Origin of the sequence: Kribbella qitaiheensis, assembly GCF_042657745.1 — a bacterium.
GTDB lineage: Bacteria > Actinomycetota > Actinomycetes > Propionibacteriales > Kribbellaceae > Kribbella > Kribbella qitaiheensis.
On sequence record NZ_JBHSKE010000013.1, the window covers coordinates 167,627 to 281,608 of the forward strand.

Here is a 113,982-nt window from a genome sequence, read left to right on the forward strand (position 1 = left end):
CAGCGCGAGGTGGAGCATCTCCTCCACGAACACCCCGCTGACGACCTCGAACGCCTCCGGATTCCGCTTCGGGTCCAGTGAGTACAACGCGCACAGATACGGGGGCAAGGTCGCGTGTTCCAGCTCGACAGCCCACTGAAGGTGCTCCCGGAGGCCTGCCAACGACCCGATCTGCGAGACCGTACCGAGCTCGGATACCTGACCCATCACTGTCCCGTCGAGTCCTGCCGGTGGTCGCCCTCCAGGGCCTCCACCGCGCCGAGCAGGCTCCGAAGACTTGCCTCCTCACGGTCGATGTCGGTCGGATCGAACAACCACTCTGACGGCGGTACGACGACGTCGTCCGCCGGCGCGCTCGACTCGACCTGCTCGATCTCTGTCTCGACCTCCACCTCGAGCTCGTGCAGGAACGGGCTCTTGTCGGACTGGGCACTCATGTCTACTCCAAGGGATCGTTGATCGGCGCTTCCGTCAGCTCGCTACCACCCGATGCCAGCTAAGACAGGGCACCCGCCCGACTTGTGACAGCCTCCCCGGGACTCGCGGCGATCGTTGCCTGAACGCTCAATCGTCGAATCCTGTCCGGCCGATCCGCCCCGTCGTGAAACGTTGACGGCTGTTTCTCCGATACTCACCTTGGAGAGGGGGAAATGATGAGACGACGTCACTACCAGCGCAGCCGGCGGCCGAAGCAACAGCTCGAGTCCGACGTCGTTGCGACACGCCTGCTCTGGCTACTCGCAGTCATCAGACGCGGTCCCACTCCCCACCACGACGCCGAACTCGCCGACGATCAACTGCTTGACCAACTCACCACTCCGCCCCCCGGCAAGGACAGCCCCGCCCGCTGCCGCCTCCCCCGTTAGTTGCCTCCACCAACTGACGCGTCGTCAGTACGTCGGCCTTGGCCGGCCTGGTCGGGTTCGAGGCTGGGACTGCCCGGCGTCGGGCGTGTACGGTCGCAAGAGTGCTGGTCGGACGAGAGCCTGAGAGCGCTCAGCTGGCCGAACTGGTTGAGCAAGCCCGGTACGGCTCCGCCCGCAGCCTGGTGGTTCACGGTGAGCCTGGCGTCGGTAAGACCGCCCTGCTCGAGGAGCTTCTCGGCAACGTCGGCGACGCAGTGACTCTGCGCACGCAGGGTCTGGAAGCCGAAGCACCGATGGCCTTCGCGGCCCTCCATCGGCTTCTGCTGCCGGTGATGCGTCTGCGCGAGGATCTCCCGGGGCCTCAGTCCCGAGCCCTGCGGGTCGCGTTCGGTGAAGAGGAGGGGCCCGCGGTTGAGCCCTTCATGGTTGCGGTGGCGACCCTCTCGATGCTGACTGCGGCAGCGGAGGAACGTCTGGTCCTGTGCATGGTCGACGACGCGCACTGGCTCGATTCAGGGACCGCGGACGCGCTGCTCTTCGCCGCGAGGAGGCTGGGCGCCGACCGTGTGCTGATGGTGTTCTCGGCCCGGGAGGGGGTACCGACCCCGTTCAGCCCTGCCGGGATCCAGGACTTGGCGCTGGCAGGGCTGGATCCATCGGCGGCTCGTGCGTTGCTGGACGAGCGAGGCGACCTCAGCCGCAGCGAGGAGGTCACCCAGCGACTCATCGCCGAGACGGGCGGAAACCCTCTTGCTCTGCTGGAGTTGCCGACGAAGCTCAGCCAGGCTGAGCTCGAGGGGTCGTCACCGCTGCCCACTCAGCTCCACCTCACTACTCGTGTCGAGCAGAGCTTCGTTGATCGCTGTCGGCGACTTCCCCCGGCGGTGCAGTCCGTGATGTTGCTGGTGTCCGCCGACGACACCGCCGACCTCGCGATGGTCAGACGCGCGGCGGCGCACCTGGGCGCCGGTGACGAAGAGCTGGATGCGGCCAGGACGTCGGGGCTCCTCGTCCTGGACGAGACCACGGTGCGGGTCCGGCATCCGCTTGTGCGTTCGGCGATCTACCAGGCCGCTGCCACCGCCGAGAGGCGGCGGGTCCATCGTGCCCTCGCAGCTGCGCTCGACGGGGTCGGCGACCAGGACCGAGCGGCGTGGCATCGGGCCGGCGCGGCTGAGGGTCCTGACGAGGAACTGGCAGCTGCGCTGGAGCTCTCCGGATCACGCGCAGAACGGCGCGGCGGGTACGGCGCAGCCCTGGCTGCCTTCCAACGCGCCTCGACCCTGACCGCCCACGAGCCACGGCGAGCTGAGCTGACCTTCGCAGCCGCACGCAACGCTTGGGCGAGCGGGCAAGCGGGTCAGTCGCGCACCCTGTTGTCGGCAGCTCGAGCTGACGCGACCGACCCGGTCCTCCGCAGCGACATCGCCCGGCTGCGAGGCCGCATCGAGGTCAACATCGGGTCGGCGAAGGATGCGCACCGCATCTTCATCGAAGCCGCCGAGGCAGTCTGCGCGGTCGACCCGCTGCGAGCTCTCGAGATGGGCGTGGCGGCCGCCACCCTGCGCGCGTATGGCGCCGATAGCGGCGCAGTCCTGAGCAGGAACGACCTGCTGACAGTGCAGGTCGGCGACGACAGCCCGCGGACGCGCTGCCTCAAGCAGCTCCTGCCGGCCATGACCCAGGCTGCTGATGAGAAGTGGGCTGCGGCGGTTGTTTCCCTGCGGGTCGCGCTCGACGCGGGCGATCCTGTCGACGACCTCGATCTCCTGGGCAACCTGGGCAACGCGGCGCTTCAACTGGGGCACGACAGCGGGGCCCAGCGGTTCTACGAGCTGATGCTGTCCCGAGCCCGGGAACGCGGTGCCTTGATGGCAGTGGTCTACGCCCTGCAACGGCTCTGCTTCAGCCACCTCGTCCGCGGCGACCTGGCCGCCGTGCGCGGTGCGGCTGAAGAAGCTCGCGGGCTCGGCCTCAGCATGAACCAGCCGGCACTGACGGCAGCTCCCCTGGCCTGGCTGACATTGCTCGCGGCCGTCCAGGTGCGCGATGACTACGACACTCTGCTCGGCGAACTCGAGGACGTCGTCGCCACGCAACCGCTCGGCATCCTGACCGACCCGGTCCACGACCTGACGCGTTGGGCCAAGGGGACCAAGGCCGCCGCGACCGGGGACACCTTCGGCGCAGCTCATCACCTTGGTCGATTCCGGCTGCCGGTCCTGGCTCGGATGGCCGCCATGGAGCGCATCGACGCTGCGGTCCGGGCCGGCGAGAACGACCTTGCCCGCGCATGCGTGGAGGACCTGGCCGGTTACGCCGAGGCCGCCGGTTGGCCGTGGGCGCTCGCGACGGTTGCCTACGGCAAAGCGATGACCGCCGAAGGCGGGAAGGAAGACGAGCAGTTCCAGCTCGCCCTCTCCTGGCACACCCGCTCAGGACGCCCGTACGACGAGGCCCGCACCCACCTGGCGTACGGGGAGTGGCTGCGCCGTTCTCAACGCCGCGTCGAGGCCCGGCGACACCTCCGTCAGGCTCTCGAGGTCTTCCGCGACCTGCGCGCCGAAACCCTCGTCAGCCGTGCGAACCAGGAACTCCGGGCGTCGGGCGAGACTGCCCGTAAGCGTGACCCGTCCACGCTGGTCAAGCTCACCCCGATGGAGCTCAAGGTCGCCCAGCTCGTCAGCTCGGGTCTGTCCAACAAGGACGTCGCCGCACAGTGCTGGGTCTCTCCGCGGACGGTGGCGTTCCACCTGCGCAACGTCTTCGCCAAGGCCGGCGTCAGTTCGCGCGGCGAACTCGCCCGGCTCGATCTCGGCTAGCACCTACCCGGCAGAACCCGGTCATTTGACCGGGGTGAGCAGCCGCGTTCCGGTCCACGCTCGACAGCAGTGCACCACCCCACTGCGAGAGCGAGACCGTCATGAGCGTCCAGATCCAGGCAACTTCCCCGACAACCGACACCAAGGCCGCGAGCACGCCCCGGAAAGGGCGCATCGGCCGCGTCATCGCCGGGTCGCTCCTTGCCGGAGCCACCACCGCACTCGCCCTCACTCTGGGCGTTTTCGCCGGCGCGACCGAAAGCATCATCACCGGGTCGATCCTCCTCGCCTTCGGGTTCGGCTGGGGTCTGATGGCGACCCTGTCGGCGCGACTAACGACCCAACCGCAGCGCTGGGCCGCTCTGCCAGCAGCGGCGATGACAGCATCCGGTCTCGGCCTCTTGGCGTTTCAGCCCGGGCACGCCGTCCTGACCACCATCGGCTGGGTGTGGCCAGTACTGCTCCTGGTGCTCGCCGTCTGGATGTGCAGCCGGATGCGGCGCGTCCTGTCCGGTCGCGGACGCTGGCTGCTGACGCCGGTGATGGCCGTTCTCGCGCTCGCCTCCATCGGGGCAACCTACGAGAACATCACCGTCCTGCAGGACTACACCACCTATCCCGCCACTGGGCGAACCTTCGAGGTCGCCGGACACCGACTGCACCTGGACTGCCGCGGCAGCGGTGGTCCCACCGTGGTGCTGTTCAACGGTCTCGGCGGCGTCTCAGCCTCCTGGGCCCGGATCGCCGGCGATGTGGCCCGCACCGGTCGTGTCTGCGCCTATGACCGCGCCGGCCAGGGGTGGAGCGAAGATGCCGAGCATCCCCAAGACGGCATAGCTGCCGCCAAGGATCTCCACCTGCTGCTCGCCAAGGCTGGCGAGCACGGACCGTACCTGCTCGTCGGTCACTCGATCGGCGGTACGTACTCGATGACGTACGCAGCCCGCTACCCCGACCAGGTCGCCGGTCTCGTGCTGCTGGACAGTTCCAGCCCCGAACAGTTCACCCGGATGCCCGACTACCCCGGCCAGTACGCAGTCATGCGGCGCGCGACCGCGCTGATGCCGACCCTCGCGCGGCTCGGCCTGAGCCGAGTAGTCGCCGTCGCCAGCCCTTCCCACCTGCCCGCTGAGGCGGCCGACCGAGTGCGGGCCGTGACCGCGAACGCGCACGCTGCCCGGAACATGCGCGACGAGGTCTCCATGCTTCCTCAGGTGTTCGCTCAGGCCGGGGCGCTCACCACCCTTCACGACCTGCCGCTGGCCGTCGTCACCGCGTCGGAGACGCTCGAGGACACCGGCTGGGCCGCAGCCCAGGATCAACTCGCAACCCTCTCCGGCAACCACCTGCACCAGGTCGTCGACGCGTCCCACCTCGGACTGCTGGAGGACGAACGCGCATCGGCGGAGTCGACGCGCGCCATCACCGACGTCAGCTCCGCCATCCGCACCGGATCCCACCTGGAGTCGAAATGACCACCCATCCGGGAAGTCCCGTTCGGGTCGTCGAGGAGAGCGTCACGAAGAAGTCCTGGGCCGTGCTCGGCGTCGCCCTGGTCGCCCAGATCCTGGTCGTCCTGGACATCTCGGTGGTGAACACTGCCCTGCCCTCGATCGGCCGCTCGCTGCACCTCGGCGGCGGAGACCTCCAGTGGTTGGTCACGGCGTACCTGATGATGTCCGGTGGCGGCCTGCTGCTCGGCGGACGCGTCGCTGACCTACTGTCTCGCCGTACTGTCTTCCTGACCGGCCTCGGCCTGTTCACCGTCGCTTCACTGGTCAGTGGGTTCGCAAGCAGCGGCGGCGAGCTCATCGCGGCCCGCGCCGTACAAGGTCTGAGCGCAGCGTTGCTCACTCCGTCCGCACTGTCGCTGATCATGACCACGTACGCCGGTGCGCAGCGCAAGGCGGCACTCGCCGTGTGGGGCGCGGTCGGCAGTCTCGGAGTCGCTGCGGGCGTCCTCATCGGCGGAGCCATCACGACTTGGTCCAGCTGGGAGTTCATCTTCTGGGTCAACGGCCCCATCGGGCTCGTCGCTCTCCTCGTGGGCCGCCGGATCCTCGCAAAGGACAGGGCGGAGCGCCCCTCGCTGCGTGACTTCGACCTCCCGGGCGCTCTCGCAGTACTCGGAGGACTCGCCGCCTTGGTCTACGGCCTTGGTGGCACCGAGAAGCACGGATGGTGGTCCCTGCCGACGACAGCGGCCTTCGGTCTGTCGTTCCTCCTGCTGGTGGCCTTCCTGAAGGTCGAGCAGCATGCCGCCCAGCCGCTGTTCCCGCCGCACATCTGGAAGCTCAACAACTTGGTGTCCGGCACCGCAGTGATGCTCGGCGTCACCGGGATCCTGGTCGGCACCGTCTTCCTGACCTCGATCTTCCTGCAGACGGTGCTCGGTTACTCCGCACTGCGCACCGGCCTCTCGTTCCTGCCGTTCGCACTCTCCATCACGGCGGGCACCGTCGTCGCCAAGCACCTGTTGAGCCACACATCACCGCGCACCATCTCGACAGTGGGTCTTCTCCTCACCGTCGGTGCGGCTCTGTTGCTGTCCACCGCCACCAGCGAAGCGCAGTACGGCGTCGACATCCTCCCAGGACTGGTCACTCTCGGTCTCGGGGTCGGCATGGTCTTCGTGCCCGTCTCGGTAACCTCCATGGCAGGTATCCCGGCCTCCCACGCCGGCGTGGCGTCGGGGTTCCTGATGACCGGCCACGAGATCGGTGCCGCCCTCGGCGTCGCCATCCTCTCCGCAGTCGCCAGCACGGCCGGCACGCTCACCACGGCGGCAGGTGCCGCCGACGCGTTCTCGCGCGGATTCGTCGGTGCCGCCGCGATGGGAACCCTGGTCGCAGTCTTCGCGCTGCTCCGCATGCCGAAGACCCGCGGCACCGGCGGTGGCGACCACCTGCACATGCACTGACGTCGCGCTGAAGACGAGACGGCAGGTCAGTCGGAACCACCCGACTGACCTGCCGAACTGTGTCGCCTCAGCGTCCGGCCGCCTCTTTCATGGCCTTCATCTCGTGGCCGTGGACGGTCAGGGCCCAGATCACCAGGATGTCGACCGCGATCATGATGGTCGACCAGATCGGGTAGGCGGCGAGGAACGCGACGTTGACCAGGATGCTGAGGATGGACAGGATGACGCCGACGATCCGGCCCCACATTCTGCCGTTGAGCAGCGCGACCCCACCGACCAGGACCACCAGGCTGAGGAACAGGTGCGTCCAGCCCCAGACGGTGTAGTCGAGGTGGATGGTGAGACCGCTCCTGCCGACCACGTAGTACTCGTCGTCGAACAGGGCGATGAACCCCTGGAAGGCATGGAAGAGGCCCAGGACGATCATCATCACGCCGGCGAACAGGATCCAGCCGACCCAAGGGCTGGTCCAGGGCGTGGGAGTCAGTTCCCCTCCCGTCGAGGCTTGGTGTCTCGCCGTCGGCGGATGCAGGTCCGACATGGTGGTCTCCTCGTCGAGTCACCGAGGCAGCCGCCGTCCAAGCCTCCTCGTGGCCGTCACGCTCTGTCCGATGATCCGCACTGCCGGCACACCTGTCCTCACCCGTAACGGGGGAACCGGTAATTGCGTTGCGTGCGCCGAGAGCGGCTACGTAGCGTGCACGGCGTGGCCGAGGACCCGTACCGCGACGAGCGGCTTGTACAGCTGTACGACCTGGACAATGCCGCCGGCGACGATCACGAGTACTACCGGGCCCTCGCCGACGAGATCGAGGCGAAGAGGATCCTCGACTTCGGCTGCGGTACCGGGCTGCTGACCCGCCCCGAGGTCTATCCGTCGGTGCTCGGCTCGCTGTCCGGCGCGCTGCGGCCCGGCGGAGTGATCAGCTTCGAGAGCCGCAATCCGGCGGCCCGTGCCTGGGAGCAGTGGACGCGCGAAGCGACGTACTCCGAACGCGACACCCCGGCCGGCCACCTCCGAGAGTGGCTGGAGGTCACCGAGTCAGGCCAGGGCCGCGTGGTCTTCGACGCGCACAACGTCTTCCCGGACGGGAGCGACGCCGTCTACACGACCGTCCTGTACTTCCGGACATCCGACGAGATCACCGCTGATCTCGAGGAGGCCGGATTCGGCGACATCGCCGTACACGGCGGCTGGCACGACGAGCCGCCGCTCGACGACTCCCGCCTGCTCGTCTTCCAGGCCACAAAGCTCAGCCGGGGTTGATGTTCTAGCCGTCTGTTGAGGTTGAAGGTCATCTGCCACCCTTCTCAAAGACCTCGGTACTGCGCTGGTGGCGCCGGCAACTCCCGGTCGACCAACTTGCGACGCGATGCCGCGACGAGGTGCAGCACTGTTCCGCTGATCATCAGCAGGATGCCGACAGTGTTGATCACACCACTGACCGCCGCCGTCACGAAGCCGATGGAATCCGAGGGTGGAGCGGACGGATCCATCGGCGCGTCGACGATCAGCTGGAAGAAGCTGTAGCCGCCGGCATAGGCGATCCCCAGCCCGATCACGAAAAGGGCGAGCCCCGTCCAGACCAGCCGGTGTGCCTTGGTCCGCGTTGCCGCGATCTCGTGGAAGAAGCTCTCCCGTACCTGGACGACGTACTGCGAAAGGTCGTCCTGATCCCGCGCGACATCGTTGATCTCGGCCGCCCGCTGGTCCCTGATGTCGTAGCGGACCGCCTGAGGCGTCGACACCTCGCCTTGATACCGGAGCCGAAGACCGGCGAAGGCGAGCGTGTCACCATGATGGAGCTCGCGAGGGCCGGTGATGGCGACATCGTTGACGTATGTGCCACCGCTCGAACCGAGGTCCTCGACATAGTCCAAGCCACCTCGCCGCCAGAGCGCCGCGTGCGTGCGACTCACGTGGACGTCGGCGAACCGCACGTCACAGGTCGGCAGCCGGCCCACCGTCAGGCTGTTCCCGATCAGGCTGATCCGCCGCCCTTGATCCGCGCCCGCGCTCTCCACCACGAGGTACGTCGGTCTCGTTGTCGACGGCTGCGTCATCACGGCTCCCCGAGGCAGTACGAAGGCCCTCGCCGCGGCACTTCCCCAAATTCAGGAAACCACCAGCAATTGACCCCTGCAAGGGGCGTAAACGCCAGGTCGCTGTATTTCCGGTCCGGGTCGGGGGCTCCTCAGGTTAGGGCCCGAAGCCGAGGGAGACGACCATGGCGACGACGTACAAGATCCATCCGGCGATCGGCATCGCGCGGGTCGGCAACAGCCCGGACGAGTTCTTCCTGGCACCGGAGCGGGTCGGGGAGATACCGGATCCGCCGGGCGGCTTCAAGGATTCCCAGTGCCGGATCAAGCGGCAGGCGGCTCGCTTCCGGATCTTCGCCCACCACGATGACGGCAGCGTCGAGGAGATCGACGACGACAGTGCCGACATCGCGTGGACCGTTCACCTGGTCAACGCGAAGGCAGCCCACCCGGACCGCGGCAACAGCGAATCGGCCGGCGACCTCACCATCGATCCCGGCCAGCGCACCCTGACCGGCCCCGACCAGCGTCTGCTCTTCGACAACGGATCCATCCACTTCTCCGGCGAACCGGTGGTCACGGTGCCACTCGGTGAGATCCGCAGCGATGACGCGAACCATCTGCTGGTGCTGGGCGGACACGGGACCGCCGCATCGCCCGCCGGGAACGTGATCGGTAGTTTCTGGGGGAACGAAGGCTGGTACGACGACGTGTCCGACGGCCCGGTGACCGCCTCGATCACGCTCCGGGCGGACAACTCGTCGCCTGCTGTCGAGGGTGCCTGGGTCATCGTCGCGCCGCCGAAGTACGCGCCGCACCAGGACAGCCCGACGACCCTGTACGACCGCGTTCTGCAGAGGATGATCGACCTGGGGCTGCTTCCCGCGCCGACCACGACGTCGTACACGCGCGACGTCTATCCGATCCTGCAACGAGCCCGGGACATGCGTTGGGTCGAGGGGATCTTCGGCGCCCACTCGTGGCCCGACCCCGTCACCTCCCAGCCTCTCGTCGACGCGATCTTCTCGCGACTCCGGCCGTCCGGGGACATGCCCGCGCTGAACGGCGGCGACTCGGTGCTCACGCCCACCCAGTTGGCGCACCTGCAACGCTGGCAGGCGGGCATCTACTCGGCTGACTGGGTCGGCGTACCGGAGCCGGAGAGCGACCTGACTCCCGACGGCCTGGACCGAGCGGCCCTCGAAGCGGGTGTGGGCGGAGCCTTCTTCCCGGGGATCGAAGCCGGCGGGCTCTCCGCCGGTGATCGTCCGATCATCGAGCTCCCGTACGCCGAGGCATTCCGGTTGGCGTCGGGGATCGCCGCAGGAACTCTCAGCCAGGCCATGGCGCTGCCCTGGCAGGCCGACTTCAAGGCGTGCGGCGACAACTGGTGGCCGGTGCCTCGCCCGAACGACGTCATCGCTCAGGACTCCGGCAGCCCGGCCCGCTGGGATCGCGACGTCAACAGCATGGACGACATGGTCGCCTTGTGGCACACCCTCGGCTTCGTCGTACAGCAGGGAGCCGAGCACGTCGAGGTGGAGCATTGCGACGAGGCATCGATCACCCTCCTCACGCCGAGCCTGCGGTTCATCGACGTGCCACAGGGGCCGATGGGCATGGTGCGCGAGGCAGCCCTCGCCATTTCGTTCGAGGTGCTCTCCCCCGGCTCCGCTGTCACTCTCGACTACGCGCCCGGTGGGGCGCCGGCCCATCCGCAACTCCTCGCCGCGAACACCTCGGTGACGGTCGGGCCCACCGCGACCAACGCGGTGGCGACCGCGCGGCTGTGGGTCATCTACCGGACCGGGGTCGCGCCGTCCGCCATCCCGCCTCAGACGTTGACCGTGCGCGAGGCTGCCTCCGGGCAGACCTGGCAGGTGACGGTCGACGGCAACACCGTCGCACGGAAGACGGCGGCGACCGCACTGGTGCTGGACCGCTCCGGCAGCATGAGCGAGGACCGCGGCGACGGGCAGAGCAAGCACGCGTCGCTCCAGCAGGCGGCGAACATCTTCGTCGACCTCATGCTGGAGGGCGACGGCGTCGGCATCGTTCGCTACAACCAGGACGCCCAGCCACTGCAGTCCGTGCTGCCGCTCGGGTCAGGAGGGCTGGGAGACCTCAACCGCGGCGCCACCCACGACGTGATCAACAGCAACGCCCTGGACCCCCAGGGCGCGACCTCCATCGGCGACGGCATCTTCGAAGGCAGGGGGCTGCTCACCGCGGCACCGGCGTTCGACGTCAAGTCTCTGGTCGTGCTCACCGACGGGATCGAGAACAGCCCACGCATGATCTCCGACGTCGCCGGCCAGATCAACGAGCAGACGTACGCCGTGGGTCTCGGCCAGCCGCAGAACATCAGCGTGCCCGCCCTGCAGACGGTGTCCGGCAACAACGGCGGCTTCCTGCTCGTGACGGGCGCGATCAGCGGTGACAACCGGTTCCTGTTGCAGAAGTACTTCCTGCAGGTGCTTGCCGGGATCAGCAATGCAGAGGTGGTCCTCGACCCCGACGGCGAGCTCACTCGGGGCGCGGTACACCGCATCCCGTTCCAGCTCTGCGATGCCGACTCCGGTGTCGAGGTCGTGTTGCTCACGTCCCGGCCCGATGTCGTCGACTTCCGCCTGCAGACGCCCAACGGTTTGCTCATCGAGCCGTGGCGGGCACAGATCGAGCCGGCGATGCGATACGAAACCGGCGCGGGGGTGGCCTACTACCGGATCGCGCTTCCGATCCAGTTGCGGCCCAACCGCTTCGACCAGGCCGGCACCTGGCACGCGCTGCTGACCATTGGCCGACCGCATACCGAACCGACACCGGACGACTCGGACGGGGCCGACCTCTCGATTCTCAGGGGACGCGCCGGCGGCAGGGAACGGCCGGCCCGGCCGCAGCGGCGACCGTTCGAGTTCGAGCGGGCGTTCGCGGTCGCGCAGGAGACGAACCAGCCGACCTCAGTGCCGGAGCCCGCCGCCGACGAGAGCGCAACCGGACGGCGTGGCCTGCCGTACAGCCTGGTGGTGCACTCGTACTCGAACGTTTCTCTCCGGGCGGCCGCAAACCAACGGGGGTACGAGCCAGGCGCCCACGTGGCTGTCAGCGCCACGCTGACCCAGTCGGGTGTGCCTGTAGAGGGAGACCCGTACGTCTGGGCCGAGGTCACCCGCCCGGATCGGTCAGTCGCGACGCTGACGCTCGCCCCGACCGGATCCGGGGAGTTCGCCGGCAGCTTCGGCACCACCGCGCCTGGTGTCTACCAGGTACGGGTTCGCGCCCGGGGCCGCACTCGCTCGGGGCGACCGTTCACCCGGGAACGTACTGTCACCGCGGCGGTCTGGCGTGGCGGGGACGACAGCGGGTCCACCGGTGGTCAGAGCGGCGGCGGCCAGATCGACGATGCGCTTTGCAAGCTGCTGTCCTGCTTGTTGAAGGACGGCGTCTTCGACGAGCGTCTGCTGCGCAAGCTCGGTATCGACCTGGACAAGGCCCGCAAGTGCCTTCAGGACTGCGGATGCGGCCATCAGAAGGAAGACTGATCGTGCCCGCGACGTACGAAGTCATTGTCGTCGGCGGTGGCCCCGCCGGCGCGGCGACGGCTCTGCGGCTGGCATCGACGGGCAGGTCGGTGGCACTGCTGGAACGCAGCCACTTCGACCGCCCCAGAGTCGGCGAGACGCTTGCCCCGGCCGTCCAGCCCCTGCTGCACGACCTGGGTGTCTGGGACCGGTTCTGTGCGCTGCGGTCGCTGCCGTCCTGGGGGACGCGCAGTATCTGGGACGAGCCGGACCCGGCGGAGCACTCGCACCTGGCCAGCGGATACGCCAGCGGTTGGCACGTCGACCGCCGCGCCTTCGACCGGATGCTCGCGGACGCAGCCGCCGAGGCCGGCGCGGACGAATTGCTGGGCAAGACCCTCGTGGACTGCCGCTACGACGGCGCCGCCTGGAACGTGGTCTGCTCCGGCGAGCGCAGGCTGGCCGCGCGGCTGGTGGTCGATGCCACCGGCCGATCTGCTGTCCTCGGCCGGTCACTGGGCGCGCGACGCCTCGCCTTCGACCGGCTCGTCGGGATCACCGCCTACTGGCAGGGAGTGAACGTGACCGACGAGCAGTACCTGCTGGTCGAATCGGCTGCGGACGGCTGGTGGTACACAGCGCCGCTGCCCGGGGATGCCATGGTCGGGATGCTCATGACCGATGCCGACCTGTGCCGGCGCGACGGTCTGACCGGAGCCGAGGCGTGGCACAACCGCCTGCAGGCAACGACCGCCACGGCAGAACGCGTCGGTCCGAGGTCGCCCACATCGGCGCTACGGGTGTACCCGGCCGCCAGCCAGCGCACGATCCGCCGAGACGATGTCCGACCCTGGATCGCGGTCGGCGATGCTGCCCTGTCGGTCGACCCGGTCTCCGGCAGCGGCGTACCGCGAGCCCTGCGGACCGCCGATGCCGCTGCAGAAACGCTGGCGGGCTTACTCGATCGACCCGGCGAGGCCGCGACTCTGATCGCCCGCTACGAGTCAATCCGCGATAGCGAGTGCACCACCTACCTCATCGATCGCGCCCGCTACTACAGCGCCGTACGCCGTTATCCCACGCCGTTCTGGAACCGTCGTCAGAAGCAGCTTGTCGGCAACTGATGCGGCGGGAGTCAGTCGGCCGGCGGGACCTTGCGAGTGGGTGTCACCTCGACGACTAGGTGCTTGGTCACCGGCTGGTCGCTCTGGGTACTGAAGTCGGCGATGCCGCAGAGGACGTTCAGCTCCGGCATGTAGCCGGCCGCGCAGCCGGGTGGGATCTCGTAGCGGACGGCTCGGTAGCCGTGCACCGTGCGCTTCGTGCCGTCCTTCGAGAAACTCGTGATGTCGACCAGGTCGAACTCCTCGAGGCCGCGCTCGCGCAGGTCGTCCTCGTTCATGAACACGACGGTGCGCAGGCCCTTCAGCCCGCGGTACCGGTCGTCGTTCGAGTAAATCGTCGTGTTGAACTGATCGTGCGAACGGACCGTCGCAAGCGTCAGGCGGCCCTCACCCGGATCGACGTCGTCCGGAAGCGGCACAAGGGAGAATTCGACCCGACCCGAGGGAGTCCGGAAGTCACGCTCCCGGGCCGGCTGATGGATGCGGAAGCCGTGCGGGTGGCGGGCACGCGTGTTGAAGTCCTCGAACCCGGGCAGCACCTGCGCCATCGTGTCGCGGATGCGGTCGTAGTCGTCGGCGTAGTTCTGCCACGGCGTGCTGCTCTCCGGCAGCGTGGCCTGGGCCAGTCCGGCGAGGATCGCGCACTCGGAGCGGAGCTGAGGCGAACCGGGTTCCTTCATCCCGTACGAGATGTGCACCATCGACATCGAGTCCTCGACGGTGATCCCCTGGACGCCGCCCGCCTGCATGTCCTGGTCGGTGCGGCCGAGGCAGGGAAGGATCAGCGCCCGCTTGCCGTGCACGATGTGGCTGCGGTTGAGCTTCGTGCTCACCTGCACGGTCAGCTCGCACTTCCGAAGCGCCTCGAACGTGTACCGAAGATCAGGGCTGGCGAGGGCGAAGTTGCCGCCGACTGCGACGAAGATCTTCACGTCGCCGCTCTGCATCGCCTCGATCGTCCCCACCGTGCCGAGACCCGCTTCGCGCGGCGGGTCGATCCCGCACACGTCGGCGAGCCGATCGAGGAACGCCTGATCCGGACGGTTGTTGATCCCGCAGGTGCGGTTGCCCTGCACGTTGCTGTGCCCACGGACAGGACATGGTCCCGCGCCCGGCCGGCCGAGGTTGCCGCGCAGGAGCAGCAGGTTGACGATCTCGCGCACCGTGTCGACGCCGTGCTCGTGCTGCGTGAGGCCGAGGCACCACGCGATGATGACGCGCTCCGTGGCCAGGTACGAGTCGGCGAGCCTGCGGATCCCGGCCTCGTCCACACCGGCATCGCGAACCAGGTCCGCCCAGGCGGTGGCCTCGACCAGCGCGCGGTACTCGTCGATGCCGTGGGTGTACTGCTCGATGAACTCGTGGTCGAGAACGTCCGGATTCTGCTCGGCCGCCTCGAAGACGGCCTTGGCGACGCCGCGCAGCAGGGCGAGGTCGCCGCCGATCCGCACCTGCACGTTCATCGTTCCGGTGGCGGTCGCGTGGAAGGTCGCCATGTGGGCGAACTCGTGCGGGATGATCGTCCGCCGGGAGCCGGCCTCGATCAGCGGGTTGATGTGGACGAGCTGGGCGCCGCGCCGGTCGGCCTCGGCCAGCCAGGTCAGCATCCGCGGCGCGTTCGTCGCGGCGTTGTCGGCCATCAGCCAGATCGCGTCCGCGATCTCCCAGTCGTGCAGGTCGACGGTGCCCTTGCCGCTCCCGATCGCCGCGGTCAGCGCCCGGCCGCTCGCCTCGTGGCACATGTTCGAGCAGTCCGGGAGATTGTTCGTGCCGAACTCGCGCACCCAGAGCTGGTATAGGAACGTGGCCTCGTTGCTGAGCCGCCCGGAGGTGTAGAACGACGCCTGATCGGGAGTATCCAACCCACGGAGGGTTCCGCCGACCAGCGCGAAGGCGTCCTCCCAGGAGATCGGCTCGTACTTGTCGGTCGCCGGGTTGTAACTCATCGGCTCCGCGAGCCGCCCCACCGCCTCGAGGTCGTAGTCGCTCCACTCGACCAGCTCGGTGACGGTGTGACCGGCGAAGAACTCGCGGTCGACCTTCGCGGGAGCGAGCTCCCAAGTGGCGTGCTTGACCCCGTTCTCACAGATGTCGAGGTGGAGCCCGTGCGGATCGTCCGGCCACGCGCAGCCCGGACAGTCGAAGCCGCCGTCCTCCTGGTTCATCACGAACAGCGCCCGGAAGCCCTCTACCGGCTCCCCCGCCCGCTCGAGCACCCTCCCGACGCTGCGTGCCGCACCCCACCCCGCCGCAGGATGGTGGTACTCGTGGCGCGAGTAGTCACCGCCAGGCGCGGGCCCGCGCCCGAGTGCAGGCTCCCCCGGTACCGCGCCAAGCATCCGCTGCTCCGCGTCCTGCCTGTCGTGAGATGGCGATGCCATGGCTCCTCCGTCCGCCCGGCCCCAGGTACTAGTACTAGCAAGGCTTTCCCGGATCGAGTCGTCAAGGGCGGATGACGCTGAGTGCCTCGCGGGCGATCTGCCATTCCTCGTTGGTGGGGATGACCAGGACGGCCACCGGACTGTCGTCGGTGGAGACGATGCGGCCCTTGTCCGAGGCGGCGGTGTTGCGTTCCCGGTCGAGCTGGATGCCGAGGCGGTCGAGGCCCTCGAGTGAGGCGGCGCGCACCTCCGCGGCGTTCTGGCCTACTCCCGCGGTGAAGACGATGGCGTCCACGGTGCCCAGTACGGCGTAGTACGCCCCGACGTACTTCCTGATCCGGTGGCAGTAGACGTCGAAGGCCAACTGCGCCCGGTCGTCGCCGGCGGCCCGCCGCTTCGCCAGCTCCCGGAAGTCGTTGTCGCCGCTCAGGCCCTTCAACCCGGACTCGTAGTTGAGCAGCCGGTCGATCTTGTCCAGCGGCAGGCCGAGCTCGCGGACCAGGTGCCCGTGGATCGCCGGGTCGAGGTCGCCGGACCGCGTTCCCATCACCAGCCCCTCGAGCGGGGTCATCCCCATCGACGTGTCCACTGACCGCCCGCCTTGTACCGCGGTCGCGGAACACCCGTTGCCCAGGTGGAGCACGATGAGGTTTACGTCCACCGGATCACACTCGAGCAGGCGTGCGGCCTCGCCGGAGACGAACGCGTGCGAAGTGCCGTGGAAGCCGTACCGCCGGATCCCGTGGTCTTTCAGCCACTCGTGGGGAACCGCATATGTGTAGGCCTTCGGTTCGAGGGTCTGGTGAAAGGCCGTGTCGAACACTGCCACCTGCGGCAGGTCGGGGAACAGACGGCGTGCCACCCGCATGCCCTCGAGGTTGGCCGGGTTGTGGAGCGGGGCCAGCGGTACGAGTTCGGTGACCTTCGCGATCAGTTCGTCGTCGACAAGGACCGGGTCGGCGAACCAGGATCCGCCGTGCACGACTCGGTGGCCCACGGCAACGATGTCGAGCTCGTCGAGGGAAGGGCCCTGCGTCTCGAAGGCGTTGATCGCCGCCTTCAGGGCATCCTCGTGGGACGAGATCGACAGCGCGGTACTGGTCTCGCCGTTCGGTCCGCGGTGCAGCTGGTGGCCTTGCGACTCACCGATGCGCTCGATGAGACCGACCGCGGCAGCCTCCCCGGACGCGGCGTCGACCAGGCTGTACTTCAGGGACGAGGATCCCGCGTTGATGACCAGCACGTGATCGCTCACCGGTCGGTCCTCTCGGTGCTCTCCGCGGCTATCGCAGATTCCTGTTGAGCCTGGATGGCCGTGATCGCGACCGTGTTGATGATGTCCCGCACCGTGGCGCCGCGGGAGAGGTCGTTCACGGGTTTCTGGAGACCTTGGAGCACTGGCCCGACAGCGACCGCGTTCGCCGATCGCTGCACAGCCTTGTAGGTGTTGTTGCCGGTATTGAGGTCGGGAAAGATGAACACCGTCGCCCGGCCGGCCACCTGCGAACCAGGCAGCTTCGTCTTCGCCACCGCGGCGTCGATCGCGGCGTCGTACTGAATGGGCCCCTCCACCAGCAACTCGGGCGCGCGCTCCCTGATGATCCCGGTTGCCTTGGACACCTTCTCCACGTCGGTGCCCGTGCCGGAGGCACCGGTCGAGTACGACAGCATCGCGACCCGCGGCTCGATCCCGAAAGCCGCAGCGGTCGCGGCCGAGGAGATCGCGATGTCGGCGAGTTGCTCGGCGGTCGGGTCGGGATTCACCGCGCAGTCGCCGTACACGAGGACCTGGTTCTCCAGGCACATGAAGAACACCGACGACACCACGGACACCCCGGGCAGCGTCTTGACCACCTCGAGAGCCGGCCGGATCGTGTGCGCGGTGGTGTGGACGGCACCCGACACCATCCCGTCGGCGAGCCCGAGCTTTACCATCATCGTGCCGAAGTAGGACCCGTCCCTGACCACGTCGCGGGCCCGGTCGAGGTCGACGCCACGGTGCTGACGGAGCCGGTGGTACTCCTGGGCGAACCGCTCCCGCAGTACCTCGTCGTCGTCCGGGCTGACGATCCGCGCCGCCGAGATGTCCACACCGAGGGCGGCGGCCTTGGCGCTGATCGCGATCGGATCCCCCATCAGGGTCAACTGCGCGACGCCGCGGCGCAGGAGCGCGTCGGCCGCCCGCAGGATCCGCTCCTCCTCACCCTCGGGCAGGACGATGTGCTTCAGGTCGGCCATCGCCTCGTCGACCACCTGATGCTCGAACATGAGCGGGGTCACCGCGCTGCTCCGCGCCACCGCGAGCCGATCCAGCAACGCGGCGCCGTCGACGTACCGATCGAACAGCGCGAGCGCCCGGTCCACCTTGCGCGGAGAGTCCTTGGTGACTCGGCCTCGTACCGCGGTCAGGGCGGTGGAGGCCGCGTGCGTGCCCAGGTCGGTCTCGATGATGGGCAGGGTGACGCCGACGCCCTCGATCAGCCGCCGAACCTGTTCCGGCAGCGCGAAACCACCGTTGAGGAAGATCGCCGAGACCTGCGGGAAGTTCTGCGAGGCATGCGCCATCAGCACACCGACGACCACCTCAGGGCGGTCCGCCGCGGTGACCACGGCCGCCCCTTCGAACAGCCGGTCGAGCACATTGGGCATGGTCATGGCGGCTATCACCATCCCGCTGACTTCACGGGACAGCAACTGCGGGTCACCGCTGAGCAGCTGCCCGGCAACCGCTGGCATGAGGTCCGCGACCGAGGGTGCGCTGAGCAGTGGCTCCTCGGGGATGGCGTACGCCGGGACGCCCGCGCCGGCCAGTACGGCGATGGTCGGGGCAAGCTGATCCTCGTCGACACGGTTGGCGATCACCGCGAACAACGAGCCGTGGTTGGCCGCCAGCTCGGCAGTGGCCAGCTCGGTCAACGTGCGCAGCTCCTCCGGAGTACGGCCGGAACCGTTCAGCACGAGCAGCACGGGCGCACCCAGATTGGCGGCGATCCTCGCGTTGTAGGCGAACTCCGTCGGCGTGCCCACGTCCGTGTAGTCACTGCCCAGAATGAGCACCGGGTCACCCCTGTCGGCCACGTCGCGGTAGCGCTGCACGATGCGGTCCAGCGCGGCATCGGGATCCCGGTGCACCTCGTCGTAGGTGACTCCGACACTTTCCTCGTAAGACAGCGGGACGGCGTCGTGGGAGGTGAGGAGATCGAGCACGTAGTCGCGCCCCCCGTACAGAGCCGTGTCCGGCCGCACGATAGGCCGGAACACAGCTACCCGCTCGACCCGCCGCGACAACTGCTCCAGTACCCCCAGAGCCACAGTGGACTTCCCGGTGTAACCCTCCACCGACGCGATGTACACGCTGCTACCCATGGACGAACCCTAACCAGTCGCACACTCGCATCGGTGTCAGTAGCGCTCCCCCGTTTCTGGCTCGGCGCGCTCACGGCTGCCCGGTACCGGGGTGTCGTCCGGGCTGCTGGGCGCCGCCGGGATCGAGACGACCATGGTGAGACCTCCGCCAGGCGTTTCCTCCGGCTCCAAGGTGCCGTGCATCGCCTCGGCGAGGCCGCGCGCCAGTGCCAGGCCGAGTCCGGCGCCGGCGGTGTTGTCGGTGTCCCCGAGCCGCTGGAAGGGCGCGAAGATCCGGTCCCGTTCAGCGGCCGGGATACCCGGACCGCGATCGATGACGCGGATCTCGACGACCTCCCCCAGCGCGCTGCCGGTCACCAGTGGCGGGCGGCCAGGAGGCGAGTAGCGCAGCGCATTGGCCAGCAGATTCGCGAGCACGCGCTCCAGCAGGACCGGATCCGCTGCCACCAGCGGAAGCGTGGGCGGAATGTCCACCGTCGCCTTGGCGCCATCGTCACCGAGTCCGGCCATCACGACCGGCACGATCTCGTCGAGTGCCACCGACCGCGTGAACACTGGGAGCACTCCGGCCTGCAGGCGGCTCAGGTCGAGCAGGTCGTCGACCAGGCGGGCCAGGCGGTCGAGCGACTCGTCGGCCGTCGCGAGCAACTCGTCCTGCTCGTCATCGGTCCAGTCGACGTCGGAACTGCGGAGGCTGGTGACAGCTGCCTTGGCGGACGCCAGCGGTGACCGAAGGTCGTGGCCGACGGCGCGCAGCAACGCCGTACGAAGCTTGTCCGCCTCCGCGAGCGGCTTGGCCTCCGCGGCCGCCTCACTCAGCCGCGCCCGATCCACCAGGGCGGCCGCCTGCGCAGCGAAGGCGCCGACCAGTCGACGCTCGTCGGCTGCCAGCGAGCGACCTTGCAGCACCAGGACCAGGTCCTCGCGGCCCGGGATCTCGGCGTCGCCATCCTCCGGGCGGCGGCAGGTCGGAGTACCGGCCGAAGCGAGCGGGCGCCAGGTCTCCACCAGTTCGTCGGTGTCGATGCGTTCCATCAGACAGGCGCTGGTCATCCCGAACGCCTCCCGGACCCGCTCCAGCAGCGCAGGCAGGGCCGTCTCGCCACGCAGCACCGTGCCGGCCAACGTGGCCAGGGTCTCCGACTCGGCCGCCGATCTCGCCGCCTGCCGGGTCCTGCGGGCGGCCCGGTCGACCACCGAGCTGACCAAGGCAGCCACCAGCACGAAGATCGCCAGTGCCAGCACGTCGTTGGCGTCGGCGATACTGAAGGTACCGGTCGGCGGGGTGAAGAAGTAGTTCAGCACCAGCGAGCCTGCTACTGCCGTGAGCAAGGCGGGCCAGAGCCCTCCGACGAGCGCCACGACGACCACGCCGAGCAGGAACACCAGTACGTTGCTGGTCAGGTTCAGCGTGTCGCCGCCGAGTCCGAGCAGCAGCGCCAGCAGCGGCGGCAGCGCGAGCGCGAGTACCAACCCGTAAGCCTGCCGCGGGCGCGAGAGGCTTCCGCGCAGTCGCGGCAACCGGCCCCGACCCATCTCCGAGTGGGTGACGATATGGACGTCGATGTCGCCGGACTCGCGGATCGCGCTCGCCCCGATGCCCGGCCCGAACAGCGAGGAGAACCAGGACCGGCGGCTGCCGCCGAGCACCAACTGCGTCGCGTTCTCCGCGCGGGCGAACGACAACAGCGCGGCCGGGACGTCATCGCCCACCACTTGGTGGTAGGTACCACCGAGGCTCTCGACCAACCGACGTTGCAGGGCGAGCCGGCCCGGATCCGCCCCGGTCAGGCCGTCCGAGCGGGTGACGTGAACGGCGAGCAGGTCGCCGCCGGACGAGCGGGCGGCGATGCGGGCGGCACGCCGGATCAGGGTCTCACCTTCGGGTCCGCCGGTGAGCGCCACCACAACCCGCTCGCGCGCCTCCCAGGTGGAGTCGATCTCGTGCTGAGAACGGTACTGCTGCAACCCCACGTCAACGCGGTCCGCCAGCCACAACAGCGCGAGTTCCCGCAGAGCCGCCAGGTTGCCGACCCGGAAGTAGTTGCCCAGGGCAGCATCGACCTTGTCCGCCGCGTAGACGTTGCCGTGCGCCATCCGCCGGCGCAGCGCCTCCGGGGCCATGTCGACCAGCTCGATCTGGTCCGCCGCCCGGACCACCCGGTCCGGCACCGTCTCGCGCTGCGGCACGCCGGTGATCTTCTCGACCACGTCGTTGATCGACTCGAGGTGCTGGATGTTCACCGTGGAGATCACGTTGATACCCGCGCTGAGCAGTTCGTCGATGTCCTGCCAGCGCTTCTCGTTCCGGCTGCCCGGCACGTTGGTGTGCGCGAGCTCGTCGATCAGCGCCACCTCGGGCCGCCGGGCCAGCAGCGCATCCAGATCCATCTCGGTGAAACTCGCACCGCGGTAGTCCAGGATGTGCCGCGGCACGACTTCCAATTCATCCAGCAGCGCGGCGGTGTGTGACCGGCCGTGGGTTTCCACGAAACCGACCACCACGTCCGTACCGCGCTCCCGCCGCCGCTGCCCCTCCTCCAGCATCTTGTAGGTCTTGCCCACGCCAGGTGCGGCGCCGAGGTAGATCCTCAGATGCCCGCGACCGCTGCTCATAGACCCATCGTGACTCAATTCAGGGCGGCGAGATCACGATTGAGCGTGACCACGTTGACCGTCGGCTCCCCGAGGAACCCGATCGTCCGTCCCTTGGTGTTGTCCTCGACCAGTTGCTTCACCCTGGCCACGTCCAGCCCACGCTCCCGGGCAACCCGGTTGACCTGCAGCGCGGCGTACGCCGGGCTGATCTGCGGGTCGAGGCCGCTGCCACTGGCGGTGACCGCGTCCGGCGGCACCTGCGAGGGGTTCACACCCTCCAGGTCGGCGACGGCCTTCCGGCGTTCCTGAACCGCCGCCAGCAGGTCGGCGTTGTTCGGACCGAACTGCGACGCCGCGCTGCCGGCCCCGTCGTAGTCCACGGCCGACGGCCGGGTCTGGAACCACAGGGGGTCCGCCACCATCACCGGCGCACCATCGGCGTCGACCTCGGGCTTGCCGTCCTTGACGGCCTGCTTGGTGTAGGCCTGGCCGATCAGGTCGGACCCGACATCCTTGCCGGCGACCTGGATCATCGAGCCGTTGGCGTTGCCGTGGAACAAGACCTGCGCGACACCGGTCATCACCAGTGGATAGATGACCCCGAGGAGAACGGTGAGGACCACCACGGCCCGGATACCGACCCCGAACTGGGCCAGCGCGTTTCGATTGCCTGCCATTGTCAGTCCCCTCCTCAGCCGATGCCCGGGATGAGCGAGATCAGCAGATCGATGAGTTTGATGCCGATGAACGGGGTGATCAGCCCGCCGACACCGTAGATCAACAGGTTGCGCCGCAACATCGCCGACGCCGACGACGGCTTGTACTGCACCCCTCGCAACGCCAGCGGCACCAGCGCCACGATCACCAGCGCGTTGAAGATCACCGCGGACAGGATCGCCGACTCCGCCGAGTCCAGCCGCATGATGTTCAGCTTGTCCAGACCGGGGTAGGCCGCCGCGAACAGCGCCGGCAGGATCGCGAAGTACTTCGCCACGTCGTTCGCGATCGAGAACGTGGTCAGCGAACCACGCGTGATCAGCAACTGCTTGCCGATCTCCACGATCTCGATCAGCTTCGTCGGGTTCGAATCCAGGTCGACCATGTTGCCGGCCTCTTTCGCCGCCGACGTGCCGCTGTTCATCGCGACCCCGACATCAGCCTGCGCCAGCGCCGGAGCGTCGTTGGTGCCGTCACCGGTCATCGCGACCAGCCGGCCACCTTCCTGCTCCTTCTTGATCAACGCCATCTTGTCCTCAGGCGTCGCCTCGGCCAGGAAGTCATCGACCCCGGCCTCCTCGGCGATCGCCTTCGCGGTCAACTGGTTGTCACCGGTGATCATCACGGTCCGGATGCCCATCGCGCGCATCTGGTCGAACCGCTCCCGCATGCCTTCCTTGACCACATCCTTGAGGTGGATCACGCCGAGCGCCCGGGCCACCCCACCCTTGCTGTCGGCAACGACCAGCGGCGTACCGCCGGAGGCCGAGATGCCATCCACGATCTCGCCGAGCGCGTTGTCGACCCTGCCGCCCTGGCTGCTGATCCAGGCGTTCACGGCTCCCGCCGCACCCTTGCGAACCTGCCGGTCGTCGACGTCCACGCCACTCATCCGCGTCTGCGCGGTGAACTGCACGAACGTTGCGTGCGGCAACTCCCCTGTGGTGCGCTCTCTGAGCCCGTACCGGCTCTTCGCCAGGACGACGATCGAGCGGCCTTCGGGAGTCTCGTCGGCCAGGCTGGACAGCTGCGCCGCGTCGGCCAGTTCGGTCTCGGTGACCCCGGCCAGCGGGATGAACTCCGAGGCCTGCCGGTTGCCCAGCGTGACGGTGCCGGTCTTGTCGAGCAGCAGTGTGTTCACGTCACCGGCGGCCTCGACCGCGCGGCCCGACATCGCCAGCACGTTGCGCTGCACCAGCCGGTCCATCCCGGCGATACCGATCGCCGACAACAGCGCACCGATCGTGGTCGGGATCAGACACACCAGCAGCGCGACCAGCACGACGATGCTCAGGTTCACACCCGCGTAGTTCGCGAACGGCGGCAGGGTCACCGTCGCCATCAAGAACACGATCGTCAGGCTCGCCAGCAGGATGTTCAGCGCGATCTCGTTCGGCGTCTTCTGCCGCGACGCGCCTTCGACCAGCGCGATCATCCGGTCGATGAAGCTCTCACCCGGCCGGGTGGTGATCTTCACCACGATCCGGTCCGACAACACCTTCGTCCCACCGGTCACCGCGCTCCGGTCACCACCAGACTCCCGAATCACCGGCGCCGACTCACCCGTGATCGCCGACTCATCCACGCTCGCGACACCTTCGACCACGTCACCGTCACCGGGAATAATCTGACCGGCCTCGACAACCACCCGGTCGCCCAACTGCAGGGCGACCGCAGGCACCTCTTCCTCCGTGACACCGTCGGCAGTCAACCGTCGCGCCGTCGTCTCGGTCTTCGCCCGGCGCAGGGTCTCCGCCTGCGCCTTCCCCCGGCCCTCCGCCACCGCTTCGGCCAGGTTGGCGAACAGCACCGTCAGCCAGAGCCAGACGACGATCCACCAGACGAACACCGACGAATCCTTGATAGCCAGGATCGTGGACGCGACGGCGCCCACCTCGACCACGAACATCACCGGGTTCTTCACCATCACCCGCGGATCGAGCTTGCGCAACGCGTCCGGCAGAGAGGTCAGCAGCATCCTCGGGTCGAACAGACCCGACGGTGCCTTCTTGGGAGTCACGGCCGCCTTCGATGCGGGCGGCTCCATCAGGGTGGTCACAGTCCCTCCGCAAGGGGTCCGAGAGTAAGTGCAGGGAAGTAGGTCAGGCCGGTGACGATCAGCACAACACCGACAAGCATCGTGACGAACAAGGCCTTATGAGTGGGCAACGTGCCCTCGTTCACGGGAACCGGCTGCTGGCTGGCGAACGACCCCGCCAAGGCGAGCACCAGGATCATGGGAACGAACCGGCCGAGCAGCATCACCAGGCCCAGCGCGGTGTTATAGAACGGGATGTTCGCGCTCAAGCCACCGAACGCGCTGCCGTTGTTGTTGCCGGCCGAGGTGAACGCGTACAGCACCTCGGAGAATCCGTGCGGACTGTCCGTGTTGAAGATCGACGCTCGCGCTGTCGCCAGCCCCATCGCGACGGCCGCGCCGACGAGAACCAGCGACGGTGTCGCCAGGATGTACAGCGAGACCAGCTTCATCTCGCGCGCGGTGATCTTCTTCTTCAGATACTCCGGAGTACGGCCGACCATCAACCCAGCGACGAAGACCGCCAGGACAGCGAGCACGAGCATGCCGTAGAGACCTGAACCGGTACCGCCCGGTGTGACTTCTCCCAGCATCATGTGGAACAGCGCGGTACCGCCGCCCAGTGGGGTGTATGAGTCATGCGCGGCGTTGACGGCACCTGTGGAGGTACCTGTCGTGGTCGAGGTGAAAAGGGTCGACGCCCATTCCCCGAACCGCGTCTCCTTGCCTTCCATCGCAGCCCCGGCCGCCCGGGTCGCAGTACCGGCGCCTTGCGACTCGAACAGGGTCACGGCGAAGGTGAACGCCACCCACAGGGTGGCCATCACGCCGAGGATCGCGTAGCCCTGCCGCTTGTCCTTGACCATCAGGCCGAAGGTGCGGGTCAGTGCCACCGGGATCACCAGCATCAGGAAGATCTCGAACAGGTTCGACAGCCCGTTCGGGTTCTCGAACGGGTGCCCGGAGTTGGCGTTGTAGAAGCCACCACCGTTGGTGCCCAGCTCCTTGATCACTTCCTGGCTGGCCACCGGGCCACCCGGAATGGACTGCGTCTGGCCCACCACGGAGGTGACCTCGTGCGCACCGGACAGGTTCTGGACGACACCCATCGCGACCAGGACCAGACCGCCGACTACGGCGATCGGCAGCAGGATCCGCAGTACCGTCCGGGTCAGGTCGACCCAGAAGTTGCCGAGCCGGTCGGTCTTCGTCCGGGCGAAACCACGGATCAGCGCGACCGCGACGGTGATGCCGACCGCAGCCGAGACGAAGTTCTGCACGGCGAGGCCGGCGAACTGGACCAGGTGACCCATCGTCACCTCAGGCGAGTACGACTGCCAGTTGGTGTTCGCCACGAAGGAGGCGGCCGTGTTGAACGACAGCCCTTGTTCGACGTCCGGCAGACCCAGCGACAGCGGCAGGTGCGACTGCACCCGCTGCAACACATAGAGCAGGATCAGGCCGACGAAGGAGAAGGCCAGCACGGACCGGGCATACACGCCCCAGGTCTGCTGGGCCTTCGGATCAACCCCGAGCAGCTTGTAGGTACCTCGTTCGACCCGGGAGTCCTTCTCGGACGTGTAGACCCGGGCCATGTATCCGCCCAGCGGGCGGTAGACGGCCGCCAGCAGCACGACGAGGAGGACGACCTGCAACAGACCGGCGGCGGTGTCGGACATCAGAACCTCTCAGCGAAGACCAGCGCGGCGATCAGGTAGAGGACCAGAGCCGCGGCGACCACCAGGCCGGCGATGTTCTCGGCGCTCACAGCTTCTCCACCCCCCGCAGCGCGAACCAGACGGCCGCAAAGACGGCAACACAAACGGCGAGGTACACGACGTCCTTCATGATCGGCCCCACTCCTCGGCCGCGCTCAGCGCAGTACTCCACGCCAGAGCATTGACCGGCAGACGGATCTCTCGCAGACCTCGCCCAGCAGCGCACCGACCTCTCGCAGGCCTCTCGAGCAGCTGCGGCGGGTGTTGAGTGCATTCCCTTGCGATCGTCATCGTTCCTCGATTCGTGAGTGCGCTGTGGATCTCCGAGAAGGTCGGAAACGGCTGGCTCAAACAACCTTCGTCCTTCAGCGGCTCCGTCGAACCAGTGAAAGACCCTGGTTGCCTGCTGGAAATCACCGCTGCCCGTGGGTTATTCCAAACTGAATCTCGTGAGGCGGCGGTACGGGTGCGCTGAGGCTCTTCGACGTGCCCGGCGACCGCCCAGCCGATCCCTGGCACGGGTGGTCACGATTTGTGCACACCTGGTGGCGACTGCTCGTCCCTGGTGCGGCGGCCTACGCTGCACACGGGACTCGGCCAGGGGGTTTCCCTGGTTCGACGCGGGGCCAAGCCGACGAGGGTGGATCTGACACATCCACCACCACCGGGAGGCAGCGATGAACACGACAGACGCGCGCAGCGGCGGCGGCGCGACGGCACGGCTCGGGACCTTCGACATGAAGGTCGAGGTGATCGTCATTCCGGTCTCGGACATGGACCGCGCGAACGAGTTCTACGGCCGCCTCGGCTGGCGGCAGGACGTCACCCCACCCGGCGTCTCCCAGTTCACCCCGCCCGGCTCCTGGTGCTCGGTCCAGTTCGGCCCGATCCTCACCTCGGCGGAGCCCGGTTCGGCCACGGGGTACGTGATCGTCTCCGACATCGTTGCGGCCCGGAACGCGCTGGTCGGCGCTGGTGTCGAGGTGGAGGAGTTCACCCACCTCAGCCCGGACGGTCTGGTCAGCGGCCTTGATCCCGAGCGGCGCAGCTACTTCTCCCGCTCCTCTTTCCGCGACCCCGACGGCAATACGTGGCTGTTGCAGGAGATCACCAGCCGGCTGCCCGGGCGCGTTGACGCTTCGACGACGGCGATCGGTTCCGTCAGCGACGTCGCCGCCCTACTACGGCGCGCGGCGACCGCCCACGGCGAGCACGAGAAGCGCACCGGCGAGGCAGACGCGAATTGGCCCGACTGGTACGCCGCGTACATCGTCGCCGAACAGACCGGCACCGAACTGCCCACCTGAACGCCAACCGACACAAGGAGAAACCGAATGCCATGAGCGAGTCAATCGCCTACCCGCCGGCCGGGGCGACAGCCCGCGACCGGACCCACACCCTGTTCGCGCAGACGATGGGATACGTCGCGCTCACCGCCGGCCTGTTCGCACTCGGCGCCTACCTGGGCCGCGACCTCGCCGGCGGAGTCGGCATCGTCGCGTTCATCGCCGCGTTCGCCACCCTGATCGGCATGCAGTTCGCGGTCCGCAAGTCGCTCAACCTGACCGTCGGGCTCCTCGCCGCCTTCGGTCTGCTGATGGGACTGGCCACGGCACCGACCCTCGCGTACTACGCGAGCGCGGATCCGCAGGCGCTCTGGCAGGCAGGCGGCGCGACCGCGCTGTTCATCGGAGGCTTCGGAGCGGCGGGCTACGCCACCCGGCGCGACCTGAGCGCGATCGCGCGGATCGGGTCCTGGGCCCTGGTGGCGCTGATCGTGTTCGGCATCGTGCTGATCTTCGTGCAGATTCCCGGCGGCGCGCTGATCTACTCGATTCTCGGGCTGGTGATCTTCGCCGGCCTCACGATGGTCGACTTCCAGCGGCTGCGGCGGTCGACGGACCTCAACGCGGCGCCGCTGCTGGCCGCGTCGATCTTCCTCGACATCCTGAACGTCTTCCTGTTCTTCCTCCAGATCTTCTCCCGCCGGGAGTCCTGAGCGATGGAATATCTCGTCACCATGACCACCCACGTTCCGGACGGAACCTCAGACGCAGCCGTCCAGGACATCCGCACCCGCGAGGCCGCACACTCGCGGGAACTCGCGGCCCAGGGTCACCTGCTGCGTCTGTGGCGCCCCCCGCTGCAACCAGGCGAATGGCGCACGCTCGGGCTGTTCGCCGCCGACGACGCCGAGCAACTCGAGGAGGTCCTCGCCTCGATGCCGCTGCGGATCTGGCGCACCGATGACGTCATACCGCTCTCGCCACACCCCAGCGACCCGGCGCTCACCAGCAGCTGAGGCTGCGCGGTGAGGACAAAGACAGGCTGCGTCTGAAGTCCTATGTTGGGCAGAGGGCGCGAATCCGGACGCGTGCGTTGATCAGCGGAGCCGACCATGAGTGAGCAGGACCAGTCCCCGCCCCAGCAGAACTCGGCCGGCCGCGACGGTCGCGCAGACGGCCCGCGGCCGGGCAATCAGCCGTGGCGCACGGAGGGTGTGCCGCCGAACGCCGGGAAACCGCCCCGCCGGCCACGGTGGCTCCGGTTCGCGGCGATCATCGCCGGCGGCTACCTGCTGCTGTTCCTGGTGACCACGATGCAGGACCGGATGTCGGGCAGAACGGAGACGGTCGCCTATACCGAGTTCACGATCCAGGTCGAGAAGGGCAATGTCGCCGAGGTGTTCTCCCGCGGCGACACCATCCAGGGCACGCTCAAGAAGGCGGCAACCGTCCCTGGCAAGAGCGACGCCACGTACACGAAGTTCACCACTGAACGACCGACGTTCGCCTCGGACGATCTGTTCGCCGCGTTGGAGAAGAGCGGAGCGACCGTGCGGGCCACTCCGGTCACCCAGCAGCGAGGTGTGCTCCTGAACCTGCTGATCTCCTTCGCCCCGATCCTGTTGCTGGTCGGCTTCTACCTCTGGCTGTTCAGGCGGCAGCAACGTGCGGCCGCGGGCGGGCTGAGCGGCCTTCTCGGTGGAGGTCAGAAGAAGCCAGTGGATCCCGAGAGCGTCCGAACCACCTTCGACGACGTCGCCGGCATCGATGAGGTCAAGACAGAGATCGCGGAGATCGTCGACTACCTGAAGGACCCCGACAAGTATCGGCGGCTCGGCGCCCGCGCTCCGAAGGGTGTCCTGCTCGCCGGCGCACCCGGCACGGGCAAGACCCTGCTCGCCAGGGCCACGGCCGGCGAGGCGCGAGTTCCCTTCTTCTCGGCCAGCGCCTCGGAGTTCATCGAAGCGATCGTCGGCGTGGGCGCGAGCCGGGTACGCGACCTGTTCGGCGAGGCACGAAAGGTCGCGCCGGCGATCATCTTCATCGATGAGATCGACACCATCGGCCGCGCTCGGGGTGGTGCGCGCTCGTTCGGCGGTCATGACGAGGGAGAGCAGACGCTCAACCAGATCCTCACCGAGATGGACGGCTTCTCCGGCACCGAGGGCGTCATCGTCCTGGCCGCCACCAACCGCGCGGACGTGCTCGACCCGGCCCTGCTGCGGGCCGGCCGGTTCGATCGCACCATCACGGTCCATGCCCCCGATCAGAAGGGCCGAGAGGAGATACTCGGGGTCCACGCGCGGGGCAAACCGCTCGGGCCGGACGTCGATCTGGCCGCGCTGGCACGATCCACCCCCGGCATGACTGGTGCGGACCTCGCGAATCTGATGAACGAGGCAGCCTTGGCGGCCGCGCGCCAGAACCGGTCGCTGATCGGGCAGCATGACCTCACCGACTCGCTGGAGAAGATCCAGCTCGGTTCTGCGCGCAACGTGGTGATGGGCGAGGAAGAGCGCCGCCGGACCGCCTACCACGAAGGCGGGCACGCCCTCCTCGGCATCATCCAGGTCGGCGCCGACCCGGTCCGCAAGGTCTCGATCATCCCTCGCGGTCGCGCGCTCGGCGTCACGCTCTCCACCCCGGAGATGGATCGGTACGGCTACGACGCGGACTACCTGCGCGGGCGCATCATCGGCGCCCTCGGTGGGATGGCAGCCGAGCAGGAGGTTCTCGGTGTGGTCACCACGGGCGCCGAGAGCGACCTGGAGTCCGCGACGAGGATCGCTCGCTCGATGGTCGGCCGCTGGGGCATGTCCAAGGCCGTCGGCCCGGTCTCCGTCCTGCCCGCCGAGGGCGACCCACGGCTGGGCGGCGCCTCCGAGGAACTCCTCAACACCGTGGATGAAGAAGTCCGGCGACTGATCGACGAGTGCTACCAGGAGGCCAGGCGACTGCTGCGCGAGAACCGCGACCGCCTGGACTCCATCGCCGAACAACTCCTCCAGCACGAATCACTCGACGAGGCAGACGTGTACGCCGCGGCCGGCGTCCCCCACAACGCCAAGACCTGACCACCTGCGGGCCGCGAGTAGGCTCGGAAAGCACACCACCGGAGACGTCGGATCAATGGAGGTAACGATGACTGAAGAACCCTTCGAAACGTCGGAGGACATTCACCGCGACCGGCGCGAGCACGGCGGCATGCCGCTGCACCCGGACGACGACGATCTCGCCCGCCGCACCGAGCAGGAGCGGGTCGAAGCTGGCGTCGACGACTACGACCCCGATGACGTCCCACCGGCCACCGATGAACCCGCGCCGGACGATCTGACCGACACCGAGGAGTATCGAGAGGAACAGGCGGAGATCAAACGCGAGACGGAGGAGAGCGAGCTCTACCCGTTGACCGAACGACACCCGTTCCCACCCAGCCACTACGACAAGTCCTGATCGGCCGGAGAAACAGAAGACCCCTGGCCGGCGGTGAAGCCGGCCAGGGGTTCCTGTGATCTGGCTAGGTCAGCCGTCGTTCTCCGCTGATGGGATCAGGGCGCCCGGCACGTTCTCCGGTGCGACGATCTTGTCCTCGCCGGGGTACGGCTTGGTCCAGTCGTGCGCCTCGTACCAGCTCAGGTGGTTCATCTGAGCGGGGTTGGCGAAGTCGGCCCTGGCGTCGGTGCCGGTGAGCCGTTGCTGCGACTTCCAGCTGTCCCACTTCGCCGCGACGTCCTGCTGGTCCGCCGGCACGGTCGCCTTAGGAGCGGGCGCCGCCATCGGGTTCTGGGCCGCCGGAATGTCAGCGCCGCAGGAAGGCAGCGCTGTCAGCCCTGCGGTCAGCGAGGTCCGGTTGGGCAGCGCGGTGAACGGCCGGTAGTCGGGCTTCTTGGTGAACGCCCCGGCCATCGGGGTGGCCGCGCTGTCCTTCTGGTTCATCGGCTTGATCCCGAGCATCTGCTCGATGGTCCGGATCATCGTGATCTGCGAGTAGTAGTGGCTGTCGACCGCGCCACGCTGGGCCCAGGGGCTGATGATCTGGATCGGCGCCCGGTGACCGTCGATGTGGTCGAGGCCGGCCTGGGAGTCGTCCTCGACGACGAAGATCGCCGAGTCCTTCCAGTACTTGCTGTGCGAGATCGTGTCGACCATCTTGCCGACCGCGAGGTCGTTGTCGGCGACCTGGGCAGCTCCGTTCGGCGGGCCACCGGTGTGGTCGCTGGAGAGCCAGAACATGTTCAGGTTCGCCGGCCCGTTCTTCGCGAAGTCCTGCGCCCAGATCTCGTACCGGTAGATGTCCGGCACCGCGGTGTCGAACTTGGGGAAGCCGTGCACCGACACGTCGTTGAGCGACGGGATCGGCGACGACGAGATCAGCGGGTAGGCGGTGTTCGCGCCGGTCGCCGCCATGTTCTTGGTGTCGCAGTACAGGTTCTGCCAGCTCGCACCGGCCGGCTTGGTCAGGAACTGCTGGAACTCGCCGAAGTCGCGCACACTCTTCCCGGCGTCCTGCGCACCGCTCCAGATGGTGCCGGTCCGCTGGTGGCCGAGCGCGTCGTCCTCGGTGTCGTAGCTGCGCAGGTACTCAGCGGCCGAGGACTCGGTGTACTCCGGGTTGTCGGCCTGCATCAGCCAGTTGTGCCCCTCGGCGGAGTTCGTGCCGATGTCGTAGGTGTTGTCGTACAGCCCGAACTGCTGGGTCAGCGCGTGCTGGTTCGGCGTCACGTTCTCGCCGTACTGCGCCAGCGCCGGGTCGCCGTTGCCCGCCGGGATGTCACCGAAGAGCTGGTCGTAGGTCCGGTTCTCCTTGACGATCAGGAAGACGTGCTTGATCGTCGACGGGTCACCGAGCCGTTGCGGGACCGGTACCGGCTTCTTGTTGCCCTTGCCCTTGGCAACCTCGACCGAGTTCTTGGTCCAGCCGTTCTGCTGGAAGACCTTGGCCGTGCCGGCGCGGATCGCGTGGTCGTCCGGCAGCTTGAACCGCTGCAGGCTCGACGTCGTGTCGTGGGTGCCGTGCCCGGCGGCCGTAGTGGGGCGACGGGCGTCGATGCCGCGGGTGTTGGACACCAGTACGTCGTCGCCGGCGGTGGTGATCTCCGCGGGGAAGTAGTCCGTCGGGAGCAGACCGACGTAGCTGACCGGCTCCTGCGCGTTCTTGTAGCGGTAGACGGCGACCGCGTTCGCGCGGCCGAGCGTCACCAGCAGGTGGCCGTCCTTGGTCAGCGTCACCGCGTTGGGCTCGTAGCCCACCGACGCCTCGGGCCACGGCCGCGTGGCGATGGTCTGGACGACCTTGTCCTTGGCGGTGTCGATGACGGACACGTCATTGGTCGCGGTGTTCGTGACGAACAGCGCGCCGTCCTTCGCGTACAGCGCGGTCGGGTGCAGCCCGACGTCGATGCTCGCGACGGCAGCCGCCGGATTCGCCAGGTCGATGACGCTGACCGTGCCGGTGGTGGTGGCACCGGTCGACGGATCGGCCGGGACCTGGGTGTTGTACGAGTTCTGCGTCTTGTCACCCGGCTTCGCCGGACGCCCGCCCTCGTTGCTGACGTAGAGCTTGGTGCCGACCGTGACCAGGTCGCGCGGAGCGTTGCCGACGGTCCAGCTCTGCTGGATGGCGCCGGTCGCCGTGTTGATGGCGACGACGCGGTTCTGGCCGTTGACCGCGGAGTACACGGTGGAGCCGTCGGCCGAGAAAACCGCCTCGCCCACCAGCGCGTGCTTGGGCCCGTCCGCCGGGATCGAGACGAAGGTCGGGTTGGCGACGGTGCCGTCCGGGTTCACGGTGAACCGTCGGTAGCCGTCGGTCTGACCCAGCCACAGCTGCGAACCGTCGGGTGAGTACGTCGGGCCTTCCTGGCCGATGTCGTTGCCAGGGATGCGCAGGTTCGCGGCGGCGTTGTTGCCGACCAGCTGCTGCACCTTCCAGGTCTTCAGGTCGACGATGGCCAGGGCCATCCCGCCGTCGGTGACCGAGGCCGCTACGTGGGTGCCGTCCGGGCTGAGCGAGGACGACATGATCTTGCCGTTGTTGATGACGAGGCGCTGACCGATCGGGTCGACGTACTGGTCGCCGGACACGACCAGGCCCTTGTCGGTGGTCTGCCCGACCTGGTCGGTCCCGAACATGCGCGTCGATGCGAATGCGATTCCGGAGCCGGTGGCGACCACGGCGACAGCGGTGGTACCCGCTGTGATCCGTGATACCCGGCGTCCGATGCGTCGGCCGAGCAGGCCTGACTGGCCCTCCTCGTCACGCCGGCGGCGGCGTGTTACCTGCATGAAGTTACTCCTTCGGAGTGGCGGAGAGCAGATCGACTTTGCCGTCGAACTGCCAAAGCGGGTTCGGTGCGTCGCCTTGCGGCGTCCGGACCAGGAAGAAGCCGTTCACTTCTTTCGGTCCGTCGCCGTCGGCGACGTATCGCCCGTCAGGGGTGACGTCGAGCTGGTAGATGGCCGTCCCCGCGGCCTCGACGTCAGGGAGATGCCAGGTCACGACGCAACGCCAGTCGTTGCCCGCACCCTGGGCGGCGACCTGGTCGCCGCCCTTGGTGCATGCCGCCGTGGCCTTCAGTTGCGCCTCGGTGACGTCGGGCCGGTTGAGTTGCTTCGTCTGCAGGCGGTAGAGGTGGGCGAAGGACGTTGCGAGCGACTGCTGGACCTTGTTCTGCTCGATCCCGGAGCCGGTGGCCCCGGTGGCCGGTGTGATGACCCCGATGGAGAGGCCGAGCAGGACGACCAGCGGCAGGAGGCCGGCAGTGATGGCGCGGCGGCCGGCGCCGTCATCGGTGAGGTTGGTGAAGTCGCGCCGCAGGAACAGCCGGTACGCCAAGGCGGTCGCGGCGACCGCCCATACCAGGCTGACCGCGATACCGATCAGGAGCGGGCCGAGCTGTGCCGGGCTGGTGAACAGACCGCTCCAGGAGGTGAAGGCATAGCCCGGCAGGGCGAGGCGTATGGCGACCGGTATCGGCAGCATCTGGGCGAGCTGCATCGTGAGCGCGACGAGCGCGGGCAGCAGCAGTCCCATCGGTGATCGCCCCAGCGCGACGGACCCGAGCAAGCCGATCGCGGCGAGGGCCAGGGTGGGGGCGAGTACGCAGATCCAGGCGAGCAGCACCGTACCCGCGGCGTCCGCCGGCGTCAGCAGGTGGCCGTCGAGACCGATCAGCGGCTGGTTGCCGACCGCAACGAGCCCGCCGACCGCGCTGGAAACGGCCAACCCGGCCACGAGCAGCAGGATGACGGTGAGGCTGGCCAGCGCCTTCGCCACGAAGATCCGCCCAGGCGACCGGACCGCCACCAGCAGGTGGCGCCAGGTACCGAGCCGATCCTCGGAGGCGAACACGTCGCCGGCGATCAACGAGGTCAGCAGCGGAAGCGCCCAGGTGCCCGAGAAGCCGAGCACCACCAGCGGTCCGGCCCAGGCCGTGGCGTGCATCCAGCGACCGAAGAGGGTGTCGACGGGGAGCGAGCCCTGCTGACTCACGGCGGCGACGAAGAGCGCCGGCGCGATCCAGCAGACGAGGACCACCAGGCGCACCCGCCACTGCGAGACCATCTTGACCAGCTCGAAGCGGTAGCCACGCGCCACCGACACCCGGCCGGCAGTGGGAACGTCGGTAACGGCGACGGTCGCGGTCATCGGTTCGACTCCTGCTGCTCGGTGAGGGCGAGGAACGCGGCTTCAAGCGGCGACACCACGGGCGCGAGCTCGCGCACCGCGATGCCCGCCTGCACCAGCCGCACCACCAGTTCGTCGAGGGCCGGCACCATCGCGTGCACCACGAACACCGCGGTGTTCTGCCCGGTGTCGTCGGCGACGCGTACGCCGGTCGTTTCGCCCGCTACCCGGCGGGCGGCCTCGGGGTCGGAGGTGAGGAGCCGGTAACCGAGCTCATCGTTGTTCTCGGCGGCCAGCTTGCTCAGCGGGCCGGAGAAGACGACCCGTCCGGTGGCGAGGATGGTGACGTCCGAGCACAGCGCCTCGAGGTCGTCCATCCGGTGGCTGGAGAGCACCACGGAGGTCCCGTCGGCCGCGAGCCGGGTGAGGACACCGTGGACGTGCTTCTTGCCGGCCGGATCGAGCCCGTTGGACGGTTCGTCGAGCACCAGCAGCCGGGGCTTGGTGAGCAGAGCGGCGGCGAGCCCGAGGCGCTGACGCATACCGAGGGAGAAGCCGCGGACCCGGTCGTCGGCGACATCGGTGAGCCCGACCTCACCGAGCACGTCGTCGATCCCGACTGTCCGCGCCCCGCGACCACGCAGCGCCGCCAGCGCGGCGAGGTTCTGCCTGGCCGTGAGCGAGGGGTACAGGCCAGGGCCGTCGACGAAACCCGTGACACCGTCGGGAGCGGCGAGCGCTCGCCCGACCGGCGTACCCAGGATCTCCAGCGTGCCACTGTCGGCGACCGCCAGACCCAGCAGCAGCCCGAGCAGGGTCGTCTTTCCGGCGCCGTTAGGTCCGACCAACCCGTGGATTTGCCCCAGCGGCACATCCAGCTCGATGCCGTCGAGCGCGATCACCTCGCCGAACGACTTGACGATTCCACGAGCCCGGACGGCAACGGATGGGTCCGTGCTTCCGAGGCCTGCGACCGAGGTCGCGGGCAGACTTTTCTTCATCAAGCGCACTCCGATGGGGGCGGAACAACGTGGCGGGCTACTGGCAACGTTGTCACCAACTTCCCGCCGGGTCAGTACCCAGTGGGTGACCCGAAGGTGAACACTTGTTAACCCCTCTGGCGCATGCTGGGAGGACCCGCCCAGGACGTCAGGCGGTGAGTTCGGAAAGCTCGGCGAGGGCGCGCCCTTAGAGTTCGGGTTCGAGGAGGTGGCGGTAGGTCATGAAGGCGGTTCGGAGTTCCTTGTAGCCGACGCGGTCGAACAGAACGGTCATGGTGGTGCCGTCGTAGCGCTCGACCAAGCCGGACCCGAAGGTGGGGTGCTTGACCCGGCTGCCGACCGGGAACGGCTGATCAGGGGCAGGTGCGGCCGTGCGGCCACTCAGGTCGTTGTCGCAGTTGCCGCAGGGACCTTGGTACTGCTCTCCGAAATAGTTGAGCAGCCATTCGCGTCGGCAGCCACCGTGCTCGGCGTAGGCAGCCATCATCTCGACCCTCGAACGGGCGACCTCGCGGCGGTCGTGCTCGACTGCTGACGCGGCTGCGACGGCCTTCTCGACATCAGTTCGCGCTTTCAGACGGAAGCGGTGCCCGACGATGACCACCCGGGCATCCGTCAACCGGCCCAGAGCGCGTTCGACCCTGGCAGGGCTGAGCCCGCTGGTGGCGGCCAGCTCGGCGATGTCCGCGGGGTGGTGCTCGTCGATCGCGGTAGCGACGGCGAGAAGATCCTCGTCGCTGACGCCACCTGAGGCGAAGAACCGGTTGAGTCCCAGGTTGGCGTGGCGGTAGAACAGTTCGATGTCGGCCGGCTCGCCGTCGCGGCCCGCACGTCCGATCTCCTGGTAGTACGCATCGATCGAGCCAGGAGCTTCGGCGTGGCTGACCCAGCGGATACCCGGTTTGTCGATGCCCATCCCGAACGCGATGGTGGCGACGACGACCCGGTACCGATCGGCGAGAAAGCCGTCCTGTACTTCGCGGCGTTGCCGGACGGACAGGCCCGCGTGATACGCCTGCGCGGGGACGCCGGCGGTTTCGAGCTCAGCGGCCAGCTCCTCGGCGTGGCGATGCGTCGCGACGTACACGACGCCTGGTCCGCGCGAGGACCGGACATGACTCAGCAGGCGACGCCCCTTGGTTTCCTCGTCGGCGAACGTGAACACCGAGAGGTTGAGATTGGGGCGATCGAACCCACCCACCACCACGGACGGGGCGCGCATCTCCAACCGGTGGATGATCTCCTTCCGAACCGGTGGAGCCGCGGTAGCGGTCAGCGCGAGGATCGGCGGCCGGCCCATCGCGCGGATGGCCGCGGCGAGTCGCAGATAGTCGGGCCGGAAGTCCTGTCCCCACTCGCTGACCAGGTGGGCCTCGTCCACGGCCACCAGATGCGGCCGGGACGACGCCAGCAGTTCGAGTACGTCCGCGTGGGTGAGCTGCTCCGGCGACATGAGCACGAATCCCGGCCGCCGCTGCGTCAGCATGTCGTGGGCCAGGCGTTGCCCGGCGTGGTCACTGGCGTTCAACTCGGCAACTTCGACACCTGCTGGGTGCTCGGACAGAGCACGCAGCTGATCGCGCTGCAGCGCCACCAGCGGGCTGACCACAACCGTCAGTCCACCCAACGCCAACCCGGCGAGTTGGTAGATCGCCGTCTTGCCGGTTCCCGTAGCAAGGACAGCAAGGGTGTCCTGACCCTCGAGCACCGCCCGTACCGACTCCGCCTGGCCTGGGCGCAGCGCGTCGAAACCGAGCCGATCGCGAGCAAGCGCGGCGATCTCCGAGAACCCCAGCATCCGTTCATCATCCTTCACCATCGGCCCGACCCTCACTCGTTCGTGTTCGAGGCTACGAGGAGTGGGACGAGCTGTTCCTCGAGGGTCAGCGAGCCGTGGTGACCGACGAAGCGACTCAGGCGGGCTTCGAGCTTCGAACGGACCACCACCGTCGATCCCTGCGCGGCGACCACGACGTCGCCGATGCGTGGGCGCACGATGTCGGCGACGCGCGGCCCGAACCAGCCCTGGCCGATCGCCTCGTCGCGACGCAGAACCAGGGCTCTGGTGCCGAGATGCTCGCGCCACCTGTCGACCACGTCGTCCAGCGCACCGGCTTCGGTATAGAGGTGGCGGACGCGGGCTTCACCGCCCAGCATCCGTACGCCATAGCGCAGCTCGGGCTCCGCGTCGAAGTCGACCCGGTCGTGGTCCGCCGCGGCGACCATCCCGTGATCGGCGGTGACCAGGAGCATGCCGTCCTTGGGAAGCCCGCCCGCGATCGTCGCCGCGACCTGGTCGACGATGCTCAGCTGGTGACACCACTCGTCACTCCCCGGTCCGTAGCCGTGGCCGAGCCCGTCGAGGTCCGCGTGGTAGGTGTAGCAGAGGATTCGGTCGTGCTCGCGCAGCGCGCGCAGTACCTGGCTGATCAGGTCACCGAATGCGTAGGCAGCACGGAACTGTCCGCCACGCAGTACGGCGCGGGTGAGCCCGCTGCCTTCGAGGTCCCGCGGCCCGACCAGCTGGACCGGCACCCCCGCATCACGAGCACGCTCGAAAATGGTCCGGTGTGGCTGGACCTGCTCGGGTACGAGCCGGTCGCGGAGGTCGACCGGACGTCCTTCGCCCTGCCGGTGCCAACCCAGCGCGTTGAGGAGTTCACCGTCCACGGCGAACGAGTAGCCCACCACCCCGTGCTCGCCGGACAGCCGTCCGGTACCGAGCGTCGCGAGGCTCGTCGCGGTCGTCGCGGGAAACCCCGCCTCGATCGGGTCGCACTCCTTGGCCAGCGAGGAGAGGAACGGCGCGTCGGCTGCATGCGCCCGCAGGAGCCGCCAGCCCAGGCCGTCGATCAGCAGCAGGCACACCTTGGGCGCGGCCGGCAGACCAAGCACATTGGTCACGCCAGGGACACCAAGACCGGCCAGCACGGAAGGCCCGACGTCAGCCAGTGTCATCGGTGGTTCTCCGGAGGTATTGATACGTCACCGCCATCCCATCGCTTGCTCAGCTCGCCTTGCTGGTGAGACCAGCCGTAGTTGTGAGAGTAACTTTGGCCACACGGCAGAGGAGCGTGTGCCTTGACCAGTGGAACGACATCATCGAGTGAGCGGGTCGCCCCGGAGGAGCACCTGCGCCAGGCCGACCCCGTCCTGGGCTCGATCATCGACAAGGTCATGGAGGACAACGGCGGCCCGGTGACGACAGTCCCCGACCCGGCGCTCCCGGTCGATCCGAACATGCCGACCGACCACTACGGCGTCCTCGTGCGCGCCATCGTCAGCCAGAACATCTCGAACATCGCCTCGCGCGCGATCTACCAACGACTGCGGGAGCGCTTCGGCGGCGATCCCCCGACCCCGGAAGAGATCCTTGCGGCGGATCCCGACGAGCTGCGGTTGGCCGCCGGCCTCTCGAGAGCCAAGACGGCCTCCCTCCGGTCGCTCGCCGAACACATCGTCAGCGGTGAGATCGACCTCGAACGCGTGCACCTGCTGCCAGACGACGAAGTGGTCGCCCAGCTCGTCGCGGTGAAGGGCATCGGCACCTGGACCGCCGACATCTTCCTGATCTTCCACCTGAACCGGCCCGACGTCCTGGCGGCCGGCGATCTGGAGATCCGCCGCGCCGTCGAACGACAGTACGGTCTGCCCGGGCTGCCACGCCCCACCGAGGTAGAACGGATCGCGGAGCCCTGGCGACCCCACCGCACACTGGCCTGCCTCTACCTCTGGCAATCGATCGAAACCCCCGGACCGGCCTAGGCGCGGTACAGGACTGTTGGCTCCTTGACGCGTTCGCGGGTGTGGATGAGCAGCCAGTTCTGGTTGCCGCGGTGGTGGTCGAGCGACTCGATATCGATGTTCTCGTAGACGATGTCCGTGCAGCTTCGGCCGGGTGATGATGCCGGGGGCAACCACTGCGGCGACCACGCTGGCGGCGATGAACATCCTTGATCGAGGCAATCCAGGTCTCCGATGACGGGAGCACCTGGCGCGACGTGTACTCCAACGCCGTCGGCACAGGTGGGTGGAGACAGCCGACTTCGCCCCGACGACCACCCGCTACGTCCGGCTGCCCTGCATCCAGCGAGCCACGCAGTACGGCTTCTCCCTCTGGGAGTTCCAGATTCACTAACCCTCGAGTCCGAACAGTTGGCGGAGCGCATCGAGATAGACAGGCCCGTCAGGGCGGGTGGAGAACTCCTTGGCGCGGACTGTCGGCCGGTGCAGGATCTTGCGGAGAATGCGGTGGACGGTGGCGGCCGTCTCGGCTCGTTGCTGTTCGGTGAGGTCCGGCAGCCGATCGTGCAGCCGCACCAGTTCGGCGTCCGCGAGTTGCCTGATCTGCGCGTGCATCGCGGCGATGACGGGCGCTGCCGCCGCCTGTTCCTGCCGGTCCAGGTACGCGGCAGCCTCTGCGGCGACAATGGCACGGACGTGGGGAACCTGATCCGGGATCTCTCGGTCTGCCAGGTGACGGCCGAGTGCGGTGAGGTCGACGAGCGTCACGCCGGCCACACGAACTGATCGTGGTCTGCGTGCGGGCCCGCTTGCTGGCCCGCAGCGCGGCGTCGATCAGGCCATTGACGGCCGGACCGGTGGTTCCCGCCGCTGCGGCCGCACGGGCGGCAGCCTTGAGCTGGGCGACGATCTGGTCCTCGCCGACGGCCATCGAATCCAGCCCGCACGCGACCGAGAACAAGTGCTCGGCGGCCGTACCGTCCACTCGAACGCGGGCCATCCGCAGGACCTCGCCGACCTCGAGCGGCCCCTCGGCGGCCAACAGCTCCGCAACGGCCCGAGTCACTTGTTCGACCGGATCGTGCGTGGCCGCATAGACCTCGACCCGGTTGCAGGTGGACAGCAGGACCACTTCGTCGATGGACGGCGCAGCGTGCAGCCGCGACAGCACGCGACCGCGTTGTGAGGCCGGAACGGCAAGCTTTTCCAGCACTTCGGCCGGGGTGATCCGGTAGGACAGGCTCAGGCTGACAATCGTCATCGCAGTGACCGCTCGGCTCTCGGGATTCCGTTGTAAATGTCCCCAACCATCGTTGCGAGCGGTCGTCCGTCCCACCCGGCTAGCCGAACCAACCGATGTCCTGCTAGCTGCAACCATGCTGATGCCGCCTCCATCGGCCGCGCCCAGTTCCAGCTAGCCGGTAGGTGGGTTGGCCGCCTGCAGGGCAGACCGGGCTACGCCGCTGCGCGATCGTCGGTAACAGGAGGTACAGATCATGAGTGCTGACGTCGACATCGCAGGCGCACCGGGAGACGCAACGGTTCTCAGCCTGGTCCGGCCCGTATCGCATGACTTCGGCTACCGCATCTGCGCGGTCTGCCACTTCCCGATCCCTCCGCACGACCTCGTCGACGACGAGTACCTCCCCCGGCACGAGACGTGCGACTCCAGCGGCCCGATGATCAGCCTCTGCAAAGTCGCCTGACGAGGATCGCCGTCGCGGTCGTAGACCTGCGGGTGGTATGGCCGGGCATTGCGTGCTCGCCTGGATGGCGGCAGTCTGCTGCGGGTGGAGCCTCATTTGGCGGCCGGATGGGAGCGGGCCCGCCGCCTCCCGCTCGGGGCGGAGACCGCGCTGTCGTTCGCAGCAGGCGCCGTAACCTTCACCCTGTCGGCGGTGGTTCTCGCGGGTGTCGAGGCTCCCGTCGTCGCCGGCCTCCTGGGCATCGTCTACCTGGTCGCCGTGATCGCGATCGCCCGGTTCGCGAGTGTCGTCTACGCGGTCCCGGTGGGGATGGCGGCCCTGCTCGCCTACGACTGGTTCTATCTGCCTCCGACGCACCCGCTCGAGTTCCCCGATTCCGTCAACTTGCTGGATCTGGTCGTCTACCTGGCGGTATCAGTCCTGTTGGGCGGGCTGGCGGCACATGCGGCTCGCCGCGCGGCCGCAGCGGAGCGTGCCCGGGGTGAGATCGCCGAGGAGCAAGCGGGCCTTCGGCGCGTCGCGACGCTGGTCGCCCGCGGAGCGGCACCGGCCGAGACGTTCGGCTTCGTGGCCGCGGAGATCGGCCAGTTGTACGACGCGGAGGTCACGGTCGTGTTCCGGTACGAGCCGGATCGCACCGGCACCGTCGTCGGACTGTGGACCGTGCCGGGGGCGGAGTTCCCCCACGCGGCACGGTTGCGAGTGGAGGGTGTCGGCGCGGCGGCGCTGGTGCTGGAGACCGGCCGGCCGGTGCGCACGGAGCGGTTCGAGGGCACGGAGGGATCGATCTCACACTGCTTTGCGCAGCTCGGTGCCCGGTCAGGGGTAGGCGCGCCGATCACCGTCGACGGTCGGCTGTGGGGTGCCGTGGTGGCCGCCTCGACCCGATCGGATGGGTTGCCGGTCGGCAGCGAGGGGCACATCGCCGCCTTCACGGAACTGGTGGCGACCGCGATCTCCAACGCCCAGGCGCACCAGGATCTCCGTCTGCTGGCCGACGAGCAGGCCGCGCTGCGGCGGGTGGCGACGCTCGTTGCCATGGAGTCGTCGCCGACGGAGGTGTTCGCCACGGTCACCGACGAAGCGGCGGGTGTGTTCGGCAGGGTCGACTGCGCGCTGCTCCGTGACGAAGGCGACGGGACCATGAACGTGGTCGCTGTCGGTGGCGCCGGCATGGCCGCCCGCTACCCGGTCGGCACCCAACTGCCGGTCGACGGCGACGGCGTCGCAGCGTTCGTACTCCGGGAGGGCCGGGCACGCCGGATCGACGATTACCGCTCGGCTCCCGGTGCTATCGCTGCCGGCGCGCGCGAGCAGGGAGTCGGCTCGGCGGTCGGCTGTCCAGTCGTGGTCGGTGAACGTCGCTGGGGCGCGATCGTCGTGGCGAGGCCCGAACCCGAGCCGCTCCCGCCGGAGACCGAGGCGCGGATCGCGCAGTTCGCGGACCTGGTGGCCACGGCCATCGCCAACACCGAGGCACGCGCGGAGGTAGGGCGGCTGGCCGAGGAGCAGGCAGCGCTGCGAAGAGTGGCGACGCTCGTCGCGGAAGGCGCGGCGCCCCCCGTGGTCTTCGACGCCGTGGCCGGGGAGATGGGGAGCCTGATGGACGCCGATCACCTCCTGGTGTGTCGCTACGAGTCCGGCATCGAACTCACCGTTCTCGCGCATCGCGGCTCGAGCGCTGAGGAGGTGCCGCCAGGTGTGCGGATCAGCCACGAGGGCGACAGTGTGGAGGCGGTGGTGCGGCGGTCCGGGCGGTCCGCCCGGATGGAGAGTTACGAGGGAGCGCGCGGACTGATCGCTGAACACGCCCACGCCGCGGGCCTGCGGGTGGCCGTCGGAGCGCCGATCGTGGTGGACGGCCGGCTCTGGGGCGTCGTCTCGGCGGGCTGGAACCGGGAGCACTCGCCGCCGGCCGACACCGAGCAGCGGATGGCTCTCTTCGCCCAGTTGGTCGATACCGCCATCGCGAACGCCGACAGCCGCGCTGAGCTGATCGCCTCCCGCGCGCGCCTGGTCGCGGCAGCCGACGACGCCCGCCGACGCTTCGAGCGCGACCTCCACGACGGTGTTCAGCAACGCTTGGTCTCGCTTGCACTGGACCTGCACGGCGCGGAGGCGATCGCGCCCAGCGACAACGACCAGCTCGTCGGACAGCTGGCGTTGATCAACCAGGGGCTCGCGGACGCCCTCGACGAACTGCGGGATCTGTCCCGCGGCATTCACCCGGCGATCCTGTCCGAGGGTGGTCTGGCGCCGGCTCTGAAGGCGCTTGCCCGCCGGTCGGCGATCCCGGTGCAGCTCGACCTCGCGATTGACGGGCGGCTCGGTGACCACGTCGAGGTCGCGGCGTTCTACGTCGTCTCCGAGGCGCTCACCAACGCCGCGAAGCACGCGCGAGCCTCGACGGTCGAGGTCAGTGCCCAGGTGGACGACGGCATCCTGCGGCTGACGATCGGTGACGATGGCGTGGGTGGAGCGGATCCCGCGCGGGGATCGGGGCTGACCGGGCTGACAGACCGGGTCACGGCCCTCGGCGGCACGATCGGTATCGCGAGCCCACCCGGAAGGGGCACGTCGCTGCGCGTAGAACTCCCGATCGCGAGCCAGTAGACGCCCAGCGGTACCGGCTAGCAGGAGGTCGCCGACTACAGGTGGCATGGGGTACCGCCGGTGGCTGGCCGCGCTGACAGGCAGGCAGAAGACGGAGATCGTTGCCCTGTGCGCGGTTCACAGCGGATCTGCAGCCGGCCCTCAGCGGCCAGACAGACTACCCACCTAGCGTCTTGGTATGCCCGTGGCTGAGGTCAGTCAGATCGCCCACTGGATCCAGGAGGCGGCCGCGGAGCGCGGGAACGCCGTGTACCTCGCCGACGCGCGCAGCCCGCGGCGGGTTCGCTACCGCGACCTGGCCGCGGCCGTCGCCGACTGGGACCAGCGGCTGACCGACGCGGACGTGCCGCCGGGCGCGACCGTGGCGACTGCCGTGATCGACCCGCTGGACGCGGGGCCGGCGCTGCTCGGCCTCGTCGCGACCGGTCGGGTCGCGGCGCCGTTCGATCCTGCCGCCCCACGCGCGCTGGATCGGCTTCGGGCCGCGCCGGACACCGTAGCGATCCTCACCGACACCGGGCTCCAGCGGCTCGCCGACCGAGTACCGACCCGGCGGCCGGCCGGGGTACTGCTGTCCAGCTCGGGGAGCACGGGCGAGCCGAAGCAGGTCCTGCTCAGCGACGCCCAACTCGCGTACGTCGCCACCGCGGTTGCCGACTCGCACCAGCTCGGCCCGGCCGACGTCGGTTACTGCCCGCTCCCCCTGTATCACGTCAACGCCGAGGTCGTCGGGCTGCTGGCGACGCTGCGGGCCAGGGGCAGGCTGGTGCTGGAACGGCGGTTCTCACGCAGCCGATTCTGGGCAACGGTGGACGCCCATCAGGCGACCTGGGTCAACGCGGTGCCCGCGATCGTCGCACTGCTGGCCGAGGACGCCACGACGACCGAGGATCCGGCCCGGATCCGGTTCGTCCGCAGTGCGTCGGCACCCTTGCCGGTCCCGGTGCTGCACCGGTTCGAGGACCTGCACCACGTCCCGGTCCTGGAGTCGTACGGGATGACCGAGGCAGCAAGCCAGATCACGGTGAACCCGCTGGACGGCGAGCGGCGGCCCGGCTCGGTCGGGCTGCCGGTCGGCGGCGAGGTGAAGGTCGTCGGCGACGACAGACGCGAGCTGCCGGCCGGAGAGCCGGGTACGGTCCTGATCCGCGGCCCCGGCGTCATCCGCGCGTACGCCACCGACGTCGGCGCCGAGCGGTTCGACGCCGAGGGCTGGCTCGACACCGGCGACCTGGGACGACTGGACGAGGACGGCTACGTCTGGCTGGTGGGCCGGTCCGGCGAACTGATCAACCGCAGCGGGGAGAAGATTCTGCCGCGGGAGATCGAGGACGTGCTGCGCGAGGATCCCGGCGTCCGGGACGCGGTGGTGGTCGGGCGGCCGGATCCCGTTCTCGGCGAGGTACCCGTCGCCTACGTCGTGGCCAGTAGCGACGACCCCGGGCTGGCCGACCGACTGGCCGAGCGGTGCCGAGCCGCGCTCCCCCGCGACCGGCGCCCGGCGGAGCTCACCGTCGTCAAGCAACTGCCGCTCACCGGCAGTGGCAAGGTCCGGCGGGCGGAGGTCGCCGAAATGGTGCGCGCCTCGGGTCTGCGGGCCACCGGGTCGCCGTGACGCAGGGGCGCGGCCGGGTGCCGGAGATCGATCTGGTCCGGGTGGTGACGTTCGGCGCGGTCGTCGGCGTGCACGCGGTGAGCCTCTCGTTCGCCCCGTTCGACGTCGGCGGGAACGCGGCGCTGATGCTGCTGCACTACACCCGCTCGGCCTTCTTCGTGTTGATGGCAATCGTTCTGGTCCGTTCGGCGGAGCGGTCCGGCCGCACGGGCAGGCTGCGTCGGCGGCTGACACTGGTTGGCGTGCCGTACCTGGTCTGGTCGGCGATCTACCTCGTGGTGTCCTGGGCTACCGGCGGTCGGAGCAGGCCGTGGGACGGCGCCGGGCTTGCCCTGCTGACCGGCACCGCTTGGTACCACCTGTACTTCCTGCTCGTCACCATCCAGTTCTACGTGGTGTTCCCGGCCTTCCTCTGGCTGTTGCGGCGCACTCGCCGGCATCCGTGGGCGCAGCTCGGCGCCGGCCTGGCCTTCGCGGTCGTGGTCACCGGCTGGCTGCACTACACGCAGTGGGCGCCGGGTCCGCTCGCGACCTACCGCGCGTACGAGGCCCAGTTGCTGCCGACGTACGCGTTCCTCTTCGTCGCCGGTGGCGTCGCCGCGCTGCACCTGGACGCGGTCATGGATTGGCTGACCGAGCACCGGCGGGCGGTCCTGGCCGGGACCTCGGCCGGCGCGGTCGCAATGGAGGTCCTGTACTTCGTCCTGGTCGCCACCGGCACTCGCGCAGACACCGCGGCCGACCCTGTCCAGCCGGTGATGCAGATCTGGGCGGTAGTCCTGGTTGCCGGGCTCGGCGCCGCGGCGACCCGGTGGACGGCTGCCGGCGCTCCGCACGTGCGCTGGGTGGACCGCGCCTCAGACCTGTCCTTCGGCGTCTACCTGGTTCATCCGCTCCTGCTGCTCGGGCTGTTCGGCCTTCCGTGGGTGTCCTCGCCTCCGGCGGCGGTGACCGCCGTCGTGACCACCTTGCTCGCGCTGGGGGGCTCGCTGCTGGTCGCCGAGATCGCCCGGCGGACACCGGCCAGCCTCCCCCTGACCGGCAGACCACGCCGGCGACCGCAGAGGGTGCCGGTCAGGGCCGAACCCGCCCTCCCCTGGAAGGTGTGACATGACCGTCAGGGCCGAATCCGCCGGATCCGCGGCCGTGGCGACGGCCCGTTCCCCGCTGCGGCACCGGGTCCGTGGGCGCGTGCTGATGCTGCTCTGCGTCCTCTACGCGATCTCGTACGTCGACCGCACCGCGATCTCGACCGCGGGTCCGGTCATCGGCGCCGAGCTGCACCTGAGCGAGACCCAGTTCGGGCTCGCGCTGGCGGCGTACTCGCTTCCGTACGCGCTGCTGCAGGTCTTCGGTGGCTGGATCGGCGACCGCTACGGCCCGCGCAGAGTGCTCGGCATCCTCGCCGTGGCCTGGGGCATCGCCAGCATCTGTACCGGCCTTGCTACCGGGCTGCTCGCGCTGGGCGCGGCCCGGCTGCTGCTAGGGCTGAGCGAGGGTGCCGCGTTCCCGACCGCGACCCGGGCGATGTCGTCCTGGTTGCCCGGCGACCGCCGTGGCTACGGCCAGGGCGTGGTGCACTCGGCGGCCCGGGTCGGCGCCGCGATCGCCCCGCTCGGGATGGCCGGGCTGATCGCGACAGTGGGCTGGCGGGCCGGCTTCGTCGCCCTCGGCGTGCTGTCCGCGCTCTGGTCGGTCGCCTGGGTACGCCGATTCCGCAACCGGCCGCAGGACGACGAGCGTGTGTCCGAGACCGAACTGGGCGAGCTGGACTCGCAGTACGCCGACGAGGCGCCCGGAACGAGATCCAGGCCGAACGGGCGGAAGGTACCGTGGCGACGGCTGGTGGCTCGCATCGCACCCGTCACGCTCGTCGACTTCTGCTACGGATGGATGTTGTGGGTCTATCTCACCTGGTTGCCTTCCTTCTTCAAGGACCAGTACGGCTTGGCGCTGGCCGGGTTCGCACTGTTCACGACCCTCGTGCTTTCCGCCGGGGTGGTGTCGGACACCCTGGGCGGGATGCTGTCGGACCGGTTGCTGGCCCGGACCGGCAGCCTCCGGACGGCCCGGCGGGTGAACCTGGTGATCGGTCTGGCCGGCTCGATGCTGGCGCTGATCCCGTCGCTGCTGGTGCACAACCTGGTCCTGGTCACGATCAGCCTGACGGTGTCGTTCTTCTTCCTGGAGCTGACCAACTCGGTGCTCTGGACCATCCCGATGGACATCGCGCCCGACCACGCCGGCGTGGCCAGCGGGCTGATGAACACGGGCTTCGGCGTCGCGGGCATCGTGTCCCCGATCGTCTTCGGGTTCCTCATCGACCGGACCGGGAACTGGCAGTTGCCGTTCGGGCTGTCGGTGGGTCTGCTGGCGGTCGGCACGCTGCTCTCGCTGCGAGTGGACCCGCGACCGATGGACCCCGAACCGGAGCCGCCGACGGTGGCCGCCGTACCCGACTGACCGGCCGATCGTGAAGACCCACTTCCGCCGCGGCCTCGCCGTACTCGTGTTGCTGGCACTCGCGGCCGCCGTTCCGGCCACGCTGGCGATCGGGCACGGCCCGGACGTCGGCGTGGCCGCTAGAGCCGGCGGAGCGCCTGTCTGGGGGCCGGCCACGCTGCCGGCACCCGCGGTCTTGGCCTCGGCAGGCACCCGCACAGAGATGGTCGGGCTGACCTCCGGCGGTCGGTCACGAACCGCCATCGTGCTCACTCCGCACACCGACCGACCGGTGCCGCTGGTCGTGGTGCTGCACGGCCGGAACACCACGCCGGCCGAGGAACTGGTCCGCACCGGCCTCACCGACCTGGCCGCGAACGGATCTGCAGTCCTCGCTTACCCGGCCGGGATCGGCCGGTCGTGGAACGCGAACACCGGCTGCTGCGCGACGGCCGCGAAGCAGCATGTGAACGACGTTGCGTTCCTGCAGGTGCTGCTGACCGCGATCGGCAAACACGTGCCGGTCGACGCGAGCCGGACCTACCTCGTTGGCTACAGCAACGGTGGCCGGCTGGCGCTCACCGCCGCCTGCGCAGTGCCCGGCATCGCCGGCGTGGCCACGTACGGGACCGCCGAGCCGGCGCGCTGCGCGGCCGGCCGGACACCGCCGCCGGTGTTCATCGGCTACGGCAGCGCCGACCCGCACGCCGCACCCGGGTACGTGCCCCGGCGCGGCACCACCGGCCCCGACACGGCAGCCGACTGGCGGTCCGTCGAAGGCTGCGCCGACACGCGGTCAAGGACCACGGTCGGACCGGCGACCGTCACCGAGTGGGCGTCCTGCCAGGGTGACGGCCGGGTGGCGCTGGTCCGCTGGGACGGACTCACCCACCGCTGGCCGGGCGTCGGCGTAGTGCCGGCCGATGCAACCGGCCGTGCGCTCATGTGGCGCTTCCTCACCGGCAGCACCATCTGACCTGCACGCTCAAAGGGGGAGCGAGACGTCGATCGCTGTGCCGTGTCCGACCGGGCTGATGACGTCGATCGACCCGCCGAGGGCCTCCACCCTGTCCCGCAAACCGACCAGCCCGGATCCGCCGTCCGGTGCCGCACCGCCGGCGCCGTCGTCCCGGACGCGCAGCCACAATGTGCCGGCCCGCTCCTCCAGGGTGACCTCCGCGCGCGATGCGCCGGCGTGCTTGGCCGTGTTGGTGAGTGCCTCGGACACGACGTAGTACGTCGCTACTTCCAGCGGCGGCGGGTAGCGCGACTGGGTCCCGACCTTCAGGTCGACCGGAACGGCCGACCGGCGAGCCAGCGTCCGCAGCGCCGGGCCGAGGCCACTCTCGGCCAGGACCGCGGGGTGGATGCCGCGGGCTATCTCGCGCAACTCGTCCACCACCTCGATGAGATCGTCAGCTGCCTGGCCGATGCCGGTCCGGAGCATGGGCAGGTCGGCGGGCACCTCGTCTCGGGCGAGGCGTAGTTCGATCGCGAGCGATACCAGCCGTTGTTGCGCTCCGTCGTGCAGATCCCGCTCCAGCCGGCGCCGCATCTCGTCTCCGGCGGCGACCACCCGCGCGCGGGAGGCCTTGAGCTCGGCCCGGCTCTCCGCGTTCGCGATCGCGGTGGCGACGATCTCGGTGAACTCGACCATCCGTTGCTCGGTGGCCGGCGGAAAGGGGTCACGTCGCGATGCGATGCTGATGCCACCCCAGCAGCGGCGTTCGACGATGATCGGACTGGCAACCGCCGACCGGACGCCCCAGTCGCGCAGGAACGCGGGCAGGCGCCGGCGCAGCGTGTCGTCCACGTCGTACCGAGCGGGCTCACCCGTCGCCTGCACGGTCCCGATCGCCGAGGGCGACTCCAGCGTCTGGCGTTGGCCGACGCGCATCTCCTCCGCCAGCAAGCCGCGGCCGGCCATCATCGTCGCCGTCCCGTCGGACTCGAACCGGAAGATCGCGGTGATCTCGGCGTTCGTCAGCCGACCGAGCTCCTGGGCCACCGCGGCGAACACCAGATCGGGTGCGCCGCCGCGGGCGACCAGGGTCGCCACCCGCCGGAGGGCGGCCTGCTCATCGGCCAGCCGGCGCAGTTCGGTGCGTGCCTCGGCGTTCTCGATGGCAGTGGCGACGAGTTCGGTGAAGCTCGCGATCTGTGACTCCGTGTTCGCCGCGAAGGGTTCGACACTCTTCGTCGAGGCCGCGATCACTCCCCACACGTGCCCGGCGACCACGATCGGGCAGCCGACGGACGACCGGATACCCAGCGCACGCGCCTCCTCGGCGATCTCTCCGGTCGAGCCCGCGAAGCTGTCCAGCCGGACCGGACGGCTGCTCTGCCGCACCTCGCTGGCCACACTCAGCCCCTCCAGGGTGAACCGCGTGCCGACGGTGAGCTGGACCGGCACCCTGCTCCAGGCAGCGACGCCGATCACGGTCCCGTCCGCCTCATAGCGCTCCATCCGGGCCAGATCGGCCCCACACAACAGCCCGACCTCCCGCGTGACCGCCTCGAACACCGCCGTCGGCGCATCCGACTCCGCGACCAGTGTCGCGACCCGCCGCAAGGCCGACTGCTCCGTGCTCAGCCGCGCCGACTTCACCGCCGCCCGCCGCGATCGCGCCGCCAGTTCGGCCACCACGACCGCGGTCACCAGGAACACGCCGAGCGCCACCACGTTCCGGGAGTCGGCGACCAGGACCGAACCCTCGTGGGGCAGCAGGAAGGCGAACACCGCGACGCTGACAACCGACGTGATCGCCGCCAGCCGTGCTCCCCACACCACGGCGATCGGCAGTACAGCGACCAGGTACAGGACCAGGAGGCTCAGCGCCGGGACGTACGGCTTGAGGAGCGCGATGACAGCGGTCACCACCGCTACCAGCGCGACGCTGGCCAGCAGCCCGCGCAACCAGGGAGCGGTGGCCAGATTCAGGCGGCTCCGTGCCATCACATCGCTTCCCTCGCCACACGCCGACGGGCTTTGTCGCCGCAGGCGCCCGCGGCGGACCGCCGAACTAGCTCGATTGTGCCACCAGCTAGCAGGGGTGCGGACTCCCTCCTGGCCACCACTGCGAATGGCGGCTGGTGGTGATGCCGGCCCCCCACCCGGCCGCCGATGCTGGTCTGTGTGGACAACAGACTGAAACTCGGCGCCGGCGTCGTCGACTACGTGCTGATCATCCTCGAAGGCGGTCTGTGATGATGCCTGAGGCAATGACGCGGCCCGTCTGGCTGAGGATCTGGCAGTCCGCTCGACAGGCCTCGGAGATGCCGTCGGTCATCGCGATGCACACGGCTGTCGAGATGCACGTCGCCCGCAAGGCAGGCGTCGCGCTGACCATCCGGCAGCTCCGCCAGGCCGGCGTCTACACGGTGCGGTACGACGAGGAGAGCGACCGCCAGCTGTACGAGGTGTTCGCACCGTTCGGCATCCCCTACCAGCAGGCGACCCGATGAGCTGGATCTCCAACCTGACGCCGAACTGGTACGCGTCGATCATGGGTACCACGACGCGGGCCGCATGACTGATCCACGCCAACCCCACCAGAGCCCCCGGCCGGGGGGCCGCAGCTCGAAGGAGTGATGATCCATGTCAGATTCGAAACCCGTGGACGCCGCAGTGGCCGGCACGATCGATGTGGGCGGAGACCTGACGGTCAACCGCCTCGGCTTCGGTGCCATGCGGATCACCGGTGCCGGGATCTGGGGTCAGCCCACCGACCGCGACGAGGCGAAGGCGGTACTGCGCCGGGCGGTCGAGCTCGGCGTCAACTTCATCGACACAGCCGACTCCTACGGGCCTCACGTCAGCGAGGAACTCATCGGCGAGACGCTCTCCCCGTACCCGGACGACCTGGTGATCGCGACCAAGGGCGGCCTCTATCGCCCAGGTCCGGGACAGTGGCCGGCCGACGGCCGGCCGGAGCACCTGATCGAGGCCTGCGAGGGAAGTCTGCGCCGGCTCAAGCTCGAGCAGATTCCGCTCTACCAGTTCCACCGGCCCGACCCGGACGTGCCGCTGGAGGACTCGATCGGTGCTCTCGTCACCCTCAAGGAACAGGGCAAGATCCGGCACATCGGGCTGTCCAACGTCACCGAGGACCAACTGCGGCGCGCACAGCGACTGACCCCGATCGCATCGATCCAGAACCGCTACAACATCGACGACCGCCAGTCGGAGTCGCTGGCCGACCTCTGCGAGCAGGAGCAGCTGGTGTTCCTGCCGTGGGCGCCGATCCAGGATCTCGACAACAACCAGCCCGTGCAGGAACTTGCCCAGCGCTACCACGCGCAGCCCCGGCAGATCGTGCTGGCGTGGCTTCTGGCGCGGTCGCCGGCCATCCTGCCGATCCCCGGCACCGGATCGGTGTCGCACCTGGAGGACAACATCGCCGCCACGTCGATCAAGCTGACGCCGGCCGAGGTCGCCTCCTTGACCGGCAACGGCGGCTGAATGCCGGCGAACCGGCCTCCGCGGCCGCGTGGCCAGCGCGGCAGGAGCGTCCGTCGCCCGGGTGCTGGACCGCATCGACGTCGTCGACCCGGGGTGCGCGTCGTTGACACGCACCCCCTCGACCCGGACGACCCGAGCGGTCTCGACGTCTTCTACCTCATGTTCGTCGCTACGATCGTCGGCTTCTGGCGCTGCGCGAGGCGATCTACTTCCCGGGCGATCAGCACGCTCAGCCGATCCTGGTCCTCGCGACCTGGGCGGCGGCGCTGTTCGTGGCAATGCTCGGGGTCTCGCAGCGGCTCCGCAGAAGCCCGGGAGTTCCCTGAGCCTACGACCTCTTCGCCCCCGCTCGCCTCCCGGCCGCCACCACCGCGGCCGACAGAGTGGCGCTGTCGTAGGCGCCGTGGTGCCGCCGACCGTTGACGAAGAATGTCGGCGTACCCGAGACCCCGCTCAGGTCCGCCGAGTCGACGTCCTCCGCGACCCGCACGGCGCCGACGTGCCGGCGCAGGTCGTCGCGGAAGCGTTCGACATCGAGGCCCAGCTCGGCGGCGTAGCGGACGAGGTCAGGCATCCGCAGTGCTTCCTGGTGCTCGATCAACAGGTCGTGCATCTCCCAGAACGCTCCCTGCACGGCCGCGGCCTCCGCCGCCTCCGCGGCCAGTTGCGCATGAGGGTGCACATCTGCGAGCGGCAGGTGCCGCCAGACATACCGTACGTCGCCGTGCTCGGCGAGCAGTTTGCGGATGAGGTGCTCGGCCTGGCCGCAGTACCGGCACTCGAAGTCGCCGTACTCGACCACGGTGATGTGGGCGTCCTCTGGTCCGCGAAGGTGGTCCCGGTCCGGATCGACCGGCGCGGCAAGGTCGACGACGGACTCGGCGGTGCCCAACAGCGCCCGCCTCCGCCTGCGTCGTGGGAGCAGCCTGACCACTCCGCCCACGACCCAGGTGACGATCGACGCACCCAGCGCCGCGGACAGGATGCCGAGCTTGGCCTCCTGCAGTTGCTCGCCGGTGAAGGCGAGGGTCGAGACCAGCAGTGCCACCGTGAAGCCGATACCGGCGATGGTGCCGCCGCCGGCCACGGCTACCCAGCCGACCGGTGGGCGCAGCCGGCCGCGACTGACCCACGTGACCAACCACGAGAAGCCGACGATCCCGATCGGCTTCCCTGCGAGGTAGCCGAACAGGATGCCGAGAGTGATCGGCGAGCGGTAGGCCCGGGCGAGGAAGTCGCCGTCAATCACGATCCCCGCGTTGGCGAGCGCGAAGATCGGCACGATCACGTAGCTGGTCCACCGGTGGTACAGGAGCTGCAGCCGCTCGTTCGGCGAGATCGCCGAGACGACGCCGGTCTGCGCCGAGCGGGCAAGCTCCGGGGTCGGCTGCTCACGGAACAGCCGGAACTCCTCGGTCGCTCGTTCGAGGTCCCTCCGCGCGGCCGGATAGGCGTAGGTCAGCAGCCCGATGGCGAGGCCGACCACGATCGGCTCCACCCCGGAGAAGTAGAGCGCCACCCAAGCCGTCACTCCGAGCAGCGCGTAGACCGGCCCGTAGCGAACGCCCGCGGCGCGTACGAGCAGAACCAGCCCGAAGATCCCGATCGCGGCCAGCAGTGGCAGCAGGGAGATGTCCGTGCTGTAGACGGTCGCGATGACGCCGAGTGCGACGACGTCGTCGACGACGGTGAGCGTGAGCAGGTAGGCGCGCAGCCGGGCCGGGAAACGCCGCCCGACCAGGGCGAGCATCCCGAGCGCGAACGCCGTATCCGTCGACATCGCCGTACCCCAGCCCTGCGCCGAAGGATGGCCCGCATTGACGGCCAGATAGATCGCGACCGGTACCACCATGCCGCCGATGCCGGCGGCCAGCGGCAACGCGAGTCGCCGCCGATCCCGCAGTTCGCCCATGTCGAATTCGCGGCGTGCCTCCAGACCGACGACGAGAAAGAACAACGTCATCAGCCCGTTGTCGACCCATTGGCGCAGGTCCTGCGACACACTCCAGCCGCCGACGCGGACCGACACCCCCGTCCCCCACACCGTGTCGTACGAGGAGGCGGCTACGTTCGCCCAGACCAGTGCCAAGAGTGTGGCGGCCAACAGGAACGCAGCGCCGCCCGTCTCCGTGCGAAGAAACTCCCGTAGCGGGGTCCGGAAGCTCCGCGCCCACGCGGTCCGGCCGGGGAACTGTACTACCGCCACCGGGCGCTCATGGCGGTCATGAGGCCTACCCTCGTGGTCACGCCGGACGACGTCCCCCGTCCGAGGTGATCGTGGGGATCACCGCCGAGTAGTCGAGGTCGCCCGCGCCGCCCTCAGCGGCTTGCTCGAGCCAGTCACGTGACGCGGCAGCCACCTCCAGCCGTCGGCCGTTCTGGTCGGCGATCTGGGTGACCAGGTTGAGATCCTTGAGCGCCAGGCTGAGCTTGAAGTTGGCAGGGTAGCTGCCGGATTCGACGTTGGCGCGTTTGGCCTCGACGGTGGTCGCGATCGGAGTATCGCCGAGTACGTCGAGTACGACGGAACGATCCAGCCCGAAGTCGTCGCCGAGGGCAAGGGCCTCGCCGAAGGCGGCAATGGCCGCGCCGAGCGTGGAGTTCACCACGACCTTGGTGGCCGCGCCGGCTCCCAGCCCGCCGACGTGGTGCAGCGTGCCGAGTGGCGCCAGGATCGGCACCACGCGCTGGAAGTCGGAGGGATCTGCCCCGACGTAGACGGCCAGCCGGCCCGTGGTGGCCTGGGGAACGCTGCCCCGCACTGGAGCGTCGACCATGGCCACGCCCTCTGGCAGACGGGAGGCGACGGAGCGCACCGCGTCCGGACCCACCGTCGACATGTCAATGAGCAACTGCCCTGGTGTCAGCGCGGCGGCCAGACCGCTGTCGCCGTACACCACCTGCTCGAGCGCTTCCGCGTTGGTGACCATGGTGATCACGGCGTCGACACCCGCGATCGCCTCCATCGGCGTCGATGCCGCCGTCGCGCCGTGGTCGGTCAGCGGTCTGGTCTTGTCAGCGGTCCTGTTCCAGACGGTCAGGTCGTGTCCGGCCTCGAGCAACCGAGTGGCCATGGGTGTGCCCATCAGGCCGAGACCGATGAATGCCAGTTTCGCCATTGCGTGTTCCTCTCACATGCCTTCCGGGTGCGGACCCCACACCGGGAGGGCGTCTTTCAGGATCGTGTCGATGTCCTGCAGGTCGGCCTCGGAGAGCTTGATGTCAGCCGCCGCGGCAGTCTCGTCGAGGTGGGCAGGCCGGCGTGCGCCGACGATGGTGGCCTGTACAGCCGGGTTGGCGAGAGTCCAGGCAACCGCCAACTGAGGAAGGGTGATGGCCCGCGCCCGCGCCAAGCCCGTCAGCCGCTCCACCACCGCCAGGTTCCAGCGGAAGGTGTCGGTGGTGAAGTCGGGGCTCTTGCTGCGCCAGTCGTCGGAGCCGAATGTCGTGGACTCAGTCATGCGACCCGACAGCAGACCGTGGGCCAGCGGCCCGTAGACCAGTACACCCAGATCATGCGCGGAGGTGTAGCGCAGGATGGTCGACTCGATGTCCCTGCGGAACAAGTGGTACGGCGGCTGCAGCGTCTCAACTCGCCCGAAGTGGCGGAGCGCTTGCAGCTGGTCGAGGTCGTAGTTCGACACACCGACGTGCCGGACCTTTCCCTCGGCGACGAGTTCTTCGAGCGCCGTCGCGGTCTCCTCCGGTGGAGTGTGCAGGTCGGGCCAGTGGACCTGGTAGAGGTCGATGTAGTCGGTTCCGAGGCTGCGCAGGCTGGACTCCACTCCCTCGCGGAGCCATCGCCGGCTGGCGTCGCGCACCACCCGGTCGCCATCCAGGCGTAGTCCGCCCTTGGTGGCGATGATCACCTCCTCGCGGCTGGTCCGGTCCCGCAGCGCCTCGCCAAGGAGTTGCTCGGCCGCACCGAACCCGTAGCCCTGAGCGGTATCGAAGAAGTTGATACCAAGCTCCAGGGCGCGATGGATCGTGTCCCTGCTGTCCTGGAGATCGGCGGTCCCCCAGTCGCCACCGAACGCCCAGGTCCCGAACGCGACCATGGAGACCTGGAGATCGGTCTGTCCCAGTCGAACCTGTCGCACGCTGCCTTCCTTCCTGTCGCGTGGGCCAAACGTCCACGTGGCTACGATCCCGCCGCACAGGTCGGGTGTCGCCGTGGCCAGCGGCCATCCTGGTTGCCCGTTGACCTCAAGGTCGGAATACCTGCTACCGGGGTAGTGCGCCCGGATCACGGTGTTGGTGTGACCACCGCGTAGACGTGGCGGAGGCGGAGCCCATCGACCTTGCCGTCGAGGAAGCTCTGCTCGCTGATTCGACTCACCCTCGCACGGGCAGGGTCGTAGACGAGCAGGTCGGCAGCGTCGCGGCCGATCAGCAGTATGTAGTGCCGTGGGATCCGGTCGCCGATCAGTACAGGCACCGGCTGAGTGCTGTCGGCAGCGTCGACCGCATCCCGTAGCGCCGACTTGCCGATGATCCCCGTGACCAAGTGCGGCTCGTACCGGGCTCCGAGCGCGTCGGCGTGCCGGTTCAGCTCGTTGCCGACTCCGGCCGGTGTCGAGCCCAGCCGCTGTGGCCAGAAGCGGTTGGTCGCGTCGTGGATGCGATGTTCCTCGGCAGTCAGCCGCGCCTGGAACTGTGCCACGCTCGCATCCGCCGAGTCGGCGCTGTCGGCGGTCGTGAAGTTCAGTGCGTACAGCGGATCTGCCATCGCCCGCGCCATCAGGATCGTCATCGGCCCGCAGGCAGTGTCGTCCGTCTGCCGCATCGGAGAGCCTCGGTACGTCACCCGGCCAGGCCCGTCCGGATCGATCAGGCTGAGGTGAGTACGCAGCCATTCGGGTCGCTTACCCCGAATCAGCCGTGCGAACGTGACTACGTCCTCGGCGCTGTGCCCGGCCGCCAACGCGTCGATGAGGTACGGCCGCTCGTCGGCGCCGGCCGCCGCCAGCGTGGCATCCACGCGGGCCCGGTCAGCGGGGGACGCGTCGTCCAGCCTCTTCGCCGCCCGCGCCGCCGGCGAATGGGCGGCCACGTTCGGCAGATGGCTCTCGACCTGCAAGTGAGGACCGATTCCATGCCCCGGCAATGAAAGCAGCAGCATCGATACCACGGCCCGCCGGCGTACGGTCGCGGTCCAGCGCCGTAGCATCCTCGCAGGCCTGAACCCCCTGGACCTCGATCCGGTTGCCACGATCAATCCCTTCCGAACCATTGCCGGCGGTTCTTGCTTCCGTCCCCCTCCAAGGTGTCGGCGCAACGGTGGGCTGTCGTCACGGCGAGCGGCCATTCGCCGTACCGGCTGGCGGTAAATCACGGTCGTCAACGGACCCGGCGGCGCTTCTTCCGGATGCGGACAAGGACGAGGACGGCCGCCGCCAAGGCGATCAGGATCAGCGGCGCATAGGTGAGAGCGCGGGCCACCGCTGCCAGCGAGGCAGAGAAGGCGTAGCCGAGTAGTACACAGCCCGCACCCCAGACCACGGCGCCGGCAACATTCCACGGCAGGAACCTGCGCAGGTACGGCATCCGGGCCATACCGGCCATGCCCGGCATCAGTGCTCGCAGGCCCGCGGTGAATCGGCCGAGCAGCACCGCCCGTCCGCCGTACCGGCGAAGGAAGTCGTCGGCTCGCCGCCACCGATCCTCGCCGACCCGGCGACCCAACCGGGACGAGCGCAACCTCGGGCCAAGCCGGCGACCGACCTCGTAGCCCACGCTGTCGCCGAGAGCAGCCGAGCCGACCGCGACCGCCACCATCGGCCACAAGGCGATCCAGCCCTGGTGGGCAGCGAATCCCGCCACCACCAGCGCTGTCTCGCCGGGGAGCACCAGCCCGACCATGACCGCGGCCTCGGCAAAGGCGAGACCGCCCGCGATGACGTAGAACCACGCCCCGAGCTGTCCGCCGAGCTGCTGCAGGAATCCGAGCATCGTCAGGTGGTCCGCAGCCGACACCGGCTGATCGAGTGCCGCACGCCACCCACGGTGCCAGCCGGCCCGCCCTTCTTCCTTACCGCCAGCGCGAACACCGGGCACCCGGCAGCGGGAGTTCCGGGCCTACCGGCGCAAGGTCCAGCTAGCCGGAATGCCAGTCGGCCGGTCGCCTGGCATTCTGAAGCCATGGAGTTGCGCTGCTTGATCGTTGATGACAGCCCTCGTTTCCTGTCGGCTGCGCGCGGTCTGCTGGAGCGCGAGGGCATGGTGGTCGTGGCTGTGGCCATGAACGGCGACGAGGCCGTCCGCCGCGCCACGGAACTCGGACCGGACGTCACCTTGGTGGACATCGACCTCGGCAGGGAGAGCGGCTTCGACGTCGTACGGCGGCTGACCCTCGAGACCGACCTGGCACCCTCGTCGGTGATCCTGGTCTCCACCCACGCCGAGGAGGACTTCGCCGAGCTGATCTCGGCAAGCCCGATCGCCGGGTTCCTGCCCAAGACCAGGCTGTCCGCACCGGCCATCCGCGACCTCCTCGGCCTCCCTGCCTGACGACTCCTCGTCCGGTCAGTAAGCCTCGAGGAAGGTGACCACCGCGAGCACCCGGCGGTGGTCATCGCTGGTCTCGGGGAGGCACAGCTTGGCGAGGATGTGCCGCACATGCTTCTCGACGGTGCCCTCGGTCACCCACAGCCGCCGGCCGATGCCGGCGTTCGACCGCCCCTCGGCCATCAGCGCGAGGACGTCGTGCTCCCGCTGGCTGAGCGCGGCGAGCGGGTCGTTGCGCCGCCGGGCGCTCACCAGTTCCTGGACCAATGCGGGGTCCATCACCGAACCACCCTTGACGATCCGCTCCAGCGTCTCGATGAAATCGTCCACATCCGTCACGCGGCTCTTCAGCAGATAGCCGATCCGCTGACCGGTGGCCAGCAGTTCCATCGCGTGCTCGACCTCGGCATGAGCCGACAGCACCAGAATGCCGATCGCCGGAAATTCCCTGCGGATCTCCCGGGCGGCGTCCAGTCCCTCGGTGGTGTTCGTCGGCGGCATCCTGATGTCCGCCACCACCAGGTCGGGCTTCAACTCGCGAACGAGCGGCAGAATCCACCCGCTGTCGCCGGTCTGCCCGACCACCTCGAACCCCGACCGCTGCATCAGACTGGCCAGGCCCTCCCGGAGGAGGACATCGTCCTCAGCCAGCAGCACGCGTGCGACGGCCGCACCGTCGTTGCGGTCCACGTGCTGGTGGGACGGCCCAGTCGTCATGTCTCTGAGTATCCCGGTGCCGTCCCGTCGGCGCTTCCCGCCAGCGGGAATCCTTGATGGCTGCCAGCGGGCAACTGAGTCATCCGTCGGCCGGAGGAGCGTCCTTGCCATCTCTGGCCAGATACCGGCTGGGATCACCTGCGGCGCTTGCGTTCTCTCCCAGCCAGGCCTTGAGCCCGACGGGGTCGCGTCGTTCGAGCTCGTCCAGATAGAGCTGCCGGGCTTCGACAATGCGCAGTCGAGCGGCCGCCGTGGTCGCGTCCCGGAGGATCTTGTAGCTGTCCTGCCACCGCCGGCACAACTCCGCCGTAGTGAGGCTGCCGTGGTGCCTGCCTGGAATGTGCCCCAGCCTGCGACCACACCAGCGCATCGCGGCTGGTGATGTGACACCGAGGACCACCACCAAACCTGGAGCAGCGGCGCCCAAGACGACGACAGTGCCTGCGAACGCGACGATCGCTGAGATCACCGCGACGGCGATGACAGCAGATCTCCCCAATCTGGCCGAGATCGTGGTCTCGGCCGCGTGCGACCAGGCAGTGCTGGCCACGGCCACTCCGATGAAGGCGGCAACGAAGAGAAGGGGAAGCATCCCGCGGGCCGGCACGAGGAACACTCCCGCCACGAAGCCCAGCACACCGACCAAGCCGGACAACGCGGTCCACAAGAGTCTGTACGCCGCAACGAGACGGTGGACGCCCAAGCTCATCTCAATCTCCGCGGCTCGAGCCAACTGCCCCGCGATCGAGGGCCGGCGCCGAGACCGTTGCCTCCAGCATCATCTTCACCATGCAGCTCGCACCTCTCGAAGTCTCATCGTCCCGACCGTGCCTTCCCAGGCTCGGGGAAGCAGGTGGTGGAGCGGCGGACCCGGCGCCGAGGGGTGAGTACTCAAGACACCGGGTCCGCCGGTCTAGTGGGGTCGCGGTCCGGCGTTCATGCCGCCTCCCCCAGCGCTGCGGCCGCCGGCGCCAGCGCGTACCACGCGGCACTGTTCGGCGGGAGCTTGTCCTCGGCCTCGTAGTGGCTCGCCAGCAGCAGCTCACCGTCCACCGGCGCGGAGACAACCCGCGATGAGCAGTTGACGACGCAGCCGAAGCCGTCGCCGCGGGTGAAGGCGAGCACGCCCGGTTCCGTCTGCAACCACCGGAACTCGTTCGAGGCAAGGGCAGGAAGTCGCCGCCGCAGCGCGAGTGCTTCGCGGTAGAGGTGCAGCATCGACTCGCCCGAGCTCAGCTGCCGGTCCACGGCGTGGTCAGCGAACCAGTCGGGCTGCGGCAGCCACGCGTCGGCGGGTGAGAATCCGAAGCTGTGCTCGGACGTGGCCCACGGCAACGGGACCCGGCAGCCGTCTCGGCCGCGTCGAGCGCCCTGGGTGCGGTGGAACATCGGGTCGGCCAGTAGCTCGACCGGGAGGTCCGTGACCTCTGGCAGGCCGAGCTCCTCGCCTTGGTAGACGTACGCCGCGCCCGGCAGTGCGAGCATCAGCAGGGCGGCCGCCCGTGCCCGGACGGTGCCGAGATCGACATCTCCGGCGCCGAGGCCGGGCGCGCCGCCGCCGTACCGGGTCACCGACCGGGGCATGTCGTGGTTGTTCAGCACCCAGGCCACCGACGAGTCGGAGCCGGCGATCGTGCCCAGGCCGCGATCGACCACGTCGTACAGGATCTGGTCGTCCCAGGTGGCGCGCAGGAACTCGAAGTAGAAGCTCTGGTGCAGTTCGCCCGGGCGTTGGTACAGCGCGAGCTGTTCGGCGTCCAGTACGCCGACCTCGCCGATCAGCACCCGTTCGCGGCCGGTCAGGACGGAGTATCCCTCGGCGATGGTCCGCCACCGGCGCCACACCTCGTGCACCTCGGGCTGGTTCCACGCGTACGGATTGAGCGGGTCGCCGGTGAGCTCGTCGTCCATGGCGTTCTCGTGGTCGGGCAACCCGTCGGCCTTGTGGAGCCCGTGGGCCACGTCGATCCGGATCCCGTCCACGCCGCGTTCGAACCAGAACCGCAGCACCTGGTCGAAGTACGCCGCGACATCCGGGTGCCGCCAGTTGAAGTCGGCTTGCTCGGGCGCGAAGCTGTGCAGGTACCACTGGCCAGGTGTTCCGTCCGGTTCGGTGACGCGCTGCCAGGCTGATCCGCCGAAGATGGAGCGCCAGTTGTTCGGCGGCAGGTCGCCGTCGTCCCCCTTACCGTCGGCGAAATGGAACCGCTCGCGTTCCGGGCTTCCCGGACCGGCGGCCAGCGCCGCGGCGAACCAGGGATGCTCGATCGAGCAGTGGTTCGGGACGATGTCGATGAGCACCCTGAGGTCGAGCCGGTGCGCGTCGAGGACCAGCCGGTCGAAGGACTCGAGCGTGCCGTACTCGGGCTGCACGCCGAAGTAGTCGGACACGTCGTACCCATGGTCGTACTGCGGTGACGGGTAGAACGGGTTGAGCCAGATAGCGTCGACGCCGAGGCTCCGCAGATACGGCAGCCTGGCGCGGACACCTTCCAGGTCACCGATGCCGTCGCCGTCGGAGTCCTGGAAGCTTCGCAGGTAGATCTGGTAGACCACGGCACTCCCCCACCAGCCAGGTCGGAGCCAGGTGCAAGCCGCGGTAGGCAACGCGACGCTGTCGACGCCGAGTCCGGCCGCGTCTCGCAAGACTGCTTTCGCCTTGTGTGCCATGGACTATCACTCCCTCGGCCGCCAGCCGCGCGGCCATCCTGAAGTAACCATCGCCTGGCAGATCGCTCAGGTCTTCACCACCAGCGCCCAACCCTGCTTCCTGCTAGCCGGAATTCCGGGAGCCCCGGCAGCCGGGCTTCGCCGGGAGTTCGAGAACGAAGCGGGCGCCGCCTCCGGGGCGGTCCTCGACCCGGATCGTCCCGTTGTGCCACGCCACATGCCTGGCCACGATCGAGAGACCGAGACCGATCCCGCCGGCCCCGCGGTCGTGAGCCGGTCGCCCACCGGAACCACCACGGCAGAACCGCTCGAAGATCCGGTCCCGGTCGGCGACCGGTACGCCGGGCCCCGCGTCGTCGAACTGGACGATGACACCAAGGCCGCCCGCCTCGACGGACACGCGCACGCAACCACCACCGTGGCCTTCGGCGTTCTCGACGAGGTTCGCGACCACTCGCTCGAGCCTGCGTTTGTCAGCCTGCATGGTGAGGGCTGCCGCATCCGCGGAAACCTCCGTGACCGGGCGACCAGCAGCGGTGTCGGCGGCGACCCGGATCAGGTCGGCGATGCGTACGGTGTCCCGGTTGCCCTCGTCTGCCCCGTCATCGCGGGAGATCTCCAGCAGGTCCACCACCAGCCGCCGGAACCGCTCGAGATCCTCGCCGAGCAACTCGACCGGTTCGCGCACGGCAGCGGGCAGCTCGTCTCGATGGTTGTGGATCAGTTCCATCGAGTTCAGCATGGTCGTCAACGGGGTCCGCAGCTCGTGGCTGATGTCCGCGGCGAAGCGAGCGTCAGCAGTCACCACGTGCTGGAGGCTGCCGACGGATCGCATCATCGGAGCATCGCGCGGCAGGCGTGGTGCTGTCGTCGACGTGAGCACCCAGCCGATGAACCTGCTGGCCGGAATCCCGACCCGCCCACTAGCTGGAATCGCCGCGCTCCCACCGGACGGCACCGAGCCGGACGCCACGGACAGAGGCTTGTTGGCTCGTCGAGCATCGGACTACCTTCGGTTCTATGAGCGGGCCAGACACCGGCCCCGACGTGGGCGATGCCCCCGATCCGGGCACCGGCCACCCACCCGACCAGACACGGTTGCTTCAGCTTGCCGAGGAGCAGGCCGCACTGCGACGCGTAGCCACGTTGGTAGCGGGTGGGGCGCGGCCGGCCGAGGTGTTCGCTGCCGTCGCGGACGAACTCGCCCGCCTGATCGGTGCCGAGGCGACGTTCGTCTCCCGAGTCGATCACCAGCCCGGGGAACATGGGGAGCTCGAGGCCTTTTTCACCGTCGTCGGGACCTACGGCCGGGTCAGTGATCGAGTACCGGTCGGCTTCCGGATGAAGCTGCTGCCCGGGATGGTCCAGACCACCGCGCTCCGTACCGGTCGCCCGGCCCGGGTCAACGGCGAGCAGTTGGCGAAGGGCCCGCACAGCGCTTGGGTCGGCACCCTGGGGATGCGGGCCGGGGTGGCCACGCCCATCGTGGTCGAGGGACGCAACTGGGGAATGACGGTGGCCGCGACCTCGCAGGAGGACTTCCCGGCCGGAACCGAGTCGCGGATGGCGGACTTCGTGGAGCTCGTCGCGACGGCGGTCGCCAATGCCCGGGCCGAGCAGGAACTGCACGAGCTCGCCGACACGCAGGCGGCACTGCGGCGCCTGGCGACGCTGGTGGCCAGAGGCGCGTCACCCGAGGCGGTGTTCGCAGCCGCGACCAAGGAGGCCCTGCGGCATTTCGGCGGCGGGACCGCCAGGATGATCCGGTACGAGCTCGACGAAACGGCGACGCTGGTGGCCAACGAAGGCACGACAGGTCCCCACGTGCGAGTCGGGGAGTCCTGGGAGGGCTATCCGGCGACCGGGTTGACAGCGACCGTTCTGCGGACCGGCCAGGCCGCCCGCGTCGATGACTACGGCGCCATCCCGGGCGGGGAGCCTTATCTTCGCGAAGGGATACGGTCCGCGGTCGCCATGCCGATCCACGTCAACGGCCGGTTGTGGGGAGCGATCGCCGTCGGGTCCGGGCAGGGGCCTCCGCCACCCGACACCGAGCAGCGGATGACGGCGTTCACGGACCTGGTCGCCACCGCGGTAGCCAACGCGCAGAACCGGGCCGAGCTCATCACCTCCCGCGCGCGGATCGTCGCGGCATCGGACGAGGCCCGCCGGCGGATCGAGCGCGACCTGCACGACGGCGTACAGCAAGGCCTCGTCGCGCTGGCACTCAGGCTGCGTTCGGCCGCGGCCGCACCGCACGAATGCGATCAGACCAGTACCGAGTTCATCGACGTGGCCGCGAGCCTCATGCGGATGGTCGATGAGCTGCGGGAGACCTCCCGTGGCATCCACCCGGCGATCCTGACCGAGGCTGGACTGCGACCGGCGCTCCGCGCACTCGCGCGGCGCTCAGCCGTCCCGGCGGAGATGACCGTGCGGGTGGATGGCCGGCTTCCCGAGCCGGTCGAGGTCGGCGCGTACTACGTCGTCTCGGAGACGCTCACCAACACCGCGAAGCACGCACGAGCGTCGGTTGTCGAGGTGGAGGTGGAAGCCGCCGACGGCACCCTGCGGGTGTGTGTGCGTGATGACGGTGTCGGCGGCGCCGACCCGCTGCGGGGCTCAGGGCTCGTCGGGCTGAAGGACCGGATCGAGACGCTGGGCGGCACCTTCTCCTTGGACAGCCCGCCGGGCGGCGGCACGTCGATCTGCTGCGAACTGCCGGTCCCGGCTTCCGGCTAGCTGGGGGTAGGAACGACCGCTGGCAGTGACGACGGGAACCAGTCGCATCGCGAAGCTGGAAGGACTTTCCGGACTTCCTCGCGGAGGCGAAGATGGCGACAACCACCACAGGAACCACCCTCCGGCTTCCGGGCCGGCGCGTGCTTCGCTGGCTGCCGGCTGCCCTGCTGGGCGTCGGAATGCTGACCGCGTGCTCGTCGCCCGACCCGTACCAAAGCCTTCCGCAGGGCGGCGTCGACGCCACCAGCGGCGCGATCGTCGTGACGGACATGTGGGTGCAGGGCCCGCAGGGACTCACCAAGGGCACCGACGCGCCGTTGCGGCTCACCTTGACGAACGAGTCTCCGACCGTGGCCGACACCCTCGTCGGGGTCTCCACCCCGATCGCCGAGCACACCGCGCTGGTCAGCGCCGGGCAGGCCGTCAAGACCATCGCGATCCCGGCCGGGGCCCAGGTCGACCTCGAATCGCGGACCGGCGTCGTACTCGAACACGTACTGCGTAACCTGCGCGCCGGCGAGTGGTTCCCGATCACGCTCACGTTCGCCAACGCCGGCCCGGTGACCACGCAGGCCTGCGCCGGCCCCCTCGCGGCAACCCCGTAGCCTCCGTCGCCCGGAGTGTCCTGCAATGGGACAGGTCAGATCGTCGTGATGCCGTAGCTCCGCAGCTTGCGGTAAAGGGACGACCTCGCGATGCCGAGCGCCGTGGCGGCCTGTACCCGGTTGCCGCCGGCGTCGTGGAGTGCCTTCACGATGGCGTCGCGCTCGACCGCCTCGATCCCGGACAGCTGCCGCCGTGCGGTGTCGTGGCAATAGCCGGGAAGGTCTTCCGGCTGAAGTTCACCGACCGGCCGCTTGAGCAAGGACGATCTGATCGCTTCCTCGAGCTGGCTGACGTTGCGCGGCCACGAGTACCGAGCGATGACCCGCATCGCGGCCGGACTCACCGTGACGCCCCGGCGGTCGGTGCTGTTGGCCAGCACCCGCGACACGATGCCGGGCAGATCCACGGTCCGGTGTCGTAGCGGCGGCACCGTCACGGCCTGCTGGAAATGCACGAGCAGGTCCCGGAAGGGCAGGTCGGACTCGAGATTGGCATCCGACAGGGTCGCTGCCACATACGCCGGAAGATCACTGTCGGCCATGGCGAGCAGGAACGCGTTCAGGCGCTCGACACCTTCGGTGGACAACTCGTCGATGTTCCGGAAGATGTAGAGCGTGGGGACAGCGGTCGCGCCGAGCGCCTCCTCGGCCTCGTCGTAGCTGTCCCGGGCGATGGACGACGCGTCGACGGCCAAGCTGCGCCCACCGGGACTGACCCGGTGGTAGATCTCCGTGACGAGCGAGAACTTCCCGGTTCCGGTCTCCCCCATCACCAGCAGCGCTTCGTGTCGAGCCAGCGCTGTGGTGATGTCGTCGCAGGCGCGCTTCCACAGCGGCGACAAGCCATCGGTCAGAGGGGAAACCCGGCCGCGGATCCGCGGCAACCCGGGTCGGGCGGACACGGTTGCCGTCGGCAACGGAACGTTCCGGTCCTCGAACTGCGCGGCCGACGGTGGAACCGCCGTGCCTTCGGAGACGAGGACGACCTCCAGCACCATTCCGGCGACGTCGCCACCGACGACGATCCGCGCTCCACGGATTCGCACGACCTTGCCGGTGGCGAGCTCGATCTGGTCGACGGGATCGTCCTGCCGTGCCATCAGGTAGCGGGCATGCTGCTGGATGGCCAGTTGCTCGCCGGGCTCGAACAGCAGCTGCGTCGCGGTGTTGGCCATCACCACCGTGCCGCCGACCGCCATCACCGCGCCGTGGGTGCGGGCGTCCATCCGCACGAACGTCTCGAAGAGCGCCTGCTGGTACTGGTTTCGATCCAGCAACAGGTTCTGAGCGATGTCGTGCGCCGCGGCCCGGGCGAGCGTGTGCATCAACGGACTCGACTGGTCCGCCAGGGAGGTGATGTCCAGGACTCCTTCGACCCGGCCGCTGATCGGATCGCGGATCGGCGCGCCCGCACAGGCGAACGGCTGCAACGTCTCGTGGAAATGTTCCGGCCCGATGATGTGGACCGGCTGCCCGGACTCGAACACGGTGCCGACACCATTGGTCCCCACACCGCCCTCGGCGTAGTCGAAACCTGGCGCGAACAGCACCCGGTCGAGCATCGACCCGATCGTCCGGCTGGTGTCCGTGCGAGTGAGGACCCTTGCCCTGCCGTCGGTCAGCGCGATGCTCAGCGGATGATCCGCCGTCTCCTCGCGGAGCCGCTCGATCACCGGCTGTGAACAGCGCACCAGCCGCGACGACGTGTCGAGATCGGCGTGGTACTGCGCCTGTACGGTCGCCGCGTCCACCCCGGCGGAGTAGCACCGCCGCCAGGAAGCCTCCACCAGGTCGGGCACCGCGTCCCCGGCGGTACGGCCCGAGGTCAGGAAGGCCTCGCGGGCAGCGGCGACGATCCGGCGTCTGCTGACGGACGGGTCGTTCATCCGGCCTCCCTCGCCTGACCGTTCCGATCATCTCGCCGCTGGGCAGCCGGGGGAAGTGCGAGCAGATGTCCCACCCTGGGACACCTCGCCACCCCGAAACACCGACACAGTTGTCGTAGTCCTCGCCGGACCCCCACGCCGGGTGGCGCCGACCTCGAGTCAACGGGAAGGCGCCACCCGCACCACCCCCTCACCAGCCGGAGCCCACGATGCGCACCGCCTTCGACGCAGTGATCTCGGCACCCCCGTCGGGACGCGGCACCCCCTTGATCGTCGACCACCAGGAGTACGCGCGTGAGGTCATCCTGCACGGCAGCCCCCTGCCCTGCGGCGACGTCACGCGGTACGACGACTTCTTCGGTCAGGCGCAGGCGTTGCTCCGACCCGACGTCGCACTGGTCGACCTCGGCATGATCTACGCGAACCTGCTCGCGAACGACGACGAGCTGCGCGCCCTGATGTCGGCACGCCCGCGCGTCGGTTATGCCCTCAAGACGTTGCTCTCGGACTATGCCCTGGCTGCCGCGGCGCTCGAGCTCGTTTCGGTGGTGGCCCGAACCTCGGCGACACCACTGGTCCTCCAGGTGCCGTCACCGCTGCGCTGGCTCGGCCAGACCCACGAATTGTGTCTGGGCGGCAACCTTGACGACATCTCGTCGGACCTCGGAGAGAACATGTCCGTTTACTTCGCCGACTGGCTCCGTCGATTCTCCTCGCTTCCGGTGGCGCTGTTGTTGCTGGACTGCCGGCGATCGGACCTTCCCGGGCTGGCGCTCGACCACCTCGCGGAGTACAGCCCGATCCTCAACGTCGCCGACCACTACCGCTGGCCCGTCGCCCAACGAAACGACTACACCGTCGACGTCGCCGGCACCGACCTCAAGGGCGTCGTCGTCCCCCGCGAGTACTGGCTGGCCGAGAACGTCGCAGTCACCTCCGGCGACTTCCTGCTGGCCACGATCCCCAGCGATGCGGCACCGGAGACGGTGTCGCTGCGAGTGGCAGACCTGACCTGAGCTGAGCTGCCTCAAGGGGCAGCGAGTGCAAGCGGACTCGACAAGGCCGTCGAAATCACGACATCTCCCTGGCTGACTCCTCCACGAACTCGGCGAGCTCGCGGTCGAAACGGGGCTGGTCCTCGCTGAAGGGCATGTGACCCACGCCGTCGTACCAGGACGGTTTGGCGGTCTTGCAGACGTCGAGGACGTGCTCGGCCATCGAGGGCAGCACGATCGTGTCGGACCGTCCGTGGGTTACCAAAACGGGCACGGAAAGTCTGGACAGCACGTCGTCGCCGTTGATCTCGCGCGAGATCAACGCCCCTCTGACCTCAGGGGGAACGACCATGTTCCAACTGAGGGCCGCACTCCAGTCGTCCGGTTCGAGCGGCTCGACGGTGCAGACGCCGAGAAAGCGCCTGATGGCGGCGATGTTCGTGGCGAGGTCGGGCAGGCTGGCGTCCGGTGCGTTGTCGAGGAAGCCGGGGCCGATGTGGTCGAAGGTGGGGGGCTTCAGCATGACGGCGCCTCCGACCAGGTTGACGCCACCGATCCGATCCTCGCCGTACGCCCGGACGTAGTCGGAGACGATGAACCCGCCGTAGGACCAGGCGACCAGTACCGGTCGGTCCAGGCCCAGCTGATCGATGACTGCGGCGAGGTCGTCCGCCCACAACTGCGGGTCGCGATAGCTTTCAGGGTCCATCGGCTTCTCAGACATGCCGTGGCCCCGGTTGTCGAACGCGACGAGACGAAACTCCTGGGCGAGCCGGCCGTCCAGCTGCCGCGCCCAGCACACGTGACTGGCCGACCATCCGTGGATGAAGAGAACCGGACGACCTTGCCGGTTTCCCCACTCCCCGGCGTACAGCCTGACACCTCCTCCGCCCCGGACGTCGTACGTCGCTGTCGGCTCGGCGATAACCGCCGATGCCCTGTCAGACATGACCATGTGCTCCATCGAATGCCTCCCTCGAACTCCCCGGGAACCGGGCGCTTGTTCTGACACCTGTGAAGGTAGGCAGCCGCAGGAGTCGCCGGCATCGGAGCCAGCACGCAAACCTTGGAGGCGGGCTGGCGGCCAACACGCAGCGGCGACCAGCCGGATCAGGGACGCCGCAACGAGGCCGCCTCGGAGAACCTGGCCGCCGCGGCCGCGCGTCCCGCCTTGCCGGAGACACGAAGCTTGACGTACATGTTCGTCAGATGACGCTCCACAGTGCGGACGCTGAGGCTCAGCTGCTCGGCAATCGCCTCATTGGTCAGTCCTGCCGCGACGAGCTCGAGGACCTCCAGCTCCCGTGGGCTGAGCTCCTCGACTCCGACAGGCCGAGCGGTTGCCCGCTCCGTTCCGAGGAAGGCGCGAAGCTCCGAGACGAAGCTCGCCCACGCGGGTTCATCCGACAGCAGGATGTGGTTCGCCGACTCCAGGACGACGAGCCGGGCTCCGGGTACCAAGGTGGCGAGCAGCCGACCCTCGTCGACCGGAACGACCCGGTCCCCTAGCGCATGCACGACCAGCGTCCTTGTCCTCACCTGCGCCGCGAGCTCGACCACGTTGAGGGGACCACGTGCGTGGTAGAGACGGACCGCGGTCGCGGCCGAGGTGGAGTGTCGCTGCAGGTCGTCGTACCACTCCATCTGCTCGGGCGTGGCGGCCGGGAGGAACAGCATGCTGAACAGGTGGCGGAAGGTGGGGTCGGGATTGGTCCAGCCGGCGGAGATCGCGGCGACCAGCGCGTCCTGCAGCCGGCGCTCGCTGGCACCGCGGAGTGTCCGGCCGCGCGCGTAGCCGCCGTACAGAACGAGGTGCGTGAGCCGCTCGGGATGACGGGCCGCGTACGCGACCGCGACGGCCGCACCGGTCGAGACGCCGAGCAGCGCGAACCGGTCGAGACCTGCGGCGTCGACCACGGTCTCGAGGTCGGCCACCCAGGCATCGAGTGAAATGTCGTCGACGTCGCGATCCGAGAGCCCGCATCCGCGCTCGTCGTAACGGATCAGGGTGTGACCGTCCCCGAGAGCATCGAGCCAGTGGCGCCACACCGGGCTCTCCCAGTCGAACTCCAGATGGGTCATCCAGGTCGCCACCCTGACGATCGGCGGGCCGTCACCGTGGACGGCATACGCCAATTTCACCGCATCCGGCGCCGCACAGTAGCCGACCTTCTGGCTCACCCACCGATCGTACCGAGGATTGCGACTTCCGCGCCGTGGCGACGACTGTGCAGGTCCGATCTCAATCCGGTTTGTCGGGGCGCTTAGCCAGACTGGGCCGGATTGAGATCGGACGTGCCGTCGATGACTGCCTGGGCGGTGGCCTGCAAGTGCATGTTGTTGGTCCGCGCCCAACGGCGGATCAGGGCGAACGCCTCGTCGACGCTGATCCCGGCGCGCTCGGCGAGCACACCTTTGGCTTGTTCGATCAGGATCCGGGTGTTCAATGCGCTCTGAAGTTGTTCGGCGAGGATCTCACCCTGCCGCACTGTGCGTTCTTGGAGCAGACCGATCGTCGCCACATCACACAGTGCCTGGCCGAGAGCTATCTCGTCCTCGCTCAAGGTGACCTGGCGCGCGCAGAACAGGTTGAGGACTCCGATGACCTTTCCGCGCAGTCTCATCGGTAGCGCGTGCGTCGACCGGTAGCCTGCCTCGATGGTCGCGGCCCGGAAGTTGGGCCAGCGCGCCTCGACCTCCCGCAGATCGATGTTGACCTGTGGCTGCCCGGTCCGATAGCAGTCCAGGCACGGTCCTTCGGAGTTCTGCAGGACGAACAACTCCAGCACGCGAGCTTCCTCGGTGGTCGAAGCCATCACCTCCAACTGGCCTCGGTGGTCGGCGAGGATCAGGCCGGCGGCGTCGGCGGGTAGCAGTTCGACGCTGCGCTCACACAGCACGTAGAGGAGGTCGATGACGTCGAAGTCGTCGACAAGTGTGTCCGCGAGTTCCACGAACACCCGCCCGAGGCGTTGCTCCCTGGTCATAGCTGATGCCCTTCCTGGCCGCGCATCACCGGTTCTCTTCATGATGGATCTTCCTCAAGCCGGAATGTCACCCTTCGGGCCACGACGTCCTTGGCCAGGTCGCGCAGCGGACGAGCCTGGGCATAGGCCCGAGCCCTCAGCAAGAGCAGCGCCTCGGTTATCCCGACCGCAGCCTGGACAGTGATCATGCCAGTGGCCTGGTGAATCTCACGATGACTCGCCGCGGCATCTGCCAGGTGTGGATGCAGGTGCCCCGGAGCGGTCACGTCCTGCAGATCGAGGACCAAGGTGGTCGCGGCGGCGGCGAAGTCCAGCGCCAACGCGAGTTCGGAGCCGGCCAGCGACCCCGTCGTATGGCGGTAGAAGTCGAGAACACCCAACCGGATCGCGCCGACCTGCAGCGGGAACGCGAACGCCGCCGCGATACCGGCCTCCAGCGCGCCAGACGCGAACCCCGGCCAACGCGACAGCCCGGTCGAGGCGAGATCGGAGTGCAGCACCGGCCGCCCCTCGCGGAAGGCGTCAATACACGGACCTTCTCCAAGAGTGTTCTGGAGGTTCTCCATCACTGTGGCTGATCCATCGGTCGCGGCCACAGTGCCGCCATGCCCGGTCGCCGTCATCAATGCCAACCCCGCGCCGCTGACCGGCAACGCCTCGACCGACGCCGCGCACAACCTCTCCACCACGCTCCCGCCGGCGTCGCTGCGCGCCGTCAGCACGTCAACGAGGATCTGGTGGACCCGCAACGATGCCACTGCCTCCACACCGCCCTCAGCGTCGGTACGCGCGCCTGGATGGGCCGACCGATACAGCTGGATCGCAGCGTCGCACCCCTACCTTCGCCCCTCAATGGCTTCTCCGCACGCCGCCTCGCCGGGTCACGGCGGGAGGGGTGCCGGACCCGGCCAGGACGGTCGGTGCCGCTCGCCGCGTCCCCCGGCAGATCCGTCATCTGTGGATCCGGCCGTCAGCATCGCGGAGCGGGGACGGAAGGTCGCGGTTGCTGAGCAGTGAGGTCGCGACCTCGGTGAGCTTGATGTTGTGGTCCTGGGAGTAGCGCCGCAGGATGGTGAACGCCCGGTCGGCATCGATACCGAAACGCTCCATCAGAAGCCCCTGGGCTTTGCCGATCAGGGCGCGAGACTCCATGGCCTGGCGAAGTCTCGACTCCTCACGCCTGGACGCAAGCGCGATCGACGCGTGCCGGGCGACCGCGACCGCCATCTGCTGCTCGGCGGTGCCGAACCAGCCAGGATCCGGCGAGTAGAGCACCAACGCCCCCAGTCCGGCGCTCCTCGCAGACAACTCCACGCTGAGCATGCTCCGCAGCCCCAAAGCAGCGACCTGCTGCCCCCACTGCGGCCAGCGCGCGTCCGTGGCGGTGTCAACGACACACACCACGGCATCCAGACCACCCGGCAACCACCGTGGTCCTTCGCCGCACCCACGCTGTAGCCGATCAGCCTCGTCGACCACGGGATCGGATACCGCGGCCAGGCCGGCGTCGATTCTGGCCGCGGTCAGTCCGGCGAACCCACAGGGGACCGCGCGGATCGCCAAGTCCAGTACGCCTGTCTCGACGGCGGGCGGGTCGGCGGCGGAGTACAACTCCAGAACCGAGTCAGCCAGGGCCAGCATCCCCCCGTGGTGAACCCGGTCACGCGCGTACCGCTGTGCGCTGGTCATCGGCGTCACCGAGCAACCTGATCGACTGACGAGCGTCCGGCAACGCAATGAGAAGACATAGGCCCAGCCCCCAACTCAAATCACCCTCGTGAGGAGCCCGCCGGGGTCTGGGGCAGCACGCCGGCGCCGCGACCTGCGGCGCACACACTTTGAATGTACGCCTGACCAGGCCCCACCGGAACCGCACAGATCGATGGCACTTCCACCGGACCGCTGGCGAGGTAGGTCGTTTGTGGCTACGGTCGTGAAAGAAGAGCTTTCACAACGTCGCCCCAGACCCCGGTGAGCCAGCCGCTGTTCGGCGAGGGGTGCATGTGTGACCAGCGAGTGGCGATAGCCGATCCACGTACCGCGGTGCGCCGGTGCGCGCAGATCGAAGTACACACGGCGACGCCAAGGCCGATCTCTATACCACTGCGGGTGATGCATCGCGGATATCTGCACAAGAGCCGGGCTGGGGTGGGGCGTTGCCGGGTCGGCGAGGTGTCAGCGCAGTTGGAAGCCGCGGAGGCGGAGGGCTTCTCGTAGGTGTTCGCGGCCTTTCAGGCCGGCGATGCTGCCGAAGCGGGTGGCTACTCGTTGCACCCAGCTCTGGGGTAGGCCCGCGGCGGAGTAGTAGCTGTTGAGCAACTCCTCATAGGTGTCCACGTGGACCGTTTGCGGCTCGAGTTCGTAGTGCTCGTGGTGGAGGACCGCCTGTTGCGGCAGCCGCGGTTTGACCGTCGTCTCGTCGAGCCGATCGGGGTAGCCGACCACCAGGCCGAAGACCGGGAACACGTTCGGCGGCAGATCGAGCTCGGCGGCCACCTCGAGCGGCCGGTTCCGGATCGCTCCGACGAACACTGTCCCCAACCCGAGCGACTCCGCGGCCAGCGACGCGTTCTGCGCCGCGAGGGCGACATCGACAAACCCCAGAAGGGCGCTCTCGACGAAGTCCGCGCCCTCCGCGGTCGCGAGGCCGATCTCCTCGGTCACGTGTCGTGCGCGGGCGAGGTCGGCAAGCCAGACCAGCAGCAGTGGTGCCTGGACGATGAACTGCTGATCACCGGCGAGCTCGGCAAGTCGGGTACGTCGCCCTTCGTCGCGAACCGCGACAACGCTCCACAGCTGGAGGTTGCCCGACGTCGGAGCCGACTGCGCCGCGGCGACCAACGCCGTCAACGTTTCGTCGGAGACCGGGTCGGACCGGTAACTGCGTACCGACCGGTGGGCCAGCTGGTTCGCCAGTACCTCGGTCCATTGGGCCGGCAGATCGAACGGCGCCTCCGACCCGTAGCGCAATTGGTAGGAAGCTTCCGGGGATACGGTCACGACGTCTCCTGACTCTGCTGGAACCGGTCTGAGTGGCGGTCGAGATGAAGGCGCTCAGGCACGCTGACCGGTGCCGTGGACGCCGTGCTCGTCGATGAGTACGAGCTCCTCCTCGGTCAGGGGTGGAAAGTCCAGCGCGGCGAGGTTGTGGTCGAGCTGGCTGGTCGAACTCGCCCCGATCAGTGCGGTGGTGACCTGCGGCTGACGCAGTACCCACTGAAGGGCGAGCTGAGCCAGCGACTGGCCGCGCTGGTGGGCGATCTCGTTGAGCGCGGTCGCCCGCCCCCGGTACACGTCGTCGATCTGATCGGGCGAGAGGAAGCTGCTGTTCGCGGCTCGAGCGCCGGCCGGGATGGTGCCGTCGAGGTACTTGCCGGTCAGCAGGCCCTGAGCCAAGGGGCTGTAGGCAACGAGTCCGAACCCGCCCTCGGCCGCCAGCTTGAGCAACCCGGTGTTCTCGGGTCCGCGGTCGAAGATCGAGTACCTCTGCTGGTGCACCAGCAGAGGTACCCCGGCGCCGCGCAGCAACTTGGCCACGTCGTGTGCGCGCTCGGTCGGATAGTTGGACACCCCGACGTACAAGGCCTTGCCCTGCTGTACCGCGCTGACCAGCGCGCCGACCGTCTCCTCCACCGGGGTGGAGGGGTCAGGTCGGTGGTGGTAGAAGATGTCGACGTAGTCGGTGCCGAGGTCGCGCAGGCTGTGGTCGAGTGAGACCAGCAGCGACTTGCGCGAACCACCTTTCAGATAAGGGCTCGGACCGATCGGGTTGCCGGCCTTGGTGGTCAGGATCAGTTCGTCGCGATAGGGCGCCAGGTCCGCGCGCAGTACACGTCCGAAGACTTTCTCCGCGCCGCGGTGCGGAGGACCGTACCGATTGGCGTTGTCGAAGTGGGTGACCCCCAGATCGAAGGCGTGCAGCACGATCTCGCGCTGCGTCTCGAACGGGTAGTCGGTGCCGAACTTCTGCCACAGCCCCAGCGACAGCGCAGGCAGGTCGAGCCCGGAGTTCCCGGCCCGCCGATACTCCAACCGCTCGTACTTATCGTCGGCGGCGCGGTAGGTGGTCTCCAAGCTCATCGGCCCTCACTTGAACCCTAGTGATCTGATAGACATTTCAACCGTACGGCGAACTCCGCCGCCGCGGACTCCCATCTCGCCATCCGGGCGCCACGACTCGCTGACCGACCGACAGCCGGGATCCTCGTTCGGTCTGCCACCGGCTGTTACCGTTCGGCATGGCAGATCAGCCGCAAGGCCGGAAGCCGTTGCCGTACTGGGGGTTCGGGGTCGTCATCATCGTGTACCTCGCGATCATCCAGGGCGGCGGGCTCCTCGTCGAACGTGTGGGCGACCATGACGACACGGCGACGACAACCGAAAGGCGTGATCTACAACCTCTGGATCCCGCTCGGAGCGGCCCTCGTCTTCACCTATGCCGTCGTCGCCGTACTGGGCTGGTGGCGCCCGGTCCTCCGAGACGATCGCCCCGTACGGCGATGGGTCTGGGTGGTGCCGATCGTCTTCGCCCTGTGCAGCCTGGCCGCCATCGACTACGCCGCGCTCGGCGACAAGACCGCGGGTTACGTCCTGGCGCTGTTCATCGCCACCCAGTTCGTCGGCTGGGGCGAGGAAGGCATGTTCCGCGGCATCGGCGTCACCACGCTCCGGTCGCACGGCCTGACCGAAGGCAAGGTCGCGTTCTGGTCCAGCGTCATCTTCGGCGCGGTACACCTGTCCAACTCCCTGACCCACGGCGCACAGGCCGTCCCCCAGGCTCTCGCGGTCAGCTGCGCCGGCTACTTCTTCTATCTGACCCGCCGGGTCGCCGGCACCAACGCCGTCAACTCGATCCTGCACGGCCTCTTCGACTTTTCGATCCTCACCGGCACCGTCATCCTCGTCGACCAGAACCCGTACGCCGGAGCAGCCGCCGCGATCCTGGCCTACCTCATCGTGGCCGCCGTCCTCCTGGTCCGCCGCCACCGCATCGAGGTGCCAAGGCCGGCCCCGGCCACCGACTGAACAGTCGGTCACGCCACCGGCAATCGGCGCACCGCGGCGGCGTGTACGCAGGGTCAGCCGGCTTGCCGCCGCTGGTGGTCGGCTAGATAGGGAAAGGGGTTGCCGGATGCTCGTGCGCCAGACGCCAGCCAGGCAGCGACTCCCTCCGGGGATCGCTGGTGGAGCTCGTCGAGGTACTTCTGCCGCTGTTCGACGATGGACAGGCGCTCCGCCGCCGAGCGGGCCTCCTCCAGCAGCAGGAAGCTCCGGCGCCATGCCAGGCACAAGGCGTCATCGTTGAGGGCACTGAGCTCTCGCACCGGCTCCGCCGCCGAGCTGTTCGGGGCGGGTTGGCGCCACGGTGCGGGGAGGTCAGGCGTCGCCGGCTCCGGCTGTACTACGGGACGATTGCCCCGGGCGAGCCGTCGCGCCCGAACGAGCGAGGTCAGAGCGGGCGTGGTCCCTGCCAGCATCAGCACGACCAGGACACCCGCCAGCTTGCAGACCACGACCAGGCCCATGGCGGCCGGTGCGATCAGCCCGGCGGCGAGTGCGACCCGAGCGATCTTGGGCACCGCGCGCCGCCCGTCCTCTGCCCAGATGGTGGCGGCGACTATGGCCGCCGACGCCCCGAAGAGGACCACGCTGGTGAAAGCCCATTGCAGACCCCAGGTCGCGACCACACAGAAGAGTCCGGCTGCGGTGGCCAGGTAGACGCACCACGATCGGACGCGTCCGCTCATGGTGCGGGAGGTGTCGGGATCAGTCCCATCAGCGCCATCTGACCGTGTCGACTCGCTCACGTTCTCAGCCCCCTAGGCTCGAGCTCAGAGCGTCAGGATGCACCGCGTCTGGAGCGTTTCGCCTCCCCCACGCGGGGTGAAACCGGCCCGAGGTCTGGGAGAACACGATCGTTTGAACTCCTGACCACCGGTCCAACGATTGGGAGAGGCGGGGATCCACCGGTGGACCGGCTGGGTGGTGGATCGTGGGGGCGGTCGGGCGGGCGCAGGGTTGTTCTCGTCGGTTCGGAACGGCCGGACCGTTGAGGAAGGATCACTCGAAATGCCCAGCACGACCACCACCGCCGGCAGGCCCTAGGCCTGGATCATCGCCCACTGTCGTCACCAGCTGCCTCGCGGTGGCCGGGATCGTCGCCGCCACTGTCCTCGGCGTCAAAGGGCGGTCAGACGTCCTGCCAGGTGACGGTGACCACGCCGTTCACAGAGGTCTGCTGAGCCTCTGACCCGTACCGCTCCGCGATGGACGTGTTCGAGATGCCGAAAGGGACGTCGACCAGCCCTCACCGCCACCGCGTTGGCGTCCGGCCACTGACCGGGACTTCTGGCTCAGGGGCAGCGTGCTGCCTTCTTGCCGTTCGGGGCGATAGCGAACCAGACGTTGCCGACTCCGTAGCCGGCGGTTTGGCCGAGCAACTTGTCCTTGTGGAAGTAGTACAGCGGCCAGCCGTTGAGCGTGAGCTGCTTGCCTTCCGGTCGATCGATCGAGCCGACCGCCGCGCGGTTGAGCTTGTTGCTCAGGATCTTGACCCCGTTCTTGCCGTCCAGGACCGGCTCCCACAACTCGGCACACGCGTCGAAGCAGGTCCACCCGCCCAGATTTCTCCGCGACTCGCTCGACTACCAACGACCGTTGCCGTGAGCAATCACAAGCGATTTCAGCTCGGCTGAGATCTGCTGCATCCCTTGGTCCTGCGAGTTCAGGACCAAGCGCCCTACCGCGCCTGCGAGCCGACCGAGATGCTGGAGTAGCAGGATCGTCGGGCGCAGCTCGCGGTCGTCGACGAAGGACGCAAGGGAGATCTCTGATGACCAGGAAGGTGCTCGTGGTTTATGCCACCAAGATGGGCGCGACCGCAGGCATCGCCACGGCAATCGGCGACGAGCTCCGCAACGGCGGGCACGAGGTCGAGGTCTGCGAGGTCGGCGGGGCCGGACCGGTCGCCAAGTACGACGCGGTCATCATCGGGAGTGCGATCTACCTGAGGCGTTGGCGGCCGGAGGCGGTCGATTTCCTTCGCAAGCACGTCCACGAACTGCGGGACCGCCAGGTCTGGTTGTTCCACAGTGGCCCGATCGGACCGGACAAGGACCAGGCTCAGGCGATGCCGCGGAACGTCGCACGGCTCGCCCGGAAGATCGGCGCGACCCCCGCGACCACGTTCGCCGGACGACTCGAACAGGACACCGCGAAGGGCTTTCTGGCCAAGCGCATCGCCCGGGGCAACCTGGCTGAGGACTCCCGCGACTGGGTACGGATCGCTGCTTGGGCGAACGAGATCAGCGCTGCCATCTCAGGCCCCCTGCAGCGATCATCCGACGGGTTCCTGTCGGCGGACCACAGCGACGGGGCATCTTGCGTGCCGCAACAGACTCTGGCTGACGGAACCGAGCAACAGGCCGGTAACTCCACCACGCCCGCGTGAGCCGACAACCACGAGCGACGTACCGTCCGTCAACTCAGCGAGTGCGACGGCAGGGCGGCCTTCGACGACCAGCGACCGCACGGCCACCGAGGGGTACTTGTCCTCGTAGGTCCTGACACTGTCCGCCACCCAGTTCTGCAACAGCCCGCGCGTCTCCGTGATCGGGGCCTCATGCCGCCCCTGTGGCTGCCAGCAGTACGCCACGGTCAGCGGCGCGCCGAAGCGAGCCGCCTGCTCGAAGGCGAAGGCGATCGCGTCCTCGGAGTCTGCGGAACCATCCAGACCGACCAGAATCGGGCCGTTCCTCGCTTCACCGCGGACGACTACGACCGGACAGTTCGCCTTGGCGGTCACGGTGCTGGCGACGGATCCAAGGACCGCTGCCGCCAGCTTGCTGTCGAACTTCGTGCCGAGGACCACCATCCGGGCGTCGACCGCTTCGGTGAGGATCGCGTCGGTCGGGCTCTCGTTGACCAGCCAGCCGGATCCCGCCTGATAGCCGAGCCGGTCGCGGACGAACTGGATCGTGGCATCCAGCTCCGCCTGGTACTGATCGACTGGTGGCTCGGGGATGACCCCCTCGGCGGTCGCGGGCCATTCGGTTGCCTTGGTCAGATAGGCACGCACCACCCGCACGGCCAGATCTCCGGCCCGCGCCGCCTCGACGGCCCAGCGCAGCGCGATCTGGCTCTCTGGCGACCCATCGATTCCCACCAGGATGCGCTCAGACGACTCATCCATCACGTCAGCTCCCTCATCGATGACCAGCCCGTTCACCTTCAGTATCGGGGCGTGGGGTCCCTGGTGGTCAGGGCTTCTGGCACTGACCTGGGATCGCGCCGATGGTTTCGATGGGATCGGGACCATTTTCTGGAGGCAGCATGACCGGGCGCGAGCAGACCGACCGCGGTGGGTCGCCGACTGCGGGGATCGACCTGTACTGGCTGCCGCTCGGGGCGGGTGGGCACTCGGTTCGCTGGAACGGGCGCATCTACGAGGCGGTGAGTGCCTTGATCGAGCGGCGGACCGCCTGCGCCCTGTTCCACTCGGCAGTGGTGGTGACCCTGCCCCCGAACACCTGGGTGATCGAGATGACGCCCGTCTGGGCAGCCGCTGGCCGGGATCGTGGCGTGGTCGGAGAAGGAGCTGTCGGGGCACGATGGGCGGGCCGATCCAAGCTGTTCCGCTATGAGGTCCACTGCTGGCGGAACGGCTCGATCGCCGACCTCGCCGAGGCCGTCGACAGCCCCAGGCGGCTCACCTCCGACGAGTCCAGGTGCCGGCTGCTACTGGCTCTGATCGCCTCGGTGCCAACGCCCGTCTGGGGACGGGACGAGCTCGGCACCGGCGAGATGTGGAACTCCAACTCGGTGACCTCGTGGGCCCTTACCCGCTGCGGCCTCGGCGCCACTCCCCCCGAAGGTGGCAGAGCACCAGGCTGGCACGCCGGCCTCGTCACCGCCCACCGGCAACTGCACGAGAACACCACACAGTCCGTCCGAACCGGGACCTCCGGCCCTACGTCAGCCGGGCGTCCAGGCGCAGGTTGGTCATGAACTGGAGGTGAGCTGGCGTCGTGGCCTGGTGATACCTGCGCTGCTCGCCGCTCTGGTTGTCGCACCACTGTCGCTCGGTCAGGCTGTTGCAGCCACGAACGTGCCACCGACGGCGGTCGGGTCGACCACTCCAGGCGATCGTGGCTTGCCCTTCAGCGAAGTCAGGTTCGCAACTGCCGATGGGATCATCCTCGCCGGTTGGTACATCCCGTCGAGGAACCGCGCCGCCGTCGTCTTGCTGCACGGGGCGGGATCGACCAGGTCGAGCGTCCTCGAGCATGCCGTCGTGCTGGCACGCCACGAGTACGGCGTGCTCCTCTTCGATGCCCGAGGCCACGGTCGCAGCGGCGGCCGCGCCATGGACTTCGGCTGGCGCGGCACCCTGCAGGAAGGTCTGGAATGGCTGACCTACGGCATCACCGACCTCCTCACCGCCGCTGATCAACCGATCGCGCTGCGAGACGCCGTCGCGGTATCCGCGCCCCGTCCGGTGCTGCTCATCGCCGGTGGCGACAAGGCCGACGAGGCCCGCGCCGGCCGCTACATCCAGTCGGCTTCCCCCGCCACCGTCGACCTGTGGATCGTCTCCGGCGCCGGCCACACCGCCGCCCTCGGCAGCCATCCCGGCCAGTGGGAAGAGCGTGTCACCGCCTTTCTCGCCGACGCCCTCCACCTCGACGGGCCGAACGGTCTGCGCTGAGCGGGGGTCGTTCGGCCCGGTGGAACGGGGCCGATGGCTCTGCTGCCGGCAGGTACCGATCCGGTCTCATGGGAAGCGACGCAGACGATCCGGAGGCGATCCATGATGAGCGAGAACGAGCGGGCCAGGAGCGGTCCCGACGCAACCGGCGGACAGCGTGAGGATTACCTCGTGATCGAGCCGGAGCAGGTCCATGGTCGCCGCAGCCGCGCGTGGTGAAGCGCGAACCGGATTCGGGACCTTCGACCCTGGTGCGTCATCCTGCCGATCGGCGAGCCTGGTGGATCTGATGAGGACTTACTCAGTGGGGCGGGCGGTGCTGGTTGCGTTCGACCGCGTAGACGGCCGCCTCGGTGCGGCGCTCCATACCAAGTTTGCGGAGCAGCCCGGACACGTAGTTCTTCACCGTCTTCTCCGCCAGGAACATGGTCTGCGCGATCTGCCGGTTGGTCTTGCCCTCGGCGATCAGGTCGAGGATCTTGCGTTCCTGCTCGGTCAGCGACTTGTACCGAGGGTCGTCGTCCTCCTCCGCCGGATGCCGCAGCCGCTCCAGCACCGCGTTTGTCATCGCGGGGTCGAGCAACGACTCCCCCGCCGCCAGCCGTCGTACGGCGCCGACCAGGTCGGTACCGCTCACCTGCTTCAACAGGTAGCCGGACGCGCCGGCCATGATCGACGTGAACAGCGCCTCGTCGTCGGAGAACGACGTCAGCATCAGGCACGCGGGCGGCTCGTCCATGGCCGACCGGATCTCCCGGCAGACCGTGATCCCATCGCCGTCGGGCAACCGCACATCGAGCACGGCCACGTTCGGCTGCAGTGCGGGGATCCTCGCGATCGCCTGCGCCGCTGTCGCCGCCTCGCCGACCACCTCGATATCCGTCTCGTCCTCCAGCAGTTGCCGCAGCCCACGGCGGACCAACTCATGATCATCGAGCAAGAACACCTTGATCGTCATGTCGTGTCCCTCCCGGGGTCGCGGCGCGTCCTGCAGCCCACACTAGACCGCAAGTTCGTTCTGAAGAGGCACCCATGACTTCCACACCGCGCCGTTTCGACCACACCGGGATGCAGATCCTCGATGACACCGAGTCTCTGGAGCTGCTCTCCTCGGTACCGATCGGCCGCCTCGTCTTCACCATGGGCGGACTTCCCGCGGTACGGCTGGTCAACTTCGTGCTCGACGGCGACACGCTGATCTTCTCGACGGCCGACGGCGACAAGTACCGCGCCGCCGAGCGTGGTGACGTGGTCGCCTTCGAGGTGGACACAGTGGACCCGGACCGGCATCTGGGCTGGACGGTGACCGCAGTCGGGCACCTCTCGGTGATCGATCCCGAGGAGGCAGAGTCGCTCAGGCACGATCTCCTGCTCCGCCCCTGGGCGCCCAACCGCGACACCTACCTGATCCGCCTCGGCATCGAGTCCTTGGAGGGACGCCGCCTGCTCCCCTGGGCCCAGCGACCTCATCAAGAAGCCGCCGGCGAAGGCACGAACCGCTGAGCGGGAGGATTCACAGGTCGAGTTCGTGCTCGCGGAGCCGCGCGCGGGCGTCGTCGAACTGCTCGCGGTCGATCTCTCCCATCGCGTAGCGCCGCTCCAGGATCCCCAGCGGTGACGGCATCGGCCGGGCCGCGGGTCGCCGGGACCTGATGAGATGCACGCCGAGTGCGACTGCGGCTGCCACCGCCAGGGACCAGATGGACAGGACCAGGACGATCAACAGGGCGTCCTGGCCTCCGTTCATCATCTCGACCTCCGCGGCTGTACTACGGGGTCGGTCGTCTCCGTCCCACGGAGTTCGACGCGAGCCACCAGACTCGCACCCCAGGCGCGGGCACGATCGAGCTCGCCTTCACTCAATGGACCCGCCGAGTCTTCGACGTAGAAGCTGACCGATTCCGCGACCACTCCGACACCCCGCCTGCGCAGTACCTTGGCGGCGGCCTTGGCCGCTGAGCCGGGCAGCTTCCGGACTTTGGTGACGCGGGTGTCGAAGGTCGCGAGGATCGCCGTACCGTCGTCGGGACGCAACCGGTCAAGCCACTCGCGGATTCCGACCCGGCTCGGCATCACCACTGTTCCTTGTGTCGATGCGCTGTCCCGCGTGCTCGGGCGGCTCATGCTGAAGGCATGCGTCGGCCCACCGACTACGAGCAGATCGAGACCGTCGGGCAGGACGTCGGGGGCCCGATCGACCCGGACCACCTCCGCCTCGACCTTCGATCGAAGCCCTTCGCCGATCGCCTCGGCGACCTGCTCGGTGTTGCCGAACATCGACTCATAGACGACCAGTGCCTGTGCATTCTCGGACATGGCTACCCCTTCGAGGTCTGGTGATGGAATTCGGTGGACTCCGTGCGGCTGACGCGCAACCGGCGGACCACCGTCGGGCCGATGGCGACCCAGATCGGGATCAGCAGCCAGATCCGGCCGCTGGTGATGTCGTAGTCGGCCAGCAGTACCGACCACGGCTTGTTCTCGATGAAGTGGCCGAGACCGAACTCGAACAGCAAAGTGGTCGCGGCCACCGTTGGCCACCGCGAGTGCGGCGGCACCGAACCAGCCGGCCGTCCAGGGGCGGCGGAAGGTCTTCACCGAGGTCGTCATGAGTGTTGCTCCTCCTGTTGGCCGACTTCCTGCCGGAAGGCCTCTACCGCGGTTGGCAGCGTCATGTAGACCCGGTCCTCGCCGAGCCGCTCGAGGAAGCCGGCGGAAACGAGGTCGTCGCGGAGGTCCTGTTTGACCCTGGCCAGGGCGAGGACGATCCCTCGCCCGGCGAGCTCTTCGCGTAAACCATCCAGCGCATCCACCGCTGTGATATCGACCTCGACGTTCGCCTCGGTGTTCAGCAGCAGCCAGCGGACCGGCTCGGGCGAGCTGTCGACCGCCGCCAGCGCCCGACGGCGGAAGTCCTCGGCGTTCGCGAAGAACAGCGGCGAGTCGTACCGGTACACGACGAGCCCCGGCACCGGGTGCGCCTGCGGATAGTCGTCCACGTCGTGCATCCCGGCGATCCCGGGAACGATGCCGAGGATCCCGTCGTGCGGGCGAGCCACCCTGCGGAAGAGATCCAGGACGGAGAGAGACACCGCCACCAGTACGCCGTACAGAACGCCGAGCGTGACGACGCCGACGCAAGTCGCCAGGGCGAGGATCAACTCGCTGCGGCGGAACCGGCCGATCCGCCGGAACTCGCCGAGATCCACCAGTCGCAGAGCGGCGTAGACAACCAGGGCGCCGAGTGCAGCGGTCGGAAATGTCGACAGCAACGGACCGGCGACGAGCAGCGTGAGGATCACCATCGCGAGTGTCACCAGCGAGTACACCTGGCTCTTCGCTCCGGCTGCCGCCGCCACAGCCGTCCGGCTGCCGCTACTGCTGACCGGAAATCCCTGGAGCGCTCCGGCGCTGAGGTTTGCGGTGCCGAGGGCAAGCAGTTCGGCGTCTGCGTCGATGCGCTCCTGATGCTTTGCGGCGAAGGCGCGCCCAGTCAGAACTGTGTCGGTGTAGCCGACGAGCGCCACGCCCAACGCCGGCAGGATGAGCATCCGGAGATCCGCACCGTCGACCGCCGGCAACGCCGGCGTCGGTAGTCCCGAAGGAACTGAACCGACCACCGCAATGCCGTGATCACCCAGGCCGGCGAGCGCGGTCACTGCGGCTGCCAGGGCCATCACCAGCAGCGGGGCGGGAAGTCTTGGCTTCCAATGAGCCGATGCCAGCAACAGCACGAGGACGACAGCTGACAGGACGACGGTCGGCAGGTGCCAGGAGCCAATCTGCCGGGCGGCGTTCACCAGCTCGGCGAGCGGGCTGTCACCTTCGACCGCAGAGCCGGTCATCCGGCCGAGTTGCCCGGCGATCATGATCACCGCGATGCCCGCCAGATAGCCGACCAGTACCGGCCTCGACAGGAGGTCAGCGAGGAACCCGAGCCGAACCAGCCAGGCCAGGAGACAGATGACTCCCACCATCAGCGCCAGCGCCGATGCCAGCACCACGTAGCGCTTCGGATCTCCACCAGCCACTGCACCGACGACGCTGGCCGTCATCAGCGCCGTCGTGGACTCGGGACCGACGGACAACAGCCGCGAGGACCCCAGCACGACGTACACGGCCAGCGGCCCGAGGACTGCCCACAGTCCGGTGACCGCCGGCAGGCCCGCCAACTGGGCGTAGGCCATTGCCTGCGGCACCAAGTAGGCAGCCACTGTCACGCCTGCGATGACGTCCGCGCGTAGCCAGCTCGGCTGGTAGTTCCGCAGACCGCTGAGGCCCGTTGCGATCATGACCGGATCAGTACGTCGGTACTACGACGGCGGTGGCAGGGTGGACCTGGCGAGCACGCTGCTCGCGTTCCTTCGCGGTCACGTGATGCGGCACGATCGCAACCGGGCAAGCCATCGCGGCGACAGCGCGACGCGTCACGGGATCGCCGATCGGCAGCAGCCCGGCGCGGGCACCGAGGACGACCAGGCCGACCTCGGCGCCTTCGTGCACCAGTGCCTCGACCACGGGCCGGGCTGTCAGGAAGCGGGTCACCCTGACCTCGGGGTACTCGTCCGTCCAGCCTGCCAGGGTTTCGGAGACGGTCAGATCCGCGCGTCGGACCCAGGAGTTCTCGACCCCGGCGCGGTCCGGGTCGTGCCGCGGCGCGTGCTGTGCGTGCACCACGATCAGATCGCCCTCGCGGTCCGCGGCGGTCCGGAAGGCGAACTCGACCGCCTCCAGCGACAGCGGCGTTCCATCGATGCCTACGGCAACCTTCCGATCGATCGCGGACGGCTTCCAGGTCAGCGGAACGACGATCACCGGACAGCCGGTCCGTGCGGTCAGGAAGATGTTGCCCTGCGCGGCGACGAGCCGGTGCGGGCCCCGGGTGCGGCTTCGGCCGACCACCAGAAGACGAGCGTGCCGGGCGATTTGCGGTAGGACCTTCAACCGCGACCCCTCCTCCGACACTGCCGTGACTGCCAAGTCGTAGCCGTAGTGATGCCGCAGGTGCGCGACGGCTACCCGGAGGCTCGCGCCGGCAAACTCCGCGGGAGGCTTCGGCTGATAGCCGGGCGTCATCGGGTTGTAGGAGCTGTGGGCTTGGTACGGCGCGGCAAGCACCAGCTCGGCACCGGACCGGATCGCCTCGAGCGCGGCGTAGTCCACGACGTGTAGTGCTTCGGCGCTGCCGTCGACCTCGACGACCACCGGTCCAGTCCTTGCCCAGGTACCCATGTCGACCCTCCAGGTTCTCCTACCTACAGCGTCTCGCTCGGCCCCGGCGCGGCATCAGTGCCGTCGGGCATCGCTCGACAGGACCGGGGACAGCCGCTCACGGGACCTTGGTCCCGCAGAGCGGACGACCTGGGCACTCCCAGCGAGGAAGCCCAGTTCACAGCCGCTCATCGCCCCCGTACGGTGGGTCGCATGGGTGAGCAAGCAGGGGATCACGCAGGGTCGTGGGACGAGGGCACCCTCGAGTTCGAGGGGCTGTCCAGAGTCCGGCTCGACGCCCTGCTGCAGGAGCTGCTCGGCCGGGTCCACGGGATCATGGACTCCCAGGAGCGTCTTCGCGCCCTGCTCGACGCCGTCGTCGGGATCGGCGCCGACCTGGACCTGAACAGTACCCTCGACCGCATCGTCACTGCCGCCTGTGACCTGGTCGGCGCGCGCTACGGCGCGCTGGGGGTGGTCGGCCCCGACGGCAATCGGCTCGTTCGCTTCATCACCCATGGCGTCACCGCCGAGCAGATCGCCGAGATCGGACCGTACCCGGAAGGCCACGGCATCCTCGGTCTGCTGATCGACCATCCCACCCCCTTGCGGCTGACCAACCTCGCCGAGCACCCGCGATCGTTCGGCTTCCCGCCCAACCACCCTCCGATGCGGAGCTTTCTCGGCGTTCCGATCCGTACCCGCGACCACGCCTTCGGCAACCTGTACCTGACCGAGAAGTCAGAGGGCGCCGACTTCACCGAGGAAGACGAACGGACCGTGACCGCGCTCGCGGTCGCCGCCGGCGTCGTGATCGACAACGCCCGTCTGTACGCCGACACCGAGCGCCGCCGCCGCTGGCACGAGGTGACTGCCGAGATCACCCAGCTGATGCTGAGCGACTTCGATCCCCAGCAGGCGCTGCAGCTCATCGCCACCCGCGCCCGGGAGGTGTCCGGCTCGATCCTCGGCGCCGTCCTGTTGCTGGACGGCAGCGAGCTCGTGATCGAGGCGATCGACGGACCGCCCGCCTTCACGCAGTACATCGGCCGGCGGATCCGCGCCGACCGGCCGATCCTGAAAGACGTCCTGGACGGCGACGAACAAGTAGTGTTCGAGAACCTGGCCCAGCTCGCCAAGGAGACCGGCCAGTTCAGCGAGGTGCCCGAGCTCGAGGAGCTGGGCCGCACAATTCTCGCGCCGCTGCCCGCGGGCCCACGCAGTACGGGCGGGATCTTGATGGTCGCCGCTGCTCAGGGGGCCGTTCTCGGAGTTACGGCGGGGACCGACCTGGTCCGGATGTTCGCCAACCAGGCGACCCTGGCGCTGGACCGCGCGCAGGCCCAGGCAGACCAATCCGTGCTGGCGGTGCTGGAGGATCGCGACCGGATCGCCCGAGATCTGCACGACCTCGTCATCCAGCGGCTCTTCGCCACCGGCCTGCAACTGCAGGGCATCCACAGGATGGTCCAGCCGGAGGTCCAGGAGCGGATCAGCCGGGCGGTCGAGGACATCGACGCGACCATCCGCGACTTGCGGGCGGCGATCTTCGAACTGCACCAAGAGCCGGACAAGAAGTCCTTCCGGATCGACATCCAGGCACTGGTCGAGGAGTACACCGCAGCTCTCGGATTCCGGCCCGAGCTGAGCTGCGCCGGTCCGCTCGACAGTACCGTGCCGGCCTCCGTGCGACCGCAGATCCTGGCCGCGATCCGGGAATCGTTGTCGAACGTGGTCCGCCACGCCCAGGCATCGACCGTCAAGGTCGAAGTGATCGTCACCGGTCAGGACGTCACCGCACGCGTCTGCGACGACGGGATCGGCATCAGCTCATCGGACCGGCGAAGCGGCCTGCGCAATCTCGAGGAACGCGCGGCCGCATTAGGTGGCGCCGTACGGCTGGAGCCCAACCAGCCGCACGGCACCGTGCTGGAGTTGCGCGCGCCCCTCGTCAACGCGCCGTCCAGTTGATCAGGCGTCGTCCCAGCTGCGGCGGGGCGAGTGACTCCCAGCGCGGTCGTCCCGGCTCCGATAGACGATGTAAGGGCGTGTCAGGTAGCCGAGTGGAGCGCTGAAGACATGGACGAGGCGGGTGAACGGCCACAGCGCGAAGAGGGCCATAGCGATCAACCCGTGGAGCTGGAAGCTCAGCGGCGCCTCGGCCATCAACTCGGGATGCAGGTCGAAGCGGAAGATCCCCCGGAACCAGATGGACACCCCATCGCGATAGTCGTAGTGCGCGAAGATGTTCGCGGCGACGGTGTTCACCAGGCCGAGCACGATCACCGAGGCGAGGAACAGGTACATGACCTTGTCCATCCTGGTGGTCGCCGAGAAGACCGGCCCGACCGTGCGGCGGCGATAGATCAGGATCGCCAGGCCCACCACGGTGCCGAAGCCGGCGACGGCTCCGATCGAGACGGCCAGGAAGTGGTAGAGCCCCTCCGACACCCCGATCGCCTCGGTCCACGCTTTCGGCACTCCCAGGCCCATCACATGACCGAGGAAGACCGCGAGGATGCCGAAGTGGAACAGCGGACTCCCCCAGCGCAGCAGTCTGTCCTCGTACAGCTGGGACGAGCGGGTGGTCCAGCCGAACTTGTCGTAGCGGTAGCGCCAGAAATGCCCGACCACGAACACCGTCAGACAGATGTAGGGGACGACGACCCAGAGGACCTCGTTCATCGGTGTGCTTCCGGCAGGGATGGCATCGGCAGCGGGTGGGGTGACCTGGTTCCGGGAGCTCCGGGAGCTTCGGGATCGAAGACCGGAGTGGCGTACGGGGTGAGTCCCACCTCTTCCTGCGGGGGTCCCTCGGCCGCCAGGCGCTGGATGGCTGCGCGCTCGTCGCCTGCCAGTGGTGGAAACGTGGCGGTGATCGCTTGCACCGCGCCGAGCCACTTGGAGCCGCGCCCGGCCAGCGCCAGCCGTAGCAGCTCAAGGCCGGCCCGGTGGTCGAGCAGCAGGTTCCACCCGAGCCGTTGGTCCACCGTGGCGGCGTACTCCAGGACCACACAGAGGTGATCGGGCAGCTCGGTGTCGTCGAGGACGAACCCGGACCGCAGGTAGGTCTGCTTGAAGCGGAGCAACGCGACCCCGCGTCGTCGGGTGTCGCCATGGGCGAAGTAGGTCAGGAACAGGCTGTGCCTGCGTCGGGTGTCGAACGTGTCGACGTACTCCTCCTGGACCGCGGGCAACTCAGCGGACCCCAGCTCGTGGACCGTCGTCCGGAGCGGATCGCCGATCGCTTCAGGGAGCTGGCGCGACAACCGTTGGATCAGGTCCAGCCGGGTGGGCAGGCACTCGTCGGGGTAGTCCAGCAGAAGGGAAGCCGACTGCCAGGCGATGGTCAACTGCTCAGCCGGAAGCCGCGGCGGGGGGCGCTTGCCGCTCACCGGTGATCATCCCCCGGCGGGGACTCCGGATCGTCCGGTCTCGGCGGGAAGAGGCCACTCGGTGCTCCCTTGCCGTCCCAGTTCAGCAGGTTGACGCGACCTGCTCTGCCGGTCGGTGCCGCCAACGTATCCGCGGTCTGCCGGTCCTGCAGCATCTGGAAGTTCTCGACGGCGATAGGGGTCGGCACCCCCGACCCCTCGCCGAACGGCCCCGATCCACCCATCCCCGGACCGCCCTCGTAGTCCAGCGAGCACTCGGTCGCCAGCTCTTCCAGCGAGTGCGCCTGCTCCGCGTGTGCCGGAGGGATGACGTACCGCTCGTCGTACTTGGCCAGGGCCAGCAGGCGGTACATGTCGTACATCTCCTCCTCGGTCATGCCGACCGACCGCGGGATGGCTCCGTCAGGGTCACGGCCTAGATTGATGTCTCTCAGGTACGACCGCATGGCGGCCAACTTGCGTAGTACCAGGTCGACCGGAGCGACATCGCCGGCCGTGAACAGCTCCGCCAGGTACTCGATCGGGATGCGGAGGGCGTCGATCGCGGCGAAGAGATTGCCCCGATCCTCGGGATCCTCGCCCGTCTCCTTGATCACGTCCACGACCGGCGACAGCGGCGGGATGTACCAGACCATCGGCATCGTGCGGTACTCCGGATGCAGCGGCAGCGCGACCTTGTACCGGTTGATCAACGCGTAGACCGGCGACCGCTGGGCCGCCTCCACCCAGTCGTGAGGGATGCCGGCCCGCTCAGCCTCCCGCTGCACCGCTGGGTCGGAGGGATCGAGGAACACCTCGCGCTGTGCCTCGTAGAGTCCCTGCTCGTCGGTCGTCGAGGCGGCTTCCAGCACCTTGTCCGCGTCGTACAGCATCAGCCCGATGTAGCGCAGCCGGCCGACGCAGGTCTCGGAGCAGACGGTCGGAAGACCCACTTCGACGCGTGGGAAGCAGAACGTGCACTTCTCCGCCTTGCCGGTCCGGTGGTTGAAGTACACCTTCTTGTAGGGGCATCCCGAGATGCACATCCGCCAACCACGGCAACGGTCCTGGTCCACCAGAACGATGCCGTCCTCCGACCGCTTGTAGATCGCGCCGCTGGGACACGACGCGGCGCACGACGGGTTCAGGCAGTGCTCGCAGATCCGCGGCAGGTAGAACATGAAGGTCTGCTCGAACTCGAACCTGACCTTGTCGCCCACCTTCTTCAGGATCGGGTCGCGTTCCGCGGTGGCCGCCGAGCCGCCCAGGTCGTCGTCCCAGTTCGCCGACCAGGTCACCTTCATGTCCTGGCCGGAGATCAAAGACTTGGGCCGGGCGACCGGCGTGTGCTCCTGTGCCGGGGCGTCGGTCAAGGTCGAGTAGTCGTAGGTCCACGGCTCGTAGTAGTCCTGGATCGACGGCATCTTGGGATTGGAGAAGATGGTCAGCAGCTTCTTGAGGCGCCCACCGCCCTTGAGCGTCAGGCGGCCGCGCCGGTTCAGCTGCCAGCCGCCCTTCCAGGTCTCCTGATCCTCATAGGTCCGCGGATACCCCTGCCCGGGCCGGGTCTCGACATTGTTGAACCACACGTACTCCGTGCCGCTGCGGTTGGTCCAGGCCTGTTTGCAGGTGACCGAGCAGGTGTGACACCCGATGCACTTGTCGAGGTTCATCACCATCGCCATCTGTGCCATCACACGCATCAGTACCGCACCTCCTGCGACCGCTTCCGGATGACGGTGACCTCGTCGCGCTGGTTCCCGGTCGGGCCGAGGTAGTTGAAGGCGAAGGACAGTTGCGCGTAGCCACCAACCAGGTGAGTCGGCTTGATCAGCAGCCGGGTCAGCGAGTTGTGGATGCCGCCACGCTTCTTCGACGCCTCCGCGATCGGTACGTCGATGAGCCGGTCCTGGGCGTGATGCATGTAGACAGTGCCCTCCGGCATCCGGTGGGACACGATCGCCCGGGCCACCACCACTCCGTTGCGGTTGACCGCCTCGATCCAGTCGTTGTCCAGCACACCGACCTTGGCCGCGTCCTGGTCGCTCATCCAGATGGTCTGGCCGCCGCGAGACAGCGACAGCATGAAGAGGTTGTCCTGGTACTCGGAGTGGATCGACCACTTGCTGTGCGGGGTGAGATAGCGAACGGTCACGCCGTGCTCTGTGACGGATCCGATCTCCGGTTCGGCGAACAGCGCACCCATGTCCAGCGGTGGACGGTAGACCGGCAGGTTCTCGCCGAGCTCGGCGATCAGGTCGTGGTCGAGGAAGAAGTGCTGCCTGCCGGTCAGGGTGTGCCACGGTTTGAGGCGTTCGACGTTGATCGTGAAGGGCGAGTAGCGTCGGCCACCGGTCTCGGACCCGGACCACTCCGGCGAGGTGATGACCGGGGTCGGTGCTGCCTGGGTGTCGGCGAAGGTGATCCGCTTGCCCTCGTGCTCTGCCGCCAGATCGTGCAGCGGTTTGCCGACCCTCTTCTCCAGCGTCTTGAAGCCCTCGGTAGCGAGTTGCCCGTTCGTCGTACCGGACAGTGCCAGGATCGCTTCGCAGGCGTGCACGTCGCGTTTCAGCGATGGCCTGCCGTCACCGGGTCCGCCGCGGACGGCGCCGTTCTTCGCCCGCAGGTAGTCGACGGAATCCTTCACGTCGTAGGTGACGCCCTTGGTCGTCGCGCCGAGCTTGTCCATCAGCGGTCCGAGGGCCGCCATCTTGGCCGCGACCGCGCCGTAGTCCCGTTCGACCTCGACCAGTTTCGGCATCGTGACTCCTGGCACCGGCTCACACTCGCCGGCTTTCCAGTCCCGGACGACGCCGTGCGGATTCGCCATCTCGTCAGGAGTGTCGTGCAGCAGCGGTACGGCGACCACGTCGTACCGGGTGCCGAGGTGCTCGGCGGCGAGCTCGCTGAACCTCTCCGCGATCGTGATCCAGGCGTCCCAGTCGGTCCGGGTCTGCCAAGGCGGCGCGATCGCCGGGTTGAACGAGTGGATGAACGGATGCATGTCGGTCGTGTTCAGGTCGTGCTTCTCGTACCACGTCGCCGCGGGCAGCACGACATCGGAGAAGAGCGTCGTACTCGTCTGCCGGAAGTCCAGCGTCAGCAGCAGGTCCAGCTTTCCCTCCGGTGCCTCCTGGTGCCAGTCGACCTCGCTCGGCCGACGACCCTCGGGCGCCTCGCCGGCCCGCAGCGACGACCCTGCCCCGAGCAGATGCTTCAGGAAGTACTCGTTGCCCTTGGCCGAGGAGCCGAGCAGATTCGCCCGCCAGATCGAGAGGATCCGCGGGAAGTTCTCCGGTGAGTCGGGATCCTCGCAGGCGAAGCGGAGGTCACCCGACTTGAGCTGGTCCACCACGTGGTCGGCCACCGGCCGACCGGACGCGCGCGCTTCATCCGCAAGCTCGTGCGGATTCCTGTTGAAGGTCGGGTACGACGGCATCCAGCCCAGCCGCGCGCTCAGGGCGATCAGATCCGCGGTCGTCTTCCCCGCGAGCCGGCCCTCCCCTGTCCTGGCGGCCAGCGTGTCCGCGCCGAAGTGGTCGTAGCGGAACTGATCCGTGTGTAGGTACCAGTACGCCGTCTGGATCATCTGCCGCGGCGGGCGCGACCAATCCAGCCCGGACGCCAACTGAGCCCAGCCGGTCACCGGCCGGCACTTTTCCTGGCCGACGTAGTGCGCCCAGCCGCCGCCGTTCACTCCCTGGCAACCGGTCAGCGTGGTGAGGGCCAGGAAGGCCCGGTAGATCGTGTCGGAATGGAACCAATGGTTCGTGCCGGCCCCCATGATGATCATCGACCGGCCGTTGGAGTCCTCCGCGTTCTGAGCGAACTCGCGGGCGATCCGGGCCGCGGCGGACGCCGGCACACCGGTGATGCGCTCCTGCCAGGCCGGCGTGTACGGCGCGGCGGCGTCCTCGTACGACGCCGGCCAATCGCCGGGCAGGCCGTCCCTGGCGACTCCGTACTGCGCGAGCATCAGGTCGTACACGGTCGTCACGAGGCGTCCGCCCACACGGCGAGCAGGTACCCCACGCGCCACATCCCCGGCCGAGCCGTCGGCGGTGTCGAAACGCGGCAACCGGACAAGGACGGCGTCCGCCTCGTCACCGGCCATCGTCAGGGCGGGATCGACCTCCCCCAGATCCAGGTTCCAGCTGCCCGCTCCGGACGGCCCGAAGCGGTGACCGAGCGAACCGTTCGGCACCACGGGCAGGCCCGTCCGGGAGTTCATCACGACAGTCCTGAAGTGTGCGTTCTCCTCGCCCTCGAAGGCGGGAAGGTCGGCTGCGGTGAGGAACTTGCCCGGCTGGTAAGTGCCGCCACCGCTTTCGTCGAGCAGGATCAGATACGGCAGATCCGTGTAGGCCTTGCCGTACGCCGTGAAGTACGGCGTCTGCCGGTCGACGAAGAACTCCTTCAGGATCACGTGTCCCATCGCCATCGCCAGGGCGCCGTCGGTTCCCGGTGCCGCCGGTAACCACTCGTCGGCGAACTTCACGTTGTCCGCGTAGTCGGGGGCGACGGCAACAACCTTCTGGCCGCGGTACCGCGCCTCGGCCATCCAGTGCGCGTCGGGCGTCCGGGTGACCGGCAGGTTCGACCCCCACATGATCAGGTAGCCGGCATCCCACCAGTCCCCCGACTCCGGGACATCCGTCTGGTCCCCGAAGACCTGCGGCGACGCGACCGGCAGATCGGCGTACCAGTCGTAGAACGACAGCATCGTGCCGCCGATCAGCGAGGTGAACCGGGCTCCGGAGGCGTGCGAGACCATCGACATCGCCGGGATCGGCGAGAACCCGGCGATCCGGTCCGGTCCCCACTTCTTCAGCGTGTGGACGTAGGCGGCAGCCACCATTTCGGTCGCTTCGTCCCAGGTCGCCCGCACCAGTCCACCCTTGCCACGAGCAGCCTTGTACTGCGCCGCGCGGGCCGGGTTGTCGACGATGTGTGCCCAGGCGGCCACCGGATCACCGTGCTGCGACTTGGCCTCTCGGTACATCTGCAGCAGCACTCCGCGGATGTAGGGGTAGCGGATCCGCGTCGGCGAGTAGGTGTACCAGGAGAACGCCGCACCGCGGGGACAGCCGCGTGGTTCATATTCCGGCTTGTCGGGGCCGACCGAGGGATAGTCGGTCTGCTGGGTCTCCCAGGTGATGATGCCGTCCTTGACGTAGACCTTCCAGGAACAGGAGCCGGTGCAGTTCACGCCATGGGTCGACCGCACCACCTTGTCGTGGCTCCAGCGATCTCGGTAGAAGTCGTCGGCTCCGCGACCGCCGACCTTGTGCAGAGTTCGCAGATCGTCGGACACCACGCCCCTGGTGAAGTACCGCCGGGTGCGCACCAGCGCCTCGCTCAACCCACCGTCCAAGCCGATCTCCTGGCCGTGCTGGTTCTGGTCCGGACGATCCCCAGTACTCATGCGGGTTCCTCGCTGGTCGCGCCTCGCTGCGCCTGGTGGGTTGCTGTGTTCGCGGTCCTTCTCACGATGGTCAGGGTCAGCAGCAAGGTCAAGGCCGCCGTGACGGAGAGCAGCGCCAACCCGATCCCATAGGACTCGGTGCGCCCGTAGACGTAGCCCATGATCAGGGGCGGGACGAAGCCACCGAGGCCCCCGGCCGCGCCGACCAGGCCGGTCACGCCGCCTACCCTTGACGGGTCAGTGACCCTGGCAACGAGTGCGAAGGTCGCTCCACTGCCGGCTCCGAGCGCGGCTGCCATCGCCAGGAACGCGACAGTGCCCAGGTGCTCGAGCAACGGTGTGGTCGCTGCGACGGCCGCGGCCACGACGACGACCGCATACCCGCAGGCCAGCACCGGAACGGGGCCGAACTTGTCGGACAGCCAGCCGCCCAGCGGCCGCATCACCACCGCGACCGCGACGAAGCCGGCCATCCGGTTGGCGGCATCCGCCGCGCTCAGGTCGTAGGCGGTCTTCAGGTACGAGGGGAGGTAGACGGAGAAGGCGACGTAGCCACCGAATGCGACGGCGTACAGGATGCAGGCCTGCCAACTGATCGGCAGCTTCGCGTTGGCGACCAGCCGGGTGAGCAACGATCCGGCCGGCTTGGTCCGGCCAGGGGCGTCCCGCAGGAGCAGCCAGGCCACACCCGCGTAGATGGCCAGCGCGAGCGCGGTGAGCAGGAACGGCGCCCGGTGCCCGGCATCGCCATACAGCTTGACCGTGGTGAGCGCGCTGATCGCCGTACCGCCCATTCCGGCGCCGAAGACACCGATCGCCAGGCCCCGCCGCTCGGGTGGGAACCACGCGTTCACGAACGGCACCCCGACGGCGAACGCCGTACCGCCGATGCCGAGGAAGAAGCCACCGATCAGCAGTCCGGCGTACGAGCGCAGACCCACGGTGCCGATGAACAGGATCGGGATGATCGTCGCCGCGGAGACCAGTGGAAACATCACCCTGCCGCCGAACCGGTCCGTCAGCGCCCCGACCGGGATCCGGCCGAGCGAGCCGACGATGACCGGCACGGCCACGAGCAGTGCCACGTCGGACTCCGAGAGCGATCCGAGGGTGCCTTCGGTCCTGAACAGCGGCCCGAGTGGACTGAGCAGGGCCCAGGCCCAGAAGTTCACCGCGAAGCCGGCGGTGGCGATGGCCAGCATCAGCCAGGGTGATCTCGCCGCGGCGGGCGCGGAGCCGCCCCTGCCGCCGCCGGCAACACTCGTTCGACCCTGATTCATCTCATTTCTCCGGCTCTGTGACCTGGTGTGCTCACAAGACGACGGTCTGCCCACCAGGAGATACCAAGCAGTTCTCCACCGCAAGCGCGGAGAACTGCTTGGTATCTCCGCCAGGAACTGTCACCGCAGCCAGGGGTAGCGGCCGACGATGGACAGCCGCGACCACTGCTGACCAAATCCCCAGACGTTGCCAGCAGCAACGAGTGCGAGGGTGATCAGGGTGATGGCGCCGATGATGTGGTCGTCGAGCACCGGGTTGTTCTCCGGAGGCAGGACGGCACTCCACATCATCAGGTAGAGCACGGTGCCGGAGACGGCCGCGATGCGCATCCCGATCCCGAAGGTGAGGGCGAGGCCGATGCCGACCAGCGCGATCATGAACAGCGGGGTGACCCAGAAGTCGCCGACCAGGGAGTGGTAGAAGTCCTCGAACGGGCCGGAGGCTCCCTTGCCGAGGAATCCTGCCGTCGGGTCGCCGCCATCGATCCAGCCCTTGCCGGACGGGGTCGCGTAGCCGAGGCCGAACACCTTGTCCACGAAGGCCCACAGGAACGTCAGGCCGTACGCGATCCGGAGTACGGCCAGCGCACGACCGGCAGCCGTGCTGATCCGCGGCTGCTGATCGCCGTCAGCTTCGATCACAGGAGTGGGAACGTGGCGCCGGTGCGGTGTGGTGGTCATGAGCTTTCCTTCCTATGAGATGTCACCTTGATGCTCGTGCCGCGGGCCGGCCGCCCGGCAGTGCCTGTGGTCACCTGCGGAGGTGCCCAACGGCCCCTGTGATCGGGACCGATGCCTGCTGTGGGTCGGAGGTGGATCCCCGAGGCTGGGAGTGCGGCAGCAGTTGCCGCCCGAGCAGGTCGAGGAGGCCCTCATGAACGACGACCAGCTGTCCATGGAAGAGATCGATGTACTGCTCAAGGCCGCGGTCGCGGCGCCGAGCATGCACAACACGCAGCCGTGGCGCTTCGAGGTGAACGGCCAGGTGATCGACGTGTTCCTGGATGGCGCCCGGTCGTTGCCGGCCGAGGATCCCACCGGTCGGGCGATGCGGATCGCTGCCGGTGCCGCGACGCTCAACCTGCGCTGCGCTGCCGCTTCGATGGGCTACACCAGCTGGTTCGGCCTCGCACCCGATCGCCACGTTCCCGACCTGGTCGCGCGCATCGTCGTCGCGCCGACCGACCACCCGGACAAGGATCTGCTGGCTCTGTCCACTCAGATCCCCCGCCGGCACACCAGCCGCGAGCCGCTTCGGCCCGTGCGGCTGACCAGCAACGACCAGGTCACCATGAGCGCTGCAGCGATGGCAGAGGGAGCCGAGCTCAGCTGGCTGCCGGCGCCAGGGATCAAAGCCGTCCTGGATCTGCTGCTCGACACCGACCTCCGCGAGATCGGCGACTGGCACCGCCGCGCCGAACGCGCTCACTGGGTGGGTGGCGATCGAGCGACGGACGGCATTCCGAGCTCCGTGCTCGGGCCCCGGTCCAGCACCTATCCGTCGCCGGTACGCGATATGGGCACCCGGCCCGCGGATCAGACCCGGCCCCGCACCAGGTTCGAGACCGAACCCGCGCTGGCTGTCCTGTCCACCGGTGGAGACACCCGGGCTGACCAGGTCGCCGCCGGCATCGCGCTCGAGCGGGTCCTGCTGACCGCGACCCGCGATGGCCTGAAGGCCTCCTTCCTGAACCAGCCGCTCGAGTTCGACGATCTTCGCCGGGCCGTCCAGCAGACCACCGGCAAGCCGGGTTTCGCCCAGATGGTGATCCGCTTCGGACACAGCACGGTCAATGCCACCACGCCCAGGCGACCGGTCGCGGCCGTTGTTCACACCCGAACCGAGGAGTCCTGATGACCGACATCAGCGTCATGCAAGCAGAGATCGCGCGCTGGGAGAAAGACCTTGCCGCACTCGAGGAAGAACGTACGGCTGAGGGGTGGACCGAGCTCGAGCGACTGCTCTTCACCGCGCAACGCACCATCGCGACCTACCGCCGCCAGGTCCTCCCACGGATCACCGCCGAGCGAGCCCCGAGGCGGCCCGCCTCGCCGGACAGCCAGGCACCCGAGGCCTTGACCGAGTACGACGCGATCCTCGCCGACGAGATCAACCGGCTCGTCGATCGGCTCGATGAGCTCCGCGGGGAGCTGATCCGCGTCGGCCAGACAGCTCAGCTCCAGCTCCAGACAGCCGAGACCCTCGCGGGCCTGCGGGCGCTGGGCCGAGTGGTACTGCGCCTCGAGGACCTCCGACAATGATTACCGACCGCGAACCCCTGCTCACCGCGGACGAGGTCGGCATCCTGGTCAATGCCGCCGCCACCGCGCCGTCGATGCACAACACCCAGCCGTGGCGCTTCGAAGTCTGCGGCCGGGTCGTGGACGTGATCCTCGACGAGGAGCGGTCGCTGCCGGCCGAGGATCGGGCCGGCCGGATGATCCTGATCGGGCTCGGCGCAGCCACCTTCAATCTGCGGGTGGCAGCGGCGATGCTCGGCTACGAGACCACCTTCGCCACCAATCCCGATCCCGATCGGCCCGAGATCGTCACCCGGGTCTTCCTGGGCGGACGACAGTCACCCATGCCCCCGCTGGGCTCCCTCTACGGCGAGCTGCGGCGTCGGCATACCTATCGCGGACCGTTGCTGGCGATCGACATCCCGCAGCAGGTCCTGTCGCTGATCAGTACTGCGGCCCGGACCGAGGGCTCCGACCTGTTCTGGCTGGAACCCAGCTCCACCAGGGAGCTGATACACATCCTGCGGGAGGCCGACGAGCTCGACCTGCACGACGAGGACCGGCTGACCGAGCGAGGCCGCTGGATCGGCGGCGACCGTTCGGAGGACGGGGTGCCCGAGCGAGCACTTGGGCCGCTCCCCGCCCGGCCGGCAGCCTTCCGCAACCTCTCGGCGGGCTTCGACGATCAGTCCCGCAGCACCGGCGTCTTCGAGATCGAGCCGAGGATCGCGGTCCTCAGTACCGCGACGGACCGACCGTCCGAATGGATCCGCGCGGGAATGGCCCTGCAACACGCGCTGCTGACGGCGACGTCGTACGACCTGGCCGCATCATTCCTCAACCAGGCACTGGAGTACGTCGACTTGAGGTCCCGCGTTCAGGACCTGGTCGGCCAGACCGCCCGGCCGCAGATGGTCATCCGGATCGGCTATCCCGCCATGGCCGGATCGGCCACCCCACGGCGCCCCTGGCAACAGACGTTGGCGGAGTAGCGCTGATAGACGCATGACGAGAGTGGACGGAGAAGGCGACATGGCCGGGACGAAGGTGCTGGTGACGTACGCCAGCAGGATGGGCGGGACGGCAGGCATCGCAGAAGCGATCGGCGACCAGCTTCGCCGCTGCGGCCACCCTGTCGATGTCCGCAGTGTCGCGGACGTCGGCTCGCTGCGCGGCTACGAGGTCGTCGTACTGGGGAGCGCGATTTACCCCCGAGGTTGGTGCCAGGACGCGGTGCGCTTCCTGCGGCGGCACAGGAGTGAGCTACGCGAGCGCCAGGTCTGGCTGTTCCACAGCGGGCCGATCGGTCCCGACCGCGATGCTCCCCAGACCGCGCCGCCGAATGTCGCCCGCCTGATCCGCAAGATCGGTGCGGCGGAACCGATGACTTTTGCCGGCCGACTCGAGCAGGACTCCGCGACCGGCGTGGTCTCTCGATGGCTCGCACGAGGCCAGCTGGCCGGCGACTTCCGCGACTGGCTGACCATCAAGCAGTGGGCGCGGCACATCCACGAATCGATCCAGGGCGTAGACCTCACTCCGTCGCCGGCCGGCGTCGGTCCAAGCGGGGGACGGGCCGGCTCGCCGTGAAGCGGGTTTCCGTCTTGACGACGGCGGATCTGGTGGCCTCGGCCACCGTCTGGTGTCCCGTTCCCGGCGAGCCGGTCAGCTCCCCTGCACCTACAGCATCGCTGCCGGACCCCCCGGCTGTTCAGAGTCGAAGGTCCCGACCTGATGGGACGGTGGACCGAGAATGTAGATGTGCCGGCTTCGAGGAGGAACCATGTCGTCAAAGAACGCCCCGGTAGTCGTCGGGTACGACGGCTCACAGGCAAGTACCGCGGCATTGCGCTGGGCCACGGCCGAAGCCGTTCGCGAACACGCGCCGCTGCACATCGTCGAGATTTTCGAGCTGGAGATCGTGAGCCGCCCCTCGCCCGGCAAGGTCGTACCGCTGGCAGCGCTCCGGACCGCGCGTGAGCGTGGGCTCGAGGCGTTGGCGGACGGTATCCGGCTACAGCACCCACGGCTCGACGTACAGACCTCGCTGCTCGAGGGCTCGCCCGCCGCATCCCTGATCGAGGAGACGGCGCAGGCACGGATCGTCGTACTGGGCTCCCGCGGCCTCGGCGGATTCAGCGGCGCCGTCCTCGGCTCGGTCGCTGTGCAGGTCAGCGCCCACGCGCACAGCCCGGTCGTGATCGTCCCCGCCGACACACAGCCGACCTTGCACACCACACCCACCGTGGTCCTCGGCCTCGACGGCTCGAAGGTGTCCGCGCGGGCCACCGACTTCGCCTTCGAACAGGCCGAGGAGATCGGCGCCCGGCTCGTGGTGGTGCACGCCTGGCACAGCCCGTTCTCGACTTACGAGAACGGGAAGGGCGAGCTCGTGTTCGACGAGGCGAAGGTACAGAAGGCGGCGGAGGTCCTGGTCGCCGAAGCACTCGCGGGGTCGCTCGCGGACCACCCAGACACCGAGGTCGACGTCCGCCTCATCCCGGGCCGGCCCGCCCGCGCGGTCCTACAGGCAGCGGAGGGCGCGGACCTGCTAGTGGTGGGCTCCCGCGGCCGGGGCGGCTTCACCGGCCTCCTACTGGGCTCCACCAGCCAACACGTCCTACACCATGCCCCCTGCCCAGTCGCCATAATCCGCTGACCGATCCGCTCCTATTCTGCCGCTCGGCGGCCTGGTGCTGCTGCTCGGTTCCGGACGGCATTGTCACGCAGCGGTTGCCGCGCTGGTTCACAAGTCGGGACTTTCGGCCCTGCTGGGAGCCGGGCCGAACCTGTGTGCTGGAGTCGTCGGAAGAGGAGACGAACTCATGCACACCGCTCTGATCGAGACCCGGACTCTCGAGGCACAACCCACCGCCGTTCGGCGAGCGGTGCTCGAATCCACCAGGCTGACCGATTGGCTGCCTACCGCCCTTGTCGAGGTCGCCGAGGCTCTCCGCGTCCGCGGGGACATGCCGAACGGATTCCCGTTCGCCCGGTACCAGACGATGCCCAAGGGCGTGGTCGCAGTCGAAGCCGGCTTCCCGATGCCGACGCCTGTACTGACCGACGGCCTCGTGCAGGCTTCCAGCCTCCCCGCCGGACCTGTCGCGGTAACGATGTACGTCGGCCAGTACGACGGGATCGGCACCGCACATGACCTGGTCCGCGACTGGCTCCGCCAACGCGGCGCCCGCCCAGATACCGAGGGCTGGGAGGTCTACCACCACCCGCCGACTGGAGACCCCGACAACTGGCGCACGGAGATCGTGCAGCCCTACCGCCTGACTACCCCAGCAATACGTCGCTGATCGGGCGGCGTGGCGTTGGTGGGACCGGTGGGCCGTAGCCGAATCGGACGACGGCCTGAGGGTGGGTCCAGCCCAGCGGATCGTGGACGAGCCAGCGCCCGCGACGGCTGCATGGAGCAGCTCGTCACGGTCGCGCCCCGTCGGTGGCAGCGTCGCGTCAGCCCTCGATGTCCTTGGACTCGTCGCTGAACAGGGCCACCTTCAACGCACCGGTCTCACCGGCTCGCGAGAACACGTCGTACGCGTCCTGCATCTCGTGCAGGCCGTAGCGGTGGGTGATCAGGCCCGGCATCGCCAGCCGGCCGGCAGCCAGCATCGACAGCAGCCGCGGCGTGGTCCGGGTATCCACCAGACCAGTGGTGATGGTGACGTCCTTGATCCAGAGCTCCTCCAGGTGCAGCGTCGCCGGCGCACCATGGACACCCACGTTCGCCACCCGGCCACACGGCCGGATCACCTGAGTGCACAGCTCGAATGTCGCAGGCACACCGACCGCCTCGATCGCCACATCGGCGCCGAGACCACCGGTCAGTTCCTTGATCGTGGCAACGACGTCGTCGTCCGGCCCGAACACCAAGTCCGCACCGTGATCCAGCGCGGCCTTCTGACGCGCCGGCGCGGCTTCGATCACGATCACGCTGGACGGGCTGAACAGCCTGCTGGTGGTGATCGCCGCGAGTCCGATCGGTCCCGCGCCGACGATGACGACGGTGTCGCCCGGTGAGACCTGACCGGCCAGGGTGCCGACCTCGTACGACGTCGGCAGGATGTCGGCCAGCAACAGCGCGGACTCGTTGCTCACGTTGTCAGGCAGCTTGTAGACCGATCGGTCAGCGAACGGCACCCGGACCTGCTCGGCCTGGGTCCCGTCGATCAGGTGCCCGAGGATCCAGCCACCGCCGCCGAGGCACTGACCGTACCGACCCATCCGGCAGTACTCGCACCGGCCGCAGGAGGTGATGCAGGAGACCAGCACCCGGTCGCCAGGGGTGACGCCGCGGACGCCGTCACCGACCTCGGTGATGGTGCCGACAGCCTCGTGACCGAGGATCCGGCCGTGGTCGACGGTCGGTACGTCGCCCTTCAGGATGTGCAGGTCCGTGCCGCAGATGGTGACGGCATCGACGCGCACGATCGCGTCCTCGGGGTCCTGGATCACCGGGTCGGGCATCTCTCGCCAGCTCCGCTGTCCGGGTCCGTTGTAGACAAGTGCCTTCATGGTCGGTCGACCTCCATTGCTCGAAGTTCTCTGTCCCCCCGACCCTCCGTCACCGGGCGGCCGCCGGGCAGGGCAGAAATGCCCTTCCCGGGTGGGACCTTCGCCGTGCGGATCAGCGGAGGTGGCGGGAGTGCCAGTCCGGCTCGGCGGTGGCCGGGGTGAGGTGGAGCTTGACGTCGACGGCGAAGGCTCCGGTGGGGGCGGCGATCAGCGGGTTGATGTCGAGCTCGGCGATCTCGGGGACGGCCTCGGCCAGCCAGGCGATCCGGTGCAGCACCTCCAGTACTGCGGGTTCGTCGGCCGGCGCGGCTCCGCGATAGCCGGCGAGCAACGGGGCACACCGCAGCGAACGCACCATCTCCTCCGCGTCCAGGTCCGTCAGAGGCAGGCCGCGCCAGCGGCGATCGGCCAGCAGATCGGTCAGGACTCCCCCACTACCGGTCATCAGCACCGGACCGAAGAGGGGATCGCGGACCAGACCGGCCACCAGCTCCACACCGGGGGCCGCCATGGCCTGCACGATCACGTGGGGATCGCCGACTGCCACCGCCATACCGCGATAGGCCTGCTCGAGCTCGGTCGCGTCCGTGATGCCGATCCGGACCCCACCGACATCCGTCTTGTGCACGACGCCGGGAGCTGCGGTCTTCAAGACCAGCGGATAGCCGACTCGCTCGCCGGCAGCCAGCACCGCTTCGACATCAGAGGCGGTTAGGGCTGGCACCACCGCTATCCCTGCGCACCGCATGAGTTCCTCGGCGTGCTTCGCATCGAGCCAACCGCCGTCGCTCTGCTGGGCGAGGAAGTGCCGGACGATCGCCCGTGCGCCGTCGACGTCGACTCCGGAGATCTCCGGGACGATTCCCTGCGGACGCGCACGCCACTCGGAGTACCGCATCGCATGGCCCAGCGCCCGGACAGCTGTCTCGGGGAAGGGAAACACCGGCAGCTTGGAGCCATCCGCGAGCAGGATCTGTGGCTCAGCGTTCGGCGCACCGAGGCAGGTGACCACCACGGGGATGGTCGAATCCGCGGCCGCCCTGGCGATCGCGGCGTACGTCTCGCCGACATCACCGGCGCGGGTCGCCGCGTAGGTGACCAGGACGGCGTCCGCCTCATCGCTGTCGAGGATGACCCGGATGGCCTGCTCCAGGGTGGCGGGTGTCGCGGCGGCACCGAGGTCGACCGGGTTCCCCGCGCCGACGGCGCCTGTGGCTTCAGTCAACTCCGCGGCCGTTACGGCGCTGAACTCCGGTACGTCGATGTCCAGCGTGCCGGCGGCATCAGCGGCCAGTACTCCGGCCCCGCCCGCGTTGCCGACGATCGCCAGGCGGCTGCCGCGCGGGAGCGGGCGGCCGGACAGGACTCGAGCGGCGTCGACCAGTTCTTCCAGGGTCTCCATCCGCAGTACCCCCGACTGCGCGAACAACGCGTCGACAGCGGTGTCGGGAGTCGCTGCCGCAGCAGTGTGCGAAGCACCTGCCCGGCGGCCACCGCTCGACCGGCCACCCTTCACCACCAGTACCGGCTTGGTCCGTCCCACCAGCCGGGCCAGCCGGCCGAACTTGCGAGGATTGCCGAACGACTCCAGGTAGAGACCGATCACGTCGGTGTGCGGTTCGTTCCACCAGTGCAGCAGCAGGTCGTTGCCACTGACATCGACTTTGTTGCCCAGGGAGACGAACTCGGAGATGCCCAGCCCGGCGCGACTGGCGTGATCGAGCACCGCGATGCCGACGGCACCCGACTGCGCGGCCAGGGCGAGCGACCCGGGCAACGGACGGACGTTGGCGAACGTGGCATCGAGCCGGATCTCCGGTGCGGTGTTCACGATGCCCAGACAGTTCGGGCCGATCAGCCTCAGGCTGTGGCGCCGGGCAAGCTTCAGCAGGTCGCCCTGGACCTGCCGGCCCTCGGTTCCGAGCTCGGAGAACCCCGACGTGAGGATCACCGCGCCACCCACACCCGCGAGACCGCAGGCCTCCACGACCGCCGGCACGGCCGCCGACGGAACGGCGATGACCGCCAGATCGACCGGCCCCGGAACGTCTGCGATCGACGGGTAGGCGCGGATCTCCCCGATCCGGTCCGCGTGCGGATTGACCGCGAACAGGTGCCCGGTGAACTCGCCATCGACGAGATTCATCAAGACCTCATGCCCGATCCCGCCGGCCTCGCGACCGGCGCCGATCACCGCCACGGACCGCGGAGCCAGCAGCGGCTTCAGAGAGCGCTTCTCTGCGGCGCGTTCCCGCTCGGCCATCCGGTCCAGCGTGCGAGCGGCGTACGCGGTATCCATCGACAACTCGACCAGGCCGTCGCCCAGTTCGTGAACCTCGGTGAAGCCCGAATCCATGAAGACCCGCAACATCGGGCCGTTCTCGGCGAGTGTGTCCGCATGCAGATGGCGAATGCCCCGTTCGCGGGCGATAGCGGCCAACTGCTCCAGCAGCAGCGTGCCGATCCCGCGTCCGTGGACCGCGTCGTCGACGAGGAAGGCCATCTCCGCCTCGTCCGTGCACATCGGTTCGTAGCTGGCCACGCCGACGACCCCGCCGTCGACCTCGGCCACCAGGGCGACAGGCCCGTCCAGTGGATCGGCGGTCGTCAGATGATGCGTGTGCTGGTCGGCCGCATAGCGGCTCAGAGCGAAGAACCGCAGGTAGATGGTGCGGTCCGAGACCCGGTGGTTGAGCTCGTCGAGCGCCTGCTCGTCATCCGCCCGCACCGGACGGATGTGTACGACGGAGCCGTCGGCAGCGAGTGCGTCCCACCCGACAGCCACGGCGGCGGCCAGGTGGTCACCACCGGCGACGTGCTCGGTGTACTCGGACGTGGTCATCGTCGGTCGTCCTCTCGGACTCGGGGTCATTCGGCCACCCCCAGTTCAGCCTGTGAGAGGTCTTCCCCAGCAGGGCCAGAGGGACATCCAGCACCGGACCTTCGGCCCTTTCCGCGCAGGAGCCCGCTCCCTACGTTCGAGTTGACACCGGCGTACCCGCGAGAGGAGCCAGCCATGAACGCCGCGACATCGCCCCCTACAACCAGCTCTGGACGGGGAATCGTCAGCACGCTCACCGACACCGTGCCGAAGCCCGTCAGCCCGGGTGCCGAGATGGACGCCCTTGCCCGCTTTCACCGCGACGTGTGCTGGGCCGGCGTGATCAGAGCCGGTGGAATGGGCCCGGGCAGTCCTCGGATGACAGCGACCGGTCACGGACATCACCGATTCATCCAGGACGGCCGCTGGATCATGGGCGACTATGAGCAGGACCAGTACTTGCCGAACGGCACCTTCGTACTGCGTTGGCAGTTGCACTGGGTGGCGGGGTGGGATCCGGCCGCCGAGGAGTACCGGGCCACCATCGCCGACTGCTACGGGCACACCGACGTGCTCCGCGGCTGGATCGACGGAGATCTGCTGACCTTCCAGACCATCGACGACCACGCCCAGGTCCGCATCCGCCTCTTCTGGCACCTGGAACGCCCCGATCGCATCATCTGGCGCAACGAGGTCTCCGTTCACCGAGGTCCCTTCGAGCTCGTCGAACGCTACGTCTGCCGGCCACTCGACGAGCCTCCACCGGCGTGAGCGGTTACCTATGGCCTGGCTGAACGGACCTTCGGCCCTGGAGGCGCCGCTGTCGTGAACCGCAGGGTTGAACAACACGTGGCGATCCCCGAGGAGCGAGTATGCATCAGATCACCGACAAGCCGCTGACAGCCGACGAGGTCCTGGATCTCGACGCCTACTGGCGTGCGGCGAACTACTTGTCCGTCGGACAGATCTACCTGCTGAGCAACGCACTGCTGACCGAACCGCTGCGGCCGGAGCACATCAAGCCCAGGCTGCTCGGCCACTGGGGCACTACCCCCGGACTGAACATGCTCTACGCCCACCTCAACCGGGTGATCAGGCAACGCGACCTGAACATGATGTACGTGATCGGGCCCGGGCACGGTGGTCCGGCGATCGCCGCGAACACCTGGCTCGAAGGCAGCTACAGCGACACCTACCCCGACGTACCCCGGGACGAGCACGGGATGAACCGCCTGTTCCGCCAGTTCTCCTTCCCCGGCGGTATCCCGAGTCACGTGGCTCCTGAGCTGCCTGGCTCGATTCACGAGGGCGGTGAACTCGGCTACTCCCTCAGCCACGCGTACGGCGCCGTCCTGGACAATCCGGATCTGGTGGTCGCCTGCGTCGTCGGCGACGGTGAAGCCGAGACCGGCCCGCTGGCGGCGTCCTGGCACTCGAACAAGTTCATCGACCCGCGGACCGACGGCGCCGTACTGCCGATCCTGCACCTCAACGGCTACAAGATCGCCAACCCGACGATCCTGGCCCGGATCGGCGACGACGAGCTCACCAGCCTCTTAGAGGGCTACGGCTACCGGCCGTACCTGGTCGACGGCTCCGACCCCGAACTCGTCCACCAGGCTCTCGCGGCGACGCTCGACCAGGTGCTCGACGAGATCGCCGAGATCCAGGCCAACGCCGAACCGGGTGCTCCCCGGCCGACCTGGCCGATGATCGTACTGCGCACGCCGAAGGGCTGGACTGGTCCGCGAGTGGTCGACGGAGTTCAGGTCGAGGGCACTTGGCGCGCGCACCAGGTCCCCCTGTCAGGGGTCCGTACCTCCCCGGAACACCTTGCGATGCTGGAGGACTGGCTTCGCAGTTACCGGCCGGAAGAAGTGTTCGACGAGTCCGGCCGGCCGACTCCCCAACTCCTCGACCAGGTCCCTGAAGGTCAACACCGGATGGGTTCCAATCCGCACGCAAACGGTGGCCTGCTCTCGCGTGACCTCGAGCTTCCGAGGCTCACCGAATACGCCGTCGACGTACCGCATCCCGGCAGCGGCCCGCACGAGCCCACCCGAGTGCTCGGCACCTATCTGAGGGACGTGATGCGGGCCAACGAGTCCGCAGCGAACTTCCGCGTCTTCGGACCCGATGAGACCGCCTCCAACCGGCTGGACGCGCTGTACGACGTGACGAACAAGGCCTGGAACGCCGAGGTGCTGCCGACCGACGAGCACCTCGCCGTGGACGGCCGGGTGATGGAGATCCTCAGCGAACACACCTGCCAGGGCTGGCTCGAGGGCTACCTGCTCACCGGACGGCACGGCTGGTTCTCCTGCTACGAGGCCTTCGTGCACCTGGTCGACTCGATGGTCAACCAGCACGCGAAGTGGCTGAAGGTGACCCGCAAGCTGTCCTGGCGCCGGCCGATCCCGTCGCTCAACTATCTGCTCACCTCGCACGTGTGGCGACAGGACCACAACGGCTTCTCCCACCAGGACCCCGGCTTCATCGATCACGTGGTGAACAAGAAGGCGGAAGTGATCCGCGTCTACCTGCCGCCGGACACCAACACCCTGCTGTCGACCGCCGCGCACTGCCTGGCCAGCCACGATTACATCAACGTCATCGTGGCGGGCAAGAGCCCGCAGGAGGACTGGCTGGACCTGGAGTCCGCCGAGCTGCACTGCGCGCGCGGACTCGGCGTCTGGAACTGGGCCAGCAATGACGAAGGCGATCCCGACGTGGTGATGGCTTGTGCCGGTGACGTGCCCACGCTCGAGACGCTCGCCGCTGTCAGCCTGCTCAGGGAACACCTGCCCTCGTTGAAGATCCGGCTCGTCAACGTGGTCGACCTGATGCGGCTGCAACCGGCCGCGGAACACCCGCACGGCCTGCCCGACGCGGAGTTCGACGCCCTCTTCACCACCGACAAGCCGATCATCTTCGCCTACCACGGCTACCCGTGGCTGATCCACCGCCTGACCTACCGCCGCAACAACCACGACAACCTGCACGTCCGTGGCTACAAGGAGGAGGGCACGACCACCACGCCCTTCGATATGGTGGTCCGCAACGACCTCGACCGGTTCCACCTCGCCATCGACGTGATCGACCGGGTGCCCGGGCTCGGGCAGCGCGCAGTACAGGTCCGGCAATGGCTGACCGACCAGCGAACCAGGCACCACGCCTACATCCTCGAGCGCGGCGACGACCTGCCCGAGATCCGCGACTGGCAGTGGCCCCTCCAGGAAGGCAGCTCGTCATGACCACCCCGAAAAGGCCCACGATCGTCGTCGGGTACGACGGCTCCCCCGCCAGCGAGACGGCCGCCGACTGGGCGTCCGACGAGGCGGAACGCAGGCGCGCGAGGGTGCGCCTGGTCCACGTGCTCGCACTGCCGGTCGTGAGCAGCCCGATGAGGCCCGCTGTCACGCTGCCGAACGAACAACTGCAGCTCGCCGCCGAGCAACTGCTCGACCAGACGTGCCGACGAATCCGTTCAGCACACCCTGGCCTGGACGTCGGGGTGGCGGTGGAGTTCGGCGGCACCGCGGCGACCTTGTTGCAGGAGGCCACCGAGGCTGCTCTGGTCGTGCTCGGGTCCCGCGGCCTGGGCGAGTTCCGGGATCTGACGGCGGGCTCGGTGTCGGCACACGTGGCCACCCACGCCCACTGCCCGGTCGTCGTCATCCCGCCCCGGTGGGACTCCGACCAGGCCGGCGGGATCGTCGTCGGGGTCGATGGTTCGGAGATCTCTGCTGTGGCCGTCGACTTCGCCTTCGAGCAGGCCCAGGCACGCAGTACGACGCTCACCGCGGTGCTGGCCTGGCATGACCCGGTCCGCACCGGTCCGGGCGACGTGCTTCCCCTGGTCTACGACCTGGACGCCCTGGAGCAAGAGTCCGCCGCCGTGCTGGCGGAATCGGTCGCGGGTCACGCCGAGAAGTACCCCGACGTAGAGGTCCGGCAGGAACTCGTCCGCGGCCACGCCGACGACGTACTGATCGCCGCCGGGCGCTCGGCCGACTTGCTGGTCGTCGGCTCCAGAGGCCGCGGCGCCTTCCGCGGGCTGCTCCTGGGCTCCACCAGCCGGTCGCTGGTGCACCACGCGCCCTGCCCGGTGGCGGTCGTTCGCTGACTGACCGAACTGCCGGAGCGATCGGGACCTTCGCCTCTGCAGCAGGGTCCAGCGGCGATGGATCGTGAAAGTGAGGAGAAGGAGGAGGCGATGACAGAGTCGCGAGTAGTGGCAGGTATCGACGGATCGCCGGCTGCCGAGACCGCGATCAGATGGGCGGCCGCGGAGGCCGCGTCCCGCGGTACCGGGCTACGGCTGGTGCATGCATTCATCTGGCCCGAGTTTCCTGTACCGCTGGGCCCGAGCGACCTGGCGCCTGGACTGCGGGCCGCGGCGGACAAGATCGTCCGGGAGTCGGTCGAGCTCGCGCGGAAGGTCGAACCCGGGATCGAGGTCGTCGGAACGCGCGAGGACGGCTTCCCGTCGCCGGTTCTGATCAGGGCCTCGGAGCACGCCGACGTCGTGGTGATCGGCAGCCGGGGTCTGGGCATCGCCTTGGGAGCGCTGGTCGGCTCGACCGGACTCGACCTCGCTGCCAACGCGCAGTGCCCGGTCATCGTCGTTCGCCCCGATCAACCGACCTACACCGGCGACCACGTCCTGATCGGGTACGACGGATCGTCGCCGAGCTCGGTCGCCCTCGATTTCGGCTTGGACTACGCGCGCCGGCACGGCCTGCGAGTACGAGTCGTGGCAGCGCAACCGGTCCACAGCGAGCAGCATCATGTCACGCGAGAGGAACTGGACGCCGACGTCCGCGGACGACCGGGAGGACAGGACGCCGAGATCATCCACATCGACGGACATCCCGCCGAGCAGTTGCTCCAGCTGTCCGCCGACGCCCGGCTGATCGTGCTCGGCTCGAGAGGCCGGGGCGGATTCGCCGGCATGTTGCTCGGCTCGGTCAGCCAGACGGTTCTGCACCACGCCGTCTGCCCCGTCGCTGTGATCCCGGCGGCCGCGATCGGGGGTTGATCCCGATGACCACCACCTCAGGAGCGAAGGTCCAACCCGAGTCCGTCTTGGTCTGGCGGGCCATCCACCTCAGCTTCGTGGCCATCTTCGGCCTCGGCGCCTTTGTGCACATCGGCTTGGCTCTGGGGAACCCCGACAGCTATCAGCCTTTCGCCGATGGGGCCCTGTTCGACTGGGTCTACGACGACTGGCAGAACATCTTCATGGCCGACCCCCGGCTGTGGGCGCTGCTCCTCGGCGCCGGCGAACTCCTGATCGCCGCATTGCTGATCTTCGCCCGACGGCTCGGCTATCTTGCCGTGATCGCGTTCCACCTCGCGCTGATGCTGTTCGGTTGGGGCTTCTGGCTGTGGTGCGTCCCCGCCCTCGCGTTCGCAGTACCGGCCGCCGTCCACACCTTCCGCACCGAACGGAACGCGCGGCCCGAGTGACCCGGGTCTTTGGACCCTGCCGGGCGGCCGGTGCCGGGTACATCGTTGGAGCACAAGGACTATCGAGCAGGACGAGGTGAGGAAGATGCTGATCCGGGAGCTGATGACGGCACCGGCGTTCACCGTGACCGACGAGACGTCGATCGCGGCGGCACTGCAACTGCTGGACGCCGAGAAGATCACCGCGGTGCCGGTGGTGGACCGCAAGGGATTCCTCGTCGGCCTCGTCAGCGAGGCCGACCTCGTCGGCGACGCGGAACTGATCGAGGACCGGGTGCCGATCGCCGCCGTGCGGACCACCGGCTCGTCACCTGCCCGGCGGGTCGCCGAGGTGATGACATATCTCGTCGTCTGCGTCGATCCTGAGGACGACCTCGAGGTCGCCATCGACCTGATGCGGACCACCATGATGAAGAGCCTGCCGGTGGTCGAACACCGCAAGGTGGTCGGCATGCTCAGCCGCAGCGACATCATCCACCTGCTGGCCGGCCGCGACCAGCGGATCCGGGACGACGTCGCCGACGTGCTGCGCGCCGAGAACCAGGCCTGGCAGGTCGAGGTGCACGACGGCATCGTGACGGTGTCCGGCCCCTCGGACCCGCACGAGCGCCGGCTCGCCGAGGTGCTGGCCGGTACGGTCCGCGGAGTCGTCGCGATCCGGATCAGCCAGCGAACCAGCTGACTGCGGCGACCAGTGATCCCGAGCCGCGGCCGTGAGCCAGGTCGGACAACGCCCGATCAATGCGCTCGAACGGTACGACGGTGGTGTGCGCGGCAACGGGCAGCCGCGCCACCAACCGGAACAGCTCCTCGCCGTCGAGCCTGGTGTTGGCGGTCACGCTCCGCAGGTCGCGCTCACGGAACAGGTCCCGGTCGTAGTTCAGCACCGGCACGTCGCTGAGATGGATGCCCGCGACCGCAACGGTGCCGCCGGGCTTCAGCGCCTGCAACGCAGGCGGTACCAGTTCCCCGGCCGGCGCGAACACGATGGCCGAGTCCAGCAGCATCGGCGGGGTGTCCTGGGCGCCGCCGACAAAGGCGACGCCGAGCTCGCGGGCCAAGCGCTGGTTGGCCTCCCCCCTGGTCAGGACGAAGACTTCCGCACCCTGGGCAGTCGCCAGCTGTGCGGTCAGGTGAGCGCTGGACCCGAACCCGTACAACCCGAGTCGGCCGCCAGGCGGCAGACCGGCCCGCACCAGCGCTCGATAGCCGATGATCCCGGCGCAGAGAAACGGCGCCAGCTCCTCGGGCGCGCGGTCCGCGTCGAGCCGGTAGGCATAGTCCTGAGGGACGGTCGCGTAACGGGCGAACCCGCCGTCGGCGTCCCAGCCGGTGTACGTCGAGCGCGGGCAGAGGTTCTCCGCCCCTCGCCGGCAGAACTCGCACGACCCACAGGTACTCCGCAGCCAGGCAATCCCGATCCGGTCGCCGATCTCGAACCTGTCCGCGGCGGAACCCCGGGACACGACATCACCCACCACCTGGTGGCCCGGTACGACGTCAGGCCGGCGCGGGACCAGGTCCCCTTCGCACAGGTGCAGGTCTGTCCGGCAGATCCCGCAAGCCAGCACCCTGACCAACACCTCCCCCGGTCCGGCCGCCGGCACCGCCCGCTCGATCAGACGCAGCGGACCCTCGTCGATCGGGCCCGGTCGGCCAACGGCCCACACCTCCATCTGTTCGCTCACCTGTCGACCATCGCAGAACAACCGCCTGGACGGCAGAGGCCGGCGCCTCAGACCCTTTCGAGGACCTGATCGATCGTCTCCGCGGCAAGGTCCAGATCGGTCATCGGCCGGACAACCACGCAGAGATCCACCGACAGCTGGTCGATACCTCGTACCTCGCGGTAGATGATGGCTCGATCGTTGTACAGCGACGCCCAACACCGTTTGCAGGCAGCCAACAAGGCTTGCAGCCCGGTGACGTGAAGGAACACCTCCTGCGGCCCGGTGAAGAACTCGTCGAGCGGCTCGTCGGCCGCCGTGCCGCTGACTTGCAACTCCACGTCGGCAACGCCGAGCTTCTGGTAGGCCTCTTCGATGGACGCGACGATGCTGGGCGGCAATTCCGCCTCGCAGAAGGCCGTACGGATGACTGCTCCGACAGCGACGACGTCGGCACCCTCGCGCAGGCGACGAATCTGGGTCGCCACGAGGGGCCGAAGTCTGGCGGACTGGACGAACTCCCGGTAGGCCGATGCGGA

General features: G+C 68.5%; 98 protein-coding genes and 1 pseudogene (2 of these 99 only partly in view). 42 read left to right on the forward strand and 57 right to left on the reverse strand.

Annotated features, from left to right (window positions below):
• Positions 1-207 carry the start of a ferritin-like domain-containing protein gene (locus ACFPJ1_RS13415; RefSeq protein WP_380103919.1) on the reverse strand. Its footprint begins 1,557 nt before the window's first position, so 207 of the gene's 1,764 nt are visible here — the first part of the coding sequence; the start codon lies at positions 205-207; its stop codon lies off the left edge, out of view.
• Entirely contained in the window at positions 207-437 is a 231-nt protein-coding gene (locus ACFPJ1_RS13420) for a hypothetical protein (protein ID WP_380103920.1), read from the reverse strand. The genes ACFPJ1_RS13415 and ACFPJ1_RS13420 overlap by 1 nt, the downstream gene beginning before the upstream one ends.
• 530 nt (positions 438-967) lie before the next feature.
• On the opposite strand from ACFPJ1_RS13420, the gene ACFPJ1_RS13425 reads away from it, so the two are divergent.
• The 3 genes from ACFPJ1_RS13425 to ACFPJ1_RS13435 all read left to right on the forward strand — a co-directional run bounded on the left by ACFPJ1_RS13425 (position 968) and on the right by ACFPJ1_RS13435 (position 6,608).
• On the forward strand, positions 968-3,688 hold the full coding sequence (locus ACFPJ1_RS13425) for a helix-turn-helix transcriptional regulator (protein WP_380103921.1): 2,721 nt from the start codon (positions 968-970) through the stop codon (positions 3,686-3,688).
• 101 nt (positions 3,689-3,789) lie between these two features.
• A complete protein-coding gene (locus ACFPJ1_RS13430; protein WP_380103922.1) occupies positions 3,790-5,163 on the forward strand; it encodes an alpha/beta fold hydrolase in 1,374 nt (457 codons plus the stop codon).
• Complete coding sequence (locus ACFPJ1_RS13435; RefSeq protein ID WP_380103923.1) at positions 5,160-6,608, forward strand: MFS transporter; 1,449 nt, start codon at positions 5,160-5,162, stop codon at positions 6,606-6,608. The genes ACFPJ1_RS13430 and ACFPJ1_RS13435 overlap by 4 nt, the downstream gene beginning before the upstream one ends.
• 67 nt (positions 6,609-6,675) lie before the next feature.
• Here the strand turns inward: ACFPJ1_RS13435 and ACFPJ1_RS13440 are convergent, their stop codons facing one another.
• Positions 6,676-7,149 (reverse strand): DUF7144 family membrane protein, encoded by a 474-nt coding sequence (locus ACFPJ1_RS13440; protein WP_380103924.1) that lies wholly within the window; start codon positions 7,147-7,149, stop codon positions 6,676-6,678.
• A gap of 165 nt (positions 7,150-7,314) precedes the next feature.
• On the opposite strand from ACFPJ1_RS13440, the gene ACFPJ1_RS13445 reads away from it, so the two are divergent.
• Positions 7,315-7,875 (forward strand): class I SAM-dependent methyltransferase, encoded by a 561-nt coding sequence (locus ACFPJ1_RS13445; RefSeq protein WP_380103925.1) that lies wholly within the window; start codon positions 7,315-7,317, stop codon positions 7,873-7,875.
• 44 nt (positions 7,876-7,919) lie between these two features.
• Here the strand turns inward: ACFPJ1_RS13445 and ACFPJ1_RS13450 are convergent, their stop codons facing one another.
• Positions 7,920-8,672 carry an FHA domain-containing protein gene (locus tag ACFPJ1_RS13450; RefSeq protein WP_380103926.1) on the reverse strand — a complete coding sequence of 251 codons (753 nt, stop codon included), beginning with the start codon at positions 8,670-8,672 and terminating at the stop codon, positions 7,920-7,922.
• A 164-nt stretch (positions 8,673-8,836) separates the two neighbouring features.
• On the opposite strand from ACFPJ1_RS13450, the gene ACFPJ1_RS13455 reads away from it, so the two are divergent.
• Positions 8,837-12,193 (forward strand): LodA/GoxA family CTQ-dependent oxidase, encoded by a 3,357-nt coding sequence (locus ACFPJ1_RS13455; protein ID WP_380103927.1) that lies wholly within the window; start codon positions 8,837-8,839, stop codon positions 12,191-12,193.
• Between the two features lie 2 nt (positions 12,194-12,195).
• The gene (locus ACFPJ1_RS13460) at positions 12,196-13,296 is read left to right on the forward strand and encodes an NAD(P)/FAD-dependent oxidoreductase (protein ID WP_380103928.1); all 1,101 of its coding nucleotides are present in this window, start codon (positions 12,196-12,198) and stop codon (positions 13,294-13,296) included.
• An 11-nt stretch (positions 13,297-13,307) separates the two neighbouring features.
• On the opposite strand, the gene ACFPJ1_RS13465 is transcribed toward ACFPJ1_RS13460, so the two are convergent.
• The 8 genes from ACFPJ1_RS13465 to ACFPJ1_RS13500 all read right to left on the reverse strand — a co-directional run bounded on the left by ACFPJ1_RS13465 (position 13,308) and on the right by ACFPJ1_RS13500 (position 26,164).
• The gene (locus ACFPJ1_RS13465) at positions 13,308-15,677 is read right to left on the reverse strand and encodes an FdhF/YdeP family oxidoreductase (protein WP_380103929.1); all 2,370 of its coding nucleotides are present in this window, start codon (positions 15,675-15,677) and stop codon (positions 13,308-13,310) included.
• Between the two features lie 61 nt (positions 15,678-15,738).
• The gene (locus tag ACFPJ1_RS13470; RefSeq protein WP_380103930.1) at positions 15,739-16,932 is read right to left on the reverse strand and encodes an acetate/propionate family kinase; all 1,194 of its coding nucleotides are present in this window, start codon (positions 16,930-16,932) and stop codon (positions 15,739-15,741) included.
• The gene (pta, locus tag ACFPJ1_RS13475; RefSeq protein ID WP_380103931.1) at positions 16,929-19,043 is read right to left on the reverse strand and encodes a phosphate acetyltransferase; all 2,115 of its coding nucleotides are present in this window, start codon (positions 19,041-19,043) and stop codon (positions 16,929-16,931) included. The genes ACFPJ1_RS13470 and pta overlap by 4 nt, the downstream gene beginning before the upstream one ends.
• A 36-nt stretch (positions 19,044-19,079) precedes the next feature.
• A complete protein-coding gene (locus tag ACFPJ1_RS13480) occupies positions 19,080-21,659 on the reverse strand; it encodes a sensor histidine kinase (protein WP_380103932.1) in 2,580 nt (859 codons plus the stop codon).
• A gap of 14 nt (positions 21,660-21,673) precedes the next feature.
• Complete coding sequence (kdpC, locus tag ACFPJ1_RS13485) at positions 21,674-22,318, reverse strand: K(+)-transporting ATPase subunit C (RefSeq protein ID WP_380103933.1); 645 nt, start codon at positions 22,316-22,318, stop codon at positions 21,674-21,676.
• Between the two features lie 14 nt (positions 22,319-22,332).
• Entirely contained in the window at positions 22,333-24,405 is a 2,073-nt protein-coding gene (gene kdpB / locus ACFPJ1_RS13490) for a potassium-transporting ATPase subunit KdpB (protein WP_380104025.1), read from the reverse strand.
• An 8-nt stretch (positions 24,406-24,413) separates the two neighbouring features.
• Positions 24,414-26,075, reverse strand: coding sequence for a potassium-transporting ATPase subunit KdpA (gene kdpA / locus ACFPJ1_RS13495; RefSeq protein WP_380103934.1), 1,662 nt, complete (start codon positions 26,073-26,075; stop codon positions 24,414-24,416).
• Positions 26,075-26,164: a potassium-transporting ATPase subunit F gene (locus ACFPJ1_RS13500; RefSeq protein WP_380103935.1), complete on the reverse strand. Its 90-nt coding sequence runs from the start codon at positions 26,162-26,164 to the stop codon at positions 26,075-26,077. The genes kdpA and ACFPJ1_RS13500 overlap by 1 nt, the downstream gene beginning before the upstream one ends.
• A 627-nt stretch (positions 26,165-26,791) precedes the next feature.
• Between ACFPJ1_RS13500 and ACFPJ1_RS13505 the strand changes: the two genes are divergently transcribed.
• From ACFPJ1_RS13505 to ACFPJ1_RS13525, 5 genes are all read left to right on the forward strand, one after another.
• A complete protein-coding gene (locus tag ACFPJ1_RS13505; RefSeq protein WP_380103936.1) occupies positions 26,792-27,421 on the forward strand; it encodes a VOC family protein in 630 nt (209 codons plus the stop codon).
• Positions 27,422-27,453: 32 nt separating this feature from the next.
• A complete protein-coding gene (locus tag ACFPJ1_RS13510) occupies positions 27,454-28,113 on the forward strand; it encodes a Bax inhibitor-1/YccA family protein (RefSeq protein ID WP_380103937.1) in 660 nt (219 codons plus the stop codon).
• 3 nt (positions 28,114-28,116) lie between these two features.
• The gene (locus ACFPJ1_RS13515; protein ID WP_380103938.1) at positions 28,117-28,416 is read left to right on the forward strand and encodes a muconolactone Delta-isomerase family protein; all 300 of its coding nucleotides are present in this window, start codon (positions 28,117-28,119) and stop codon (positions 28,414-28,416) included.
• Positions 28,417-28,512: 96 nt separating this feature from the next.
• A complete protein-coding gene (gene ftsH, locus ACFPJ1_RS13520; RefSeq protein ID WP_380103939.1) occupies positions 28,513-30,474 on the forward strand; it encodes an ATP-dependent zinc metalloprotease FtsH in 1,962 nt (653 codons plus the stop codon).
• A gap of 67 nt (positions 30,475-30,541) precedes the next feature.
• Entirely contained in the window at positions 30,542-30,853 is a 312-nt protein-coding gene (locus ACFPJ1_RS13525) for a hypothetical protein (RefSeq protein WP_380103940.1), read from the forward strand.
• Between the two features lie 69 nt (positions 30,854-30,922).
• Here ACFPJ1_RS13525 and ACFPJ1_RS13530 read toward each other — a convergent pair whose 3' ends face one another.
• The 5 genes from ACFPJ1_RS13530 to ACFPJ1_RS13550 all read right to left on the reverse strand — a co-directional run bounded on the left by ACFPJ1_RS13530 (position 30,923) and on the right by ACFPJ1_RS13550 (position 38,986).
• Positions 30,923-33,685 carry an alkaline phosphatase family protein gene (locus ACFPJ1_RS13530; protein ID WP_380103941.1) on the reverse strand — a complete coding sequence of 921 codons (2,763 nt, stop codon included), beginning with the start codon at positions 33,683-33,685 and terminating at the stop codon, positions 30,923-30,925.
• 4 nt (positions 33,686-33,689) lie between these two features.
• Positions 33,690-35,048, reverse strand: a complete 1,359-nt coding sequence (locus tag ACFPJ1_RS13535; protein WP_380103942.1) for an ABC transporter permease — start codon at positions 35,046-35,048, stop codon at positions 33,690-33,692.
• Positions 35,045-36,028, reverse strand: a complete 984-nt coding sequence (locus ACFPJ1_RS13540) for an ABC transporter ATP-binding protein (protein WP_380103943.1) — start codon at positions 36,026-36,028, stop codon at positions 35,045-35,047. The genes ACFPJ1_RS13535 and ACFPJ1_RS13540 overlap by 4 nt, the downstream gene beginning before the upstream one ends.
• A 187-nt stretch (positions 36,029-36,215) precedes the next feature.
• Positions 36,216-37,847: a RecQ family ATP-dependent DNA helicase gene (locus ACFPJ1_RS13545; protein WP_380103944.1), complete on the reverse strand. Its 1,632-nt coding sequence runs from the start codon at positions 37,845-37,847 to the stop codon at positions 36,216-36,218.
• Positions 37,848-37,858: 11 nt separating this feature from the next.
• On the reverse strand, positions 37,859-38,986 hold the full coding sequence (locus tag ACFPJ1_RS13550; RefSeq protein ID WP_380103945.1) for an alkaline phosphatase family protein: 1,128 nt from the start codon (positions 38,984-38,986) through the stop codon (positions 37,859-37,861).
• A gap of 123 nt (positions 38,987-39,109) precedes the next feature.
• On the opposite strand from ACFPJ1_RS13550, the gene ACFPJ1_RS13555 reads away from it, so the two are divergent.
• The gene (locus ACFPJ1_RS13555) at positions 39,110-39,793 is read left to right on the forward strand and encodes a DNA-3-methyladenine glycosylase family protein (protein WP_380103946.1); all 684 of its coding nucleotides are present in this window, start codon (positions 39,110-39,112) and stop codon (positions 39,791-39,793) included.
• On the opposite strand, the gene ACFPJ1_RS13560 is transcribed toward ACFPJ1_RS13555, so the two are convergent.
• The 3 genes and pseudogenes from ACFPJ1_RS13560 to ACFPJ1_RS13570 form a co-directional block, all read right to left on the reverse strand.
• Positions 39,790-39,945 carry a hypothetical protein gene (locus tag ACFPJ1_RS13560; protein ID WP_380103947.1) on the reverse strand — a complete coding sequence of 52 codons (156 nt, stop codon included), beginning with the start codon at positions 39,943-39,945 and terminating at the stop codon, positions 39,790-39,792. The two genes, ACFPJ1_RS13555 and ACFPJ1_RS13560, sit on opposite strands and share 4 nt — an antisense overlap.
• A 217-nt stretch (positions 39,946-40,162) precedes the next feature.
• Positions 40,163-40,540 (reverse strand): hypothetical protein, encoded by a 378-nt coding sequence (locus ACFPJ1_RS13565; RefSeq protein ID WP_380103948.1) that lies wholly within the window; start codon positions 40,538-40,540, stop codon positions 40,163-40,165.
• Positions 40,541-40,622: 82 nt separating this feature from the next.
• Positions 40,623-41,150: pseudogene (locus ACFPJ1_RS13570) on the reverse strand (hypothetical protein); the annotation flags it as partial.
• 118 nt (positions 41,151-41,268) lie between these two features.
• On the opposite strand from ACFPJ1_RS13570, the gene ACFPJ1_RS13575 reads away from it, so the two are divergent.
• From ACFPJ1_RS13575 to ACFPJ1_RS13600, 6 genes are all read left to right on the forward strand, one after another.
• Entirely contained in the window at positions 41,269-41,478 is a 210-nt protein-coding gene (locus ACFPJ1_RS13575; protein WP_380103949.1) for a hypothetical protein, read from the forward strand.
• Positions 41,479-41,562: 84 nt separating this feature from the next.
• On the forward strand, positions 41,563-44,091 hold the full coding sequence (locus ACFPJ1_RS13580) for a GAF domain-containing protein (RefSeq protein ID WP_380103950.1): 2,529 nt from the start codon (positions 41,563-41,565) through the stop codon (positions 44,089-44,091).
• 178 nt (positions 44,092-44,269) lie between these two features.
• The gene (locus ACFPJ1_RS13585; RefSeq protein ID WP_380103951.1) at positions 44,270-45,706 is read left to right on the forward strand and encodes a class I adenylate-forming enzyme family protein; all 1,437 of its coding nucleotides are present in this window, start codon (positions 44,270-44,272) and stop codon (positions 45,704-45,706) included.
• The gene (locus ACFPJ1_RS13590; RefSeq protein ID WP_380103952.1) at positions 45,703-46,815 is read left to right on the forward strand and encodes an acyltransferase; all 1,113 of its coding nucleotides are present in this window, start codon (positions 45,703-45,705) and stop codon (positions 46,813-46,815) included. Before ACFPJ1_RS13585 ends, ACFPJ1_RS13590 begins: the two co-directional genes overlap by 4 nt.
• Before the next feature lies 1 nt (position 46,816).
• Entirely contained in the window at positions 46,817-48,169 is a 1,353-nt protein-coding gene (locus ACFPJ1_RS13595) for an MFS transporter (protein WP_380103953.1), read from the forward strand.
• Between the two features lie 10 nt (positions 48,170-48,179).
• Positions 48,180-49,124 (forward strand): CE1 family esterase, encoded by a 945-nt coding sequence (locus ACFPJ1_RS13600; protein ID WP_380103954.1) that lies wholly within the window; start codon positions 48,180-48,182, stop codon positions 49,122-49,124.
• Between the two features lie 9 nt (positions 49,125-49,133).
• Here the strand turns inward: ACFPJ1_RS13600 and ACFPJ1_RS13605 are convergent, their stop codons facing one another.
• Positions 49,134-51,104 carry a GAF domain-containing protein gene (locus ACFPJ1_RS13605; protein WP_380103955.1) on the reverse strand — a complete coding sequence of 657 codons (1,971 nt, stop codon included), beginning with the start codon at positions 51,102-51,104 and terminating at the stop codon, positions 49,134-49,136.
• A 251-nt stretch (positions 51,105-51,355) separates the two neighbouring features.
• On the opposite strand from ACFPJ1_RS13605, the gene ACFPJ1_RS13610 reads away from it, so the two are divergent.
• Together ACFPJ1_RS13610 and ACFPJ1_RS13615 are read left to right on the forward strand one after the other, a co-directional pair.
• Complete coding sequence (locus ACFPJ1_RS13610; protein ID WP_380103956.1) at positions 51,356-51,613, forward strand: hypothetical protein; 258 nt, start codon at positions 51,356-51,358, stop codon at positions 51,611-51,613.
• Between the two features lie 133 nt (positions 51,614-51,746).
• Positions 51,747-52,610 carry an aldo/keto reductase gene (locus tag ACFPJ1_RS13615; RefSeq protein WP_380103957.1) on the forward strand — a complete coding sequence of 288 codons (864 nt, stop codon included), beginning with the start codon at positions 51,747-51,749 and terminating at the stop codon, positions 52,608-52,610.
• Positions 52,611-52,938: 328 nt separating this feature from the next.
• Here the strand turns inward: ACFPJ1_RS13615 and nhaA are convergent, their stop codons facing one another.
• From nhaA to ACFPJ1_RS13640, 5 genes are all read right to left on the reverse strand, one after another.
• Entirely contained in the window at positions 52,939-54,816 is a 1,878-nt protein-coding gene (gene nhaA / locus ACFPJ1_RS13620) for a Na+/H+ antiporter NhaA (RefSeq protein ID WP_380103958.1), read from the reverse strand.
• A 37-nt stretch (positions 54,817-54,853) separates the two neighbouring features.
• On the reverse strand, positions 54,854-55,729 hold the full coding sequence (locus ACFPJ1_RS13625) for an NAD(P)-dependent oxidoreductase (protein ID WP_380103959.1): 876 nt from the start codon (positions 55,727-55,729) through the stop codon (positions 54,854-54,856).
• 12 nt (positions 55,730-55,741) lie between these two features.
• Positions 55,742-56,710: an aldo/keto reductase gene (locus ACFPJ1_RS13630; protein ID WP_380103960.1), complete on the reverse strand. Its 969-nt coding sequence runs from the start codon at positions 56,708-56,710 to the stop codon at positions 55,742-55,744.
• A 146-nt stretch (positions 56,711-56,856) separates the two neighbouring features.
• A complete protein-coding gene (locus ACFPJ1_RS13635) occupies positions 56,857-57,690 on the reverse strand; it encodes a hypothetical protein (RefSeq protein ID WP_380103961.1) in 834 nt (277 codons plus the stop codon).
• Positions 57,691-57,950: 260 nt separating this feature from the next.
• The gene (locus tag ACFPJ1_RS13640; protein WP_380103962.1) at positions 57,951-58,586 is read right to left on the reverse strand and encodes a DedA family protein; all 636 of its coding nucleotides are present in this window, start codon (positions 58,584-58,586) and stop codon (positions 57,951-57,953) included.
• A 165-nt stretch (positions 58,587-58,751) separates the two neighbouring features.
• On the opposite strand from ACFPJ1_RS13640, the gene ACFPJ1_RS13645 reads away from it, so the two are divergent.
• Positions 58,752-59,120, forward strand: a complete 369-nt coding sequence (locus tag ACFPJ1_RS13645; protein WP_380103963.1) for a response regulator — start codon at positions 58,752-58,754, stop codon at positions 59,118-59,120.
• A gap of 15 nt (positions 59,121-59,135) precedes the next feature.
• Here ACFPJ1_RS13645 and ACFPJ1_RS13650 read toward each other — a convergent pair whose 3' ends face one another.
• From ACFPJ1_RS13650 to ACFPJ1_RS13665, 4 genes are all read right to left on the reverse strand, one after another.
• On the reverse strand, positions 59,136-59,834 hold the full coding sequence (locus ACFPJ1_RS13650; protein ID WP_380103964.1) for a response regulator: 699 nt from the start codon (positions 59,832-59,834) through the stop codon (positions 59,136-59,138).
• Between the two features lie 79 nt (positions 59,835-59,913).
• Complete coding sequence (locus ACFPJ1_RS13655) at positions 59,914-60,543, reverse strand: MFS transporter (protein WP_380103965.1); 630 nt, start codon at positions 60,541-60,543, stop codon at positions 59,914-59,916.
• A 227-nt stretch (positions 60,544-60,770) separates the two neighbouring features.
• Positions 60,771-62,504 carry a glycoside hydrolase family 13 protein gene (locus ACFPJ1_RS13660; RefSeq protein ID WP_380103966.1) on the reverse strand — a complete coding sequence of 578 codons (1,734 nt, stop codon included), beginning with the start codon at positions 62,502-62,504 and terminating at the stop codon, positions 60,771-60,773.
• 103 nt (positions 62,505-62,607) lie between these two features.
• Entirely contained in the window at positions 62,608-63,477 is an 870-nt protein-coding gene (locus tag ACFPJ1_RS13665) for a sensor histidine kinase (RefSeq protein WP_380103967.1), read from the reverse strand.
• Between the two features lie 47 nt (positions 63,478-63,524).
• Here ACFPJ1_RS13665 and ACFPJ1_RS13670 point away from each other — a divergent pair, with 47 nt between their 5' ends.
• Together ACFPJ1_RS13670 and ACFPJ1_RS13675 are read left to right on the forward strand one after the other, a co-directional pair.
• On the forward strand, positions 63,525-65,246 hold the full coding sequence (locus tag ACFPJ1_RS13670; protein ID WP_380103968.1) for a sensor histidine kinase: 1,722 nt from the start codon (positions 63,525-63,527) through the stop codon (positions 65,244-65,246).
• Positions 65,247-65,338: 92 nt separating this feature from the next.
• Positions 65,339-65,851 carry a copper chaperone PCu(A)C gene (locus ACFPJ1_RS13675; protein WP_380103969.1) on the forward strand — a complete coding sequence of 171 codons (513 nt, stop codon included), beginning with the start codon at positions 65,339-65,341 and terminating at the stop codon, positions 65,849-65,851.
• 35 nt (positions 65,852-65,886) lie between these two features.
• Here ACFPJ1_RS13675 and ACFPJ1_RS13680 read toward each other — a convergent pair whose 3' ends face one another.
• Positions 65,887-67,737, reverse strand: coding sequence for a sigma-54-dependent Fis family transcriptional regulator (locus tag ACFPJ1_RS13680; RefSeq protein ID WP_380103970.1), 1,851 nt, complete (start codon positions 67,735-67,737; stop codon positions 65,887-65,889).
• Between the two features lie 209 nt (positions 67,738-67,946).
• Between ACFPJ1_RS13680 and ACFPJ1_RS13685 the strand changes: the two genes are divergently transcribed.
• Positions 67,947-68,753, forward strand: coding sequence for a hypothetical protein (locus tag ACFPJ1_RS13685; protein WP_380103971.1), 807 nt, complete (start codon positions 67,947-67,949; stop codon positions 68,751-68,753).
• A 55-nt stretch (positions 68,754-68,808) separates the two neighbouring features.
• On the opposite strand, the gene ACFPJ1_RS13690 is transcribed toward ACFPJ1_RS13685, so the two are convergent.
• The 7 genes from ACFPJ1_RS13690 to ACFPJ1_RS13720 all read right to left on the reverse strand — a co-directional run bounded on the left by ACFPJ1_RS13690 (position 68,809) and on the right by ACFPJ1_RS13720 (position 75,799).
• Positions 68,809-69,681, reverse strand: a complete 873-nt coding sequence (locus tag ACFPJ1_RS13690) for an alpha/beta fold hydrolase (RefSeq protein WP_380103972.1) — start codon at positions 69,679-69,681, stop codon at positions 68,809-68,811.
• Between the two features lie 161 nt (positions 69,682-69,842).
• Positions 69,843-70,913, reverse strand: coding sequence for an alpha/beta fold hydrolase (locus ACFPJ1_RS13695; protein ID WP_380103973.1), 1,071 nt, complete (start codon positions 70,911-70,913; stop codon positions 69,843-69,845).
• Positions 70,914-70,996: 83 nt separating this feature from the next.
• Positions 70,997-71,719 (reverse strand): GAF and ANTAR domain-containing protein, encoded by a 723-nt coding sequence (locus tag ACFPJ1_RS13700; protein ID WP_380103974.1) that lies wholly within the window; start codon positions 71,717-71,719, stop codon positions 70,997-70,999.
• A 38-nt stretch (positions 71,720-71,757) separates the two neighbouring features.
• Positions 71,758-72,486 (reverse strand): GAF and ANTAR domain-containing protein, encoded by a 729-nt coding sequence (locus tag ACFPJ1_RS13705; protein WP_380103975.1) that lies wholly within the window; start codon positions 72,484-72,486, stop codon positions 71,758-71,760.
• Between the two features lie 184 nt (positions 72,487-72,670).
• Positions 72,671-73,408, reverse strand: coding sequence for an ANTAR domain-containing protein (locus tag ACFPJ1_RS13710; RefSeq protein WP_380103976.1), 738 nt, complete (start codon positions 73,406-73,408; stop codon positions 72,671-72,673).
• Positions 73,409-73,894: 486 nt separating this feature from the next.
• A complete protein-coding gene (locus tag ACFPJ1_RS13715) occupies positions 73,895-74,719 on the reverse strand; it encodes an NADPH-dependent oxidoreductase (protein WP_380103977.1) in 825 nt (274 codons plus the stop codon).
• A 54-nt stretch (positions 74,720-74,773) separates the two neighbouring features.
• Complete coding sequence (locus ACFPJ1_RS13720) at positions 74,774-75,799, reverse strand: aldo/keto reductase (RefSeq protein ID WP_380103978.1); 1,026 nt, start codon at positions 75,797-75,799, stop codon at positions 74,774-74,776.
• A 276-nt stretch (positions 75,800-76,075) separates the two neighbouring features.
• Here ACFPJ1_RS13720 and ACFPJ1_RS13725 point away from each other — a divergent pair, with 276 nt between their 5' ends.
• The gene (locus ACFPJ1_RS13725; protein WP_380103979.1) at positions 76,076-76,744 is read left to right on the forward strand and encodes a CPBP family intramembrane glutamic endopeptidase; all 669 of its coding nucleotides are present in this window, start codon (positions 76,076-76,078) and stop codon (positions 76,742-76,744) included.
• A 53-nt stretch (positions 76,745-76,797) separates the two neighbouring features.
• On the opposite strand, the gene ACFPJ1_RS13730 is transcribed toward ACFPJ1_RS13725, so the two are convergent.
• Positions 76,798-77,466 (reverse strand): hypothetical protein, encoded by a 669-nt coding sequence (locus ACFPJ1_RS13730; protein ID WP_380103980.1) that lies wholly within the window; start codon positions 77,464-77,466, stop codon positions 76,798-76,800.
• A gap of 606 nt (positions 77,467-78,072) precedes the next feature.
• Positions 78,073-78,306: a hypothetical protein gene (locus ACFPJ1_RS13735; protein WP_380103981.1), complete on the reverse strand. Its 234-nt coding sequence runs from the start codon at positions 78,304-78,306 to the stop codon at positions 78,073-78,075.
• Between the two features lie 245 nt (positions 78,307-78,551).
• On the opposite strand from ACFPJ1_RS13735, the gene ACFPJ1_RS13740 reads away from it, so the two are divergent.
• Positions 78,552-79,169: a flavodoxin domain-containing protein gene (locus ACFPJ1_RS13740; protein WP_380103982.1), complete on the forward strand. Its 618-nt coding sequence runs from the start codon at positions 78,552-78,554 to the stop codon at positions 79,167-79,169.
• Here the strand turns inward: ACFPJ1_RS13740 and ACFPJ1_RS13745 are convergent.
• Complete coding sequence (locus ACFPJ1_RS13745; RefSeq protein WP_380103983.1) at positions 79,056-79,910, reverse strand: universal stress protein; 855 nt, start codon at positions 79,908-79,910, stop codon at positions 79,056-79,058. The two genes, ACFPJ1_RS13740 and ACFPJ1_RS13745, sit on opposite strands and share 114 nt — an antisense overlap.
• A 140-nt stretch (positions 79,911-80,050) precedes the next feature.
• On the opposite strand from ACFPJ1_RS13745, the gene ACFPJ1_RS13750 reads away from it, so the two are divergent.
• Both ACFPJ1_RS13750 and ACFPJ1_RS13755 read left to right on the forward strand, forming a co-directional pair.
• Positions 80,051-80,725, forward strand: a complete 675-nt coding sequence (locus ACFPJ1_RS13750; RefSeq protein WP_380103984.1) for a hypothetical protein — start codon at positions 80,051-80,053, stop codon at positions 80,723-80,725.
• Between the two features lie 7 nt (positions 80,726-80,732).
• Positions 80,733-81,425 carry an alpha/beta hydrolase gene (locus ACFPJ1_RS13755; RefSeq protein WP_380103985.1) on the forward strand — a complete coding sequence of 231 codons (693 nt, stop codon included), beginning with the start codon at positions 80,733-80,735 and terminating at the stop codon, positions 81,423-81,425.
• 301 nt (positions 81,426-81,726) lie between these two features.
• Here ACFPJ1_RS13755 and ACFPJ1_RS13760 read toward each other — a convergent pair whose 3' ends face one another.
• Complete coding sequence (locus ACFPJ1_RS13760; RefSeq protein ID WP_380103986.1) at positions 81,727-82,383, reverse strand: response regulator; 657 nt, start codon at positions 82,381-82,383, stop codon at positions 81,727-81,729.
• A gap of 74 nt (positions 82,384-82,457) precedes the next feature.
• Here ACFPJ1_RS13760 and ACFPJ1_RS13765 point away from each other — a divergent pair, with 74 nt between their 5' ends.
• A complete protein-coding gene (locus ACFPJ1_RS13765; RefSeq protein WP_380103987.1) occupies positions 82,458-82,928 on the forward strand; it encodes a pyridoxamine 5'-phosphate oxidase family protein in 471 nt (156 codons plus the stop codon).
• 10 nt (positions 82,929-82,938) lie between these two features.
• On the opposite strand, the gene ACFPJ1_RS13770 is transcribed toward ACFPJ1_RS13765, so the two are convergent.
• The 5 genes from ACFPJ1_RS13770 to ACFPJ1_RS13790 form a co-directional block, all read right to left on the reverse strand.
• Complete coding sequence (locus ACFPJ1_RS13770; RefSeq protein WP_380103988.1) at positions 82,939-83,175, reverse strand: SHOCT domain-containing protein; 237 nt, start codon at positions 83,173-83,175, stop codon at positions 82,939-82,941.
• Positions 83,172-83,741, reverse strand: a complete 570-nt coding sequence (locus ACFPJ1_RS13775; protein WP_380103989.1) for a flavodoxin family protein — start codon at positions 83,739-83,741, stop codon at positions 83,172-83,174. The genes ACFPJ1_RS13770 and ACFPJ1_RS13775 overlap by 4 nt, the downstream gene beginning before the upstream one ends.
• Positions 83,742-83,743: 2 nt before the next feature.
• On the reverse strand, positions 83,744-83,956 hold the full coding sequence (locus ACFPJ1_RS13780; protein ID WP_380103990.1) for a hypothetical protein: 213 nt from the start codon (positions 83,954-83,956) through the stop codon (positions 83,744-83,746).
• A 75-nt stretch (positions 83,957-84,031) separates the two neighbouring features.
• Positions 84,032-85,717: a SulP family inorganic anion transporter gene (locus ACFPJ1_RS13785; protein WP_380103991.1), complete on the reverse strand. Its 1,686-nt coding sequence runs from the start codon at positions 85,715-85,717 to the stop codon at positions 84,032-84,034.
• A gap of 7 nt (positions 85,718-85,724) precedes the next feature.
• Complete coding sequence (locus ACFPJ1_RS13790; protein ID WP_380103992.1) at positions 85,725-86,657, reverse strand: universal stress protein; 933 nt, start codon at positions 86,655-86,657, stop codon at positions 85,725-85,727.
• Between the two features lie 192 nt (positions 86,658-86,849).
• Here ACFPJ1_RS13790 and ACFPJ1_RS13795 point away from each other — a divergent pair, with 192 nt between their 5' ends.
• Positions 86,850-88,607 (forward strand): sensor histidine kinase, encoded by a 1,758-nt coding sequence (locus tag ACFPJ1_RS13795; RefSeq protein WP_380103993.1) that lies wholly within the window; start codon positions 86,850-86,852, stop codon positions 88,605-88,607.
• On the opposite strand, the gene narI is transcribed toward ACFPJ1_RS13795, so the two are convergent.
• The 6 genes from narI to ACFPJ1_RS13825 form a co-directional block, all read right to left on the reverse strand.
• On the reverse strand, positions 88,608-89,321 hold the full coding sequence (narI, locus tag ACFPJ1_RS13800; RefSeq protein ID WP_380103994.1) for a respiratory nitrate reductase subunit gamma: 714 nt from the start codon (positions 89,319-89,321) through the stop codon (positions 88,608-88,610).
• Entirely contained in the window at positions 89,318-90,031 is a 714-nt protein-coding gene (narJ, locus tag ACFPJ1_RS13805; protein WP_380103995.1) for a nitrate reductase molybdenum cofactor assembly chaperone, read from the reverse strand. Before narJ ends, narI begins: the two co-directional genes overlap by 4 nt.
• Positions 90,028-91,713 (reverse strand): nitrate reductase subunit beta, encoded by a 1,686-nt coding sequence (gene narH, locus ACFPJ1_RS13810; RefSeq protein WP_380103996.1) that lies wholly within the window; start codon positions 91,711-91,713, stop codon positions 90,028-90,030. The genes narJ and narH overlap by 4 nt, the downstream gene beginning before the upstream one ends.
• Positions 91,713-95,435 (reverse strand): nitrate reductase subunit alpha, encoded by a 3,723-nt coding sequence (locus ACFPJ1_RS13815; RefSeq protein ID WP_380103997.1) that lies wholly within the window; start codon positions 95,433-95,435, stop codon positions 91,713-91,715. Before ACFPJ1_RS13815 ends, narH begins: the two co-directional genes overlap by 1 nt.
• Positions 95,432-96,715: an MFS transporter gene (locus ACFPJ1_RS13820; RefSeq protein ID WP_380103998.1), complete on the reverse strand. Its 1,284-nt coding sequence runs from the start codon at positions 96,713-96,715 to the stop codon at positions 95,432-95,434. Before ACFPJ1_RS13820 ends, ACFPJ1_RS13815 begins: the two co-directional genes overlap by 4 nt.
• A gap of 120 nt (positions 96,716-96,835) precedes the next feature.
• On the reverse strand, positions 96,836-97,396 hold the full coding sequence (locus ACFPJ1_RS13825; RefSeq protein WP_380103999.1) for a hypothetical protein: 561 nt from the start codon (positions 97,394-97,396) through the stop codon (positions 96,836-96,838).
• 193 nt (positions 97,397-97,589) lie between these two features.
• On the opposite strand from ACFPJ1_RS13825, the gene ACFPJ1_RS13830 reads away from it, so the two are divergent.
• The 6 genes from ACFPJ1_RS13830 to ACFPJ1_RS13855 all read left to right on the forward strand — a co-directional run bounded on the left by ACFPJ1_RS13830 (position 97,590) and on the right by ACFPJ1_RS13855 (position 102,264).
• On the forward strand, positions 97,590-98,570 hold the full coding sequence (locus ACFPJ1_RS13830) for an Acg family FMN-binding oxidoreductase (protein ID WP_380104000.1): 981 nt from the start codon (positions 97,590-97,592) through the stop codon (positions 98,568-98,570).
• Positions 98,570-98,977 (forward strand): hypothetical protein, encoded by a 408-nt coding sequence (locus tag ACFPJ1_RS13835; RefSeq protein WP_380104001.1) that lies wholly within the window; start codon positions 98,570-98,572, stop codon positions 98,975-98,977. Before ACFPJ1_RS13830 ends, ACFPJ1_RS13835 begins: the two co-directional genes overlap by 1 nt.
• Complete coding sequence (locus tag ACFPJ1_RS13840) at positions 98,974-99,948, forward strand: Acg family FMN-binding oxidoreductase (protein WP_380104002.1); 975 nt, start codon at positions 98,974-98,976, stop codon at positions 99,946-99,948. The genes ACFPJ1_RS13835 and ACFPJ1_RS13840 overlap by 4 nt, the downstream gene beginning before the upstream one ends.
• Positions 99,949-99,961: 13 nt before the next feature.
• Complete coding sequence (locus ACFPJ1_RS13845; RefSeq protein WP_380104003.1) at positions 99,962-100,546, forward strand: flavodoxin domain-containing protein; 585 nt, start codon at positions 99,962-99,964, stop codon at positions 100,544-100,546.
• Between the two features lie 193 nt (positions 100,547-100,739).
• On the forward strand, positions 100,740-101,615 hold the full coding sequence (locus ACFPJ1_RS13850) for a universal stress protein (RefSeq protein WP_380104004.1): 876 nt from the start codon (positions 100,740-100,742) through the stop codon (positions 101,613-101,615).
• Positions 101,616-101,781: 166 nt separating this feature from the next.
• Positions 101,782-102,264 (forward strand): GyrI-like domain-containing protein, encoded by a 483-nt coding sequence (locus ACFPJ1_RS13855; protein WP_380104005.1) that lies wholly within the window; start codon positions 101,782-101,784, stop codon positions 102,262-102,264.
• Positions 102,265-102,421: 157 nt separating this feature from the next.
• Here ACFPJ1_RS13855 and ACFPJ1_RS13860 read toward each other — a convergent pair whose 3' ends face one another.
• Complete coding sequence (locus tag ACFPJ1_RS13860; RefSeq protein ID WP_380104006.1) at positions 102,422-103,483, reverse strand: zinc-dependent alcohol dehydrogenase family protein; 1,062 nt, start codon at positions 103,481-103,483, stop codon at positions 102,422-102,424.
• A gap of 112 nt (positions 103,484-103,595) precedes the next feature.
• Complete coding sequence (locus tag ACFPJ1_RS13865) at positions 103,596-106,325, reverse strand: bifunctional acetate--CoA ligase family protein/GNAT family N-acetyltransferase (RefSeq protein ID WP_380104007.1); 2,730 nt, start codon at positions 106,323-106,325, stop codon at positions 103,596-103,598.
• 174 nt (positions 106,326-106,499) lie between these two features.
• Here ACFPJ1_RS13865 and ACFPJ1_RS13870 point away from each other — a divergent pair, with 174 nt between their 5' ends.
• The 6 genes from ACFPJ1_RS13870 to ACFPJ1_RS13895 all read left to right on the forward strand — a co-directional run bounded on the left by ACFPJ1_RS13870 (position 106,500) and on the right by ACFPJ1_RS13895 (position 112,458).
• A complete protein-coding gene (locus ACFPJ1_RS13870) occupies positions 106,500-107,075 on the forward strand; it encodes a hypothetical protein (protein ID WP_380104008.1) in 576 nt (191 codons plus the stop codon).
• Between the two features lie 101 nt (positions 107,076-107,176).
• Positions 107,177-109,558: a phosphoketolase family protein gene (locus ACFPJ1_RS13875; protein ID WP_380104009.1), complete on the forward strand. Its 2,382-nt coding sequence runs from the start codon at positions 107,177-107,179 to the stop codon at positions 109,556-109,558.
• Positions 109,555-110,430 carry a universal stress protein gene (locus ACFPJ1_RS13880; protein WP_380104010.1) on the forward strand — a complete coding sequence of 292 codons (876 nt, stop codon included), beginning with the start codon at positions 109,555-109,557 and terminating at the stop codon, positions 110,428-110,430. Before ACFPJ1_RS13875 ends, ACFPJ1_RS13880 begins: the two co-directional genes overlap by 4 nt.
• Before the next feature lie 90 nt (positions 110,431-110,520).
• On the forward strand, positions 110,521-111,345 hold the full coding sequence (locus tag ACFPJ1_RS13885; RefSeq protein WP_380104011.1) for a universal stress protein: 825 nt from the start codon (positions 110,521-110,523) through the stop codon (positions 111,343-111,345).
• Between the two features lie 5 nt (positions 111,346-111,350).
• Positions 111,351-111,776: a hypothetical protein gene (locus tag ACFPJ1_RS13890; protein WP_380104012.1), complete on the forward strand. Its 426-nt coding sequence runs from the start codon at positions 111,351-111,353 to the stop codon at positions 111,774-111,776.
• An 85-nt stretch (positions 111,777-111,861) separates the two neighbouring features.
• The gene (locus tag ACFPJ1_RS13895) at positions 111,862-112,458 is read left to right on the forward strand and encodes a CBS domain-containing protein (protein ID WP_380104013.1); all 597 of its coding nucleotides are present in this window, start codon (positions 111,862-111,864) and stop codon (positions 112,456-112,458) included.
• Here ACFPJ1_RS13895 and ACFPJ1_RS13900 read toward each other — a convergent pair.
• Positions 112,439-113,464, reverse strand: coding sequence for a zinc-dependent alcohol dehydrogenase family protein (locus ACFPJ1_RS13900; protein WP_380104014.1), 1,026 nt, complete (start codon positions 113,462-113,464; stop codon positions 112,439-112,441). The genes ACFPJ1_RS13895 and ACFPJ1_RS13900 overlap by 20 nt on opposite strands.
• 47 nt (positions 113,465-113,511) lie before the next feature.
• Positions 113,512-113,982, reverse strand: partial view of a PEP/pyruvate-binding domain-containing protein gene (locus ACFPJ1_RS13905; RefSeq protein ID WP_380104015.1) — the 3' portion only. 54 nt of this gene lie beyond the right edge of the window; the window shows 471 of its 525 coding nt (coding positions 55-525); its start codon lies beyond the right edge, outside the window; its stop codon occupies positions 113,512-113,514.

Excerpts from the sequence above, each read along its gene's own strand:
- ACFPJ1_RS13420 (WP_380103920.1), bottom strand. The coding sequence starts at position 437 with ATGAGTGCCCAGTCCGACAAGAGCCCGTTCCTGCACGAGCTCGAGGTG.
- ACFPJ1_RS13430 (WP_380103922.1), top strand. The coding sequence starts at position 3,790 with ATGAGCGTCCAGATCCAGGCAACTTCCCCGACAACCGACACCAAGGCC.
- ACFPJ1_RS13435 (WP_380103923.1), top strand. The coding sequence starts at position 5,160 with ATGACCACCCATCCGGGAAGTCCCGTTCGGGTCGTCGAGGAGAGCGTC.
- ACFPJ1_RS13440 (WP_380103924.1), bottom strand. The coding sequence starts at position 7,149 with ATGTCGGACCTGCATCCGCCGACGGCGAGACACCAAGCCTCGACGGGA.
- ACFPJ1_RS13450 (WP_380103926.1), bottom strand. The coding sequence starts at position 8,672 with ATGACGCAGCCGTCGACAACGAGACCGACGTACCTCGTGGTGGAGAGC.
- ACFPJ1_RS13455 (WP_380103927.1), top strand. The coding sequence starts at position 8,837 with ATGGCGACGACGTACAAGATCCATCCGGCGATCGGCATCGCGCGGGTC.
- ACFPJ1_RS13465 (WP_380103929.1), bottom strand. The coding sequence starts at position 15,677 with ATGGCATCGCCATCTCACGACAGGCAGGACGCGGAGCAGCGGATGCTT.
- pta (WP_380103931.1), bottom strand. The coding sequence starts at position 19,043 with ATGGGTAGCAGCGTGTACATCGCGTCGGTGGAGGGTTACACCGGGAAG.
- ACFPJ1_RS13480 (WP_380103932.1), bottom strand. The coding sequence starts at position 21,659 with ATGAGCAGCGGTCGCGGGCATCTGAGGATCTACCTCGGCGCCGCACCT.
- kdpC (WP_380103933.1), bottom strand. The coding sequence starts at position 22,318 with ATGGCAGGCAATCGAAACGCGCTGGCCCAGTTCGGGGTCGGTATCCGG.
- kdpB (WP_380104025.1), bottom strand. The coding sequence starts at position 24,405 with ATGGAGCCGCCCGCATCGAAGGCGGCCGTGACTCCCAAGAAGGCACCG.
- kdpA (WP_380103934.1), bottom strand. The coding sequence starts at position 26,075 with ATGTCCGACACCGCCGCCGGTCTGTTGCAGGTCGTCCTCCTCGTCGTG.
- ACFPJ1_RS13505 (WP_380103936.1), top strand. The coding sequence starts at position 26,792 with ATGAACACGACAGACGCGCGCAGCGGCGGCGGCGCGACGGCACGGCTC.
- ACFPJ1_RS13510 (WP_380103937.1), top strand. The coding sequence starts at position 27,454 with ATGAGCGAGTCAATCGCCTACCCGCCGGCCGGGGCGACAGCCCGCGAC.
- ACFPJ1_RS13515 (WP_380103938.1), top strand. The coding sequence starts at position 28,117 with ATGGAATATCTCGTCACCATGACCACCCACGTTCCGGACGGAACCTCA.
- ftsH (WP_380103939.1), top strand. The coding sequence starts at position 28,513 with ATGAGTGAGCAGGACCAGTCCCCGCCCCAGCAGAACTCGGCCGGCCGC.
- ACFPJ1_RS13525 (WP_380103940.1), top strand. The coding sequence starts at position 30,542 with ATGACTGAAGAACCCTTCGAAACGTCGGAGGACATTCACCGCGACCGG.
- ACFPJ1_RS13530 (WP_380103941.1), bottom strand. The coding sequence starts at position 33,685 with ATGCAGGTAACACGCCGCCGCCGGCGTGACGAGGAGGGCCAGTCAGGC.
- ACFPJ1_RS13535 (WP_380103942.1), bottom strand. The coding sequence starts at position 35,048 with ATGACCGCGACCGTCGCCGTTACCGACGTTCCCACTGCCGGCCGGGTG.
- ACFPJ1_RS13540 (WP_380103943.1), bottom strand. The coding sequence starts at position 36,028 with ATGAAGAAAAGTCTGCCCGCGACCTCGGTCGCAGGCCTCGGAAGCACG.
- ACFPJ1_RS13545 (WP_380103944.1), bottom strand. The coding sequence starts at position 37,847 with ATGGTGAAGGATGATGAACGGATGCTGGGGTTCTCGGAGATCGCCGCG.
- ACFPJ1_RS13550 (WP_380103945.1), bottom strand. The coding sequence starts at position 38,986 with ATGACACTGGCTGACGTCGGGCCTTCCGTGCTGGCCGGTCTTGGTGTC.
- ACFPJ1_RS13575 (WP_380103949.1), top strand. The coding sequence starts at position 41,269 with ATGAGTGCTGACGTCGACATCGCAGGCGCACCGGGAGACGCAACGGTT.
- ACFPJ1_RS13585 (WP_380103951.1), top strand. The coding sequence starts at position 44,270 with ATGCCCGTGGCTGAGGTCAGTCAGATCGCCCACTGGATCCAGGAGGCG.
- ACFPJ1_RS13595 (WP_380103953.1), top strand. The coding sequence starts at position 46,817 with ATGACCGTCAGGGCCGAATCCGCCGGATCCGCGGCCGTGGCGACGGCC.
- ACFPJ1_RS13605 (WP_380103955.1), bottom strand. The coding sequence starts at position 51,104 with ATGGCACGGAGCCGCCTGAATCTGGCCACCGCTCCCTGGTTGCGCGGG.
- ACFPJ1_RS13610 (WP_380103956.1), top strand. The coding sequence starts at position 51,356 with ATGATGCCTGAGGCAATGACGCGGCCCGTCTGGCTGAGGATCTGGCAG.
- ACFPJ1_RS13615 (WP_380103957.1), top strand. The coding sequence starts at position 51,747 with ATGTCAGATTCGAAACCCGTGGACGCCGCAGTGGCCGGCACGATCGAT.
- ACFPJ1_RS13625 (WP_380103959.1), bottom strand. The coding sequence starts at position 55,729 with ATGGCGAAACTGGCATTCATCGGTCTCGGCCTGATGGGCACACCCATG.
- ACFPJ1_RS13645 (WP_380103963.1), top strand. The coding sequence starts at position 58,752 with ATGGAGTTGCGCTGCTTGATCGTTGATGACAGCCCTCGTTTCCTGTCG.
- ACFPJ1_RS13650 (WP_380103964.1), bottom strand. The coding sequence starts at position 59,834 with ATGACGACTGGGCCGTCCCACCAGCACGTGGACCGCAACGACGGTGCG.
- ACFPJ1_RS13655 (WP_380103965.1), bottom strand. The coding sequence starts at position 60,543 with ATGAGCTTGGGCGTCCACCGTCTCGTTGCGGCGTACAGACTCTTGTGG.
- ACFPJ1_RS13660 (WP_380103966.1), bottom strand. The coding sequence starts at position 62,504 with ATGGCACACAAGGCGAAAGCAGTCTTGCGAGACGCGGCCGGACTCGGC.
- ACFPJ1_RS13670 (WP_380103968.1), top strand. The coding sequence starts at position 63,525 with ATGAGCGGGCCAGACACCGGCCCCGACGTGGGCGATGCCCCCGATCCG.
- ACFPJ1_RS13675 (WP_380103969.1), top strand. The coding sequence starts at position 65,339 with ATGGCGACAACCACCACAGGAACCACCCTCCGGCTTCCGGGCCGGCGC.
- ACFPJ1_RS13680 (WP_380103970.1), bottom strand. The coding sequence starts at position 67,737 with ATGAACGACCCGTCCGTCAGCAGACGCCGGATCGTCGCCGCTGCCCGC.
- ACFPJ1_RS13685 (WP_380103971.1), top strand. The coding sequence starts at position 67,947 with ATGCGCACCGCCTTCGACGCAGTGATCTCGGCACCCCCGTCGGGACGC.
- ACFPJ1_RS13690 (WP_380103972.1), bottom strand. The coding sequence starts at position 69,681 with ATGTCTGACAGGGCATCGGCGGTTATCGCCGAGCCGACAGCGACGTAC.
- ACFPJ1_RS13700 (WP_380103974.1), bottom strand. The coding sequence starts at position 71,719 with ATGACCAGGGAGCAACGCCTCGGGCGGGTGTTCGTGGAACTCGCGGAC.
- ACFPJ1_RS13710 (WP_380103976.1), bottom strand. The coding sequence starts at position 73,408 with ATGACCAGCGCACAGCGGTACGCGCGTGACCGGGTTCACCACGGGGGG.
- ACFPJ1_RS13720 (WP_380103978.1), bottom strand. The coding sequence starts at position 75,799 with ATGAGCTTGGAGACCACCTACCGCGCCGCCGACGATAAGTACGAGCGG.
- ACFPJ1_RS13725 (WP_380103979.1), top strand. The coding sequence starts at position 76,076 with ATGACGACACGGCGACGACAACCGAAAGGCGTGATCTACAACCTCTGG.
- ACFPJ1_RS13730 (WP_380103980.1), bottom strand. The coding sequence starts at position 77,466 with ATGAGCGGACGCGTCCGATCGTGGTGCGTCTACCTGGCCACCGCAGCC.
- ACFPJ1_RS13740 (WP_380103982.1), top strand. The coding sequence starts at position 78,552 with ATGACCAGGAAGGTGCTCGTGGTTTATGCCACCAAGATGGGCGCGACC.
- ACFPJ1_RS13745 (WP_380103983.1), bottom strand. The coding sequence starts at position 79,910 with ATGGATGAGTCGTCTGAGCGCATCCTGGTGGGAATCGATGGGTCGCCA.
- ACFPJ1_RS13750 (WP_380103984.1), top strand. The coding sequence starts at position 80,051 with ATGACCGGGCGCGAGCAGACCGACCGCGGTGGGTCGCCGACTGCGGGG.
- ACFPJ1_RS13760 (WP_380103986.1), bottom strand. The coding sequence starts at position 82,383 with ATGACGATCAAGGTGTTCTTGCTCGATGATCATGAGTTGGTCCGCCGT.
- ACFPJ1_RS13765 (WP_380103987.1), top strand. The coding sequence starts at position 82,458 with ATGACTTCCACACCGCGCCGTTTCGACCACACCGGGATGCAGATCCTC.
- ACFPJ1_RS13770 (WP_380103988.1), bottom strand. The coding sequence starts at position 83,175 with ATGATGAACGGAGGCCAGGACGCCCTGTTGATCGTCCTGGTCCTGTCC.
- ACFPJ1_RS13775 (WP_380103989.1), bottom strand. The coding sequence starts at position 83,741 with ATGTCCGAGAATGCACAGGCACTGGTCGTCTATGAGTCGATGTTCGGC.
- ACFPJ1_RS13785 (WP_380103991.1), bottom strand. The coding sequence starts at position 85,717 with ATGATCGCAACGGGCCTCAGCGGTCTGCGGAACTACCAGCCGAGCTGG.
- ACFPJ1_RS13790 (WP_380103992.1), bottom strand. The coding sequence starts at position 86,657 with ATGGGTACCTGGGCAAGGACTGGACCGGTGGTCGTCGAGGTCGACGGC.
- ACFPJ1_RS13795 (WP_380103993.1), top strand. The coding sequence starts at position 86,850 with ATGGGTGAGCAAGCAGGGGATCACGCAGGGTCGTGGGACGAGGGCACC.
- narI (WP_380103994.1), bottom strand. The coding sequence starts at position 89,321 with ATGAACGAGGTCCTCTGGGTCGTCGTCCCCTACATCTGTCTGACGGTG.
- narH (WP_380103996.1), bottom strand. The coding sequence starts at position 91,713 with ATGCGTGTGATGGCACAGATGGCGATGGTGATGAACCTCGACAAGTGC.
- ACFPJ1_RS13815 (WP_380103997.1), bottom strand. The coding sequence starts at position 95,435 with ATGAGTACTGGGGATCGTCCGGACCAGAACCAGCACGGCCAGGAGATC.
- ACFPJ1_RS13820 (WP_380103998.1), bottom strand. The coding sequence starts at position 96,715 with ATGAATCAGGGTCGAACGAGTGTTGCCGGCGGCGGCAGGGGCGGCTCC.
- ACFPJ1_RS13825 (WP_380103999.1), bottom strand. The coding sequence starts at position 97,396 with ATGACCACCACACCGCACCGGCGCCACGTTCCCACTCCTGTGATCGAA.
- ACFPJ1_RS13830 (WP_380104000.1), top strand. The coding sequence starts at position 97,590 with ATGAACGACGACCAGCTGTCCATGGAAGAGATCGATGTACTGCTCAAG.
- ACFPJ1_RS13835 (WP_380104001.1), top strand. The coding sequence starts at position 98,570 with ATGACCGACATCAGCGTCATGCAAGCAGAGATCGCGCGCTGGGAGAAA.
- ACFPJ1_RS13840 (WP_380104002.1), top strand. The coding sequence starts at position 98,974 with ATGATTACCGACCGCGAACCCCTGCTCACCGCGGACGAGGTCGGCATC.
- ACFPJ1_RS13845 (WP_380104003.1), top strand. The coding sequence starts at position 99,962 with ATGACGAGAGTGGACGGAGAAGGCGACATGGCCGGGACGAAGGTGCTG.
- ACFPJ1_RS13850 (WP_380104004.1), top strand. The coding sequence starts at position 100,740 with ATGTCGTCAAAGAACGCCCCGGTAGTCGTCGGGTACGACGGCTCACAG.
- ACFPJ1_RS13855 (WP_380104005.1), top strand. The coding sequence starts at position 101,782 with ATGCACACCGCTCTGATCGAGACCCGGACTCTCGAGGCACAACCCACC.
- ACFPJ1_RS13860 (WP_380104006.1), bottom strand. The coding sequence starts at position 103,483 with ATGAAGGCACTTGTCTACAACGGACCCGGACAGCGGAGCTGGCGAGAG.
- ACFPJ1_RS13865 (WP_380104007.1), bottom strand. The coding sequence starts at position 106,325 with ATGACCACGTCCGAGTACACCGAGCACGTCGCCGGTGGTGACCACCTG.
- ACFPJ1_RS13870 (WP_380104008.1), top strand. The coding sequence starts at position 106,500 with ATGAACGCCGCGACATCGCCCCCTACAACCAGCTCTGGACGGGGAATC.
- ACFPJ1_RS13875 (WP_380104009.1), top strand. The coding sequence starts at position 107,177 with ATGCATCAGATCACCGACAAGCCGCTGACAGCCGACGAGGTCCTGGAT.
- ACFPJ1_RS13880 (WP_380104010.1), top strand. The coding sequence starts at position 109,555 with ATGACCACCCCGAAAAGGCCCACGATCGTCGTCGGGTACGACGGCTCC.
- ACFPJ1_RS13885 (WP_380104011.1), top strand. The coding sequence starts at position 110,521 with ATGACAGAGTCGCGAGTAGTGGCAGGTATCGACGGATCGCCGGCTGCC.
- ACFPJ1_RS13890 (WP_380104012.1), top strand. The coding sequence starts at position 111,351 with ATGACCACCACCTCAGGAGCGAAGGTCCAACCCGAGTCCGTCTTGGTC.
- ACFPJ1_RS13895 (WP_380104013.1), top strand. The coding sequence starts at position 111,862 with ATGCTGATCCGGGAGCTGATGACGGCACCGGCGTTCACCGTGACCGAC.